Raw genomic sequence first — 115343 nt, 5'->3', positions numbered from 1 at the left:
GACCAAAATGGATGAATAGTGGAATAGAAACTAAAGGTGCAAACAGGAAAAGCCATGGGTGCGCCTCTAATGGATTGGCAATTTCATCAATGCCAAGACGTACAAGGAACGCTAACCACAACGCAAGCCAGACAAGCACAGTATCTACTGCGACTTGGATCAAGCGTTTTTGGCGCCTCGGAAGCTCAAGCAACCACTGACGAAACATACTAATACCCTTCTTAAATAAAAACGCCACAGACGTAAACCAGAACCCGCATCTCAGTTCTCTCTTGCGCCGGCTTTGTAGAACACTGCAAGAAGAATCAAAGGTACATAAGCTATTACAAGACCAATAACTCCTTCGAGCTTTTCTGTACCCACAAGAAAGCCTAGTGGTAATAGCCAAATTATATTTACAAATAGCACTGCCAACGTTACCGGAAAATGCCTACCGTAACGCCTCGCTGCAAATTGATAAGCGTGGCTGCGATGCGCCTCGTACAGCTTCTCCCCTCTTAATAGCCGACAGAAAAGAGTAAACGTCGCGTCAACAATGAAAACACCTAGAAAAATCAACCAACTCCAAAATAACGATGGATTAGTCCAAGCAGCCTGCAGGGCAAGCAAACCAAGAACTAATCCAAGAAATCCACTACCTGCATCGCCCATAAAAATTCGAGCAGGAGGAAAGTTCCAGTACAAAAAGCCCAAGACCGCAAGAGCCAGGCCCAAAGGAGCCCAAGCTAAGTCATAACTACCAACTATCCAATACAAGCCTGCGCCAGCTAAACAAACAAATACAGCCTCAATGGCAGCCAGACCGTCAATACCATCCATAAAATTATATAAGTTAAGCATCCATACCAAGTAAAAAACTGCAAAGATATGTCCTGCCCATGCCAACTCAACATATACATTAAGTATAAGCATAGATGGCATCCCACCCAATAATGCCACCCCCAAAATTGCGGCTGTAAAGTGCCCCAATAATCTCCAGCGAGCGGGAATATGCCCATGGTCATCGAGAAACCCGATAACGGCAACCATCCCCCCTGTAACTGTAAGAGCTAACATAGTAAAAAATTGCAAATTACTAGTAATCTCTAAAACAATGGCACTGATTATAAAAACAACAACGATAGCCACCCCTCCGCCCCTAGGAGTGGGAACAGTATGAGAGCTTCGGGAGTTAGGTATATCAATAAGGCTATTAGATAAAGCGTATCTGCGTAAAACTGCAGTCCCCATCAAGGAACCAACAAACGAAAAGAACATCACCCAGTACACATTGCTCATACGCTTTTTTCCACAAAGGCTGCCGCGGTTCTTTTTAACGCCTCGTTAACGTTTACTGCGGGACGCCAACCTAAGAGAAGGCAGGTCTTACTTATATCAACCTGCAAGCTTCCACATAGGCGCTGCGAAATTGCCTTACGTCCTAGGAGAGTTAAAAATAATCTAAGCATACTACTTGGAAATGGAAAAACTCGGCTTTTTACACCCAATGCATTTGCTGCTTTCGCCAACAATTCACTTGTAGAGAGATCTTCATCATCACTAACAAGAAAAGTTTGATTTGCAGCACTCTCATGATGCATGCACAGAATAACTAGATCAATTAAATTTTCAATAAAAACCAGACTACGCTTATTGTTAATCGACCCTAAAGGCAAGGGGACTCCTCGCTTAACCCACGCAAGCATAGCCTCAAAATTTGCTTTTACTCCTGGTCCATAAACCAGTGTAGGACGAATAACTACCACCTCCATACCAGTTTCCAAAGCGAGCTGGCGGAGAGCAACTTCAGCCTCATGTTTGGATACACCATATGGGTCAACCGGGTTAACTGGATCATCTGCACAATAAGGTCGTGCAAGGCTGGTAGCCTCTCCATTAACTTTTATGGAGCTAATAAAAACAAAGCGACGCACACCGGCCTCAGCGGCTTGACGCGCCAACCTCAAGGTACCATGAAAGTTTACTCTTCTATATTCGGCTAGAGCAGTAGCGGAACTCTCGTTCATCACATGCACTCGTGCAGCAGCGTGAACAACTATAGATACGCCGGCCAAAGCCACAGCCCAGTCCGTTTCCGGGGATACATTGGCAGCATATACATTATTTGATATAAGCTGCAAATCACCTTCAGAGCGAAAAACTGATATGGGAATATAAGCCTCATGTAAAGTAAGTGCACGAACTAAGCAGCCTCCGACAAACCCTGCTGCCCCCGTTACCATGACGCGCTGTTTTTCCTCAAAGACTTCGTCCATCAACTTATAAACGCCTTATACTCTTTCAGCAGCAACTCCGAGCACCTGGAAGAACTAAAATTTTCCGAGGCTCGACGGCGTGCCTCAGCGCCCATAGAGTATCTCATCGATGGATTAGACAATAGCGTCCAGATCCCCTCTTCCAGAGATGCGGGATCTGCAACTTTAACTAGCAAACCTGTCAGCCCGTCTAAAATCGCATCAGACAAGCCATAGATATCGGTCCCTACTGAAGGGATCCCCATCGCCCCCGCTTCAATGATAACCGTGCCAAATCCTTCGCGGTAACTAGGCAAACATAGCAAGTCTGCGACGGCCATATATCGTTCGGGCTCGCGGTCGTAACCGACAACTTTAACATGCGACTTTATATATTCAGGAATGCTATCAATAATTAATTGACCTTCAGGCTCAGAAGGCCCAACCAGCACAAGAAATACATCACTGTCTTTGGCAGATATCCTCTCAAAAGCCTGAACTAACTCACTAATTCCTTTATCCGGTGTTATTCGGCCAACATATAGAACTACCTTGCTACTTTCTGAAATACCAAGCTTTGACCTCAAATCCAAGCATGTACTTTCTGGAAAGTATTTCTTATTGAATCGTTCTAAATCTATACCCGCGAGCGATCCGGCCCCCAGAACTGATATTCTCTCTGGTTTAATAATACCATTCGAAATTAGAAATTTCATTTGGCTGTGGCTATCTGCATAACAGTGCGTATTGAGTATACCGACAAGCTTATCGCACGCTCTTAGAAGTGAGCGTTTTAAACCAGACATAGTTACCCATGGCTGGCCAGTAAATGTGTGCAATCGAACGGACCGTCTAGCAAACAGACCCGCAATAGAACATAACAATCCTGCTTTCGGTGTAGTTGAGTGAATTATATCAAAATTATATTTTCGAAAAGTCTTTATCAAAAGAAACAAACTTAAAATATCTTTTTTAATATTAATTTTACGTTCAATATTAATTGGTAAAAAATTAAATCTCTTATTTGCGAGCAACCTCCCAACCGACTCATCGGCACTTGAAATGGCCGTCAAATCAACGCCAGACATTGCCAACTGCTCAAATTGAGTCTCTAGTTGCGTCACTATGAAAAACGAAACTGTGGAAACCCTAGCAACCCTGATTGCTTCTTTTGTCACCCACCAAGCCCTCGCCCGATTAAAACTCAAACCAAAAAATAACGCCGCCACTCATAAACCACAACCGTGACCAATGGCGGTAAAATAGCATATTTATAAAAAAAAGTCATCGAACAGTGTGATACCTACGAACAAGGACAAGTATTTAATTAGCAGAAATTATTTTAAAGAGTCAAAAAAACAAAACCAACTTTCGAAAACTCGCGCAAAGTATACAAAATTAAAATTGGATAAAACATCAAAGAATAAAGACCAATCCGATCGCTGTACATCAAGCCGAAGATTACAATATAAAAAAGAAACCAAGGTGCACACATGAAAAAAATAAAGCCCAGACCCATTTGATAGATTGAATAACTGAGGATCAGAATTAAAGCTACTAGCAGCGAGGAATACATCCAAAAGCCCCATCGCCAGTCAGCAATAAGAAATAGCAAAAGAAAATGTTATTAGAAAAAATAGTGTTTGATGCTCCCCCCCCAAAAAAACAAAAAACCTCATCAGCAAAACGAATGAAGTGTCTATTTTTTGAAAAGGGTTATCCAACCCTGCATCCAGATAGTCATATAACCTTATATAAACCTAAGTATCGCCATATGTATAAAATGAACGTACAGCAATACTCTGAGAAACAAATCCTATGGCCAGCAACACCACAAAAAACTCAGCTGAGCACAATACCTCTTTAAGAAACCTTGATTTCGCCAAAAGCATTTAGAATGCTTAAAAAAAGAAAGAGATAACTATATCAATATCCAAACCATAGAGATTCAGATAAGTCATCTCTTCTCCAAACTATCGATTCTTCAACTTAGGACCAACCAGCCTTCGCACACCAAGTGTGTTGAGTATTTTTTTGGGCCGGACACAATATATATTGCGCAGCAAGAACAATGAACGTTTCAGCGAAAATCTATTAGTAGACCTCAGCATAGCCAAAAACGTAACAAAGTAGTTCGCATATAGATCACATCGTAAAACTTTATAGCTATCAAAATAATGCTCAATATCTTCAAAATAGATAGAGTACGCCTTTAACTTTCCTGATTGTGTGGATAGATACGAACCCGCAGATGGATTGCATCTATACTTAACCAGAGATTTGTTTATATAAACAGCCTTTCCTTCGGGAATTAAAGAGTCCATAGCAAAAAACCACTCCATAAACTCACGATTTATAACCGTTTTCCTTGAGCTTCTTCTATATGCATACGAACTATGGACAGCAACTGACCCCCAACGAGCAAGCTCCTCCCCCGAAATATCTATTGATCTTTCGGCAGAATCTGGAAATTGTGTATCAGACAAGTATTTACCATCATCAGAAAAGTATACTGCTTTATGGAAGACGACATTGACTTGAGCATCTTCCTGAAATTCTTTATATTGAAGAGCTAACTTTCCAGGGAGCATTACATCATCACCATCAAAATGGAAAACGATGTCGCCCGAAGCCATTGAGTGTAAACCAAGATAGTTTAATGCAGGCCCTACATTTTCTGAGCGAAGGTTTAGTTTGAGTCTTCCCTCATGCAAGCGAGAGTACTCAAGAAGAACCTCTTGAGTTCTATCAGTAGAACAGTCATCAGAGACTATAACTTCACACTCGAAATTTATTTCTTGCGACAGGATACTATCAAGACACTCTACAATATAGCGCTCTTGATTGTAGCAAGATACGACGACAGTAGCTGATAACATTATACTTCCCTTCTCCTATAGAGAAAAAAGCCTGATACGGCGACCACAAAATATACAATATTCATTAACAAAGTAGCTAGGAATACACCTTTTAGACCGAGCCCCAAATTAAGAAAAATAGAGCTGGCACTAAAAAAGAATATCCCCTGAAGCAGTTCGCTTACGATATAGATCTTCAGTGCAGCCTTGGCTATAACTACAAAACCGATAACATAAGTCGAAACACGAAAAAAATCCGCAATTAATTGATACTTAATCAATGACTCTAATGATTCAAACTCACTCGATAATATTATTGGTATAATTTGCACTCTTAGTAAAAAGAAAATGCTCGCCCCAAAAAGAAAAACAAACATAACGACTGCCATGAACCTCAAGACTAAACTTGCAATTTCCTTTCTATTATTACTTCCTGAGATTGTAGGCATAAAATAGACTGCAAGGAATATGGTAAAAAAACCCATATATGCACTTGAAACTTTAATCGCCCCTTGCCATATTCCAGCTGGCGCATAGCCTATGTGATTGATAATTTGTTGCCGAACGAGTATTTCTATAAGAGGTACGCTCACCGCTCCCACCAGGGCCATGGAAGTAAAAACGGACAACCTTCTCACAGCTAGCGCATTAATCTTTGTTTTAATTTTGGCTCTAAAGAAAAAAGACCTACGATAAAAAAAATATGCTGGAATTGAATAAATGAGAAACATCAAAACCATTGAAATTGCGGCACCTACCAGCTGATAAAATCCAATTAAAAACCAGCTGATCGGTACAACTAGAACATTTCCAGAGATCTGAATAAGTGCATATGTTTTAGTATCACGCAGTCCATTAGCGATACCGCACACTAGATTAACAAATGCAAAACCAAACTGAGCCAAAAATAAAAAAACTATTATTTTATAATATTCCTCGCTCTTAAAAATATAACCCGAGATATCTCGCGAAAAACAAACTCCAACTATACAAAAAAAAGTACAAAATAAAAGAGAGTATAATTTTGCTGAACCAATAAACTCAGCCAACCGTCGAGGTTGTTTTTTATACTCTGCTACATATTTGATCACTCCATTAGATATGCCGCCACCGGCCATCAGAGATAGCATAGCAACGAGGCTCATAAAATTACCCAGTAACCCCATACCACCAGCACCTAAATAAACCGCAATCAGTTTTATCAAAATAAAACCAACGGCAATTTTAGATGTTTGAGAGGCGACAGTTAAAGCAGCACTCTGTAATGCATGTTTTCGACTAACTACCATTCGACTTGCATTACTAGCAACATGCATTGACAGCCTCGACGACAGTATCCACTACAGTAGCTCTCTCGATATCAGTCATTCCATACCAAATTGGAAGTCTGATTAAACGCTCGCTCTCAGATGTTGTAAATTTATCCTTACCAACAAAAGCACCAAGTCGAATACCCGCTGGAGCAGAGTGTAATGGAATATAGTGAAATACCGCACCAATCCCATTATTTTTTAAATACTCTAATACCTTTGTCCTAACACCAATATCAGGAAGCTTAACGTAAAACATATGAGCATTACTTATACATTCTGCGGGAATTATAGGCAGCTCTAGCTTCCCATTAGCTGAAAGCTCACTGAGATTTTCATAAAAAAATCTCCATGTTTTCATTCTAGACTCTTTTATTTCTTCAACTTTTTCAAGCTGACCATACAGATAAGCTGCTTGAAGTTCCCCTGGAAGGTAACTACTGCCCAAATCCACCCAGGTATACTTATCAATCATTCCTCGAAAAAATAGGTTTCTATTCGTTCCTTTCTCTCGAATGACTTCAGCCCTGAGTATAAAACTCTCATCATTTATAATTAATAAGCCGCCTTCGCCACCACTTGTATAGTTTTTTGTTTCATGAAAACTATAAGCTGCCATGTGCCCTATTGTCCCTAAGGGTCTTCCTTTATAGAAAGATGTCATTCCCTGGGCGGCATCTTCAATCACATACAACCCATAATGATTTGCTATACCCATTATTGTATCCATTTCACAAGCAACACCGGCATAATGAACTGGAACTATGGCTTTGGTATTCTTTGAGATAGCCGCTTCAATAAGCGTCTCATCAATATTCATCGTATCTGGACGAATATCTACAAAAACAATTTTTGCCCCCCTAAGAGCAAACGCATTCGCCGTACTTACGAAAGTGTAGCTAGGCATAATTACTTCATCACCCGGCTGAATGTCGATTAACAAAGCAGCCATTTCTAAAGCTTGAGTGCAGGAAGGGGTTAATAGAGCTTTTTTGCAACCCAAACTTTCTTCAAACCATTTTTGGCAAAGGATGGTGAATTTTCCATCACCGGACATCTTATCACTGCGCATAGCTGATATCACATACTGATCTTCACTTCCAGTATATGGTGGCTTGTTGAATGGGATATTCATTTTTCGTTTACATCCTTTAGTCAAAATACTTTTACATTTATTTAAAATAATTAACCAATCTATAACTCATTACAAGCATATACCTTACAAGGTACCACCCAACAATAAAGATGCTTCACGTAAAGTATAAAAATCATCTTGATTCCGTAGCATATACGGATAAGCTTTCAGCATCCTGCAACTGTTAGCTAGCTTACGCCAGTTTCACAACATGTGACTTGCACTGAATAACATTTAAATTATACACAACTGTCGGAAAATCTTAACCTTTACAAGCTATTTTTAGCCCTGGAAGGTCAAAATTCCAGGCTCCCTTGCTCTCTGCAAAAGCTCATCGCGCGAGAGATGCCCCTTCATCATGCACACGAAAGCGACTTCTTATAATGATAACGAGTAACAGACAGAGCCCCCTCTAACCCCGCCCCTACGAGAACCCCAATCAGGATGATGATCATTTTTTAGAGCGTACTGGGTTACCTATGCTAGCCATAGGTCCGTCCTTCAAACAAACTGATAATCTATCAGACTCAACAACCACTGAATTATAAAATATTTTTTGAACTAGTAGATATCGAAGCTCGTTTCATTATCTTTAGAGCAATTTCCTGCAGCTCGCTTTATAAATAGTTCATTAAACGATGACTCGCTGAGAGAACCCCTCATAGCTATTTATGCTTGAGTTAATTTTATAATTTTTCTAACTTTAGACGACCTCAGAATATGTTCCCAGAAAACTCTCTAAGATAGTTATCAGATCGAACGTTACGAATAAATGTAGAGTAAATTTTAGCGATCGTTTCACGCATAGTACCTTCATCTTTCAGAAAGCTATAACCGATAATCGAAACGCCCCTAACCCCCTGGTAGGCACAATAAAATCCGAGCTTCGTAAGCTGGCTTGATAATAAAATCGAAAACAGCAAAAATAAAGGTCACAACTAATATACTGAATAAAAACAGCAACCGTTCAAACCATAAATTCCTTAGCAAGGTGAAGAGCTTTATTCGAATAGGGGAGGAAACCTCAGAATGATCTGTTTCTATAGCCATTTAAAGACTCCGAGCAGCACATTGATAATAACTAGCCATTCCCGGAACAAAATTCACTTCTGGATATATAGAATATAAAAACACTCCCCCTTAACCAACATTCAAGTAGAGACGACTTTCATATTTATCTTAGACTTTCAAAAAATATATCTACAACCTCAAAAAACAAAAATCAAAATGAGCAACATATAACTTTAAGTGCAGCGTTCATTATTTAACTTTCTTCTTCATTGACACGATCTCTCAACTCTTTACCCGGTTTGAAATGAGGCACAAACTTGCCATCCAGACTGACTGATTGACCAGTTTTTGGATTTCTGCCTACGCGAGGAGCACGATAGTGAAGAGAGAAACTACCAAATCCTCGAATCTCAATTCGATCACCGGTAGCCAGACACTGTGACATCTGTTCAAGCATGGTCTTTATCGCCAACTCGACATCCTTGGATGAGAGCAGCCCTTGATGGGTGACAATTCGTTCGATCAACTCCGACTTCGTCATATTTTTCCCTTCTTTTTCAAGCAGCTAGGTCAGTGCTTCAAAGGTTTTAGCATGCTCTGAGGGTTTTGAACAGCCCATCTGCCACGCCGATACAAACTCCTTTCTTGCAGAAGATGCAGTTACAAAAATGCAAAGCGGCCCTATCGACACATGACCAACATCGTTCGAGTCAGATAACCCGCCGGATTCCAACCGAAAGGATAATCTCCCTCCTCATCCTTGGCGTCGATAGATTTGCTAATGACCTTGTAGCCATTGGCCTTACACTCACGTGCAGCACGCTTGTAGCATTTGCCCCAATCCGACCCCAGCCCCGAACAATCGATCTCTATGCCACTGACCCCGCGCACCGCGTGGGTCTTTACATTGGTCGTACACCCAGCCAAAAGAAGAATCAAAACCACGACACCCAACCTGCTCATGCCCTTCCTTAAGGCAGCTTATGCTGCTTGAATAATGCACCATTGAGTAAGCCTAGACTCAAATACACAGCCGACCCACCTAAGAAAGAGACAACTCATTGCACAGATTGGTTTCCCCCAAACACTCTTGCTCTGACCCTCTCGAATTTCAGGCATAAAAAAGGGCGACCGAAGTCGCCCTTTTTATGGTCTGACAGAACTTAGTTCTGCTTTTCCATTTGTGCACGCAGCAGGTCACCCAGAGTGGTAGGACCAGCAGCGATATCCGAAGCAGCTGGCTTGTCGCGCAGGCTCTGGATAGCTTCTTTCTCGTCTTCAACATCTTTCGACTTGATCGAGAGCTGGATTACACGGCTCTTACGGTCAACGCTGATGATCTTGGCTTCAACTTCTTCGCCTTCTTTCAGAACGTTACGCGCATCTTCGATGCGGTCACGGCTGATTTCGGAGGCTTTCAGAGTAGCTTCGATATCGTTAGCCAGGGTGATGATGGCGCCTTTGGCGTCAACTTCTTTTACAACACCCTTAACGATTGCGCCTTTGTCGTTCTCTTGGACGTACTCGGAGAACGGATCGCTTTCCAGTTGCTTGATACCCAGGGAGATACGCTCGCGCTCTGGGTCAACCGACAGGATAACGGTGTCCAGCTCGTCGCCCTTCTTGAAACGGCGTACGGCTTCTTCGCCCACTTCGTTCCAGGAGATGTCGGACAGGTGAACCAGACCGTCGATGCCGCCGTCCAGACCAATGAAGATACCGAAATCGGTGATCGACTTGATGGTGCCGGAGATCTTATCGCCCTTGTTGAACTGGCCAGAGAAGTCTTCCCATGGGTTGGACTTGCACTGCTTGATGCCGAGGGAGATACGACGACGCTCTTCGTCGATGTCCAGAACCATAACTTCCACTTCGTCGCCGACTTGTACGACTTTCGAAGGGTGGATGTTCTTGTTGGTCCAGTCCATTTCCGAAACGTGTACCAGGCCTTCCACGCCTTCTTCCAGCTCAGCGAAGCAGCCGTAGTCGGTCAGGTTGGTTACACGAGCGGTAACGCGGGTGCTTTCTGGGTAACGAGCCTTGATAGCAACCCATGGATCTTCGCCCAGTTGCTTCAGGCCCAGGGAAACACGATTGCGCTCGCGATCGTACTTCAGAACCTTGACATCGATCTCGTCGCCAACGTTGACGATTTCGGAAGGATGCTTGATACGCTTCCAAGCCATGTCGGTGATGTGCAACAGACCATCGACGCCACCCAGATCGACGAATGCGCCGTAATCGGTGAGGTTCTTGACGATACCTTTGACTTGCTGACCTTCCTGCAGGGATTCCAGCAGAGCCTCACGCTCAGCGGAGTTCTCGGCTTCGAGGACGCTGCGGCGGGAAACGACAACGTTGTTGCGCTTCTGGTCGAGTTTGATGACTTTAAACTCGAGCTCTTTGCCTTCCAGGTGCGTGGTGTCGCGCACTGGACGGACGTCAACCAGAGAACCTGGCAGGAACGCACGGATGCCGTTAACGTCGACAGTGAAGCCGCCTTTAACCTTACCGTTGATAACGCCCTTGACCACTTCTTCGGCTGCGAAGGCTGCTTCCAGAACGATCCAGCATTCAGCGCGCTTGGCTTTTTCACGGGAGAGCTTGGTTTCACCAAAGCCGTCTTCAACCGAATCCAGAGCAACGTGAACTTCATCACCAACATTGATGGACAGTTCGCCAGCATCGTTGTAGAACTGCTCAAGCGGGATCAGCGCTTCAGACTTCAGACCAGCGTGAACGGTTACCCAACGCGCTTGGTAGTCGATGTCGACGATAACACCGGTGATGATGGAGCCTGCCTGAAGGTTCAGGGTTTTTAGGCTTTCTTCAAAGAGTTCCGCAAAGCTTTCGCTCATTTTAATTCCTGTTGATAAGGGCGAAGAATCCGCCCATCTGCCACATCCCAGACGATGTGGGTTACGTTCATATAAAAGAACGATCGCAGGACTATGACTGGTCCCCTGCAATCCTTCTTGTTCACCCGGCGATATCGCGAATAGCGATTTCACTCAAGATGCGTTGCAACACCTGATCGATGGACAACTCCGTGGAATCCAGCTGTATGGCGTCAGCCGCCGGCTTGAGCGGGGCCACCGCTCGCTGGGTATCGCGCTCATCACGCGCACGGATCTCATCTAGCAGACTCGACAGACTAACACCATCGACCTTTCCCTTCAACTGCAAGTAACGGCGACGAGCACGCTCCTCGGCACTGGCAGTCAGGAAAATCTTCAACGGAGCGTCGGGAAACACCACGGTTCCCATGTCGCGGCCATCGGCAACCAACCCCGGCGGCTCCTGAAAGGCACGCTGACGCTGCAGCAGGGCGTCTCGCACAGCAGGCAACGCCGCAACCTGAGAAGCCCAGGCCCCGACCTGCTCGTTGCGCAGGTCATCCGTCACGTCATCACCCTCAAGAATGATACGCTGCGGATGGTTCTCGGTAGCCCCGAGAAACTGCACATCCAGGTGAGCCGCCAACAATTTCAGCGACTCTTCATTGGTCAGGTCGACGCCATGATTGCGCGCAGCGAACGCCAGCAGCCGGTACAGCGCTCCGGAGTCCAGCAGACACCAGCCCAGATGCTTGGCCAGCTTCCCGGCAATGGTGCCCTTACCCGAACCACTCGGCCCATCGATGGTGATCACCGGCGCCTTGATATTCACGACTGAGCCTCTTGCGCGACACGGATCCCCACTTGCGCGCACAGCGCAAGGAAGTTCGGGAACGAGGTCGCGACGTTGGCGCAGTCATGAATGCGGATCGGCGCATTGGCGCGCAGCGAGGCGACACTGAAAGCCATGGCGATACGGTGGTCACCATGCCCATGAACCTCCCCGCCGCCGATCTGGCCACCCTCAATGATGATGCCGTCCGGGGTCGGTTCGCACTTGACCCCCAGGGTCAGCAGGCCATCAGCCATCACCTGGATACGGTCAGACTCCTTGACCCGCAGCTCTTCAGCGCCACGCAGCACCGTGCGTCCTTCGGCGCAAGCGGCCGCGACGAACAACACAGGGAACTCATCGATTGCCAGCGGTACCAACTCTTCGGGAATCTCGACCCCCTTGAGCTTGGCGGCGCGCACATGCAGATCGGCAACCGGCTCGCCACCCACTTCGCGCTGGTTTTCCAGGCGAATGTCAGCGCCCATCAACCGCAGGATATCGATGACACCTGTACGGGTCGGGTTGATCCCCACGTGCTCCAGCACCAGTTCGGAACCTTCGGCAATGGATGCAGCCACCAGGAAGAACGCTGCGGAAGAAATGTCCGCAGGCACCTCAATATGGGTTGCCTTGAGCTTGCCGCCGGATTCGACCGAGGCCGTGGCGCCGTCGACACTCACCGAGTAGCCGAAGCCACGCAGCATGCGCTCGGTATGGTCACGGGTCGGAGCCGGCTCGGTGACCGTTGTTTTTCCTTCGGCATATAAACCTGCCAACAACAGGCAGGATTTAACCTGCGCACTGGCCATCGGCAAGGTGTAGGTCAGCCCCTTGAGCTTGTGACCGCCACGAATCACCATCGGCGGGCGACCCTCGGCAGCCGTCTCAATGACCGCGCCCATTTCCCGCAGCGGGTTCGCCACACGATTCATCGGACGCTTGGACAGGGACGGATCGCCAGTCAACGTGCTGTCGAAGCTTTGTGCAGCCAGCAAGCCCGACAGCAGGCGCATCGAGGTACCGGAGTTCCCCAGGTAGATCGGCCCTGGAGCCGGCTTCAAGCCGTGCAAGCCAACACCATGAATGGTCACACGACCATGATGCGGCCCTTCGATGACCACGCCCATGTCGCGGAAAGCCTGCAAGGTCGCCAGAGCATCTTCGCCCTCGAGGAAACCTTCCACTTCAGTGGTGCCCTCAGCCAGCGAGCCAAGCATGATCGAGCGGTGAGAAATCGACTTGTCGCCCGGTACACGAATCCGCCCAGACAGGCGGCCACCAGGATTTGCCAGGAAAATCAGATCGTTGGAGTTCATAGCGTCCACATAGGCCCGGCGGGCCAGGATTTTACCGAAATGCTCGCGGGCAACCCGGGCGCGAGTGAATACGCCCAACAATTGATGCCCGTCCCCTGCATCGACCGCATCACGCAGAGCGTCGAGGTCGTTGCGAAATGTATCGAGTGTGCGCAGTACCGCCTCGCGATTGGCAAGGAAGATGTCGTGCCACATGACCGGGTCGCTGCCGGCGATTCTCGTGAAATCGCGGAACCCGCCCGCAGCGTAACGGAAGATATCGAGATTTTCACTGCGCTTGGCCAGGGAATCGACCAGACCGAACGCCAGCAGGTGCGGCAAATGGCTGGTCGCCGCCAGGACTTCATCGTGACGCTCGACCTGCATGTGCTCGACATCCGCCCCCAGCTCACGCCAAAGCCTGTCGACCAGGTCCAGCGCCGCGGCATCAGTCTGCTCCAGAGGCGTCAGGATCACCTTGTGTCGACGAAACAGCTGCGCGTTGGAGGCTTCCACACCACTCTGCTCGGAGCCCGCAATGGGGTGCCCCGGGACAAAACGTGCAGGCATGCCGCCGAAAGCTTCTTGTGCAGCGCGCACCACATTGCCTTTGGCGCTGCCGACATCGGTCAGCACCGCTTGGCCCAGATCCATACCGGCAAGCAGAGCCAGCAGCTTTTCCATGGCCAGGATCGGCACCGCCAGTTGAATCACATCGGCGCCCTGGCAAGCCAGGACCAGATCTTCTTCACAGCGATCCACCACCCCCAGTTCGACCGCCAACTGGCGGGACTGCGGATCCAGATCGACACCGACTACCTCACGACACAGGCCACTTTCACGCAAACCCTTGGCAAAGGAACCGCCAATCAACCCCAGGCCGATCACCACCAGGCGACCGATCATAGGCACAGCAGATTGCATTGGAATGACATCAAGCACGGGCCAGAACCTTGGCCAAGGCCTCAAGGAAACGAGTATTTTCCGCCGGCAGGCCGATGGTGATGCGCAAATGATTTGGCATGCCGTAGTTGGCTACCGGACGCACGATCACCCCCTCACGCAACAACCCCTGGAAAATCGGCGCAGCCTCACGCCCCAGGTCCACGGCAATGAAATTGCCCTTGGAAGGAATCCAGCTCAGGCCCAGATCACGGACCCCCTCCTCCAACTGCTGCATGCCGGCCTCGTTCAGACGACGACTCTCGGCCAGGTAGTCCATATCCTCAAGTGCGGCGCAAGCCGCAGCCAAGGCCAGGCTGTTGACGTTGAAAGGCTGGCGCACACGGTTCAGCACATCCGCCACCACCGGGGCCGACAGCCCATAACCGACCCGCAGGGCTGCCAGGCCATAGGCCTTGGAGAAGGTTCGCGAAACCAGCAGGTTCGGGTAGGCCGCCAGGAAGTCCAGGCCATCCGGCAGGTCACTGCCTTCGGCGTACTCGATATAGGCCTCGTCCAGCACCACCAGCACGTGGGCCGGTACATCCTGCAAAAACTCGTCCAGTTCCTCGGCACCGAACCAGGTACCGGTCGGGTTGTTCGGGTTGGCGATGAACACCACGCGGGTCCGATCATCGATCGCCTTGAGCATGGCTGGCAGGTCATGCCCCCAGCTCTTGGCCGGAACCACGCGAGCCTGGGCTCCGACAGCCTGGGTAACGATGGGGTAGACGGCAAATGCGTGCTCGCTGAACACCGCATTCAAGCCAGGCGCCAGGTAGGCACGAGCCACCAGCTCCAGAATGTCGTTGGAACCGTTGCCCAGGGTCACCTGGTCGATTTCCACACCGCAGCGCTCGGCCAGCAGGGACTTGAGGGCAAAACCGTTGCCATCCGGATAACGGGTCAGCTCGGCAAGCTCGTCACGAATCGCCGCCAGGGCCTTGGGGCTGGCGCCCAGCGGGTTTTCATTGCTCGCCAGTTTGACGATGGTGGCCGGATCGATGTCCAGCTCACGGGCCAGTTCGTCCACGGGCTTGCCCGGAACGTAAGGCGAAAGTTGTTGCACGCCTGGTTGTGCCAGTGCGAGGAAGTCGCCACTCATTGTTAAAGCCTCAGAGAACCGCTTTCGGGTAGGAACCCAGCACCTTGAGTGCTACTGCTTCCTGACTGATCTTTTCCAGCACACCCTTGACCAACGGATCACGGTGGTGGCCGACGAAGTCGATGAAGAACACATAGGTCCATTTGCCACTGCGCGAAGGTCGGGTCTCGATTCGCGTCAGGTCGATGCCATTGTCGTGGAATGGCACCAACAGCTCGTGCAAGGCACCGGGCTTGTTGCTCATGGACACGATGATCGAGGTCTTGTCGTCGCCGGTCGGCGGCACTTCCTGATTACCGATCATCAAAAAGCGCGTGGAGTTGTCCGGACGATCCTCGATTTTCTCTGCCAGGCGCGTCAGGCCATACAGGCCTGCCGCCATGTCGCCGGCGATCGCCGCCGAATTCCACTCGCCCTTGACCCGCTTGGCCGCCTCGGCGTTGCTGGACACCGCCACGCGCTCGACATTCGGGTAATGGGCGTCCAGCCACTTGCGGCACTGGGCCAGGGACTGGGCATGGGAATAGATGCGGCTGATGCTGTCGGTCTTGGTGTTCTCACCCACCAGCAGATGATGGTGAATGCGCAGTTCGACTTCACCGCAGATCACCATGTCGTGCTCGAGGAAGCTGTCGAGGGTGTGGTTCACCGCACCCTCGGTGGAGTTTTCCACCGGCACCACGCCGAAGTTCACGGCGCCGGCCGCCACTTCACGGAACACCTCATCGATCGCCGCCATCGGCTTGCTGATCACCGCATGACCGAAGTGCTTCATGGCCGCGGCTTGGGTGAAGGTACCTTCAGGACCGAGGTAGGCCACTTTCAATGGCTGCTCCAGGGCCAGGCACGAAGACATGATTTCGCGGAACAAACGCGCCATCTCTTCATTGCCCAGCGGCCCCTGGTTGCGCTCCATCACCCGCTTGAGCACCTGGGCTTCACGCTCGGGACGATAGAACACCGGCACTTCGCCCTCGGCGAGGGAGCCCATCTTGACCCGCGCCACTTCCTGGGCACAGCGCGCGCGCTCACTGATCAGCTCCAGGACCTTCTCGTCCAAGGCGTCAATACGCAGGCGCAGAGCCTTGAGTTCTTGCTCAGACATCAGCCGTGTTCCTTCTCGAACTCCGCCATGTAGGCCACCAGCGCATTGACTGCGTTGATGTCCACGGCGTTGTAGATGGAAGCGCGCATGCCACCCACCGAGCGGTGGCCCTTGAGGTTCAACAGGCCGCGAGCCTCGGCGCCCACCAGGAACGGTTTGTCCAGGCGATCGTCGGCCAGACGGAACGGTACGTTCATCCAGGAGCGGTCGGTCTTGTTGATCGGGTTGCTGTACAGGCCGCTGGCGTCGATGAAATCGTACAGGGTGCGCTGCTTGGCCTCATTGAGCTTGGCGATGGCTTCAACCCCGCCCTGCTCCTTGAGCCATTCGAACACCAGGCCGGACAGATACCAGGCCAGGGTCGGCGGCGTGTTGTACATCGAGCCGTTGTCCGCCGCGACCTTGTAGTCGAGCATGGTCGGGCACAGCGAACGGGCACGCCCCAGCAGGTCTTCGCGAATGATGTTCACCAGGATGCCGCTGGGGCCGATATTCTTCTGCGCGCCAGCGTAGATCATGCCGAAACGGGAGATATCCACAGGGCGCGAGAGGATGTCGGACGACATGTCGGCCACCAGGGGAACGTCGCCGGTTTCCGGGATCCAGTTGAATTCCAGGCCGCCAATGGTTTCGTTCGGCGCGTAGTGCACGTAGGCCGCATCTTGCGACAGCTGCCATTCGTTCTGGCCGGGAATTGCGAAATAGTCGTAAGGCTTGGCAGTGGCCGCCACATTCACCTGCCCGTAGCGGGAGGCTTCCTCAATGGCTTTCTGCGACCAGATACCGGTGTCGACATAGTCGGCCTTGCCACCCTCGGGCAGCAGGTTCAGTGGGATCTGGGCAAATTGCTGGCTGGCGCCGCCTTGCAGAAACAGCACTTTATAGTTCGAGGGGATATTCAGCAGATCACGCAGATCCTGCTCGGCCTTGGTGGCAATGGAAACGAACTCATCGCTGCGATGGCTCATTTCCATGACCGACAGGCCCTTGCCATGCCAATCCAGCAATTCGGCCTGGGCACGCAACAGGACAGCTTCAGGTAGCGCAGCGGGACCTGCGCAGAAGTTATAGGCTCGTTTGCTCACATCCACTCTCGCTATGCATTCACGGTAGCGGACAGAGCAAACACTCTGCCCTGCTACGATTTATTTAGTCTTGCGACTCTTCTTCGCCTGCGGCGTCTGCCTGTTGGCCTTCGGCTGCCTCATCGGTATCGGCAACCGCATCCAGCACGGCTCCCTCGAATTCAGCACCCTCTTCACCTTCGAACTCTTCGCCCTCGATTTCCGATGGCTCCTGCACCCGCTCCAGGCCCACCAGGGTTTCATCGCTGGCCAGCTTGATCAGGGTCACGCCTTGAGTGTTACGGCCCAGGCTCGACACTTCGTCGACACGGGTACGCACCAGGGTGCCCTGATCGGAAATCAGCATGATCTCCTCACCATCCAGCACCTGCACCGCGCCAACCAGGCGACCGTTACGCTCGTTGCTGACCATGGCGATAACGCCCTGGCCGCCACGCTTGTACTCGGGGAACTCGCCAATGGCGGTACGCTTGCCGAAACCACGCTCGGAGGCGGTGAGGATCTGGCTGCCTTCTTCCGGAATCAGCATGGAAATCAGCTTCTGGCCTTCCGCCAGGCGCATGCCGCGCACACCGCGAGCGGTACGGCCCATGGCGCGCACGTCGGACTCCTTGAAGCGAGTGACCTTGCCTCCGTCGGAGAACAGCATGACTTCACGCTCGCCATCGGTGATGGCGGCACTGATCAGCACGTCGCCTTCGTCCAGCTCCAGGGCGATCAGGCCCACGCTGCGCTGGCGGCTGAAGGACTCCAGCGGGGTCTTCTTCACGGTGCCGTTGGCGGTCGCCATGAAGATGTAGTGACCTTCGGTGTACTCCTCTACCGGCAGCATGGTGGTGATGTATTCACCCTCATCCAGCGGTAGCAGGTTGACCAGCGGACGACCGCGTGCCGCACGGGATGCTTCAGGAATTTCATAAGTCTTCAGCCAGTACACCTTGCCCTTGCTGGAGAACAGCAGCAGCGTGGTGTGGCTGTTGGCAACCAGCAGGTGAGCGATGTAGTCCTCATCCTTGACGCCTGTGGCCGACTTGCCTTTACCACCACGACGCTGGGCCTGGTAGGCAGCCAGCGGCTGGGTCTTGGCGTAGCCGCCGTGGGAAATGGTCACCACACGCTCTTCTTCCGGGATCATGTCACCCAGGGTCAGGTCGAGGCGGGCATCGAGAATCTCGGTGCGGCGCACGTCGCCGTATTCAGCGCGGATCACTTCCAGCTCTTCGCGGATCACTTCCATCAGGCGCGTGGCGCTATTGAGGATGCGGATCAGCTCGCCGATCTGGTTGAGGATCTCCTGGTACTCGGCCAGCAGCTTTTCGTGCTCCAGGCCAGTCAGGCGGTGCAGGCGCAACTCCAGAATGGCTTGTGCCTGTTCCGGGGACAGGAAGTACTTGCCGTCGCGCAGACCGTATTGCGGATCAAGGTTTTCCGGACGGCAGGAATCCGCACCGGCACGCTCGACCATGGTCATGACCGCGCTGGACTCCCAAGGGGTGCTGATCAGCGCTTCCTTGGCTTCCGACGGCGTCGGCGAGGCCTTGATCAGGGCGATCACCGGATCGATGTTGGACAGGGCAACGGCCTGGCCTTCAAGGATGTGGCCACGCTCACGAGCCTTGCGCAGCTCGAACACGGTACGCCGGGTAACGACTTCACGACGGTGACGAACGAAGGCTTCCAGCAGATCCTTGAGATTGAGAATCCGCGGACGGCCGTCGATCAGCGCCACGATGTTGATGCCGAACACTGCTTGCAGCTGGGTCTGGGCGTAGAGGTTATTGAGGATCACCTCAGGCACTTCGCCACGACGCAGCTCGATCACGACGCGCATACCGTCCTTGTCGGACTCATCGCGCAGTTCAGTGATGCCTTCGAGTTTCTTCTCTTTCACCAGCTCGGCGATCTTCTCGATCAACCGCGCCTTGTTCAGTTGGTAAGGCAGCTCGGTGATGACGATCTGTTGGCGGCCGCCAACCTTGTCGATGTCTTCGATGATCGAGCGGGCACGCATATAAATGCGGCCACGGCCGGTGCGATAGGCCTCGATGATGCCTTCGCGACCGTTGATGATCGCCGCGGTCGGGAAATCCGGGCCGGGGATGTACTGCATCAGCTCGTCGACAGTCAGCTCGGGATTGTCGATCAGCGCCAGGCAACCATCGATGACTTCACCGAGGTTGTGCGGCGGAATGTTGGTCGCCATGCCCACGGCGATACCGCTGGAACCGTTGACCAGCAGGTTGGGGATCTTGGTCGGCATGACCGCCGGGATCATCTCGGTGCCGTCGTAGTTCGGCACCCAGTCCACGGTTTCCTTGTGCAGGTCGGCCAGCAGCTCATGCGCCAGCTTGGTCATGCGAACTTCGGTGTATCGCATGGCCGCCGCGTTGTCGCCGTCGACCGAACCGAAGTTACCCTGGCCGTCTACCAGCAGGTAGCGCAGGGAGAATGGCTGGGCCATACGAACGATGGTGTCGTACACCGCGGTATCACCGTGCGGGTGATACTTACCGATCACGTCACCGACAACACGGGCAGATTTCTTGTACGGCTTGTTCCAGTCGTTACCGAGCTCGCTCATCGCGTACAGCACACGCCGGTGCACGGGCTTCAAGCCATCGCGCGCATCAGGCAGTGCCCGCCCGACGATTACGCTCATCGCGTAGTCGAGGTAGGACTGTTTCAGCTCGTCTTCGATATTGACCGGGAGGATTTCTTTGGCCAGTTCGCCCATGAGAAGCCTGATTCCTTTTTCTGGTGAAACTTCGTCACATCCATATGGGACGAACGAAGCTCGCCGCTGCAGGCCTAGTGCCATGCACCGACTTACGACAAATCAACAAGTTATGCCATGGATTTGCGCAGTGAAGGCAGCCGCGTCGGACCACCTTGGAAACCGCCGGATGTTATCACAATCGCCGCCACGCACCTATCCCCCTGACGCGCATGGAGCATAGTTAGTTGACCGGTGACAGCCTGATAAGAGACGAGAGGGGCTCAGAGGCCAAATTCGCACATAATTAAGCGCTTTTTACTGAGCTGACAGCTTTCCCGGGAAGCTGGCACCAACGACTTGCCCGGGCACTCGTCAGTGCAAGCGCTTGCGGCACATCAATTGCGCCATCTTGGCCGTGTCCGGCCGCTCGACAACGCCCTTCTCGGTGACGATGGCATCGATCAGGTCCGCTGGCGTGACATCGAGCAACGGATTGAAGCCCTCTACCCCCTCCCCCATGCGCTTGCCCGCGATCTCCAGCAACTCCTCGCCCGCCCGCTCTGCCAAGGGAATGTCATCACCGCTGGCAAGGCTCATGTCGATGCTCGAACTGGGCGCCACCACCATGAAGCGAACACCGTGGTGCATGGCATTGACCGCCAGCTGGTAAGTGCCAATCTGGTTCGCTACATCGCCATTGGCAGTGATGCGGTCCGCCCCCACCACGACCCAGGTCACGCCCTTGGTCTTCATGATGTGCGCGGCGGCTGCATCGACATTTACCGTTACCGGAATGCCTTCGCTGGCCAGCTCCCAGGCCGTCAGGCGCGAACCCTGCAACCAGGGCCGGGTTTCATCGGCGTAGACCCGCTCCACCATACCTTCCAGCCAGGCCGCGCGAATCACCCCCAGGGCCGTGCCGAAACCACCGGTGGCCAGGGCGCCGGTATTGCTGTGAGTCAACAGGGCCTGGGGGTTGCCCTGATGCCGCCGGATCAGGTCCGCACCCAGCTGAGCCATGGTCAGGTTGGCTTCGCGATCGCTCTCATGAATGGCCAGGGCTTCAGCTTCCAGCGCTGCCAACGGATCAGCATGTTCCCTGACCCGCTCCAGGCGCTCGCGCATGCGATTGAGCGCCCAGGACAGATTCACCGCCGCAGGAGCGGCATCCGCCAGCAAGGTGAAATCCTCTTCCAGCGCCGCAAACCAGTCGCCACCTGCGACAAATCGTCCACGTGCTGCCAGAACCAGGCCGTAGGCAGCACTGATGCCAATGGCCGGCGCCCCACAGACCACCATCGAGCGAATCGCCTCGGCCACTCCAGCGGCGCTGTCATAGGCAATCCAGGATTCCTCGAAAGGCAAGGCCCGCTGATCGAGCAGGTACAGAGTGCTATCCCGCCATTCAATGGCCCTGACTTTCTCCGCAGCCAACAGACGATCGCGCATCCCTCACCCCGCACTCATGAACAAAAGCCGCCGATTATAGCGATCCCCCTGCCAGGACGCTCGGGTATACTTCGCCATCCTTTTATATAAAGCCCTGGACCGATACTCGATGCCGAACCGCGACATTGCGCTCGACCTGCTGCTGCTCCCGACCTGGCTGGTGCCGGTCGAGCCGGCCGGCGTCGTCCTCAGGGAACACGGCCTGGGCATCCGCGACGGGCACATCGTGTTCATCGGCCCACGCGCCGAGGCCTTGAAGTATCGCGCCACGGAAATCCGCGAACTGCCCGACACGCTGCTCACCCCGGGCCTGATCAACGCCCACGGGCACGCCGCCATGACCCTGTTTCGCGGCCTGGCCGATGACCTGCCGCTGATGACCTGGCTGGAAAAGCACATCTGGCCCGCCGAAGCCAAGTGGGTGGATGAAGCCTTCGTCCGCGACGGCACCGACCTGGCCATCGCCGAGCAGATCAAGGGTGGGATCACCTGTTTCTCGGACATGTACTTCTTCCCGAAGGTTGCCAGTGAGCGGGTGCACAACAGCGGCATGCGAGCACAGGTCGCCATCCCCATTCTCGACTTCCCGATTCCCGGTGCCCAGAATGCCGACGAAGCCATCCGCCAGGGCGTAGAGCTGTTCGGCGATCTCAAGCATCATCCGCGGATCAACATCACCTTCGGCCCTCATGCACCCTACACCGTTGGCGACGAGAACCTGGAAAAAATCCGGATCATTGCCGAAGAACTCGACGCTGCGATCCACATGCATGTGCATGAGACCGCCCACGAGGTGCAGCAATCCGTGGAACAGCACGGTGAGCGACCGCTGGCGCGCCTGGCTCGCCTGGGCCTGCTGGGACCACGCTTCCAGGCCGTTCATATGACCCAAATCAGCGATGACGACCTGGCTTTACTGGTAGAAACCAACACCAGCGTCATTCACTGCCCGGAATCCAACCTGAAACTGGCCAGCGGCTTCTGCCCTGTAGAACGTCTGTGGCAGGCCGGAGTCAACGTGGCGGTAGGCACCGATGGCGCCGCCAGCAACAACGACCTGGACCTGCTGGGGGAAACCCGTACCGCCGCGCTGCTGGCCAAGGCCGTGGCCGGGTCGGCTACCGCCCTGGATGCCCATCGCGCACTGCGCATGGCTACCCTCAACGGCGCCAGGGCCATGGGCCTGGAAAGCCAAGTGGGCTCCCTGGAAATCGGCAAGGCCGCAGACCTGACAGCCTTCGACCTGTCCGGCCTGGCCCAGCAGCCGATCTACGACCCGGTGTCGCAACTGATCTACGCCACCGGCCGAGACTGCGTGAAACATGTATGGGTCGCCGGCAAGCAACTGCTGGATGACCGACGCCTGACCCGCCTGGACGAGCATCAGCTGGGCGCTACCGCCCGCGACTGGGCCCGGCGCATCAGCGGCCACCACCCATAACCCGGGCCTTGAGCACAGGCTCGAGGCCCGACAGAGAATTTTCTAGCTTTGGAGCACTACCCATGAGCAACGTCGACCACGCTGAAATCGCCAAATTCGAAGCCCTGGCCCATCGCTGGTGGGACCGTGAAAGCGAGTTCAAGCCCCTGCACGACATCAACCCCCTGCGGGTAAACTGGATCGACGAACGGGTCGGCCTGGCGGGCAAGAAAGTCCTCGACGTCGGTTGCGGCGGCGGCATCCTCAGCGAAGCCATGGCCCAGCGCGGCGCTACCGTGACCGGCATCGACATGGGCGAGGCCCCGCTGGCCGTGGCGCAACTGCACCAGCTGGAATCCGGCGTCAACGTCGAGTACCGGCAGATCACTGCCGAGGCCCTGGCCGAGGAAATGCCCGAGCAATTCGACGTGGTCACCTGCCTGGAAATGCTCGAGCACGTGCCGGACCCTTCGTCGGTGATCCGCGCCTGCTTCCGCATGGTCAAGCCCGGTGGCCAGGTGTTCTTCTCCACCATCAACCGCAACCCCAAGGCCTACCTGTTCGCCATCATCGGCGCTGAATACATCATGAAGCTGCTGCCGCGCGGCACCCACGACTTCAAGAAGTTCATCCGCCCATCCGAGCTCGGTGCCTGGAGCCGCTCTGCCGGCCTGACCGTCAAGGACATCATCGGCCTGACCTACAACCCGCTGACCAAGCACTACAAGCTGGCCCCGGACGTGGACGTCAACTACATGATCCAGACCCTGCGAGAGGAGTAAGACATGGCTATCAGAGCCGTTCTCTTCGACATGGATGGCACCCTGCTCGATACCGCTCCGGACTTCATCGCGGTGTGCCAGGGCATGCGCCGTGATCGCGGCCTGCCGCCCATCGCCGACCAGCACATTCGCGACGAAATCTCCGGCGGCGCCCGCGCCATGGTGGCGGTGACCTTCTCCATGGACCCCGAATCCCCGGGCTTCGAGGAACTGCGCCTGGAGTTTCTCGAGCGCTACCTCAAGCATTGCGCCGTGCACAGCAAGCTCTTCGACGGCATGGCCGAGCTGCTGGCAGATATCGAAAAGGCCCACCTGGTCTGGGGCGTGGTCACCAACAAGCCGCTGCGCTTCGCCGAGCCGATCATGCAGCAACTGGGGCTGGCCGAGCGCTCGGCACTGCTGATCTGCCCTGACCACGTGAAGAACAGCAAGCCCGACCCCGAACCGCTGATCCTAGCGTGCAAGATGCTCGACCTGGCCCCGTCCAGCGTGCTGTTTGTCGGCGATGACCTGCGCGATATCGAATCCGGCCGCGATGCGGGCACCAGGACCGCTGCGGTGACCTATGGCTATATCCATCCGGACGACAACCCACGGCACTGGGGCGCCGACGTGGTGGTCAGTCACCCGCTGGAACTGCGCCAGGTTCTGGACAACGCGCTGTGCAGCTGCTGAGCAGCGGCATGCCCGGCTAAGCGCCGGGGACGATCCAATTTCTGTTGAGGCCTTTTATGTTTGATTATTCCGCTCGCCCAGAACTGCTCAAGGACCGGGTCATTCTGGTCACCGGCGCCGGTCGTGGCATCGGCGCCGCCGCCGCCAAGACCTTTGCCGCTCATGGCGCCACCGTGCTGCTGCTGGGCAAGACCGAAGCCAACCTGACCGAGGTCTACGACGCCATCGAGGCGGCCGGCCATCCGCAGCCGGCGGTAATCCCGTTCAACCTGGAAACCGCCCTGCCGCACCAGTACGACGAACTGGCGGCCATGATCGAAACCGAGTTCGGCCACCTCGACGGCCTGTTGCACAACGCCTCGATCATCGGCCCGCGCACGCCTCTGGAGCAGCTCTCCGGGGAGAACTTCATGCGTGTGATGCAGGTCAACGTCAACGCCATGTTCATGCTTACCAGCACCCTGCTGCCCCTGCTCAAGCTGTCCCAGGATGCTTCGGTGGTCTTCACCTCCAGCAGCGTTGGCCGCAAGGGCCGGGCTTACTGGGGCGCCTACGGCGTATCGAAGTTCGCCACCGAAGGCTTGATGCAGACCCTGGCCGACGAGCTGGACACCGTGGCTCCGGTGCGTGCCAACAGCATCAACCCAGGCGCCACTCGCACCAGCATGCGGGCCCAGGCCTACCCGGGAGAAAACCCCAGCAACAATCCGACCCCGGAAGAAATCATGCCGGTCTATCTGTACCTGATGGGGCCGGACAGCACCGGGATCAACGGTCAAGCCTTCGACGCGCAGTAATACCCCCTCCCGTTCGTCGCGACGGAATACCGTCGCGACGCCTCGGCAATGCCTACCCCGCGTAGGTTTCAAGCCAAAAAAATGTCATTTTTGACGACAGCCTTTTTACGCCGAAACCCAACCTGCTGAATCCAAACAAGTTTTCCCAATATGAACCGAATGGCACGAGTTTCGCTCTAACGACACTCAATACACAGTGCATTGACGCTGTGGAAAACGGCTTGCGCTGAGGGCTTTATAGCCACAGGCGAGACGGCCTAAAATATGCGCGTTGTCCTACGGGACTGATGGAACAGTATGACGCGCAGCTCTGAGCCGCTCTCACCCAGGCAGTTAGACCGTACACAGTGCTCAGGGGGCTCAAGCTCAGATGAAAACACCGACCCAGACCAACGCAATTGACTTCGATAGCGCCAAATTGCAACGCCTGGGCTTTGGCCAGCAGTCGCCACTGATCAAGCAGCCCATCAGCCTCGCCCAGTTGCGCCAGCAACTGGGCCTGCAGCTGCAGACCAGCCTTGAACCGCAACGCATCCTGGGCCTGTTCTTTCGTGAGGTTCAGCGCCTGGTCCCCCTGGATGCCCTGCAGTACCAGCACACTCCCAGCGACCTGCGCCTGGAGTTCGGCCAGCGCGGCCATCACTCCATCAGCTACAGCCTGAGCCACGAAGGCGAACCGATGGGCGAGCTGGTCTTTCGCCGCAACCAGCGCTTCAGCGAATCAGAACAGGGCTCCCTGGAATCGCTGCTCTCGACCCTGCTGTACCCGATGCGCAATGCCCTGCTGTATCGCGCCGCCACTCGCAGCGCCCTGCGGGATCCGCTGACCGATACCGGCAATCGCATCGCCATGGACCAGACCCTGCAACGGGAAATCGAAATGGCCCGTCGTCACCTGCTTCCACTGTCGCTGCTGATGCTGGACATCGATCACTTCAAGCGCATCAACGACAACCACGGCCACAGCGCCGGCGATCAAGTGCTCAAGGCCGTTGCCGCGGCAATCAAGGGGCAATTGCGCAATGTCGACATGGTGTTTCGCTTTGGCGGGGAAGAGTTCTTGATCCTGCTGTCCAACACCGGGCGCGAAGCCGCGGCGATGGTGGGCGAGCGTCTGCGCCATGCCGCCCAGGCCCAGGATTATCGGGCCGATGGTCAGCCGATCGAACTTACCGTAAGCCTGGGGTGTTCGACTCTGCTACCGGGAGAATCCGCAGAAAGCCTGTTGCGACGCGCCGACAGCGCGCTGTACGTGGCCAAGCGCGAAGGGCGCAACCGCCTGGCAATGGCGGGCTGAGCACAAGGTAGCGCCCTGCCCCGTTGATGCACGGGCAACTTCATCACCCCACACGTCCAGCGTGCGCGGCAATCGAAGCGCCCGACATTCCCTGACTCAGCCTTCGGCCAGTGCCAGGCGCTCGCGGGTCACCGCAGTCTTTTCCTGCTGCATGCAGCGTTCCAGGAACAGGTACATATAGTCATAGCTCTTGCAGATGGCCTGACGCAGCTCGACCTGCAGGGCCTTGCTCGGGTTCAGCCCTGCCAGGGTGACGATGATTTCCAGCGCTTCCCACGGATGGGCGTCGTCGTACTGGGCATGCATCTTCAGCCACTTCATGGCACGTTTGCGATCCTCTTCCGGGAACGCCGCGGCATAGATGCCGTTGGAACACACCAGCGCCGACCACTCGCCCGTAGCCCCTTCAATGGCGTAGTTGGTGGCGGCAATGGCCACGATCAGGGAATCGGCAGAACTGGTATGCCAGCACCAATGGCTCAAGGCATGCAGCTCTGGCGGTACTTGCTGGGCCTGCAGGTCTTCCAGGGTCACGCCATGGGCCCGGCTCCAGTGCACCCAGTAATCGGCATGATTGAGCTCGACCCGGATATTGCGCATTAGCCAGCGACGCGCCATGTCTTCGCCGGGATGGCGGGCAAAACGGGTCTTGGTCAGGTTTTGCGCCATGTACAGGGCGAACTGTTCAACCACCGGCCAGCCGCCAATCAGATACTGACGCATGACTTTGGCACTGAGTTTGTTATCGCGCATGCGCTGGTACAGCTCATGCTCCACGACGCGGCGCTTGCTCTCGCTGCAGTCCTGGATCAATTGCTGGGTCCAGGCGGGGTAACTGGCAGCTTCCATGAGCGGGCCGGTTCGGCTGAATGTGTCGATCACTGTCGGGCTCCTTTTGATTGTGATGTACGGATCCAAAAGAGGTTTCAACGGAACGTACCGGGCGCCTTGAACAACAGTGGCTGTGGTCTCACGGGTCGACACTGCAGGCTGTCACAGGTGAACAATTGCGGGCGTTCAATAATGTAGCCTTGAGCATAATCCACGCCGATCTCAAGCAATGCCTGCTCGATCTGCGGTGTTTCAACAAACTCGGCAATCGTGCGCTTACCCATGACATGCCCGATGTGGTTGATCACTTCGACCATGGCGCGGTTAATCGGGTCGTCCAGCATATCCTTTACGAAACTTCCATCGATCTTGAGGAAGTCTACAGGCAAATGTTTGAGATAAGCGAACGACGACATTCCCGCACAAAAGTCATCCAGGGAAAAATGGCAACCTAAGCCCTTGAGTTCATTTATGAAACGAATGGCACTGCCCAAATTGGCAATCGCACTGGTTTCAGTAATTTCAAAACAGATCAACTTTGGCGGTACGCCATAGACGACAAACTGCTCGCGCAAGAAGTCGAGAAACGCATCATCACCGATGGTGATACCCGACAGGTTGATGGCGCACATTGCCATTGGCCCTTCACGGCCTTCGGCAATGCATTGGGCAATGATCTTGAATACGTTCTGTACCACCCAACGGTCCAGAGAGGTCATCAGGCCGTAGCGCTCCGCCGCCGGAATGAAGCTGTCCGGCAGAATCATCCGGCCCGCCTCGTCATGCAGGCGCAACAGAATCTCCACATGCCCGCCGCCACGCTCGACATGCCCCAGGGCGGTGATCTCCTGCGAATAGAGGCAGAAGCGGTTTTCCTCCAGCGCCATGTGCAGACGCTGGACCCAGGCCATCTCGCCAAAGCGCAGCGACAGCTCGGAATCGTCGGCATGGTAGACCTGCACACGGTTACGCCCCTTTTCCTTGGCCATGTAGCAGGCCATGTCCGCCGCTCTCAGCGAGGCTTCGAGGGTGGTCGGGGTCTGGGCGATGTGCACCAGGCCGATACTCACGGTGGTCACGAAGGGCCGGCCTTTCCAGACGAAATGCAGATTCTGCACGGTCTGGCGCAGCCCCTCGGCAATCTTCTCCGCGGCCTCTGGCGAGCAATTCTCCAGGAGGATGCCGAACTCGTCCCCACCCAGCCGTGCCAGGGTGTCGCCTTCGCGCAGGCCCGACTGCAGCAGCGCGCAGATATGCCGCAGCAGCTCGTCCCCGGCAGCATGGCCACAGGTGTCATTGACCAGCTTGAACTGATCCAGATCGAGGAACATCAGCGCATGCCGTGCCGGCTGGCGAATCAGGCTGTGCAGGGCCTGCTCCAGGCGGAACTCGAACTCCCGGCGATTGGCCAGGCCGGTCAGGGCGTCATGGGTCGCCTGCCAGGAGAGGTTGGCGATGTATTGCCGCTCCTGGGTCATGTCGTGCAGCACCAGCACCGTGCCGCTGACCTTGCCGGCATTGCGGATCGGCGCCCCCACCAGGGTCACCGAGACCGTGCTGCCATCCAGACGCTGGATCAGTTTGGAATGCTCGCTGCCGCCGCTGAGCTGACCGCTGAGGATGTGTTCGATGAGGGTGAAACCGTCAGCCTGGGCATTTTCATCCAGCAGGTTGAACAAGGCTGCCAGGGGCAACCCCACTGCCTGCTCGGCCTTCCAGCGAGTCAGGTCCTCTGCCGCAGGGTTCATGTAGGCGATGGCACCTTCGACGTCGGTGGTGATCACCCCGTCGCCGATGGACTGCAGGGTGATCTGCGCCCGCTCCTTTTCCAGTTGCAGGGCGTCGGCAAAGGCATGGCGCTGGGCCAGCAGCTTGTGCGTGCGCAGCAGGGCCAGGGCAATCAGCACCAGCGCGGTTGCCAGGTTGGTCACCAGCAACAGCCGCAAGATCACCCGCGAACCCTCGCCCAAGGCATCGCTGAAGGCCTTGGCAGCGGGAGTGACGCCGTCATTGATGGCGAAAATCTGACTCTTCCAGCGCTGCACGTCGCCTTCGCTGGCGCTATTGCTGCCGATCCTCTGGTGCATCTCCCGGGCCACGGTGTCCAGTTGCAACAGGTATCCGTCCCCCACGGTCCACAGATCGATGGCCTTTTCCAGGTAGCTGAAATGACGGAAGTTGAGGTACAGCCAGATCAGGCTGGAGACATCGTCCGGGTGATTGCCGCCCTTGAGGATGCCCAGGCGTGCGGCCTCCAGATCCGGTGGCTGGTGATCCAGGGCAACCCGCAACTCATGCCCGCCCTGGGGCACGGCAATTGCGTTCTGGTACTTGAGGAAAGTGCCTTCGTCGCGGCTGTCGGCATACAGATTGAGGTAGTAGATGGCGTCTTTCTGGCCCTTGGACCACAGGCTTTCACCAGCCACATAGCCCCGTACCGCCGACAGTACGTACAGGCTGAGGCCGCCCAACAGCGCTTGAAATAACACCACGGCGATGAAGGGCCAGACGATGCCCAACAAGCGCGGCGTTGCGAAAGTCCGCTTTTGCTTCATGAGGGTCCTTGCTTGCGCACAGCCAAATGAACACCCAGTAGTTGCGCCTCAGACAGCACAGGTTAGGCCAATTTCCACAGAACCGGCGCAGGGCAGACCGCCGTTGACGCAGGCTGGCTGGAGAAACGGGCCGCCGCACTAAAGTCGAAACGGTTGTTCCACCAGGAAATTCAAGCACTAAGCACAGAAAGACGGATAAAACTCAAGGCTATCGAACCTGCTGCAAATGCCCGTACAGCTTGGCGTAAAGGCCGCCATCGGCAATCAGCTGCTGATGGTCGCCATCTTCGGCAATCTGCCCGCCATCGAACACCAAAACCCGGTCCGCCTGTTTTACCGCTGACAAGCGATGGGCAATGATCAGCGTAGTCCGCCCACGCAGAAAACGCGTCAAGGCCTGATGCAGGTTGTACTCGGTGGCAGCATCCAGCGCGGAAGTGGCCTCATCGAGGATCACCACCTTGGGCTCGGCCAGAACCATCCGCGCAATCGCCAGGCGCTGGCGCTGGCCCCCGGACAAACGCACGCCGGAACGCCCCACCACGCTGTCCAGCCCCTGCGGCAAGGCCCTGACGGTAGCGTCCAACTGGGCAATTTCCAGGGCCTGCCAGCAGGCTTCGTCACTGCGCTCGCGCCCCATGGCCAGGTTGGCGCGGATGGTGTCGTTGAACAGCGCGGGATGCTGCAACACCACCGCCACGTTCTCCCGCACCGTCTCCAGGCCGATTTCCTGCTGGGTCGAACCACCAAAGCGGATCACCCCGGTCTGCGGTGTGTACAGCCCCAGCAGCAACTGCACCAGGGTGCTCTTGCCGCCACCGCTGGCACCGACAATGGCTACCTTTTCACCGGGAGCGATGGACAGGTCCATATTGTCCAGCACCCGCTCGTCACCGTAGCCGAAGCTCAAGCCGCGGACCTCGATGCCGACGGTCTCGCGCCCCACGAACGGGTCCGCACCCGGGCCGTACTGCGGTTCGTCGGCCCGCGCCAGCAGCTCGTTGATCCGGGTCAGTGCGCCGCCCGCGGCGTAGTAGGCGTATTGCAGGTTCAGCAACTGTTCCACCGGCCCGATCATGAACCACAGGTAACTGAATACCGCCAGCATCTGGCCGATGGACAGGTCGGAGAACAACACGGTCAGCATCGCCGCCGCACGGAAGATATCGATGCCGAACTGGAACAGCAGCCCGCTGGCGCGGCCCGAGGCATCGCTTTTCCATTGCGAGGCCACAGCGTAGTCCCGCACTTCCTCGGCACGCCGCCCCAGGCGCCCGAGAAAGTAGCCCTGGCGATTGCTCGCGCGAATTTCCTGGATAGCCTCCAGGGTCTCGGTCAGGGCCTGGGTAAAGCGCGAAGTGCTGTCGTTTTCCAGCTTCTTCAGGTGCTTGACCCGCTTGCCCAACTGCACCGTGGCGAAGATCACCAGCGGGTTGAACAGCAGGATCAGCAAGGCCAGTTTCCAGTGCATCCACATCAGGATGCCCGCCGTGCCCACCAGGGTCAGCATGGCCACCAGGAAGCGGCTGAGGGTCTCACCGACGAACTTGTCCACCGTGTCCAGGTCGGTGACCAGGTGAGTGGTGACCGTACCGCCCCCCAGGCTTTCGTATTCCCCCAGGGAAATGCGCTTGAGCCGCTCGATCAGCCGCACGCGGATGCGGTAGACGATGTCCTTGGCCAGCCCGGCAAACAGCCGCGCCTGAATCACGTTGAACACCAGCGCCGAGCAGCGCAGGATCAGCGTCACCATGAGCATCAGGCCGATATAGCCAGCGGCACTCTGCCATCCCTGGGGCAGGAAGCGGTTCATCACCTGCAGAGCGGCATCGCCGTGCCCCAACAGCACCTCATCCACCAGCAAGGGCAGCAGCAGCGGGATCGGCACACTGCACAGGGTCGCCAGCACGGCGACGCCGTTGGCGATCCACAGAGATTTCTTGTGCTCAAGAGCCAGGCGACGGATATGCGCCCAGCTCAGGCGATCGATCGGCTTACCGCTGACGCTTGAATCCACCGGTTCAGGCACAGGCGGCGCGCTCCAGCCAGCGCCCCAACAGAGGGGACAGCTCGCTCAGCGGCTGATAGCCGTTGGTCAGCAATGCCAACTGGCCATTACGCTCGGCCAGCAAGGTAGGAAAGCCGGCGATTCCCAGGTCCTGGACCCAGGTGAAGTCCGCCGCGGTAGCCACATGCTGCTCGGCCCGGTCGAAGGCCTCGGCGAATTCGATGCGCGGCACCCCTGCCCGCTCCGCCAGCTCCACCAGCACACTGGCCAGGGTGACATCCCGGCCTTCGACATAGAACGCCTGCTGGATCAGCCCCAGCAGGGTCCAGGCGCAGTCCGCCGCCAGGCCACGTGCGGTGACGATGGCGCGACAGGCCGGTTCGGTGTCATAGACAAAGCCATCGGGCAAGGCGCCCTCGAAGCCGAACGGTTGGCCGGTGGCCTGGTGCACCGCCTGCCAGTGCTCGAGGATGTAGCGCCGGGTATTGGGTTCCAGGGCCGCACCGCTACCGGTACGCAAGCCCCCCACCACCAGGTGCACCTCGACCCCGGCGGCCCGGGCCTGCTCCGCCAGGGCCTGGGCCACGGGCGCAAAGCCCCAGCACCATGAACACATCGGGTCCATCACATAGAGCAGGCGGGCAGACATGGCTCAAGCCTCGGAAGAAGATTGCTTGTAGTTGTAACCAATCGGGTGCGGCATGTTGCGAGCCTTGGCCAATTCGATCTGCTTCTGCCGGTCGATGGCACTGCGGCGGGTCTTCTCGCTCAGCTTGTCCCAGCAGTGCGGGCAGCTGATACCAGGCACATAGTGCTCGGATGCACGATCCTCGACGCTCACTGGAGTACGGCAGGCATGACATTGATCGTAGTCGCCTTCGCTCAGGTCGTGGCGCACGGTGACCCGGTTATCGAACACAAAGCAGTCGCCCTGCCATTTGCTCTCTTGCTGCGGTACCTCTTCGAGGTACTTGAGGATCCCGCCCTTGAGGTGGAACACCTCGTCGAAGCCTTCGCTGAGCATGTAGCTCGAGGCCTTCTCGCAACGGATGCCGCCGGTGCAGAACATCGCCACCTTCTTGTGCTTGCTCGGGTCGAAGTGGGCTTTGATGTAGTCCGGGAATTCGCGGAAGCTGGTGGTCTTGGGGTCGATGGCGCCTTCGAAGGTGCCAATGGACACTTCATAGTCGTTGCGGGTATCGATCAGCAGCACTTCCGGATCGCTGATCAGGGCGTTCCAGTCCTGTGGCTCGACGTAGGTCCCGACCTTCTTGTTGGGATCGACGCCGGGCACGCCCAGGGTAACGATCTCTTTCTTGAGCTTGACCTTGGTGCGGTAGAACGGCTGCTCGTCGCAGTAGGATTCCTTGTGATCGATATCCACCATGCGCGGGTCGTTCCTCAGCCAGGCCAGCAGCCCGTCGATGCCTTCGCGGCTGCCGGAAACCGTGCCGTTGATGCCTTCTTCGGCAATCAGCAAGGTGCCCTTGATGCCGTTGTCGAGCATTGCCTGCAACAGGGGCTCACGCAGGTTGACGTAATCTTCGAGGGTGACGAACTTGTACAGTGCCGCCACGACAATAGGTTGTGCCATGGGTAATCTCCAGGTGGCTACCCTCGTAAAGGGTGAACCGGATGCAAAAAAAAACGCGCCGGCATAAGCGGCGCGTTGCGGATTCTAACAAAAAAACCGCGGTTAATGCTGACTGCCACCGGCACAGGTCGGCGAAGCCGGAGCCACACCGATCTTCGACCATTCCTCAGGCGTATAAGTGTGCAGCGCCAACGCATGGAACTGGCCCATCAGCTCACCCAGGGTGGCGTAGACCTTCTGATGGCGCTTGACGCTGTTGAGGCCGGCGAACTGCTCGCTGACCAGTACCGCCTTGAAGTGGGTTTCCAGGCCACGGCTGTGCATGTGGCTTTCATCCAGCACTTGCAGGTGCTCGGGCTGCAATGCCCCGAGCGCCGCTTCGATACGTTGTTGCATGGTCATTGCGGGCTCCGCTTACTTCTTCTTCGCCGGGGCAGCCTTGGGCTCGAGCTCGGCGGTCATGTCGGCCAGCAGCTTGTTCACCACCGGTACCGCGCTTTCCAGCTTGGCCTGGGTCATCTGCGCCGATTGCTGGGTCAGCTGGGGCATTTTTTCCAGGACTTTCTTGCCCAGTGGCGACTGATAGAAAGCCACCAGTTCCTTGAGCTCCGATTCGCTGAAATTGCTGGTGTAGAGCTTGACCATGTCCGGCTTCAGCTTGTTCCAGCCAATGGCCTGGTCCAGGGCGGCATTGGCCTTGGCCTGGTAGGTTTCCAGCAGGGCACGCTTGGATTCCGGGGCTTTGGTCTGCTCGAAGCGCTGGGCGAACATTTGCTGAACTTGCATGTACACCGGGGTACCGAGCTTGTCCGCATGGGCCAGGGTCAGGAAGGCCTCGGCACTGGCGTTGTGGCTGGCGGTATCGGCAAGAACCTGGCCGCTGGCACACACCAGAACAACCGCGGTACAGATGGCACGAAAACGGGTCATCGAGTTTCCTTTATCTAGCAGGCGAGGTAGAACCCCAAGGGCGCCCATTCTGCGCCTATTAATCCGCGTCCCTCAACCCCACGCCGACCGCCCCCCCGGTTTTGCTCGGCCATGGCGGGGAAAAACCCCCGGCATGGAACCCGAGCCGCGGATCACGGCCTAAACTGGCCTGTCAGACTAGGAGGATTGCCACGATGAACCGAATCGAAACCGACAGCCTGGGCCAGGTTGAAGTCCCGCAAGAAGCCTACTGGGGCGCGCAGACCCAACGTTCGCTGGTCAACTTCGCCATCGGCAACGAACGCATGCCCTTGGCGGTGCTGCATGCCCTGGCCCTGATCAAGAAAGCCGCGGCGCGGGTCAACGACCGCAACGGCGACATCCCTGCCGATATCGCCCGCCTGATCGAACAGGCCGCCGACGAAGTGCTCGCGGGCGAGCATGACGACCAGTTCCCTCTGGTGGTGTGGCAGACCGGCAGCGGTACCCAAAGCAACATGAACGTCAACGAAGTGCTGGCTGGACGGGCCAACGAGCTGGCGGGCAACCCTCGGGGCGGCAAGACGCCGGTGCACCCCAATGACCACGTCAATCGCTCGCAGAGCTCCAACGACTGCTTCCCCACTGCCATGCACATTGCGGCGGCCCAGGCGGTGCAGTTCCAGTTGCTGCCAGCGATCACCGAGCTCTCCGGCGGCCTGGCCGAGCTGTCGGCGCGGCACATGAAGCTGGTGAAGACCGGTCGCACCCACATGATGGACGCCACCCCCATTACCTTCGGCCAGGAAATCTCGGCCTTCATCGCCCAACTGGGGTACGCCGAGCGCGCCATCCGCAGCGCTTTGCCGGCCGTCTGCGAACTGGCCCAGGGCGGCACCGCGGTAGGCACCGGGCTCAACTCACCCCACGGTTTCGGCGAGGCCATCGCCGCCGAGTTGGCGGCGCTCTCGGGCCTGCCCTTCGTCACGGCATCGAACAAGTTCGCCGCCCTGGCCGGCCATGAACCGCTGACCAGCCTTTCCGGCGCCCTGAAGACCCTCGCCGTGTGCCTGATGAAAATCGCCAACGACCTGCGCCTGCTGGGCTCCGGGCCACGGGCGGGCCTGGCCGAGGTCAAGCTCCCCGCCAACGAGCCCGGCAGCTCGATCATGCCCGGCAAGGTCAACCCGACCCAGTGCGAAGCCCTGTCGATGCTGGCCTGCCAGGTCATGGGCAACGATGTGACCATCGGCTTTGCCGCCAGCCAGGGCCACCTGCAACTGAACGTGTTCAAGCCGGTGATCATCCACAACCTGCTGCAATCGATCCGCCTGCTGGCCGATGGCTGCAGCAACTTCCAGCACCATTGCATCGCCGGGCTGGAGCCTGACCCGCAACAGATGGCCGCGCACCTGGAGCGCGGGCTGATGCTGGTGACCGCGCTCAATACCCATATCGGCTACGACAAGGCCGCCGAGATCGCCAAGAAGGCCTATGCCGAGAACCTGACCCTGCGCGAGGCGGCGCTGGAACTCGGGTACCTGACCGATGAACAGTTCGATGCCTGGGTCCGCCCGGAAAACATGCTGGAGGCCGGGAAGCAGGGGTAAGACCGCAGTCGCCTTCGCTAGCGAGCCAGCTCCTGCCACAACCCGACTGCAGGAGCTGGCTCGCCAGCGAAGCTCAGCCCGCCGCAATCCGCTGCCGCCTCGCTCGCAACCCCGCCATCAACGACGGACCCAGTGCCGTCAGCGCCGACCCCAGCACCACCAGCAGCGCCCCGCCATAGCCCAGGCCATTGATCTGCTCTGCCTGCACATACTCGGGCCAGAGCCAGGCTGCCCAAGCCACCGCGACAAAGGTCACCAGCGGCGTAATGGCCAGGGTCGCGCTGACCCGCGACGCTTCCCAATGGGCCAGAGCCTCGGCAAAGGCGCCATAGGCAATCAGGGTATTGAGGCAGCACGCCAGCAACAGCCAACCCTGCAACGGGTTCAACTCCAGCGCCTCCAGCGGGTGAGCCCAAGGGGTGAGCAACAAGGCGCAGAACAGGTAGATCACCATCATTACCTGCAGGGAATTCCACACGCTCAGCAGTTGCTTCTGGCCCAGGGCGTAGAAGGTCCAGACCGCGGAAGCGGCAAGAATGGTCAGGACCCCCGCGGTGTAGTCGCTCAGGGAAGTCAGCAGTTCGCTCAGGCGCTGATTGAAGAACAGCCCAAAGCCGATCAGCAGCACCAGAAGCCCCAGGCCCTGGCCGAGGCTGAACCGCTCCTTGAATACGAACAGGCTGGCGATCAACAGCAGGATAGGCCCCATCTGCACCACCAGTTGCGCGGTGCCCGGGCTCAACAGATTGAGGCCCATGAGGTACAGCACGTAATTGCCTACCAGGCCACAGACCGAGATCGGCACCAGCCAGATACCCTTGGGCCCCAGCACTCGCCAGCGTGGCAGGCGCCCCACCGCCGCCAGGTAGGCCAGCAGGCAGCCACCGGACACCGTCAGGCGAAACCAGGTCACGGTGACCGGGTCCATCACTTGCAGTACCTGCTTGAGCTTGATGGGCAGGATGCCCCACAACAGCGCGGTCAATAAGGCCAGGAACAGACCATAGACCCAGCGACCGGACGAGACGTGCATGCGAACCCCACAAGGCCTTACGAGCAAGGCTCACATACTAGGCCCGCGCCGGCAGCCGACACAGAGACAGTTGGCGACAAAGCGCAAACAGGATTGTGCAGGTCGCAAACCGGCCCCACGGGAGCCGGCTTGCCGACGAAGCGAAACCTAGCGTACCGCCTCGAACAACCCCGCGGCCCCCATGCCGCCGCCCACGCACATGGTGACGATGCCATAGCGCAGGTTGCGCCGCTGCAGCTCGCGCACCAGATGCCCGACCTGACGCGAGCCGGTCATGCCGAACGGGTGGCCGATGGAGATCGAGCCGCCATTGACGTTGTAACGGGCGTTGTCGATCTCCAGGCGGTCGCGGGCATACAGGCACTGGGAAGCGAACGCTTCATTGAGCTCCCAAAGATCGATGTCAGCCACGCTCAGGCCCTTGGCCTTGAGCAGCTTGGGCACCGAGAACACCGGGCCGATACCCATCTCGTCCGGCTCGCAGCCGGCCACGGTAAAGCCGCGGAAGAACGCCTTGGGCTTGAGCCCCAGGGCCAGGGCCCGCTCCAGGCTCATCACCAGGGTCATCGAAGCACCGTCGGACAGCTGCGAGGAATTGCCCGCCGTCACCGAACCGTCGTCGGCAAACACCGGCTTCAACGCCGCTAGGTTTTCTAGGGTGGTGTCGGGGCGGTTGCAATCGTCGCGGTCCACCACGCCATCAAGGATCTGCACCTCACCGGTGTTCTTGTCCTCGACCTTGTACTTGACCGTCATCGGCACGATCTCGTCGCTGAAAAGGCCGGCGGCCTGGGCCTGGGCGGTACGCTGCTGGCTTTGCAGGGAGTAGCGGTCCTGGGCTTCGCGGCTGACACCGTAGCGCCGGGCCACCACTTCGGCGGTCTGGCCCATGGGGAAGTAGATGCCCGGTACCTGCTCCTTGAGAAGCGGGTTGACCAGGTTTTCGGTGTTGACGCTCTTCATGGTCAGGCTGATGGATTCGACGCCACCGGCCACGATGATGTCGCTGCAGCCGGAGGCGATCTGGTTGGCGGCGATGGCGATCGCCTGCAGGCCCGAGGAACAGAAGCGGTTGAGGGTCATCCCCGCGGTGCCGGTGCCCAGGGCCGAGAGCACCGCGACGTTGCGCCCTATGTTGAAACCCTGGGCTCCTTCATTGGAGCCGGCGCCGACGATGCAGTCCTCGACACTGGCCGGGTCGATGCCATTGCGGGCGAGCAGCGCATTGACGCAGTGGGCAGCCATGTCATCCGGACGGGTCTGGTTGAACTTGCCCCGAAAGGACTTGGCCAGGCCAGTCCGTACGCTGTCGACGATCACCACTTCACGCATGACGCACCTCATTGTTGTTGGCGGCAGGAAGAGCATCGAGCATAGATCCCCCTCCTGTCCCGCCGCGACAATCATTCACTGGGCGTATGCGCGACCATCGACCTACTTCTTGTCTTTCTTGTCGTGCTTGTCCGAGCGCTCGAACGCGGCTTCCAGGGCGCGGTTGATGGTGCGCAGAACCTTGACCCGGGCCCAGCGCTTGTCGTTGGCCTCCACCAGAGTCCAGGGCGACACCTCGGTGCTGGTGCGGTCGACCATGTCGCCGACGGCAGCGCGGTAATCGTCCCACTTGTCGCGGTTGCGCCAGTCGTCCTCGGTGATCTTGAAACGCTTGAAGGGAATCTCCTCCCGGGCCTGGAAGCGCTCTAGCTGGGTGTCCTTGTCGATGGCCAGCCAGAACTTGACCACGATCACCCGGGCATCGGCCAACTGCTCCTCGAAGTCGTTGATCTCGCTGTAGGCCCGCAACCAGTCGGCGGGGCTGCAGAAGCCCTCGATGCGCTCCACCAGCACCCGGCCGTACCAGGAACGATCGAAGATGGTGAACTTGCCCCGGGCCGGGATATGCCGCCAGAAACGCCAGAGATAGGGCTGGGCGCGCTCCTCTTCCGTGGGCGCGGCAATCGGCACGATGCTGTACTGGCGCGGGTCCAGGGCCGCCGCGACCCGGCGGATGGCCCCGCCCTTGCCCGCCGCGTCGTTGCCTTCGAACACCGCCACCAGGGCGTGCTTGCGCATGCGCTTGTCCCGCAGCAGGCCGGCCAGGCGCGCCTGTTCGGTAATCAGTTGTTCTTCGTAGTCGTCCTTGTCCAGGTGCTGGGTCATGTCCAGGCTGTCCAGCAGACTGAGCTGATCCACCGCCGGAGGCAGTGGCGCCGCGTTGACCTGGGTGGCTCGCAGGGGCTGGCGGTTCAGCGCGTTTTGCAGCCCTTCCAGGAGAATCCGCCCCACGGTAAGGCTGCGGTAATGCGGATCGACGCCCTCGATCACGTGCCAGGGCGCATAGTCGCGGCTGGTGCGGCGCAGCACGCGCTCGCCGTACTTGACGAACTTGTCGTAGGTTTCTGACTGCTGCCAGTCCAGCGGGCTGATGCGCCAGCTGTGCAGCGGGTCGTCCTGCAACGCCTTGAGGCGGGCCTTCATCTGTTTCTTGGACAGGTGGAACCAGAACTTGAAGATCAGTGCGCCTTCATCGCAGAGCATCTTCTCCAGGCGCTCGGCGCCGTTGATCGCCTGGTCCAGGCGCGGATCCTTGATCTCGCCATGGACCCGGCTCTGCAGCATCTGGCTGTACCAGTTGCCGAAGAACACCCCCATACGCCCCTTGGCCGGAAGCATCCGCCAGTAGCGCCAGGCCGGTGGCCGCGACAGTTCCTCGTCGGTCTGCTGGTCGAAGGTGCGCACCTCGATCAGCCGCGGGTCCATCCATTCGTTGAGCAGCTTGACCGTCTCGCCCTTGCCCGCGCCCTCGATCCCGTTGATCAGCACGATCACCGGAAAGTTCGCCTTCTGGCGCAGTTCGAACTGGGCTTCGAGCAAGGCCTCGCGCAACGCCGGCACCTCGGCATCGTAGGTTTCTTTGTCGATGGCGTGACCGATTTCAGCGGATTCGAACATGGGTGGCTCCCTTCCAAGAATTTTCCAAGACTAGCGGATCGACCTCGGCCAGGGAAAACAAATCCCCGAACCTGCAGCGCCTTGCCATGGATCAAGCGCCGCCGGCGCGATCGGCTAGAATGGCCGCCTTGCGCAACATGAGCCGAACATGATCCCTGAACTGCCCCACGCCCAGCTCGACTGGGACGACCAAGGACGCCCGCGCTCGCGGGTCTTCGACGATGTGTACTTCTCCAGCGAATCGGGCCTGGATGAAACCCGCCACGTGTTCATCGAACAGAACCGCCTGGGCCAGCGCTTTGCCGCCCTGACCGATGGCGAACGCTTCGTTATCGGTGAAACCGGCTTCGGCACCGGGCTGAACTTTCTCTGCGCCTGGCAGTTGTTCCAGCAACAGGCCCCGACCGGTGCCCGGCTGCATTTCGTCAGTGTGGAAAAGTACCCCTTGAGCCCTGCCGACCTGCAACGGGCCCTGGCCCTGTGGCCGGAACTGGCGAGCTTCTCTGCACCGCTGCTGCAGCAGTACGTGGCAGTGCATGGCGGCTTCCAGCGCATCGTGCTGGAGGGCGGGCGAGTGACCCTGACCCTGCTGATCGGCGATGCCCTGGAGCAACTGCCGCAACTGGACGCCCAGGTCGATGCCTGGTTTCTCGACGGTTTCGCACCGGCCAAGAACCCCGACATGTGGACCGCCGAGCTCTTCGCCGAACTGGCGCGCCTGGCCGCCCCGGGTTCCACTATGAGTACCTTCACCAGCACCGGCTGGGTGCGCCGGCTGCTGAACAGTGCCGGCTTCAAGATGAAACGTACCCCGGGCATCGGCCACAAATGGGAGGTACTGCGAGGCGAGTTCCTCGGCTGGCCGGAGGATGCGCCGGCGCCGGCCAGGGCCAGGCCCTGGTTCGCCCGCCCCCCGCGGCAAGAGAAGACCGCCCTGGTGATCGGCGGCGGGCTGGCCGGTTGTGCCAGCGCCGCCAGCCTGGCCGCCCGCGGCTGGCAGGTGCAATTGCTGGAGCGTCATGCAGAGCTGGCCCGGGAGGCCTCGGGCAATCCCCAGGGCGTGCTCTACCTCAAGCTCTCGGCCCACGGCACCGCCCTGTCGCAGATGATCCTCAGCGGCTTCGGCTATACCCGGCGCCAACTGGAGCACCTGCAGCGCGGCCAGGACTGGGATGGCTGCGGCGTGCTGCAACTTGCCTTCAACGCCAAGGAAGCCGAGCGCCAGGCCCAACTGGCCGCGGCTTTTCCCGCCGACCTGCTGCACCTGCTGGACCAACCCCAAGCCCAGGCACAGGCCGGTATCGGCCTTGAGCACGGAGGCCTGTTCTACCCCGAAGGTGGCTGGGTGCATCCGCCGGCCCTGTGCCAATGGCAGGCCAGCCACCCGCGGATCCAGGTCCTGGCACACCGGGAAGTCCTGGAACTGCGCCGGGTCGATGAGCAATGGCAAGCCTGGGACGGCGACCGGATGCTGGCCAGCGCCGCGGTGGTGATCCTCGCCGGTGCGGCCGAGATCAAGCGCTTCCCGGCCAGCGCCGATCTGCCCCTCAAGCGCATTCGCGGGCAGATCACCCGCCTGCCCCAGACCGCACAAAGCCAGAGCCTGGCCACGGTGGTCTGCGCCGAAGGCTACGTCGCCCCCGCGCGCCTGGGGGAACACACCCTGGGCGCCAGTTTCGACTTCAAGAGCCAGGACCTGACCCCCACCAGCGCCGAGCATGCCGGCAACCTGGAGATGCTGCGGGAAATCTCCAGCGACCTGCTGCACCGCCTGGGTGCCGAGCAACTGCCCCTGGACAGCCTGCAAGGCCGCGCGGCCTTTCGCTGCACCAGCCCGGACTACCTGCCTATCGTCGGCCCCCTGGCGGACCCGCTTGCCTTTGCCGAAACCTACGCCGCCCTGGGCAAGGATGCGCGCCAAGTGCCGGACCTGCCCTGCCCCTGGCTCGACGGCCTGTACATCAACAGTGGCCACGGTTCCCGTGGGCTGATCACCGCGCCGCTGTCCGGCGAGCTGCTGGCCGCCTGGCTGGAAAACGAGCCCCTGCCCCTGCCCAGAAGCGTGGCCGAAGCCTGCCATCCGAACCGTTTTGCCCTACGTCGCCTGATTCGCGGCAAGGCCTGAAGCAGAGCGGCGGCGCTGATTTTCCAGCGCCGCCAATGGCCGCTGGCCAGCACCAAGCGCTACATCCAACCGTCTGCCCCCACTCAACTGCTTATAACCGATCGATCTAAAACTCCCGAGTTACGCACAGGTCAGTTTCCAGGTAGCCGCCCTTTTGACGGCGGCAGATTGACTCTCCCCAACGGAAAAACCGGTAAGGACTTATGTGCGGACTAGCTGGCGAATTACGCTTTGATCATCAACCTGCCGACCTGGCAGCGGTTGAACGAATCACCCACCACCTGGCCCCTCGCGGCCCGGACGCCTGGGGCTTTCACAGCCAGGGCCCGATTGCCCTCGGCCATCGACGGCTGAAAATCATGGACCTTTCGGACGGTTCGGCGCAGCCCATGGTCGACAACCAACTGGGCCTGTCCCTGGCCTTCAATGGCGCGATCTACAACTTCCCCGAACTGCGCGCCGAACTGGAAGCCAAGGGTTATGCCTTCTATTCCGGCGGCGACACTGAGGTGTTGCTCAAGGGCTACCACGCCTGGGGCGCGGACCTGCTGCCCAAGCTCAACGGCATGTTCGCCTTCGCCATCTGGGAGCGCGATGCCCAGCGCCTGTTCATCGCCCGCGACCGCCTCGGGGTCAAGCCGCTGTACCTGTCGCGCACCGGCCAGCGCCTGCGCTTCGCCTCGGCCCTGCCGGCGTTGCTCAAAGGTGGCGACATCAACCCGTTGCTCGACCCCGTGGCGCTCAACCACTACCTGAACTTCCATGCCGTGGTGCCAGCACCGCGAACCCTGCTGGCAGGCATCGAAAAACTGCCGCCGGCCACCTGGATGCGTATCGAGGCCGACGGCCGCACCGAGCAACAGACCTGGTGGACCCTGCCCTACGGCCCCCGTGCCGACGAAACCAACCTGACTCTGGAAGACTGGCGTGACCGGGTGCTGGACAGCACCCGTGAAGCGGTGGCCATCCGCCAACGGGCAGCGGTGGATGTGGGCGTGCTGCTGTCCGGCGGTGTCGACTCCAGCTTGCTGGTGGGCCTGCTGCGAGAGGTCGGGGTGGACAACCTGTCGACCTTCTCCATCGGCTTCGAGGACGCCGGTGGCGAGCGGGGCGACGAGTTCCAGTACTCCGACCTGATTGCCCGGCACTACGGCACCCGGCATCACCAGTTGCGCATCGATGAACGTGAAATCATCGAACAGTTGCCCGCGGCCTTTCGGGCCATGAGCGAGCCGATGGTCAGCCACGACTGCATCGCTTTCTACCTGCTGTCCCGGGAAGTGGCCAAGCACTGCAAGGTAGTGCAAAGCGGCCAGGGCGCCGACGAACTCTTTGCCGGCTACCACTGGTACCCGCAGGTGGACGGCGCCAGCGACCCCTACGCGGCCTACCGTGCGGCCTTCTTCGACCGCAGCTACGACGACTACGCGGCCACCGTACAACCGCAGTGGCTGACCGCCAACGATGCCGCCGGGGATTTTGTCCGCGAGCATTTCGCCCAGCCCGGCGCCGACGCCGCGGTGGATAAGGCCCTGCGCCTGGACAGCACGGTGATGCTGGTGGATGACCCGGTCAAGCGTGTGGATAACATGACCATGGCCTGGGGCCTGGAGGCGCGCACGCCGTTCCTCGACTACCGCCTGGTGGAGCTTTCGGCCCGGGTGCCGGCGCGCTTCAAGTTGCCGGACGGCGGCAAGCAGGTGCTCAAGGAAGCTGCGCGGCTGGTGATCCCCAGCGAGGTGATCGACCGCAAGAAAGGCTACTTCCCGGTGCCGGGCCTCAAGCACTTGCAGGGCGCGACCCTGGACTGGGTACGCGAACTGCTGCTGGACCCGAGCCAGGATCGCGGCCTGTTCAAGCCGGCCATGCTCGACCGCCTGCTGACCGATCCCCAGGGCCAGCTGACGCCCTTGCGCGGCTCCAAGCTGTGGCAACTGGCGGCATTGAACCTGTGGCTCAGCGAACAAGGAATCTGACCGATGAAAGCTCACGCCACGGCTTACAGCCAACGCCTGCTGCGCGGCCAGGCGCCGTCCTATGAACGCCTGCAGGCGCGCTTCGCCGAAGACGGCAGCGAACCCGGGTGCGAACCTATCGCGGTACATTGCGGTTGGGGTCGCCTGCTGATCGGCCATACCTTTCCCGACCCCACCAGCCTGGCCGGGGAGTTGCTCAACGAGCGACCTGGCGAGCGCGACATCGCCCTGTATGTGGCAGCGCCGCAACAGGTGCTCGGGCTGGAACCGGCGCAACTGTTCCTCGACCCTTCCGATACCCTGCGCCTGTGGTTCAGCGATTACCGCCAGGCCACTCGGGTATTTCGCGGTTTCCGCATCCGTCGCGCCCAGAGCGAAGCCGACTGGCAAGCCATCAACCATCTGTACCAGGCCCGCGGCATGCTGCCCATCGACCCGCAACTGCTGACCCCGCGCCATCAGGGCGGGCCGGTGTACTGGCTGGCCGAGGACGAAGACAGCGGCGCGGTGATCGGCAGCGTCATGGGCCTCAATCACCACAAGGCCTACCAGGACCCGGAACACGGCAGCAGCCTCTGGTGCCTGGCAGTGGACCCCGACTGCAGTCGCCCGGGCGTCGGCGAAGTGCTGGTGCGCCACCTGATCGAACACTTCATGAGCCGCGGCCTGAGCTACCTCGACCTGTCGGTGCTGCACGACAACCGCCAGGCCAAGAACCTCTACGCCAAACTCGGGTTTCGCACCCTGTCGACCTTCGCCATCAAGCGCAAGAACGGCATCAACCAGCCGCTGTTCCTCGGCCCCGGGCCCCAGGCGGAGTTCAACCCCTATGCGCGGATCATCGTCGAGGAAGCACATCGCCGGGGCATCGATGTTCAGGTGGATGACGCCGACGCCGGGCTGTTCACCCTCAGTCACGGCGGTCGCCGGGTACGCTGCCGGGAATCGCTGAGCGATCTCACCAGCGCCATCAGCATGAGCCTGTGCCAGGACAAGAGCCTGACCCACAAGGTGCTCAAGGGTGCTGGCTTGAACCTGCCGGCGCAGCAACTGGCGGGCAACGCCGATGACAACCTGGGCTTTCTCGACGAGCACCAGCGGGTGGTGGTCAAGCCCCTGGATGGCGAACAGGGGCAAGGCGTGGCGGTGGACCTGCGGACCATCGAAGAGGTGCAAAAGGCCATCGACCACGCCCGCCGCTTTGACAGCCGGGTATTGCTGGAAAGCTTCCACGAAGGCCTGGACCTGCGCATCCTGGTGATCGGCTTTGAAGTGGTGGCAGCGGCTATCCGCCGTCCCGCGGAAATCATCGGTGATGGTCAGCACTCCATCGGCGCGCTGATCGAAGCCCGCAGCCGTCGCCGCCAGGCGGCCACCGGCGGCGAGAGCAAAATCCCCCTGGACCAGGAGACCCAGCGCACCCTGCATGCCGCCGGCTACGACTACAACAGCGTACTGGCCGCCGGGGAGCGGCTGTTTGTACGGCGCACCGCCAACCTGCACACCGGCGGCACTCTGGAAGACGTCACCGGCATCCTTCATCCGACCCTGGCCGACGCCGCCATCCGCGCAGCCCGTGCCCTGGACATTCCCGTGGTGGGCCTGGACCTGATGGTGCCGGCGGCGGATCAGCCCGAGTACGTGTTCATCGAAGCCAACGAACGCGCCGGGTTGGCCAATCACGAACCGCAACCCACCGCCGAACGTTTTGTCGACCTGCTGTTTCCCCACAGCCAACCGGCGCCGTGATCCTTCGCCGGCAAGCCGGCTCCTACCCTCACTGGTAGGAGCCGGCTTGGCAGCGAAGGCGCCCCAGGCCCTCCATCCATGCCCTCATCGAAACCATCGATGGCCGTTTCTCATCAGGAGTTTCCATGACCCGCAAGATTCCCGAACCCGACCTCGCCTACCTGCAGAAAGTCCTCCTGGAAATGCTCGCCATTCCCAGCCCCACCGGCTTTACCGACACCATCGTGCGCTATGTCGCCGAACGCCTTGAAGAACTGGGCATCCCCTTCGAGCTGACCCGTCGCGGCACCATTCGCGCCACCCTCAAGGGCCAGAAGAACAGCCCGGACCGGGCCGTCTCGGCGCACCTGGACACCATTGGCGCCAGCGTGCGCGCGGTGAAGGACAACGGCCGCCTGACCCTGGCCCCGGTGGGCTGCTGGTCCAGCCGCTTTGCCGAGGGCAGCCGGGTCAGCCTGTTCACCGACAACGGCGTGTTGCGCGGCAGCGTCCTGCCGCTGATGGCCTCCGGGCACGCCTTCAACACCGCGGTGGACGAACTGCCCATCAGTTGGGACCACATCGAGCTGCGCCTGGATGCCTACTGCACCACCCGCGCCGACTGCGAATCCCTGGGGATAGGCGTGGGTGACTTTGTTGCCTTCGACCCCTTGCCCGAGTTCACCGAAAGCGGCCATATCAGCGCCCGGCACCTGGACGACAAGGCCGGTGTCGCCGCGCTGCTGGCCGCGCTCAAGGCCATAGTCGACAGCGGCGAGCCGCTGATGATCGACTGCCATCCGCTATTCACCATCACCGAAGAAACCGGCAGTGGTGCGGCAGCGGCCCTGCCCTGGGACGTCAGCGAGTTCGTCGGCATCGACATTGCCCCGGTCGCCCCGGGCCAGCACTCCAGCGAACATGCGGTGAGCGTGGCCATGCAGGACTCCGGTGGCCCCTACGACTATCACTTGTCCCGCCACCTGCTGCGCCTGGCCGGCGAACACGAGTTGCCGGTGCGTCGCGACCTGTTCCGCTACTACTTCAGCGACGCCCATTCGGCGGTCACCGCCGGCCACGACATCCGCACTGCGCTGCTGGCCTTCGGTTGCGACGCCACCCACGGCTATGAGCGCACTCATATCGACAGCCTGGCGGCACTCAGCCGCCTGCTGGGGGCCTACATCCTCAGCCCGCCGGTATTTGCCAGCGACGCGCAACCGGCCCAGGGCTCACTGGACCGCTTCAGCCATCAACTGGAGCACGATGCACAAATGGAAAGCGATACCCGGGTGCCCTCGGTGGACAGCCTGGTGGGGCAGAAATCCTGAACCCGCCCCGGAGTTTGTGCACGCCCTGGCTGGCGGCACGGCCCCGGGCGCAGTAGGATCCCGGATTGTTTGCCGGAGGCCCCCATGCTGATTCCCCACGACCAACTTGAAGTCGACACCCTGACCCGCCTGATCGAGGACTTCGTGACCCGCGAGGGCACCGACAACGGTGATGAAACGCCCCTGGAGACCCGTGTGCTGCGGGTGCGCCAGGCCTTGACCAAGGGCCAGGCGGTAATCGTCTTCGATCCGGACAGCGAACAGTGCCAACTGATGCTCAAGCACGATGTGCCCAAGGAGCTGTTCGACTGACCCTACCCCCGGCCCAGCTTCTCTGGGCCGGGTTATTCAGCCATTGGAAAAGCGCGGGCCGAACAGAATCACACTGGCCCCGATCACGCACAGCGCCAGCCCCAGCCAATCCGAACCCAGGGGCCGTACCCGCTCCACCACTGCCAGCCAGCCAATCGAAGCGACGATATAGATGCCTCCGTAGGCGGCATAGGCGCGCCCGGCGTAGGTGGCCTCGACCTTGGTCAGCAACAGGGCGAACAGGGTCAGGCTGACCAGCGCGGGAATCACCCACAAGGCACTCTTGCCCTGACGCAGCCACATCCAGAACGCATAGCAGCCGGCGATTTCAAACAGCGCGGCGAGGAAGAACCACAGGTAATTGAGCATGCAGGAACTCGTCAGGATTGTCGGATGCCGGCAACCCTAACGACGCCCAGGGGGATTGGGCAAGCTCAACTGGCGCTTTGCTTGGCCTTGGCGCGCATCTTGTCGGCCATCAGGGTCATTTCGTCGTACAGCGCCTGGGGATTTTTCTGCTTCAGGGCCCAGGCCATACGGCCCTGCTCATGGGGCAGGATCATGAACTGGCCGGCATCGACCTGGGCATGGATGTAGTCGGCGATCTCGGCGGCGGTGATCGGCGAGTTTTCCAGCAACTTGCCCACCTGGGCCTTCATGGCCGGGGTCGGCCCCCGGAAGGAGTCCAGCAGGTTGGTCTGGAAGAACGACGGGCAGACCACATGCACGCCGATTTCCTGCTGCGCGAGCTCGATCAACAGGCTCTCGGAAAGCGCCACCACTCCGGCCTTGGCCACGTTGTAGTTGCTCATGGCCGGGCCCTGCATCAAGGCCGCCATGGAAGCGATATTGATGATCTTGCCCTTGCTCTGCTCCAGCAGCGGCAGGAAGGCCTTGCAGCCCTTGACCACCCCCATCAGGTTGATCGCGATCTGCCAGTCCCAATCCTCCAGCGACAGTTCGCTGAAGAACCCGCCAGAGGCCACGCCGGCGTTGTTGACGATGATGTCGATGCCGCCGAACTTCACCTCGCAGGCCTGAGCGAAGGCGGTCAACTGGCTGTAGTCACGCACATCGCAACGCTGCACAAAACCGTCACCACCGGCTGCACGCACCAGTTTCAGGGTTTCCTGCAGGCCCGCCTCGCTGACATCGGACAAGGCCAGCCGCCAGCCCTCGCGGGCCCAGCGCAAAGCGATTTCGCGACCCAGGCCGGAGCCGGCGCCAGTGATCATCATGCGATTTTGCATAAGAGTTGCCTTGTTGTTCCGGGGAAGATGAGCCGCAGTGTAGCGAAGGCCCCTGCGCCACCCACGCACCATCAGGGTGCTGAATGCCCCGGGCAAACCGCCGGCCCGGTGCCCCCGACCTGTCATCCGCCCCCCCTGCTCTGGGCAGGCGCAAAGGAAATAAGACCGAAAGCGGAAAGCTTTAAAAATACTTGGAATTTTCTGGAAGGGCGCAGAGTCGGATTTATTAAGCGGTTCGCTTTATCCCTAAAACGAACTTGTCCTTGAATAACTGCGTTGTTCAACTCTATTCCAATAAGGAAACAGCCATGGGCACCATTCTGATCGTTATTCTGATTCTGCTGCTGATTGGCGGCCTGCCAGTATTCCCGCACTCCAGAAGCTGGGGTTATGGGCCTTCAGGAATCATTGGCGTCGTGCTGGTGGTGCTGTTGGTACTCTTGCTGCTGGGCAGGATATAACGCCCTTATTGCTCGCCCCAGAGTATGTTTGCACGTAAAAAGGCGCCGGTCTTCACCGGCGCCTTTTTATAAGCCTGAATAAAAAACACCCCACTTGTGGGGTGTTTTATTCACGCGGGCAACTTGCGCCAACCCCGCATGACAGGGCCGGCGCTACAGCGTTTAGTCCGGTTTCCCGTTGACCACGCCTGCGGTGTTGTCGAGCAAGCTCTTGGTCGCCGTCTGCAGGAAGGATTCCAGCTTCTGCTTGAGCTGCGCCTCATCGGCAGAATCCGGGATCAGTTCGCCCCCCGGTGCCGAACCCAGTTCGTACTTGTACAGCCGTGGCGGCATTTCCTTGGGCAGTACCAGCACCCGGTCCGCCGTCAGCAGCGCTACGGTCTGGTCACTGCCCGAAGGCTTGATCACGCCGAAGCCCTTGTCGCCTTCCGGCAGGTTGAGCAGGTCGCGCCCCCAGCACTGGTGCAGTACGTCGCCACCCAGGCGGCCCATGATGGTGGGCACGATGTCGATCTGGGTGCCCACGGTGTGGTCACGCTGGCCGAACTTTTCCTGGATGCCCGGAGCGATCATCAGCATGGGCACGTTGAAGCGCCCCAGGTCCATTTCGGTGATCTGCTGCTCGTTGCCGAAGCCATGGTCGCCCACTACCACGAACAGGGTTTCCTTGAAGTAAGGCTCCTTGCGCGCTTTCTCGAAGAACTGGCCCAGGGCCCAGTCGGAGTAGCGCATGGCCGTCAGGTGTTCGTTGAGGCTGCCGCGGTCGGTCACCTTGTCCACCGGCAAAGGCGTGGGCAGGGCATACGGCGTGTGGTTGGACAGGGTCTGCAGCAGGGCATAGAACGGCCCCTTGCCTTCCCGGGCCTTCAACTCTTCCAGGCCGCGGTTGAACATGTCCTGGTCGGACACGCCCCAGGTCGGGTCGGAGAACACCGGATTGACGAAGTCGTTACGGCCGATGAAGTTGGTCATGCCCTGGTTGCTGAAGAACCCCGACTGGTTGTCCCAGGCGAAATCGCCGTTGTAGACATACACGTCATCGTAGTTGCGAGCACTGAGCAATTGCGGCAGGCCGGACAGCTTGTGGCTGCCTTCCGGGGTCTGCATCAGGTATTCGAAGCCAGGCAGGTTGGGGAAGCACGCCATGGTGGCGAACATGCCCTGGTGGGTGTGGGTGCCGTTGGAGAAGAAGCGGTCGAACAGCAGGCCTTCCTTGGACAGTTTGTCGAAGTACGGAGTGATCTCCCCCGGACGTCCCAGGGCGCCCACCGAATGCCCGGCGAAGCTTTCCATCAGGATCACCACGACGTTCTTGATCGGCAGGGTCTTTTCCCCATCCGGCGTGTAGGTGCGGCGTACAGCGGCGATGTCGGCATCCACCAGCTTGTCACTCGGCACCAGCAGCATGTCGCGCACGGTCTGCTGCGCCAGAGGCTGAGGCAAGGTGGCCTTCCAGATATTGGTGCGGTCCTCGGACAGACGATCCTTGGCCGCCGCCATCAGTTGCAGCGTGCCATTGAGGCCCAACTGGTTGGCGAAGTTGGATTCGGTGGTGTAGACGTCCCCCCAACGCATCGGCGGGCCCTGGCGCAGAGTGCCACGGGCTGCAACCACGCAGATCAGCAGACACACCACGAACACCGCAATGCGCGCATACCAGGGGGCAATCTGCCGGGTGCCGACATTGCCGCCGCTGAACGGGCCGCGGGGCCGGGTGGCGCGGTCGGCCCCCTTGAATGCCAGGCTCAGGATCCAGGTGCCCACGGCCCAGGCCAGCAGGTAGCGGACCACCGGGAAGCCGTACCAGAGCATGCTCATCACGGTTTTCGGGTCTTCCTTCACATACTGGAAGACCAGGCCGTTGAGGCGCTGGTGGAACTCTCGGTAGAAGTCCATCTCCATCAGGCCGAGGAACAGCGCGATGCTGGAGGTGACTGTCAGCCAGAAGCGCAACACCCCGCGAGCCGCCATGGCCCGGGCGCTGAACAGCGCCAGCAGCAGCGGTACGCTGAGGTAGACCACCAGCCGCAGGTCAAAACGCAGCCCGTTGGCAAACGCTTCGAGGAAGGTCGAGGCCGGAGTGTCGAGAATCATCTCGCGGTTGTAGATCAGCAGCGCGACGCGCAACAGGGAAAGCATCACCATCATGACCAGGGCGCACAACAGCGTGTAGGCCAGATGGGATTTAACGGTCGGTTGCAGCAGGCGATTCGAGGATCGCTGCTGACTCAGGGCATCCGAGTTTGCCATGTGGTTTTAGGACCCATTGGAAGTTTAAGTTGCAAAGATAAAGCTGCGTTCTGCCCTCTTGTTGCCGCCAGGGCGACGGGGGAATTCGCGGTGCGCAAATGTTGCACGATCACTCAAGGCATTGCCATTGATTAGTGGGCAGCACCGAAAAACCCACTGCCAACGGCTCTGGGACAAGAGATTGCAGAGAGTTATACCGGGGAAAAAGCGCCGGCGAATTGTCTTAGAGCGTTTGTGAAAATTTCGTTCAACGCATGTTTAGTCACACAAAAAAGGGCCTGACGGCCCTTTTCCCTGTGCAACCTGCGTCTCCAGCTTCAGAGCCGCACATTGCCTCGCGGCCCGGCGATCGCCCAGATGATCAGCCCCAGCACCGGCAGGAGAATGATCAAGAGCACCCAGAGGACCTTCATCCCGGTTTCGGCGCCGCTTTTGAGTACGTTGATGATGGCCCAGATATCCAGGGCCAGAATGATCAGGCCAACCAGGCCATTGAAGGTGGAACCCATGGTGTCGCTCCCTAAATGATGGCGTGCCTCTTTAGGATAGCCGTGCTGGATCAGGGTTCCGTTTTATTCCACAGCCGCTCGGGCTTCAGACATGAACGGCGATCTTCAAGGCCTCCAGGGCCGGCGCTGCGGCGATCCCGACCTCGGCGCACAACTCCAGCACCCGCGGCACGTCGTTGCCGTAGACCAGTACCATCTGCAACTCGTCATCCAGCAACTGGCTGAAATTCATCAACACATAGCCGCCGTTTTCCGGGTTCATGCTGCCCATCTGGATCTGGATGCGGTTCAAGGCCGTCAGGGCTTCGATCTTGGCCAACTGCTTGGGCTTGATGTTGAAAGCCACGTCCTTGCCGAACGAGGCGACGATCTGGGCGAACAGGTCGACATAGGTATCGGCCTGAAACAACACGGTTTCCGGCAGACTGCCGACCACCACCCATTCCCCCAGGGGAATGGGGAAGCTGTCGTCGTAGTTGATATCCGGGTTGGCTGCCAGGAATCCCTGAGGGTCGGCGTAGGCCTGGCTCGCCTCCTCGGCGATCTGCTGGATCTCGGCATCGCCCATGCACCCGGAGCTGATCTTGCTAATGAGTTCGATAAGGGCGGTTTTCATGGGCACATCCTGGAAGCGAGGAAATCAAGGGGCGCGAAGGATAGCCTAAAGTGCCCGAGCTATCACGCCAGGCAGTACCTGACGCCCGCGCACCCCGATCATCGCCGCCTCAGGCCAGGAGTTTTTCCAGCTGCGCCGTGGTATCCATGGCGCCCATGGTCTTGGCCGCTTCCAGGGCACTCACGCCATTGCTGTCGCGGGCCTTGGGGTCGGCGCCCTGGCTGATCAGGTAGGTGACGATTTCCGTGCGATTGAACATCGCCGCCATCATCAGCGCGGTACGTCCGTCGAAGGACGAGCCTTCCACCTGGGCGCCCCCCTCCACCAGCGCCTTGACCACCGCCAAGTCGCCCTTGAAGGCAGCCCCGGCAATCGGGCTCTGGCCGTTGTCGTTGCGGATCTCGGGGTCGGCCTGGTGCTTGAGCAGTACCTGCACCGCATCCACATGGCCGTGATAGGCGGCGAGCATCAGCAACGTGTCGCCCTTGTGATTGCGCAGGTTGACCGGCAGGCCACTGGCAGCCAGCTTGTCGAGCATCTGTGCGTCGCCCTGGCGGGCCACGTTGAACACCTGTTCGACAAACTGGGCGGCCTCTTCTTCAGTCATCTGGCGGCTTTTGTCGGTCATCGGAAACTCCAGGTTCGGCAATTCGGAAAGGCGCTAGTTTCCCCAAGCCGGCGCCAGCCTGTCATCCCTTTTTTCCCGAGAGCCACCATAGGCAGAATCAATAACGCAGGCGCCCACCCTGAATGTCCGCGAGAATCTGCGGGGTCAGCCGCACGTAGGTATCCGAGCCCGGCAACCAGGCATACACCGGCTCGTCACCGATTTGCTGCAGATCGAATGCCTGCTCCTTGAGGCGACTCTTCTGGTACTTGAAGGTGCCGGTGGTGTCCATCTTCACTTTGATCCGCAGGAACAGCGGCACTGCGTAGGCCGGCAACTGCTGCCGGGCGAACTGCAGCAACTCGCTGAAATCCAGGGTCGCCAGGGATTCTGCCGGAGTGATCGCCACCATCCCGGCCCGACCGTTGGTGTTGTGGATCTCGACCCCATAGGCCACCACCTCGGCAACCTGCGGGTGCCCCAGCAGGACGTTCTCCACCTCGGTGGTGGAAACGTTCTCGCCCTTCCAGCGATAGGTATCTCCCAGCCGGTCGACGAACTGCACATGGCCAAAGCCGATATCGCGCAGCAGATCGCCGGTGTTGAAGTAGCAGTCGCCCTTCTCGAATACGTCCTTGAGAATCACCTTGAGGTTCTTTTCCGGGTCGGTGTAGCCATCCAGGGGCGCCTTGTCGTCGATCTTCGCCAGCAGCAGCCCCTGGCCACCCTTGGCTACCTTCTGCATGAAGCCCTGGCTGTTGCGTAGTGGCGCACCGGTATCGTGGGCGTATTCCACCAGCGCCCAGGGGATCAGGGAAAAGCCCACTGTATTGTCGAAGTTGAGGATGTTGCTGAAACCGATATTGCCGTCGCTGGCGGCATACAACTCACAGATATGACCGACGCCGAAACGTTGCTTGAACTCGCTCCAGACGCCCGGGCGCAGCCCGTTGCCGATCATCTTCGAGACCCCGTGCTCGGTATCCCGTGCGCAAGCCGGCTGGTCGATCAGGTAGCGGCACAACTCCCCGACATAACCCACGGTCGTGGCCTTGTAGCGGCGCACGTCATCCCAGAACTGGCTGGCGCTGAATTTGCGGCGGATGGCAAAGCCCGAGGCGCCGGTAATCGCCGAACCCCAGCACACGCACAGACCGGTGGCGTGGTACAGCGGCAAGGTGCAATACACCACGTCGCCGGGCTGCATATCCAGGGCGATGGTGCCGAAGCCGGCAGAGGTGCGCATCCAGCGACCATGCTTGAAGATCCCGGCCTTGGGCAACCCCGTGGTGCCGGAGGTGTAGATGTAGAAGCAAGGGTCGTTGAGGAAGATGCGCTGGGTCTGCGCCAGGTTGTCCGATGGGTAACCGGCGCTCTCGGCCATCAGGTTGCGCATTCCCTCGGGGGTCGGCCCGGGGTCGGCAAAGGTGTCCTGATCGGCCACGAACCAGGTGCGCTGCGGATCGATGCCCACCTGCTCGCGTACCGCCGAGTAAGCGGCCTGCAGCTCGCCGCCGAGGATGATCGCCGCCGGTTTCACCAACGCCAGGCTGTGCGCCAGCACGCCCTGGGTCTGCGCGGTGTTGAGCATCGCGCAAATGCCTCCAAGCTTGGCCACCGCCAGCACCGTGACCAGCAATTCCGGGCGGTTCTCGATGAAGATCGCCAGCACATCACCCTTGCCGATGCCCTGCTCCTGCAGGTAGGCAGCAATGCGGTTGGCCCATTGATTGACCTGTGCATAACTGAGCACCCGATCACCGTACAGCAAGGCCGGCCCCTCGGGGTTGCGCAGGGTCGCCTGCTCAAAGCTCCAGCCCAGGCCGCAGGGCTGGTCCGGGTTGTCGATATTGCCCGCCTTCATGCCCCGCACCACCCGCGGCAGTGCCCTGGCAATGGAGGGCACCTTACGCAGCATCATGCCCCAGGTGATCATGTCGCTCTTGTGCTTGTTCATGGTTGCTCCGGTTGCACAGCAAGGATCTGGGCCCGGGCCTGGCCGGCCGGGCGTTGGCAACAGCGGCGCAAGGCTCAACCGGGGGTAGCGATCCAGGGTGCGGCGAGCGGCACGCGGGAGCTGTGGATATCTCTCGCAAAGGGATGAAGGCAGGACAAGCGCAGGGCTGCAAAGAGCACCGGCGATGAGGCGCAGGAAAGGTTCATGGAGAGCGTCCTATGTTCTTATTATTGGTCGGGCGGGATCGCAAGATCGCGCCACAACACATTCCATGTCGCAGAAACGCCGTTCAAGCCGCTTTCGCGGGGCCGCCGAGGCCAGGTTGAACCAACGTGACTGGCTGGAAAATACGTCAGCTCTCGCGACGCTGTACACGGGGTTTTTGCAAACTTTTGTATCTACCCTCGGTCTCCCCACGCAGCGTACTTGTCCCCGCTTCAACGATTGAATTTTCCACCCTGGCCCGCGGTCACAACACTGCCACGGCACACGCCAACACCCCCTGCGGACCTGCAAAATGCAGGATGCACGATGGCCATTCATGCAATTTGCACGAACAGGCGCTTTTTTGATTTTTATAAGTTGTTGTTTTTAAAGGATATTTTAAAAAAACAATACTGGCACAATCGCTGCACCTATCACTCCACGCTTGCCCTTCAAGAGCTAACGGAGCTGATAGACATGAGCCTGATCCAAGAAAAATTTTCTTCCCTGTTCTCCAACTTCGAAGTGACCACCCAGCCACGCCCTGACGGTGGCATCCTGTTGACCCTGCGCAACAGCGAAGGCAAACAGTTCAAGCGTTCGATCTCCTACGCACAGTTGCACGCCGCCGACCAACTGTCGTGGGTCATCAGCGCAATTCGTCGGGACTTGGCCGAACAGGCCAGTGAGTTGCCACAGATCTCCATGCTGCAAAGCCAGAACCGCTTTGCCCTGCCGACTTACCACTCCGCGTAAGCCGCTTGCGCTGCACCTGTCCGGGCCGGCCCCACCTTGCGTGGGTCCAGCCCGTTGACGTTGTGCTCCCCGCTCAATCGTCCAGGCGCGGGAACTGGCTGGCGATCGCGTCGCCGGTCAGGCTGGCGTTCCAGCCCTGGGGGTTGTTGAACATGCGGATGGCCACCAGGTTCGGCCGCTCGCCCATGTCGAACCAATGGGCGGTGCCCGCCGGCACCGAGATCAGGTCATTCCTTTCGCACAGTACGGCGTACACATAGTCATCGATGTGCAGGTTGAACAGGCCCCGGCCCGCAACGAAGAAACGTACTTCATCCTCGCTGTGGCGGTGCTCATCGAGAAAGCTGGCGCGCAGCTCGGCCTTCTGCGGATGGTCTTCATCGAGGCTGATGACATCCACACTGGCGTAGCCACCCTCGGTCATCAGGCGATCGACCTGCTCCTGATAGGCGCTTATCACTTCTTGCTGGCCGGTGCCCGGCGCAACACGCGTGGTGGCAGGCCAGCGATCGAAACGAATCCCCTGCTCGGCCAGGGTTGCAGCGATATCGTCGAAGTGGGTCAGGACCTTGTTCGGCAGATCCGGACTGGATACGTGGTAGACGGACAGGCTGCTCATTACGGCAACTCCTCTTGCATGCGGGTGGCAATGATAACGGCTGCGGCCAAGGCTGCGACGCTGGCAATACTAAAGGTCAATGTGGGGCCCAGGGCATTCCAGCTATAACCCGAATACAGGGCCCCCAGGGCGCCCCCGGTTCCCGCCAGGGCCGCGTACAACGCCTGGCCCTGGCCTTGCTGGCGGGCACCGAAACTGCGCTGCACAAAATGAATGGCGGCGGCGTGGAAACTGCCGAAGGTCGCCGCGTGCAGCACCTGAGCCAACAACAGCACCCCGAGGTGTTCCGCCAGGCTGCCCAGCAGCAACCAGCGCAGAGCTGCCAGCAGGAAGCTCGCCAGCAGCACCCGCCGCACGGAAAAGCGCGCCAGGAGCCAGCTCATCGCCAGAAACATCAACACTTCGGCCACCACACCCAGGGCCCAGAGCATGCCGATCACCCCGCGGGTATAGCCCAGGCGCTCCAGGTGCAGAGTCAGGAAGGTGTAATAGGGGCCGTGGCTCATCTGCATCAGTGCCACGCACAGGTAGAAGGCCAGCACACCGGGGCTGCGCAGTTGCCTGACAAAGCCCTCCCCGGCGTGCCGCGGCCCCTGCACCCGAGGCTGGGCGTTAGGCACCCACAGGCTGCTGAGGACGATGCCCGCCATGATCACCACCAGCGCTACCGGGTAGATGTCCAGGCTCAACCACTCGAACAAACGCCCCAGGACCACCACGGTAAGAATGAAGCCGATGGAGCCCCAGAGGCGGATCTGGCTGTAGCGCGAGGCCTGGCCTTGCAGGTGCGCCAGGGTGATCACTTCGAACTGCGGCAGCACCGCGTGCCAGAAAAAAGCATGCAGGGCCATGACCATGGCCAGCCAGGCATAGCTCTTGTCGACGAAGATCAGGGAGAAACAGACCAGGGTGCAGAACGCACCAAAACGCACGATCGCCAGGCGCCGCCCGGTGTAGTCCCCCAGCCAACCCCAAAGGTTGGGCGCCACGCAGCGCATGAGCATGGGAATGGCCACCAGTTCGCCGATGCGCGCACTGGAGAACCCCAGGTGATCGAAATACAGCGCCAGGAATGGCGCGGTCGAGCCCAGCAGCGCGAAATAGAACAGGTAGAAACTGGAAAGCCGCCAGTAGGGAAGTGCCGCCACGGCCTTCAGACTGTGGCGACTGGCAGGACCGGCATTACAGCTGGCCCAGCACCGGCGTGCTGACGCGCACGTCGGCATTCTGGCCGCGGTGGCGCAGCAGGTGATCCATCAGCACGATGGCCATCATCGCCTCGGCGATCGGCGTGGCGCGAATGCCCACGCACGGGTCGTGGCGCCCCTTGGTGATCACGTCCACCGGGTTGCCGTCGATATCGATGGAGCGCCCGGGGGTGGTAATGCTGGAGGTCGGCTTGAGCGCCAGGTGAGCGACGATCGGCTGCCCCGAGGAGATGCCGCCCAGAATGCCGCCGGCGTTATTGCTGAGGAAACCTTGCGGGGTCAGTTCGTCACGGTGCTCGGTGCCGCGCTGGGCAACGCAGGCGAAACCGGCGCCGATCTCCACGCCCTTGACCGCGTTGATGCTCATCAGCGCATGGGCCAGCTCGGCGTCCAGGCGATCGAAAATCGGCTCGCCCAGGCCCGGCATCACCCCTTCGGCCACCACAGTGATCTTCGCTCCGACCGAATCCTGGTCTCGACGCAACTGGTCCATATAGGCTTCCAGTTCCGCAACCTTGTCCGGATCAGGGCTGAAGAAGGCGTTGTTGTCTACCGAATCCCAGGTCTTGAAGGGAATCTCGATCGGGCCCAGCTGGCTCATGTAGCCGCGAATCACGATGCCCTGGCTGGCCAGGTACTTCTTGGCAATGGCCCCGGCCGCCACGCGCATGGCGGTTTCCCGGGCCGAGCTGCGGCCGCCACCACGGTAGTCGCGGATGCCGTACTTGTGGTGATAGCTGTAGTCGGCGTGAGCCGGGCGGAACAGGTCCTTGATCGCCGAATAGTCCTTGGACTTCTGATCGGTGTTGCGGATCAACAAGCCGATGGAACAGCCGGTGGTCTTGCCTTCGAACACCCCGGAGAGGATCTCGACCTCGTCGGGTTCCTGGCGCTGGGTGGTGTGGCGGCTGGTGCCAGGCTTGCGCCGGTCCAGGTCACGCTGCAGGTCCTCCAGCGTCAGTTCCAGGCCCGGCGGGCAGCCGTCGACAATGGCGACCAACGCCGGACCATGGCTTTCGCCCGCGGTGGTGACAGTGAACAGCTTGCCGTAGGTATTGCCGGACATGCAGGGAGCTCCGTGAAATCAGCCGAAATAACTCAATCTGGATTAGCGCGTGCGCCAGTATACGCAGGCTACCCAACTAGTTCATCCTCGAACCTTCTGCCTGTTACCGAGTCAAACCGGCACCTTATCCATGATGGCGCGATGATGCTGCGAGTTCTTCTCTTGAGCCTTTCCCTGTTCACCGGCCTGGTTCATGCGGCCGTCCTGCAACGCCCCGTGAGCCTGGACACCGGGCACGGTGAGCTGTACGGCTCGCTGCTGCTACCCAAGTCCGAGCAGCCGGTGCCGGTGGTGCTGATCATTTCCGGCTCCGGTCCCACTGACCGCGACGGCAACAACCCCGATGGCGGGCGCAACGACAGCCTCAAGCGCCTGGCCTGGGTACTGGCCAAGCACAACATCGCCAGCGTGCGTTATGACAAGCGCGGCGTGGCCGCCAGCCTCGCCGCGACCCCGGACGAACGCAACCTGACCCTGGACGCCTATGTGGCGGATGCCGTGGCCTGGGGCAACAAGCTCAAGGCCGATCCACGCCTGGGCCAACTGATAGTCCTGGGGCATAGCGAAGGCGCACTGATCGCCACGCTGGCGGCACCGCAACTGAATGCCGCAGGCGTTATCTCGATCTCCGGAACCGCCCGCCCGGTGGACCAGATCCTGCGCCAGCAGTTGAGCTACCGCCTGCCACCGGCGCTGATGCTGCGCAGCAATGAGCTGCTGGACAGCCTCAAGGCCGGCAAGGTCGACCCGGATGTGCCCCCTGCCCTGCAAGTCATCTTTCGCCCCAGCGTGCAGCCTTACCTGATCACCCTGTTTCGCGAAGACCCGGCGGCGGCCTTCGCCCGCCTGAAGATGCCGGCGCTGATCATCCAGGGCAGCAACGACATCCAGGTCAGCGTCGATGACGCCAGGGTCCTCAAGGCCGCCAAACCGGATGCGCAACTGGCCCTGATCGAAGGCATGAACCATGTGATGCGCATCGTGCCCAATGACCTCAAGCGCCAGCTGGCCTCCTACAAGGACCCGCAATTGCCGCTGGCAGCGGAACTGGGCAGCGCGATCATCGATTTTATTGACGGACTTCACACCCGTTAGGCTGTTTTTGCCCTCCAGTCCTGAAAAAAACGGCCGATAAGCCTTTGCCGGCCGTTCAATTGCTGTCGGCGCGCAGCGATTGGACAGGATCTCGCCGTTATGACTGATACCCCGAATTCACCCGCCACCGAGCAGGAAGCCGCCGCCCCGGAAGCGCCGCCGCTGCCGTGGGCCGATGTGCAGGCCGAGCACCACAAGATGCTGCGCCTGGCACCCTTGCAGACCGACCGCGCCACGGGCGGACGGCCTCTGCGCTTTGTCGAGTTCGGTTATGCCGAACGCAACAACAAAGAGCGCAGCCTGCTGCGCATGACCATCAGCCTCCCCGGCCAACGGGTGCGCAAGGAACAGAATCACCTGGATGTGTGGGTCGAGCACGACACTCGCCGGGTGCACTTCGAGCCCGAAGGCGGCCTGCAGGTCGAACCGTTGAACCGCGGAATCGGCCGTTTCCTGCTGGCCCAGGCAGCGCAGTGGGCCCAGAAGAAGTGGCCGCACTACCGGGTCGACGGCTTCGACCTGGCGAACAAGGATGCCCTCAACGAAGACACGCGCCTGCGTCGCGACCACGTGCTGCGCACCCAGGGTTTCGATGTGGTGTATGCCGATGCCCAGCACCTCAAGGGCAGCGTCAAGGATGTCCAGGTGGGTGAACTGCTGGGCCAGTGGAATAGCGAAAAGCTGCAGTTCGTGGAGATTCTGGAAGCGGCGCAGATGCTCCAGCAGGCCGAACAGAATCTTGAAGAACTGGAAGTGAAGCTGCGCAAGCAGGAAGAGAAAGTCACCAAGTACAAGCGCGAGGACACCGGTCTGCGCTTCACCATCACCTGCCTGGTGGCCTTTGCGGTGTTCCAGGCCGGGCTGCTGATCTGGATTGCGACTCATCGCTGAGCCGCAACGCCTGACCGCCAGAGGCCCGCGTTGCGCGGGCCGGCAATCGGCTCAGACCCGGGACGCGAACAACGCCTGATGGTCGCGGCACTGCTCCGCGGTCAGCATGAACACACCGTGGCCACCGCGCTCAAAGTCCAGCCAGGCGAAGTCGACCTCCGGGTACAGCGCCTCGACATGCACCTGGCTGTTGCCCACCTCGACAATCAGCAAGCCCTTCTCGGTCAGGTGGTCCGCCGCCTCGGCCAGCATCCGCCGTACCAGGTTCAGGCCATCCTCGCCACAGGCCAGGCCCAGCTCGGGCTCGTGCTGGTATTCATCCGGCATGTCGGCGAAGTCTTCGGCATCGACATAGGGCGGGTTGGACACAATCAGGTCGAAGCGCTGCCCGGGCAGGCCATCGAAACCGTCGCCCTGGACCGTGAACACCCGCTCATCGACGCCATGGCGCTCGATGTTCTGGTTGGCCACTTCGAGGGCTTCGAAGGACAGGTCCGCCAACACCACCTCGGCATCACGGAATTCATAGGCACAAGCGATACCGATGCAGCCGGAACCGGTACACAGGTCGAGAATCCGTGCCGGCTCGCTGCCCAGCCAGGGCTCGAAACGTTTTTCGATCAGCTCGCCAATCGGCGAACGGGGAATCAGCACGCGCTCATCGACAATGAACGACATGCCGCAGAACCAGGCCTCGCCCAGCAGGTAGGCGGTAGGCACGCGCTCCTGGATACGACGCTTGAGCAGGTGCTGCACATGGACCAGCTCGTCGTCTTCCAACGCGCAATCAAGGTAGCTGTCGGCAATTTCCCAAGGCAGGTGCAAGGCGCCGAGCACCAGTTGACGGGCCTCGTCCCAGGCATTGTCGGTACCATGGCCGAAGAACAGATCCTCCCCATGAAAGCGGCTGACGGCCCAGCGGATATGGTCGCGCAAGGTGCGCAGGCGGGAAGTGATCACGGGACAGACTCCTGACAAAACGACCGGCGATTCTAACAGCCAAAACGCTTGCCGACGACGAATGAAAAACCAGCGACGGGCAAGAGTGTTCAAGCGCTTTTTGCTCGGGAAGGCTGCATACCTTGCCCCACTTGACAAGGCTGCAGGCCAGCAACGGCGCACCTTACGTTAGTAGCGATTCACAGAAGCGCTCCGCCAGAGGACAATGGCGCAAAAGCCCCACTCACAGGAGCCCCAGAATGTCCGTTCCAAAGACGATGTTTCAACTCAGCGGTCGTGGTTATGCAGCGGCCAATTTGAGCCACGCGACCCTTGTGATCATCGACGCCCAGAAAGAATACCTCAGCGGCCCGCTGGCCCTGTCCGGCATGGACGCGGCAGTGGCCAACATCCGCCAACTGCTGGCCGCGGCCCGGGCTGCCGGTCGCCCAGTGGTGCACGTACGCCACCTCGGTACCGTCGGCGGCCTGTTCGACCCACAAGGCGAGCGCGGCGAGTTCATTCCCGGCCTTGAACCCCAAGGCGACGAAACCATCATCGGCAAACTGCTGCCCAGCGCGTTCCACGGCACCGAACTGGAAAAGCGCCTGCAGGACCTCGGTTCCCTGGACCTGATCGTCGCCGGTTTCATGAGCCACTCCAGCGTCAGCACCACCGTGCGCGCGGCCAAGAACCTGGGCTTTCGCTGCACCCTGGTAGAAGACGCCTGCGCCACCCGCGACCTGCCCTACAAGGGTGGCATCCTCAGCGCCGAGCACGTTCAGCAAACCGAAATGGCAATCATGGCCGACAACTTCGCCACCCTCGCCCAGACCGCAAGCCTGATCTGATCAGCCCTGGTGAGCGGCTGGCGGGCCGCTCATCCATAAACCCCTCGCCTTTGCAGCAATTGCCTTAGCCTCAGGAACCACCCGGTCAACTTCCGGTCGAAGGGCCGATACCCATTGAGGAAGGTCGGAATGAAGATATCCGATGGTTTTGACGCACGCCGATTGCGGCCCAAAAGCCCGCGAAACTGGCGGTTGCGCCTGGGTGCGGGATTCTCCGCGCTACTGGCGACATTTGGCGTGCTGCTGGCGATGGCCGGTACTGCGAGCCTGCTGGGCCGTGCCCCGGCGCTGGGGGAAATGAATGCCAGCCCGGCGGGCTCGGCGGTGATCCTGGTGGTCGGCCTGTTGCTGCTGTATGTCGGCGTGCGCTTGTGGCGGCGCTGCCGGCGGCGCATGCGCCAGCCCCTGGCGCTGAACATGGCGCCGCACCTGATGAAAAAACACGACTGACATTCCCGAGGCGCGATTTGCGCGCCTTAAGGTGTTCCGAGTTGGGTAAACTAGCCGCCCTTCGCGGAGGCTGACATGCAAGACGACGATTTTTCCCTGTTCAAAAACGAGATCCGCGGCGTCAAGCCGATCAAGCACGATCGTGCCGATACAGGCAAACCCAAGAGCGACCGGGCGCAGATCGCCAAGTTGCGCCAGGCGGCCACCGTACGCAGCGAGACCACCACGGTGGACGGGCTGTCCGACCAGTTCGTCATCGACGTGGGGCCGGAAGATGAGCTGATGTGGGCCCGCGACGGGGTTCAGGAAAGCCAGATGCGCAAGCTGAAGATCGGCCAGATCCCCTTTGAAGGCAGCCTCGACCTGCATGGCATGACCGTGGAAAAGGCCCGGGAAACCCTCTGGGCCTTTCTCGCTGAAGCCACCCAGTTCGAAATCCGCTGCGTGCGCGTCACCCACGGCAAGGCCGTGCGCCTGGACGGCAAGCGACCGATGATCAAGAGCCACGTCAACACCTGGCTGCGCCAGCATCCGCAGGTGCTGGGCTTCACTTCCTGCCAGGCCAGGCATGGCGGTACCGGGGCGCTGTACGTCATGCTCAAGCGCACCATGATGGAAGGCCGTGACGAATAAAGCCGCTGCATCACGCTTGCAGCGTCGTGTCCGCCACCGTACCCTTGCCCTTTGCGTAAAATCCCACAGGTAGTTTCATGTCCCTGGAACAGAATTACACCGCGATCCTCGGCCAACTGGGCGAGGACGTCTCCCGCGAGGGCCTGCTCGACACGCCCAAGCGTGCCGCCAAAGCCATGCAGTACCTCTGCCGCGGTTATGCCCAAACCCTGGAAGAGGTCACCAACGGTGCCTTGTTCAGCTCCGACAACAGCGAAATGGTCCTGGTCAAGGACATCGAGCTCTATTCGTTGTGCGAACACCACCTGCTGCCGTTCATCGGCAAGGCCCATGTCGCCTACATTCCCAGCGGCAAGGTCCTGGGGCTGTCGAAAGTCGCGCGCATCGTCGATATGTATGCCCGCCGCCTGCAGATCCAGGAAAACCTCAGCCGGCAGATCGCCGACGCCGTCCAACAAGTGACCGGCGCCCTCGGGGTGGCCGTGGTGATCGAGGCCAAGCACATGTGCATGATGATGCGCGGTGTGGAGAAACAGAATTCGTCGATGATCACCTCGGTGATGCTGGGCGAGTTCCGCGAGAATGCCGCGACCCGCAGCGAATTCCTCAGCCTGATCAAGTAACAGGCTGCAGGCGAAAAAACCGGCGTTGATCGCCGGTTTTTTTTCGCCCGGGAAAAATCAGGTAAGCTGCCGCCCCTTCATTCATGGGCAAGAGGCAATAACCGTGATCGTCAAAGCGCTGCGAGTCGGCCTGGGCCAACTCATCATTTTCATCGACTTCATCACCCGCCCACGCAAGCAGCAGCGGGACGCCGCCGCTCAGGCGCAAGTCGTGGAAGCCGCCAAGGGCCTGACCCTGTACCAGTTTCACGCCTGCCCGTTCTGCGTGAAGACCCGCCGTACCCTGCATCGCCTGAATGTGCCGGTGGCCCTGCGCGACGCAAAAAACAACGAGCAGGACCGCCAGGCCCTGTTGGAGCAGGGCGGCAAGATCAAGGTGCCGTGCCTGCGCATCGAAGAGAACGGCCAGACCACCTGGATGTATGAATCCAAGGTGATCATCGATTACCTGAACCAGCGCTTCGCGACCGTCTGACGCCCTCCCCGGGGCTCTTCAGCCCCGAGCCAACTGCAAGTCAAGCAAGGCCGCGCCCAGGCACTTGCCGTGGGCATCCAGCGCCAGGGAGCGGGTCACTCCGCCGCGCAGGATGCCCGGCAAGACAAAGTTCAAGGCCCGCACATTCTCCAGGACATAGCGCTGTACCGGCGCCGCATCGCTCCCCAGCAAGCCGGCGAAATATTGCGCCACGCGCTCGGCGGTAAGCTGCTCGCAAAGAAAGGCAAAGTCCTCGGCGCGGTAGGCAATCACCGAAATATTCGAAGTGTCGCCCTTGTCCCCGGTACGCGAGTGCGCCAAGTCACGCAATTTGACCTCATTCATGCCCGTACCTCCTGATGCAAGGTGACCCTGACGGCCTCCCGGGGCAGTAACAGCGAAGCCACCGCCACCACCTGCCGCAGGCTTTTACTGGCCCCGCCGCCACCAGCGGGCCCATTGGTATAGAGGGTTTCCACCTCATTGCCGACGCGCACCGCTTCGGCCTTGTCCGTGCAGCGAGCCGCCACCCGCAGGCGCACTTCCCAGGGCTCGGCAGGCGCTCGCTGGCCCAGTTCAACACCGTGCAAGGCATCGATGCCGATCAGCTCCGCGCGCACTTCCTGCATCTGTACCCCGGTCAGGGCCAGGCGTTCGAGCACGATGTCCCGGGCCAGCCGCGCCCTGGCCACAGCCCCAGGGCCGCCATAGGAAATCTGCCCTTCGCCGATCCAGCCATCCAGGTAGCCGACGCTGACCTTGAGCCGCTCAGGCCGTGGGCTGCCTGCCGCCCCTTGCAGCCACACCCGGTCCGGTGCCTCCTCGACAAAGCCCACTGCGGAAAAGTCGGCACAGACATCCGGCGTCAGGTAGGCCGCCGGGTCATGCACTTCGTAGATCAACTGCTCGGTACAGGTAGCGCTGCTGACCTGCCCCCCGGAGCCCTTGACCTTGGTGATCAGCGCCGCGCCCTGTGCATCCACTTCGGCCAGGGGGAACCCCAGGCGCGCCAGACCGGCCACATTCTTGACCCCCGGATCGGCAAAGTAGCCGCCGCTGACCTGCCCTGCGCACTCCAGCAGATGCCCCACCAGGGTCCCGCGCCCCAGGCGCAGCCAGTCATCCTCGGCCCAGCCGAACTCGAAGATCTGCGGCGCCAGGAACAACGAGGGGTCGGCCACCCGCCCAGTGATCACTACATCGGCATCGGCCTGCAGCGCCTCGACGATGCCCTGGGCGCCCAGGTAGGCATTGGCGGAAATCAGCCGCTGCCCCAGCGAGCCCAGGGTCTGCCCGTTGTCCAGCACCCACTCCGGCCGGGCCCGCAGAGTCTCGAGCACATCGTCCCCCAGCACCGCGATCACCTTGAGCCCTGGCAAGCCCAGCTCGGCCGCGATCCGTTGCACCTCGGCCACCGCCGCCAACGGATTGGCCGCCCCCATGTTGCTGATGATGCGCAAACGCCGCCCCGAGGCCGTGGCGCCGACAAAGGGCAGTACCCCGCGCATCCGTGCCCCCAGCAACGGGTCGTAGCCGCTGTGCGGGTCGGCCAGGCGCGCCTGCTGCGCCAGGGCGATGGTGCGCTCGGCCAGGCATTCGAACACCAGGTAATCCAGGTCGCCCTGTTGCGCCAACTCGATGGCGGGCTCGATACGGTCACCGGAGTAACCGGCGCCGGAGCCGATACGTAGGCTTTTCATCTTAAAAAACTCCCAGCAGCAGCGCGGTCAGGGTCATCAACACTGACGCAGCGAATAGAAAGGGGATGGTGAAACGCTGGTGGTCGGCCAGTTCGATCTTGCACAGGCCCACCAGCAGGAAGGTCGCCGGGGTCAGCGGGCTTACCGGGAAACCGGTGGTGTGCACGCCGAGCAACGAAGCCTGGGCCACTTGCAGCGGGTCGACACCCAGGGCCTTGCCCACTTCGGCAATCACCGGCATCACCCCGAAGTAGTAGGAGTCGGGGTCAAACAGCATGCTCAGGGGCATGGACAGGAACCCCACCACAGTCGGAATCAGTTTGCCGTGACCGGCAGGAATCTGCGCCACCGCCACTTCGGCAATCGCCTTGAGCATGCCGCTGCCCTGCATGATGCCGGTGAACACACCGGCCGCCAGGAGAATGCTGGCCATGGTCAGGGCCGTCTTGGCATGAGCATCGATGCGTGCCCGCTGGGCCTCGACATCCGGATAGTTGATGCACAGCGCCAGCACCGTGCCGACCATGAACATCACCACCGGATCGACCCAGCCGGCAATCATCACCAGCATCACCAGCACCGTGAGCAGCAGGTTGATCCAGAAGCGCCCGGGACGGCGCAGCGCCTCTTCGGCGGGGCTCAATACCCGGGTCGGGATGCCTGCACCGGCCGTGGCATCGGCACCGAGCCCCAGGCGGCGCTCCTCCCGGCGGCCGAGCCACCAGGCGCTGGCGAAGACGAACAGCAGGCCGACGATCTGCACCGGGATCAGCGGCTGGAACAGATCCGCCACCGGCACATGCAGGGCCGCTGATGAGCGCAGTACCGGGCCGGTCCAGGGCAGGAAATTGACCCCCGCGGCCATCGCCGCGACACAGGCCAGAATCCGTCGATCGATGCCCAGCCGGGTATACAGCGGCAGCATTGCCGGCACCGTCACCAGGAAGGTCACCGCGCCGGAACCGTCCAGGTGCACCAGCAGCGCCAGAAGCGCCGTACCGACCACGATCCGCGTCGGCCGGGTGCCGACGGTACGCAGGATGCGGTCGATGATCGGGTCGAGCATGCCGGCGTCGGTCATGATGCCGAAGAACAGGATAGCGAACACGAACATGCCTACCACGGGGGCGACGTTCTTGATGCCGGTGACGATGAAGGCGCTGGTCTGCAGACCGAAGCCGCCGATCAGCGCGGCGATGATCGGCAGCGCAATCAGCGCGACCAGAGGCGACAGGCGCTTGCTCATGACGGCCGCGAGCAGGCAGAGAATGGTGATGACACCCAGGGTGGCGAGCATGGAGCAACTCCAGTGTGCCGCCTCTTCAAGCCGGGGCCGGAAGGCGGACGGTTATTGTTTTTCTGGAGTATTGAAATCGCGCTAGTCTTTGTAAATTGGAATATTCGGCGCCTTGCATTCGGAAAAACAAAATGAAGAACTCGATCCAGCATATCCAGGCCTTCCTCGCCGTGGCCCGCAGCGGCAACTTCAGCAAAGCCGCCGCCGAGCTGCACCTGTCGCCATCAGCCCTTACCGTGCAGGTCCAGCAACTGGAGGAATGGCTGGGGGTCGCCCTGCTCGATCGCAGCCCGCGCCATGTCAGCCTGACCGCTGCTGGGCTGCAGGCCCGGGGACCGATGGAGAAACTGCTGCTGGACCTGGACAACATCGTCAGTGGCTCCCGGGACCTGGCCGCCCTGCGTCGGGGCGTGGTCACCCTCGCCGCGCTGCCGTCGGTCTGCGCCGGGGTGCTGCCGCCGGCCTTGCGCCAGTTTCGCGAGCAATTTGCCGGAATCGAGGTACGCCTGCAGGACCTGGTGGCTCACCGCATTCATGCCCAGGTCCGGGCCGGCGAGGTGGATTTCGGTATCGGCGGGCGCGCCCGGCTCAGCCACGGGCTGGATTTCCAACCTCTGCTGGAGGATCGCCTGTGCCTGTTCGTGGCCACCGATCATCCCCTGGCCCAGCGCCAGTCAGTGACGCTGAAGGACCTGACCCGCCAGCCGATCATTCTCACCGGCCGCGACAGCAGCGTGCGCGAGCAGGTCGAAGCGCTGTTCGACGACAGCCGACTGTCCCTGCTTCCAGCCATGGAAGCCAACTACATGAGCACGGTGCTGGCGCTGGTACGCCAGGGGCTGGGCATTACCCTGCTGCCGGAATCCGCCGATGACGGCCGTGAGGGCCTGCGCCGGATTGCCATCAAACACCCGGGGGTCAGCCGCGAGATCGGCCTGATCCGCCGCAGTGGCCAGCAACTGAGCCCAGCGGCGCAGCGCTGTTATGAGTTGCTACGCCAGAACCTGGCCGGCAAACATCGTTAGCGGGCCCCACAACGCACTGAACCGGCACAAGGACGGTCCAGTGGGGATAAAAGCACCCTCTCAGTCGAGCATCGGCACGTGTCGCGGATGGCTTTGCACTCGCTGCATCCAGGCCTGGATGCCCGGGTAGCGGCTCAGGTCGAAACCGCCCTCATCGGCCACGTGGGTGTAGGCATAGAGCGCAATATCGGCGATCGAATAGTGCTCGCCCACCAGGTACGGGGTGCGGCTCAATTGTTTCTCCATCACGTCCAGCGCCTTGTAGCCACGCTTGTGCAACTTCAGGTATTCCTCGCGGCGCTCCTCGGGCAGCCCCTCGTAAAGCTGGATGAAACGCGCCACCGCGATGTAGGGCTCATGGCTGTACTGCTCGAAGAACTGCCATTGCAGAACCTGAGTGCGCAAGCGCGGTTCGCTGGGCAGGAACTGACTGCCGTCGGCGAGGAAGTTGAGAATCGCGTTGGACTCCCACAGGCAGGTGCCGTCTTCCAGTTCCAGAACCGGAATCTTGCCGTTGGGGTTCTTTGCCAGGAAGGCCTCGGTCTGGGTATCGCCCCCGAGAATATCCACCGCCTGCCATTCATAAGGCAGCCCCAGCAGATTGAGCATCAGCTTGATCTTGTAGCAGTTGCCCGAACGGTAATCGCCATAAACCTCGTACATGGCCCTCCCCTTAGGCTGCCTGTGCAGCCTGTGCTTGACGTATCACGGTGGCCAGCCGCTTGAGGCCTTCGTCCAGCCGCGCCGGATCGATATGGCTGAAATTCAACCGCAGATGCCCAGCGTTGCGTTCCGGATCGGCAAAGAACGGCTCACCGGGCATGAATGTGACGTCGTGCTCCAACGCCGACTTGAGCAAAGTGCGGGTATCCAGGGGCTGTTTCAAGCTCAGCCAGAAAAACAATCCGCCCTGAGGCACCTGCCAATCCGCCAGATCGGCGAAATGGGTGAGCAAGGCGCCCTGGAATTCATCCCGGCGCTGGCGATAGAAACTGCGCAACTGATCCAGGTGCGCCTGATACTGCTCGCTGCCGATCCACTGCATGGCCTGCCACTGGCCAACCCGATTGGTGTGCAGGTCCGCCGACTGCTTCAGCCGCAGCAGGTGCGGAAACAGGTCCGGGCTGGCAATCAGGTAACCCACCCGCAGGCCCGGCAACAGGGTTTTAGACACGGTGCCGGTGTAGATCCAACTGGCTTTTTCCAGGCGGCCGACAATAGGCGTGGCACTGCCACCATCGAACGTCAGCTCACGGTAGGGCTCGTCCTCGATCAGGGTCACGCCGAACTCGTCCAGCAAAGCCGCCACGGCATCACGCTTGGCTTCGCTGTAGCGCACCGCCGAGGGGTTCTGGAACGTCGGAATCAGGTAGATGAACGCCGGCCGGTGCTGCTCCAGGCGCGCGCGCATCTGCACCAGGTCCGGGCCATCGGCCTGCAGCGGTACGGTCAGGCAGTCGGCGCCGAACAGCTGGAAAATCTGCAGGGCGGCCAGGTAGGTCGGCGCTTCCAGCATGATCTGGGTGCCCTTGTCGATGTACAGCTTGGCTGCCAGATCGAGGGTCTGCTGGGAACCACTGACCACCAGCACCTGGCTCGCCTCGCAAGGCACCCCGAGCTGGCGCGCCTGGGCCGCCAGGGCTTCACGCAATTGCGGCTCGCCTTCGCTCATGCCGTATTGGCCCATGGCCAACGGCATGTCCTGCCATTGCACCTTGGGCAGCATCACTTCGGCCGGCAGGCCCCCGGCGAACGACATCACTTCCGGGCGCTGGGCCGCGGCAAGGATTTCACGGATCAGAGAGCTTTTGAGACGCGATACACGTTCGGAGAAGGCCATGGAGATCACCGCTAGCGAAGGCTGAGGAAAATACGTCAAACTGCTTGACCGAAATTACGCCGACCTTTGCAGATACGTCAATATGCTTGACCTTAAAAACCAGGCTTCGCAGCAAGCGGCCATGGAAGCTTTCTTCTTCGGCTATCAGGCGTTTACCGCCAAGGCCGACGAAATGCTCGAACGCCGGGGCCTGAGCCGGGTGCACCAGCGCATCGTGTTTTTCATCGCCCGCTATCCCGGGCTCAGCGTCAAGGAACTGCTCAATCTGCTGGGGGTGAGCAAGCAGGCATTGAACACACCGTTGCGCCAATTGATGGAAATGCATCTGGTGGACAGCGTCGCCCCGGACAGCGACAAGCGTAAGCGCCTGTTGCAGTTGACCGCCGATGGCACAGGCTTCGAGCAATCCCTGCGCCGCGAGCAGGTCAAACTCCTGCAACGGGCCTTCAGCGAAGCTGGCGAGAGTGCGGTCAATGGCTGGCTGGCAGTGAACCAGGCGCTGGCCGGCAAACCCGTCGAAGACTGAGCCCCTGCGGGCGCCATTCATTGGTGCGCCGGCCCCGGCCTTGCCCCAAACCCTTGCACACCCCGGCGCAACGTCGGGGCCGCGATATAGCCATGTTCGCGGATTTTTCGCACACAACCCCAAAAACATTATTTGCTTTCTTTGTATACAAACGCATAATTCGCCCGACGAGTTCTTGACCCACAGGTCAACAAAACCCGCACGCCTTACCTGCCTCAAAGAGCCGCTGCCCACCCTTGCGTGTCCGGCTCTGGAAAAAACAATAAAACTCTTGAGGAGTACTCGCTGTGGAAAGCCGCAAATCCGAAGCTTCTACGCTCGATCTCTCGCCGTCGCTGAACAGCGGCTGGCTGGAGCGCATCTTCAAACTCAGGTTGCATGGCACCACGGTGAAGACCGAGTTGATTGCCGGTCTGACAACCTTCATCACCATGGCCTACATCATCTTCGTCAACCCCAACATCATGGCCGACGCCGGCATCGATCACGGCGCAGCCTTCGTCGCCACCTGCATCGCCGCCGCCCTGGGCTGCCTGTTGATGGGCCTGTACGCCAACTGGCCGGTGGGCCTCGCACCGGGCATGGGGCTCAACGCCTTCTTCACCTACACCGTGGTCGGCACCATGGGCTACCACTGGGAAACCGCCCTTGGCGCGGTGTTCATTTCCGGTGTGCTGTTCATGATCCTGACCCTGTCGCGGGTACGTGAATGGCTGCTCAACAGCATTCCGGTGAGCCTGCGGTTCGCCATGGGTGCCGGGGTAGGGCTGTTTCTCGGCCTGATCGGCCTGAAGACGGCCAACATCATCGTCGACAGCCCGGCCACCCTGATCAAGCTCGGCAACCTGCGAGACCCCGGCCCACTGCTGGCGGCCGTCTGCTTCTTGATGATCGCAGTGCTCAGCTATCACCGGGTCTTCGGCGCGATTCTCATCAGTATCATCGCCGTGACCCTGGCCGGCTGGGGCCTGGACCTGGTGCACTACAACGGGATCATGTCCACTCCGCCGAGCCTGGCGCCGACCTGGATGGCCATGGACATCGCCGGGGTGTTCAACGTCAGCATGATCAGCGTGGTCCTGGCGTTCCTCTTCGTGCACATGTTCGACACCGCCGGCACCCTGATGGGCGTGGCCCAGCGCGCCGGCCTGGTGAACGCCGATGGCAAGATCGAGAACCTCTCCCGCGCACTCAAGGCGGACAGTGCCTCCAGCGTGTTCGGTGCCGTGGTCGGTGTACCACCAGTCACCAGCTATGTGGAAAGTGCCGCCGGGGTCGCCGCTGGTGGCCGCACCGGGCTGACCGCGGTCACCGTGGGCGTGCTGTTCATTGCCGCAATGTTCTTCGCTCCCCTGGCAGGCATGATCCCCGCCTATGCCACCGCCGGCGCGCTGATCTATGTGGCGATGCTGATGATGGGCGGCATGGCCCACATCAACTGGGACGAGGCCACCGACAGCATTCCGGCCATCGTCACCGCGATCATGATGCCCCTGACCTTTTCCGTCGCCGATGGCATTGCCCTGGGCTTCATCACCTATGTGGTGCTGAAGGCCGGCACCGGCAAGTACAAGGAAATCTCCATCAGCCTGTATGTGCTGTGCGCGATTTTCATCGCCAAGTTCATTTTCCTCTAGGACGCCCTGCTCCACACAGGCCCCATCCCGCTGGATGGGGCTTTTTCGTTGCCGATGATCGGCTGTGGCCAGCAGGTCCGGGGCGGTCACAGGGCCCTTTCGGCGGCGAGCCGGCTCCTGCGGGATCGAGTGGAGCCGACGACCAGTGAAGGCTTTATGCCAGACGAAAAAAAGCCCGCAGTGTGGGCGGGCAAGGACCAAAGAAGCTATTTGCGCAGGATTCTTGGGGGGAAAGTCCTAGCTTCCTCTGTAGGTCGAATAGCTGTAAGGCGAGATCAGTAGCGGTACGTGATAGTGGTCCTGCTCGGCGCTGATGCCGAACCGCAGTACCACCACATCCAGGAACGCCGGCTGCGGCAGTTGCACACCACGGGCACGGTAGTAGTCACCGGCATGGAAGTGCAGCTGGTACACCCCGGAACGGTAGTCATCACCCTGCAGCAGCGGCGCATCGCAACGGCCATCGCTGTTGGTCAGGGTGCTGGCGACCAATTCCAGCTGGGCCCCTTCCACTCGATACAGCTCGACCTTGATAGCGCTGCCAGGGCAGCCATGTGCGGCATCCAAAACGTGTGTAGTCAAACGTCCCATTGATTCTGCGTGCCTGGCGCCTTCAAGCGTTCAGGCCTCGCGCCTCCCGGAGTCAGTAATTGAAGGAGACCGCAGCGTTTCGACCGGTGAAAAGCTGCGGCGAGAGCAAGATTAAGACATTTTTCAAAAAAATTGTACACAATAATAATCGCAAATATTCCCGGCCCCGCGACGCTTCGAATGCATCAGCGGATTTGCCTGAACGCCATAGCGACAGACGACTTGTCATCCATTAGCTGACCATCCAGGCAAGTTTCTTGCAGGTGACAGCCATAGCGATAAAAGCGGAAAAATGCAAAAAATCAGGCTTACAAAGTGAAGACAAACTTGTATACAATCATTCCATCGCAGTGACGCCCACCTGGCTTTCCGGCTTCAGGTTCCGCCACGCCACCGTTATCACGAATAAGAAGGAAGACTGCAGTGAGCGCTGACTACCCTCGCGACCTGATCGGTTACGGCTCCAACCCTCCTCACCCTCACTGGCCGGGCAATGCCCGCGTCGCCCTGTCCTTCGTGCTCAATTACGAAGAGGGCGGCGAGCGCAACATCCTTCATGGCGACAAGGAATCGGAAGCCTTCCTCTCGGAAATGGTCTCGGCGCAACCCCTGCAGGGCGAGCGCAACATGAGCATGGAATCGCTGTACGAGTATGGCAGCCGTGCCGGCGTCTGGCGGATCCTCAAGCTGTTCAAGGAATTCGACATTCCACTGACCATCTTCGCCGTGGCCATGGCCGCCCAGCGTCACCCGGACGTGATCCGCGCCATGGTCGAAGCCGGCCACGAGATCTGCAGCCACGGCTACCGCTGGATCGACTACCAGTACATGGACGAGGCCCAAGAACGCGAGCACATGCTCGAAGCGATCCGCATCCTCACCGAAATCACCGGCGAACGCCCACTGGGCTGGTACACCGGCCGCACCGGCCCGAACACCCGGCGCCTGGTGATGGAGGAAGGCGGCTTCCTCTATGACTGCGACACCTACGACGACGACCTGCCCTACTGGGAACCCAACAACCCCACCGGCAAGCCGCACCTGGTGATCCCCTACACCCTGGACACCAACGACATGCGCTTTACCCAGGTGCAGGGCTTCAACAAGGGCGACGACTTCTTCCAGTACCTGAAGGACGCCTTCGACGTGCTCTACGCCGAAGGTGCCGAAGCGCCGAAGATGCTTTCCATCGGCCTGCACTGCCGCCTGATCGGCCGCCCGGCGCGCCTGGCCTCGCTCAAGCGCTTCCTCGAATACGTCAAGGGTCACGAGCAGGTGTGGTTCAGCCGCCGGGTGGACATCGCCCGTCACTGGCAACAGACCCACCCTTACCAGGGAGCGGCGAAATGACTGCCTTCCAGAGCCTCAAGCCCTCGACCCTGAGCCGCGAAGATTTCGTCAAGGCCTTCGCCGACATCTACGAACACTCGCCGTGGGTTGCCGAAAAGGCCTACGAACTGGGGCTCGACGCCTCCGTCGACCAGATCGAGACCCTGCACCAGCGCATGAGCGACATCCTGTTGAGCGCCGATCACGCCAGCCAGCTGGCACTGATCAACGCTCACCCGGACCTGGCCGGCAAAGCCGCCGTCCAGGGCCAGTTGACCGAAGCCAGTACCAATGAGCAGGCCGGCGCTGGTATTCACCAATGCACCGCCGAAGAGTTCCAGCGCTTCACCGAGCTCAACGACGCCTACAAGGCCAAGTTCAAGTTTCCCTTCATCATGGCGGTGAAGGGCAGCAATCGGCACCAGATCCTCGCCGCATTCGAAACCCGCATCCACAACTCGGTGGACACCGAGTTCAAATGCGCACTGGCAGAAATCAACAAGATCGCCCTGTTCCGCTTGCTGACCCTGTAGCGATTGCCCGCCTGGCCCGAGAAAGCATCTGCACCGGTGCATTTCCCAGGGCCTCGCGAGCACCCCGGCCACTGAATTCAAGGCAGACAAGAAGAATGAAAACCAACGCCGTAGCTTTCGAGAAGTTCGTCAACCTGGCCGATGCCCGGCTGGGGACCAAGATCATCTCGGTCACCGATGACTGGTTCGCCGACGCCAACCGCCTGTTCCAACCGACTCCGGCGGTCTGGAAGGAAGGCGTATTCGATGACAACGGCAAGTGGATGGATGGCTGGGAATCACGCCGCAAGCGCTTCGAAGGCTACGACAGTGCGGTCATCCGCCTCGGCGTGGCCGGTTCGATCAAGGGCGTGGACATCGACACTTCATTCTTCACCGGCAACTTCCCGCCCTCGGCCTCCCTGGAAGCCTGCTTCCTGGCCGCAGGCGAACCGGATGAAAACACCCAGTGGACCGAAGTGCTGTCGGCGGTGGAATTGCAGGGCAACAGCCACCACTACCACGAGATCCACAACCACCAGCCGTTCAGCCACCTGCGCTTCAACATCTATCCCGATGGCGGCGTAGCACGGCTGCGGGTCTACGGCATTCCCTACCGCGACTGGTCGGCCATCGGCGACGACGAACAGGTCGACCTGGCTGCCGCCCTCAACGGCGGCCGCGCCCTGGCCTGCTCCGACGAGCACTTCGGGCGCATGGGCAACCTCCTCAACCCCGGCCGCGGCATCAACATGGGTGACGGTTGGGAAACCGCCCGGCGCCGTACTCCCGGCAACGACTGGGTGATCATCGCCCTGGGCCATGCCGGTGAAATCGAAAAGATCATCGTCGACACCCTGCACTTCAAGGGCAACTACCCGGACAGCTGCTCGATCCAGGGCGCCTTCGTCAAGGGTGGCACCGACAGCCAGATCGAAACCCAGAGCCTGTTCTGGCGTGAACTGCTACCCAGCCAGAAATTGGAAATGCACGCCGAACACAGCTTCGTCGAACAGATCAGGGCACTGGGGGCTATTACCCACGTGCGCCTGAATGTATTCCCGGACGGTGGCGTCAGCCGCCTGCGGCTGCTGGGAAAGGTCAAAAAATAAAGGGTCGCGCAGCGCGCGGGCGACCGGTTTGCCCGCAGTAGCCACGGACCAGACAACAACGAACTCGAGATAAGAAGAACAGCATGCGCACATTAGTGATTGAGCCCCTGAGCAAAGAAGCCTTCGCCCCTTTCGGTGACGTAATCGAGACCGACGGCAGCGATCACTTCATGATCAACAACGGTTCGACCATGCGCTTCCACCGCCTGGCAACGGTCGAGACCGCTCAGCCGGAAGACCAGGCCATCATCAGCATCTTCCGCGCCGACGCGCTGGACATGCCGCTGACCATCCGCATGCTGGAACGCCATCCGCTGGGCAGCCAGGCTTTCATCCCGCTGCTCGGCAATCCCTTTCTGATCGTGGTCGCGCCACTTGGCGATGAACCTGTATCGGGCTTGGTCCGTGCCTTTGTCAGTAATGGCAGGCAGGGCATTAATTACCATCGCGGCGTCTGGCACCACCCGGTGCTGACGATCGAAAAGCGGGATGACTTCCTGGTGGTTGATCGCAGTGGCACTGGCAATAACTGCGATGAGCATTTCTTCAAAGAGGATGAGCGTTTGATCCTCGCCCCCCACCAATAAGAGAAGGTCTGATCACCCGACAACAAGGGTGGCAGGCAAGAGGTAAAGACTGTGGAAGCACATCTGTTGGAATGGCTCAACCTGAGCGTGCGTTGGGTACATATGATCACTGGTGTGGCCTGGATCGGCGCATCGTTCTATTTCGTCTGGCTGGAGAACAACCTCAACCGCGTCAACCCCAAGGACGGCCTGTCCGGCGACCTCTGGGCGATTCACGGCGGTGGTATCTATCACCTGGAAAAATACAAGCTGGCACCGCCCTCGATGCCGGAGAACCTGCACTGGTTCAAATGGGAAGCCTACTTCACCTGGATGTCCGGGATTGCCCTGCTGTGCCTGGTGTTCTACTTCAACCCGATGCTCTACCTGGTTGCCCCCGGCAGCGGCCTGACCGGCCCTGAAGGCGTGGCCATCGGTATCGGTGCGTTGATCGCCGGCTGGTTCGTCTATGACTTCCTCTGCGATTCGCCACTGGGCAAGAAACCCGCCCTGCTCGGCTTCATCCTGTTCCTCCTGCTGATCGGCGCTGCCTATGGCTTCAGCAAGGTGTTCAGTGGCCGTGGCGCGTACCTGCATGTGGGCGCCATCATCGGCACCATCATGGTGGGCAACGTGTTCCGCATCATCATGCCGGCCCAGCGCGCGCTGGTGGCAGCGATCGCGGAAAACCGCACCCCCGACCCGACCCTGCCGGCCAAGGGCCTGCTGCGCTCGCGTCACAACAACTACTTCACCCTGCCCGTGCTGTTCATCATGATCAGCAACCACTTCCCGAGCACCTACGGCAGCCAGTACAACTGGTTGATCCTGGCCGGGATCGCGGTCCTGGCGGTATTGGTGCGTCATTACTTCAACACCCGTCATGACAGCCACAAGTTCGCCTGGACCCTGCCCGTCGCGGCACTGGGCATGATCTGCCTGGCCTACGTGACCGGCCCGACCCCAGCGCCAAGCGCTCCGGAAGTGGCCAAGGCCCAGACCCAGTACCAGCCATTGCCGGAAACCGCCCTGGGCGGCAAGCCGGCAACCTCGGCTGCGACAGAGGCACCGGCACCGGCCGCTCCAGCCGCTGCGGCAACGGCTCCGGCCAGCGCCCCGGCGCAGGCGGCCAATGCCGGCCCGTCCTTCGACAAGGTGCATAGCGTGATCCAGGAGCGTTGCGCGGTCTGCCATTCGGCCAAGCCCACCAGCCCCCTGTTCAGCGCAGCACCTGCCGGGGTGATGTTCGACACTCCTGAGCAGATCCGCCTGCAAGCCGCGCGGATCCAGGCCCAGGCCGTCGCCAGCCAGATCATGCCGCTGGGCAACATCACCCAGATGACCCAGCAGGAACGCGAGCTGGTCGGTGCCTGGATTACCCAGGGAGCCCAGACCAACTGATCAGCCTGGTACCCGGCTGATTCGCGAGCAAGCTCGCTCCTACAGAACCGCAATTGTCTGTAGGAGCGGGCTTTCTTGCCATCAGTCAGAAGATTCGCCTGTTGCAAACACGTTGCGCGTAAAGACGCAGCGGTTAAATCACAAGAATAAAAAGATCCGAGGTGTTGCATGTCCGATTCATCCGAACAGTGCGTCCCCGATGCGCCCGCCATTCAGCGCTTGCCCTTCCTGCAACTGATCCTGGTCGGTCTGCAGCACGTCCTGCTGATGTATGGCGGTGCAATCGCGGTACCGCTGATCATCGGACAGGCCGCTGGCCTGAGTCGTGAAGAAATCGCCTTCCTGATCAATGCCGACCTGCTGGTTGCCGGGATCGCCACCATCGTCCAGTCAATGGGCATCGGCCCCATGGGCATTCGCATGCCGGTGATGATGGGGGCCAGCTTCGCCGCGGTGGGCAGCATGGTGGCCATGGCCGGCATGCCCGGCATCGGCATGCAGGGAATTTTCGGCGCAACCATCGCCGCCGGTTTCTTCGGCATGCTGATCGCGCCGTTCATGTCCAAGGTGGTGCGCTTCTTCCCGCCGCTGGTCACTGGCACGGTCATCACCTCGATCGGTCTCTCGCTGTTTCCCGTGGCGGTGAACTGGGCAGGCGGCGGCAGTAGCGCAGCCCAGTTCGGCTCGCCCATCTACCTGACCATCGCCGCCCTGGTGCTGGGTACCATCCTGCTGATCCACCGCTTCATGCGCGGCTTCTGGGTGAACATCTCGGTACTGATCGGCATGGGCCTGGGCTACATCCTCTGTGGCCTGATCGGTATGGTCGACCTCAGCGGCATGGCCCAGGCGCCCTGGCTGCAGGTGGTCACACCGCTGCACTTCGGCATGCCGCAGTTCCACCTGGCCCCGATCCTCTCCATGTGCCTGGTGGTGGTGATCATCTTCGTCGAGTCCACCGGGATGTTCCTGGCCCTGGGCAAGATCACCGGCCAGGAGGTCACCCCACGCATGCTGCGTCGCGGCTTGCTGTGTGATGCCGGGGCATCGTTCTTCGCTGGCTTCCTCAACACCTTCACCCACTCCTCCTTTGCCCAGAACATCGGCCTGGTGCAGATGACCGGCGTGCGCTGCCGTTCCGTGACCATGGTCGCCGGCGGCCTGCTGATCGTCCTCAGCCTGCTGCCCAAGGCGGCGTTCCTGGTGGCGTCGATTCCACCGGCGGTGCTGGGGGGCGCGGCCATCGCCATGTTCGGCATGGTGGCTGCGACCGGGATCAAGATCCTCCAGGAAGCCGACATCGCCGACCGGCGCAATCAGTTGCTGGTGGCCGTGAGCATCGGCATGGGCCTGATTCCCGTGGTGCGCCCGGAGTTCTTCGCCCACCTGCCCCTGTGGATGAGCCCCATCACCCACAGTGGCATCGCCATGGCGACCTTGAGTGCGCTGGTGCTGAACCTGCTGTTCAACATTCTCGGGGGCAGCGAGCGCGCGGCCAGCAATGCGCATCACGCCCATCAGCACTGAGTCACCAGCAGGGTGCCGGTTCGGCGCCCTGACCTTGCTTCACCGTTCATGCTTGACCGCAGCGCTCGCCTACTCAGGATCGAGCGCTGCCCATTAGACGCTGCGCCTTGAAAATAAGAACAAACAGGGAGCAACACCTATGCAGCCTGCCCAGGCTTTCCTGGCGGTGGCCGCTGGACGGCCATTAGCGCCATGCAATCCCCCTGATGGCCGCCAGTCATTGGCACTCTATTGCCCTTCAATGCGGATGCTTGCCTGAGATGGCCCGCATACCCGCCCCAAAGTGGTTGCAAGTGCGCCGTTGCGGAGCACTTGAGCCCTGCCGTGAGAGCCAGTATTCTCCGCGGCCGCGCAAGTCTGGTCTAAAAAAAAGCCCGGATGAAAAACCTGACCCAAGAGCCAACTTATCCCGGCCTGGACAGGTAACAAGGCGCAAGAAAACATCGCGAAAAACACTCTCGCCCGGCGGTATCGCTACAGCCGGACGGGAGTTTTTTGCTTTTTTTCGGCCTTGGCTCAGCTCTTGCTAACAGCAACAAAGCTGACCGATCGGATGGTTTTTTGCAGCAACGAAAAAAGGCGCCAAACCAGAGCGCCAAGCCAAAAAAACGTGGAACTACCTACTTGGGAGCAACCGAATGAAACCGATGTGCAAGAGCCTGATGTTGGCCGCCAGCTTGCTGGCCGGGGGGCAGGCCGTGGCTGGCGACCTGTTGCAATGGCAGAACAACAGCCTGACTTACTTGTATGGCAAGAACTTCGAAGTTAACCCGCAGATTCAACAGACGGTCACTTTCGAACATGCCGATGCCTGGAAGTACGGGGATAACTTTTTCTTCCTCGACCGCATCTTCTATAACGGCAAGGAAGACGGCAACGTCGGCCCGGACACTTACTACGGCGAGTTCACGCCACGCCTGTCGTTCGGCAAGATCTTCGACCAGAAACTTGAATTCGGCCCGATCAAGGACGTGCTCCTGGCGTTCACCTACGAGTTTGGCGAAGGTGACAACGAGTCCTACCTGATCGGCCCGGGCTTCGACCTGGCAGTCCCTGGCTTCGACTATTTCCAGCTGAACTTCTACCAGCGCCACACCGAGGGCAGCCGCCCGGGCGACAACGTCTGGCAGATCACGCCAGTGTGGTCCTACACCATTCCCGTGGGCCGTTCGGACATCCTGATCGACGGCTACATGGACTGGGTGGTGGACAACGACCAGAACGCCAAGGGTACCTACCACGCCAACCTGCACTTCAACCCGCAGATCAAGTACGACCTGGGCAAGGCGCTGAATTGGGGCGCCAAGCAGCTGTACGTCGGCTTCGAGTACGACTACTGGAAGAACAAGTACGGTATCGAGGACTCGCGCAACTTCGAAACCAACCAGGACACCGCCAGCCTGCTGGTCAAGTACCACTTCTGATGCTTGGCTGATGCCGCCTGCGCCCCTCCATGGAGGGGCGCAGGCGGTATTTGCCATCAGGCAATGCGTGAACCGGAATCCCGCCAGAATGCCGGATCGGCACTCTTGAGCCGCTCCACCGCGTTATGGATGTGGCTCAGCGCCGCTTGCCTCGCCCCTTCGACATCCCGCGCCGCAATCGCCCGATAGACCGCCAGATGCTCGGCACGCACCGTGCGCGCCAGATCCTTGCGCCGTTCCTCATTGGAGCGGGTGATACGAATCGCTTCCTTGATGAATTGCGCAATGAATTCATGCAGGGAGGGGTACAGCGGGTTACCGGTGGCCTGGGAAATCGACAGGTGGAACGCCAGGTCCTGCTCCACCCCATCCTGACCCGCCTGCTCGGCGCTATCGATAGCCAGCAGCGCCTGATGAATCGCCTCTAACTGCGAAGGGGTATGGCGCTGGGCCGCCAGGGCCGCCGCCTCGCCTTCGATACCACGACGCAGTTCAGTGACCCTGAGCACCGCCTCGATCGAGCCACGTACGTCCAGGTCGATAGTGAACGCCTTGATATGGGCGCCCTCGCACACCACGGTGCCGCTGCCTTGGCGCACCTCCACCAGGCCCGCCGACTTCAAGCGCGATATGGCCTCGCGGATGACGGTGCGGCTGACGCCGAAACGCTCGCACAGAACCGGTTCGGTGGGCAGGCGCGCTCCCGGCAGGACTTCGCCATTGGCGATGTGTGCCTTGAGCGCCGCAGTCACCTGGTCCGCCAGCGTGCCCTTGGCCGAATCCTTGAGCGTCGCCAGGGAATCGGCGGCGGGGAAAGCGTTATCAGGCTTGGACATGGGCATCTCGGTAGTCAAATTGGCTAACGGTACTGCATTTCAGGCACGCCGTCCTGCCCGAAGCCCGCCATTGAATTCGTATGATGTATTATGTTATCTAAGCCATGTCAGCAAGTCCGATAAAAACAAAATCACCCAAATACAAGAAACAAGGATGGGTAAAGACATGCCTGAATCACTGTCGCAAACCGCCTCGGCCCCGGTCACCGCCTCCTTCGAGGACCTGGCCTACCGTAAAGTCGCCTGGCGCATCCTGCCGCTACTGTTGCTGTGCTACCTGGTGGCCTACCTTGACCGGGTCAACGTCGGCTTCGCCAAGCTGCAGATGTCCGAAGACCTGCAGTTTTCCGAAGCGGTCTATGGCCTGGGCGCCGGGATCTTCTTCATTGCCTACTTTCTGGTGGAGATCCCCAGCAACCTGATCCTGCATCGAGTCGGCGCGCGGCTGTGGATCGCGCGCATCATGATCAGTTGGGGCCTCATTTCCTCGTGCATGGCCTTCGTCAGCACCCCCACTTCCTTCTATGTCATGCGCTTTCTGCTGGGCATCGCCGAGGCCGGGTTCTACCCGGGGGTGATCCTCTACCTGTCGTACTGGTTCCCCTCCAACCGCCGCGGCAAGATGTACGCACTGTTCGCTACCGCCGTGCCGCTTTCGGGGCTGATCGGCGCACCGCTATCCGGGTGGATCATGAGTGCCCTCAATGGCCATCACGGATTCGCCGGCTGGCAGTGGATGTTCTTTCTCGAAGGCCTGCCCTCGATTCTGGTGGGCGGCCTGGTGATCTACTGCCTCAGCGACCGGATCGCCGACGCCGGCTGGCTGACCCGGGAACAGAAGACCCTGCTGCAGAGCAGGATCGAGGCCGAAACCGACGGCCACCAGGTACACAGCGTGCGCCAAGTGTTCGGGCAGCCGCGGATCTGGCTGCTGACCGCCATCTACTTCTGCATGATCGCCGGCTTCTACACCGTCGGTTTCTGGCTGCCCTCCTTGATTCGCCAGGCAGGCGTCAGCGACGTCTTCCAGGTCGGCATGCTCACCGCGATTCCCTATGCCGCAGCGGCGCTGACCATGGTGCTGATATCCCGCAGTGCCGACCGCCTGCGCGAACGTCGCTGGCACCTGGCGCTGACCGCGGTGCTGGGTGGGGTGGGGCTGATGATTTCCGCCACCTGGAGCGACAACTTCACAGTGTCGATGATCGGCCTGACCCTGGGGGCCATGGGCGCCTTCAGCACCCTGCCACTGTTCTGGAGCCTGCCCACTGCCTTTCTCGGCGGCACCGCAGCGGCAGCCGGGATTGCCCTGATCAACTCCTGGGGCAACCTCGCCGGGTTCGTTTCACCCTACCTGATGGGCTTTCTCAAGGACCTGACCCAGAGCACCACCATCGGCATGTACGTGATGGCCAGTGCGCTGTTCGTCGGAGCCCTGCTGGTCTTCAAGATCCCCGGAAAACTGGTCAATCGCTGATAGTTGGAGTCACTCATGAATATTCTTGTCACCGGCGCCGCCGGGTTTCTCGGACGCCGCCTGATCCAGGCCCTGCTCGAGCGCGGCTCACTCACCGACCGTCACGGCCAGTTGCGCCCCATTCAGCGGATTACCGCGTTCGACCGTGAACCCGTGCAAGGCCTCGACGACCCTCGGGTCCAGGTCAAGGGTGGGGATATCACCGATCCCCAGGTCCTGGCGAACCTGATCGACGCCAACACCCAGAGCATCTTTCACCTGGCCGCAGTGGTCTCCAGCCAGGCAGAAAGCGATTTCGATCTGGGCATGCGCGTCAACTTCAGCGCCACCCAGGGACTGCTGGAACGCGCGCGACAGTTGGGTACTTGCCCGAAGTGGGTGATGACCAGCTCGGTGGCCGTCTTCGGTGGGCAACTGCCGGACACCGTCGGCGATGATCAAGTCTGGTCACCCCAGAGTTCCTATGGCACCCAAAAAGCCATGAACGACCTGCTACTGGCCGACTATAGCCGTCGCGGCTTCGTCGATGGCCGCAGCCTGCGCATGCCCACCATCGTCGTGCGCCCGGGCAAGCCGAATCTGGCGGCATCAAGCTTTGCCAGCGGCATCATCCGTGAGCCCCTCAACGGTCAGGCCAGTGTCTGCCCGGTGCCCTTGAACACCCGGCTATGGCTGATGTCACCGGCACAGGCCATTGCCAACCTGGTTCACGGTCATGAGCTGGCCGCCGAGCGCTTGAACCAGGGCCGAGTGATCAACATGCCCGGTTTGTCACAGACAGTGGAGCAGATGATCGATGCGCTGCGCGAGGTGGCCGGTGACGCAGTGGCCCGGCAGGTTCAATTGCGGCCGGATGCAGCCATCGAACGCATCGTCGGCTCTTGGCCGGGAGCGTTCAGCACACCTTATGCAAACCAACTGGGCTTCACCGCAGACCCGGACTTTGCCAGCGTGATCCGACAGTTCATCAGGGATTATCTGCATCGTTGAACAACGGACCGCCCCCAGGATGGCCTCCTTGAGCTGGAGGCCGTCCTCGCTGGGTTTGCCACAAGACCTGCAAGCACTACCAGCTGTAGCTCAGGTTCAACTGCCCGCCGTAACCGTGCTCGCTGGCGCTTCCCGAATGGCCGAATAGATGACTGGATAGCTCCACATCCCGAGCGACCCGCACCTGAGCTCCTACCTTCAGTTCCAGAGCATCCCGCGATGGCCTGGCATCGAAGCTGTTACTCCCCATCCGTACCGACGGCACCGCCTCGCTATGCAGCCAGTTGGTTTCGACAAAGGGTCGCAGCACCGATTCATCGGCCGCCTGACCAGGCTGCTGGTAGAGCCGCACGCCAATACTGGAACGCCAGGCATCGGCAGTGCCATTGCGCAACCGCGTATCCCGCAAGTCTGCGGCGCTGGCGGTATAACGGCTATAGATCAGCTGCCCGCGAGGCTCCACCACCCAGGCCCGGAAGGGAGAATCAGCGGCAAATGGCGCCAATGCATACCCGGACTCCAGAGAGGCCGACCATAGGTTCGAATCATAATCGGCGGACCCCAGTTCACTGCTCAGCCGGTTGGTATAGCGACCGTACTGCAACCAGGTGTCGACATAGGCGCCCAGCCGGTTCACGTCATCCGCATAGAAAGTGCCATACACGCCCGCCGAATAACCCGAGACCTTGCCATGGGCCTTCGCGCGAACAGCAGTATTGGTGTCGCGGCGCATCAATGTGGAGGTCGAGTCGATGCGCGCGTCGCCATAGCCCGCCATGAGCCCGGCATAGAGCGCACCTTGCGCGCCCACCGGCCGGCGCAGCAACGCCCCGCCCATCTGCACCACATCGCTGCTGGAATCGATATCGACCTTGCCTTCGGCCATGCGCATGCCCTTGTCATGCCGCCCCTGGGCCCGCATCCAGAGTCCCGAATCCTGGCGGTCGGCCCCCAGGCTGCGCTTGCTAGCACGGTCCTGCAGGCCATGGTCGAACATTGTCCTGGTGGCCTGCTGCGTGCCGATATATGCCCCGCCTTCCGGTGCCACCTGGCTGGCTTCTGAGGTCAGGTACCAGTCATTCGTGTTGCCCGAGATGCCACCTTGCAGCAGGCTGTACTCATAGCCATTGATCGAAAGGCTGCCGACGCTCCAACGATAACCGCTGGAGCCCGTGTCCAGGTAGAAGGCGTCGGCTGCGATGGTTCCGCCATTGATCGCCTGCACCAGGGGGATCCCCTCCTGCGTCAGCCCCCCCTTACCGCCAGCGTTGAGCACTCGTACTGCGGTTCGGCCACTGGCCGTTCCACCATCGATGACCAGCCGGTCGCTGGGGGACGTGTCTCCGCCCAGGTGGGTGTTGAATACCATCGTGCCATTACCGATGTAGTCGTTAACGGTCAGGGTCTGGAAACCGGCTGCGCCGAACACCAGCGTACCGTTGTTGGTCAAGGTGCCCAGTGTCGAGTCACTGCGTATGTTCCAGCGGCTGCTGTCATCGAGCAGCAGGCTGTTGATCCGCCCCCCGCTCTCGGCCCGCAGAGCCCCCGTCAATTCCGAGCCGGCGCTGAGGCTCAGGTCCACACTGCCGTTCTGGGCAAGGACATCGCCCACCAGCGTCGAGCCGCTGGCCTCGACACTGACCTGGCCGGTATCGACGGGAACATTGTTCAACATTGCCTGGCGGGTCTGCAGAAAGATGCCCCGGGCCTCCTGCCCATCGGCACGCGCAACAATGCTCGAGTTCATCAGGGTGAACTGATGATCGCCGCCACTGGCCAGCAAGCCTGCGCCATCCTGGGTACTGATCTGACTGCCGGTCAGCGAAAGGCTATTGCTCGCCGTCCCGCTGTTGACATAACTCCAGACGCCAGACGCCAGGTCCCCGTGAGTGGCCAGCCGGGAGTTCTCCAAAGTTGCCACCGCACCATTGCCCAGTGCCAGGGCGGACGCACCGTTGCCGTTGGTGATGACCTCGGTGCTACTGGCGGCCAGACGTACATCGTCCGCCCGCACGTACAGGCCATGGGCCGCTTGCCCATGGGTGACGACCTCAGACTGTGCCAGGCGCAGGTCGGCTCCCGTAGTTTGTGCCAGGGCGCCGAAGGATCCGGCGCCAAAGGTTTCAATCCTGATATTGCTCGCCTCAATGCTGGCATCGCTGTCGAACTGGTTGTACAGGTACAAACCCAGCGAATTCGCACCATGAGTGGTGATGCTGCCGTTGCTCAGCGTCGCCTGGCCGGCCCGGTTATCCAGCCCGTGGGCAAACTGGGCGCCGTAGGTGTCGATGCTGAAGCGATCGGCCACCAGCTTCGTCTCGGGCATGAACATCCATATTCCGCCTGCTTGAGCTCCAGAGGAGCTGATGCGGACGTTATTCAACGTGGCGCTGGCGGCGTCGCCATTGAGGTTGAGCCCATAGCCATTGCTGGAGCTCAGCGTTGCATCGCGAATATCGGCTGACGAGCCAACGCCGTCGAAGTCGTACCCCAGAAATACTGCGTCCTCGTGGGCGGTGAGGCTGCCGCCAAGCATCGAGAATTTGCCACCATAAAGTCGGGCGCCGGAGTAGCTGGCAGAAGTGCCATGGCTGTCGATGAAGGCCAGGCTTGACCCGGCCCCCCTGACATACAGAACCGAAGCGTCCTCGCCCGCCGTATTGATGGTGACCGCCTCCAGCGTCATTGAGGCGCGCTGGGACACCTCGGCGCCATATCCGCTGGCATTACTGGTAGAGATGCTCAGGTTACGAGCGTCCAGAGCCGTTCCCGCACCCGAGGCGACCACGCCATAGCCATAGATGCCGAGGGTGGTAATGCTGCCACCGTCAAGCGTGATACGGCCACCACCGTACGCGTAGGCACCAAATGACTGCCGGGAAGTGAGCGAGGTGCCGGTGGCGACGATTTCACTGCCAGGACCACGGGCCTCGAGCGCGTAAGTGCGGTGGCTCAGTACCTGGCTATCCACCAGAGTCACGTGTCCACCATCGCTGGCGCTGACCCCGACCGTGAAGTTGCCGCCCGGGGAACCGGCCTGGATATCAACCCCTTCGGCATTCAGGTTATTGCCCTTGGCCGAAATGTTGATCGCCGCCCCCGGGCCGTCATAGATCACGGAGTCGCCCGGATGCAGGTTCATCGAATCACCGCCAGCCGGATTGGAGAGATCAATCTGGCCGTACTCAGCAGCTCGCGCCTGGATCGACACAGCCACGAGGGACATCGTAAAAAGGCCCGACAGCGTCGAGCGGACCAATCGTTGCATGAGACTACCTACCACATTTGCGTCGCAGGCTCCTCAAGACAATGTCCACAATTGACAGCAAATGGCCGTAGAAAGCAGGAGGAACCGCGATGATGATCGACATTGATCTCCACCATCATCCAAGCGATCCCGAACCTTTGTAATCAGATTGATCTTAAAAGACTGCACCGGCACTCGGTAGCGCCGGCAATAGAGAGCAGGAAGGGCTACGCGCATTGTTCCGCACGCAGGCGCATGCATGCTCCCAAGCGGATTCAGGCCCGTGGCGCGCGCGCCAGCCCAAGGAAGCGCGCCAGCTCCTCGCGCTTGGCCAGGGCGTCACTGCGTCCCAGCTCGATCAGCTCGTTGCAGTAGGCCGCTTCAAACAGCAGATAGCTCAAGACCCCTGCGCCGCTGGTGCGGGTCGCCCCGGGCCCACGCAGGAATACACGCAACGCTGCCGGCAGCTCATGCCGATGACGAGCGGCAATCTCATCGATGGGCTGGCTGGGGGCAATCACCAGCACTTCCACTGGAGCAATGCCCAGGGCGCGGTCGGCAGCACTGCCGGGCAGCAACCGGCTGAAGTGATTGAGCCGCTCCAGCAATTCGATATCGCTTTCCAGGCTGTCAATGAAGGTGCTGTTGAGCATGTGCCCGCCAATCTGCGCCAGGGTCGGCTCCTGACCGGTATAGGTCCGCTGCCCGGCACTCTCCGGATCGTTGCCCCGCGGGTTGCCGCTGACGCCCACCACCAGCACACGGCTGGCCCCCAGGTGCAGGGCAGGGCTGATGGGCGCCGACTGGCGCACCGCCCCATCGCCGAAATACTCCTGGTCGAGCTTCACCGGCGCGAACAGCAAGGGGATCGCCGAACTGGCCAGCAAGTGATCCACCGTCAGATGGGTGGGAATGCCGATCCGTCGATGCCGCAGCCAGGGATCGATCACCCCGCCCCCTTGATAGAAGGTCACCGCCTGGCCGGATTCGTAGCCGAACGCGGTTACCGCCACAGCGTGCAATTGGCCCTGGGCAATCGCGTCGTTGATGCCCGACAGGTGCATGTGTTCGTTGAGCAGCTCGCGCAGCGGCGAGTTGTTGATCAGCGCCACCGGCACCTGGGCACCCAGCCCCAGCAGGCTGTGGCCGACAAAGCGGCTGGCCTGGCGAATGACCCCGGGCCAGTCGCTGCGCATTACCTGATCACTGCGAAAGTTGCGCCAGAACGCCGTGAGGCGCTGGATCGCCGCAGAAAAGTCCGCGGCGCCACTGGCCAGGCTGACGGCATTGATGGCCCCCGCTGAAGTGCCGACGATCACCGGGAACGGGTTGCGCGCCCCCGGGCCCAGCAACTCGGCAATCGCCGCCAGCACGCCGACTTGATAAGCGGCCCGGGCACCACCGCCGGAAAGAATCAAACCTGTTACCGGTCCAGCACTCATTGCTTCACTCCATCCATGGCGTACCAGGGCCGCTCATCAAGGCCAGAGGGTCAACCGCGCTTCTTATAGAGCTTGGGCTCGCCTGGCGGCCGGCTCTTGAAGCGACGGTGAGCCCAGAGGTACTGCTCGGGGCAGGCGCGCAAGGCGGTTTCCACCCACTGATTGATCCGCAGGCAATCCTCCTCTTCGGTGGCGCCGGGAAAATCCGTCAGGGGAGCATGGATCACCAGACGGTACCCACTGCCATCGGCCAGGCGTTCCTGGGTGAAAGGCACCACCAGCGCCTTGCCCAGGCGGGCGAACTTGCTGGTAGCGGTGACCGTCGCGGCCTGGATACCGAACAGCGGCACGAAAACGCTCTGCTTGGCGCCATAGTCCTGGTCCGGCGCATACCAGATCGCCCGTCCGGACCGCAGCAGCTTGAGCATGCCGCGCACGTCGTCGCGCTCTACCGCCAGGGAATCGAGGTTGTGGCGCTCGCGCCCGCGGCGCTGGATGAAGTCGAACAGTGGGTTCTTGTGTTCGCGGTACATGCCATCGATGGTGTGTTGCTGGCCCAGCAGCGCCGCGCCGATCTCCAGGGTGGTGAAGTGCAGGGCCATGAGAATCACCCCATGACCGTCGCGCTGGGCCTGCTTGAGGTAGTCCAGCCCTTCGACATGGGCCAGCCGAGCCAGCCGCGGCTTGGACCACCACCAGCTCATGGCCATCTCGAAGAAGGCGATCCCGGTGGAGGCGAAGTTCTCCTTGAGCAGGCGTTTGCGTTCCGCGGCGGACTTTTCCGGGAAACACAGTTCCAGGTTGCGCTTGGCAATCCGCCGGCGCTCACCGGCCACCCGGTACATCAGCGCCCCGAGGGCGCGACCGATGTGCAGCAATGCGGCATAGGGCAACTGGACGATCAGCCATAACACACCAAGCCCCAGCCACAGCGGCCAGAAACGTGGAGACAAGAATGCAGCTCGAAAACGCGGGCGATCCATTACAGATTCCGGGACAGACAACAAGGTCGCGCATTCTACATCGGTTCGACCTGGCTTGCGGGGCGCGGGCGATCTCGTTATAAGTCTCGGCACTTTTAGTGACAAGCCGCCTTCTGCAGACCATGAGCCAAACCGAATCGCTAGACCAAGATCCTGTGTTCCAGTTAAAGGGCAGCATGCTCGCCATCACCGTGCTGGAACTGGCCCGCAACGACCTCGAAGGCCTCGATCGCCAACTGGCCGCGAAAGTCGCCCAGGCGCCGAACTTCTTCAGCAACGCCCCGCTGGTACTGGCCCTGGACAAGCTGCCTGCTGGCGAAGGCTCGGTGGATCTGCCCGGGCTGATGCGCGTCTGCCGCCAGCACGGCCTGCGGACCCTAGCGATCCGCGCCAGCCGCATCGAAGACATTGCCGCGGCGATTGCCGTCGACCTGCCGGTGCTGCCGCCTTCCGGCGCCCGGGAGCGGCCGCTGGAGCCACCGGAAAGTGAAATCAAGAAGCCGGAAAAACCGCCGGAACCCACCATCAAACCGACTCGCATCATCACCTCGCCCGTACGCGGTGGGCAGCAGATCTATGCCCAGGGTGGCGATCTGGTGGTGGTGTCCTCGGTCAGCCCCGGTGCGGAACTTCTCGCCGATGGCAATATCCATGTATACGGCCCCATGCGCGGTCGCGCCCTGGCCGGAGTCAAGGGTGACACCAAGGCGCGGATTTTCTGTCAGCAATTGAGCGCTGAACTGATCTCCATCGCAGGCCAGTACAAGGTTTCCGAGGACCTGCGACGCGACCCGCTGTGGGGCTCCGGAGTCCAGGTCAGCCTGTCGGGTGACGTGTTGAACATCACACGTCTTTAACGGATACTGCCGCATTTTCCAAGCATCTCTAAAACGTAGCGAAAACGGCTCAAACGAAGTAGGAAATTGGCAATCAGCAGTGTTTATCGACGATAAACCCTGCCGCTGACCGAGCTCCAGCCAAGGCTGTCCGACTGCAGTAGTTTTCAAGAGATGTTTTTCAGGGGCTAAAAGTCCTTTTTCCTTAGGGGTGAAACACCTTGGCCAAGATTCTCGTGGTTACATCCGGCAAGGGTGGTGTGGGTAAAACCACCACCAGCGCCGCTATCGGTACCGGCCTCGCTCTGCGCGGCCACAAAACAGTGATCGTCGACTTCGACGTCGGCCTGCGTAACCTCGACCTGATCATGGGCTGCGAGCGTCGCGTGGTGTATGACTTCGTCAACGTGGTCAACGGCGAAGCCAACCTGCAGCAAGCCCTGATCAAAGACAAGCGCCTGGAAAACCTCTACGTACTGGCCGCCAGCCAGACCCGCGACAAAGACGCGCTGACCCTGGAAGGCGTGGAAAAGGTCCTGATGGAACTCAAGGAAACCTTCGAGTTCGTGGTCTGCGACTCCCCGGCCGGTATCGAGAAAGGCGCGCACCTGGCCATGTACTTCGCCGACGAAGCGATTGTCGTGACCAACCCTGAAGTGTCTTCGGTGCGTGACTCCGACCGTATGCTCGGCCTGCTGGCCAGCAAATCCCGTCGCGCCGAAAAGGGCGAGGACGCGATCAAGGAACACCTGCTGTTGACCCGCTACAACCCGGAGCGTGTCAGCAATGGCGAAATGCTCGGTGTTGAAGACGTCAAAGAAATTCTGGCAGTGACCCTGCTCGGCGTCATTCCGGAATCCCAGGCAGTGCTCAAGGCTTCCAACCAGGGCGTGCCGGTGATTCTCGACGACCAGAGTGATGCTGGCCAGGCCTACAGCGATGCGGTTGACCGCCTGCTGGGCAAAACCGTGGAGCACCGGTTCCTTGATGTCGAGAAGAAGGGATTCTTCGAGCGCCTGTTTGGAGGTAGATAATGAATCTTTTTGACTTCTTTCGTGCCAGCAAAAAGGTCAGCACCGCGTCGGTAGCGAAAGAGCGTCTACAGATCATCGTGGCGCATGAACGCGGCCAGCGCAGCACCCCTGATTACTTGCCCGCCTTGCAGAAGGAACTGGTGGAAGTGATCCGCAAGTACGTCAATATCGGGTCCGACGACGTGCACGTCGCTCTGGAAAACCAGGGCAGCTGCTCGATCCTGGAACTCAATATCACCCTGCCTGATCGCTGATTGATCCGACGGGAGCCACGGCGGCTCGCGGGCCTCATGCATTGCATCGAGGTCGGCGAGCCGCCGTTGGCGTTTGTTACGAGGCTGTTTCAATGCCGTTGTCGAATATCCACATCCTGCATCAGGACGCCGCCGTCCTGGTGGTGAACAAACCCACCCTGCTGCTCTCCGTCCCCGGCCGCGCCGACGACAACAAGGATTGCCTGATTACCCGCCTGCAGGAAAACGGCTACCCGGAAGCCCGCATCGTCCACCGCCTGGACTGGGAAACCTCGGGGATCATTCTGCTGGCTCGGGACGCAGACACTCATCGCGAACTGTCCCGACAGTTTCATGACCGCGAAACGGAAAAAGCCTACACCGCACTCTGCTGGGGCCAGCCGGAACTGGACAGCGGCAGCATTGACCTGCCCCTGCGCTACGACCCGCCCACCAAGCCCCGGCACGTGGTGGACCACGAATTCGGCAAGCATGCCCTGACCTTCTGGCGCGTCCTGGAACGCTGCGGCGATTGGTGCCGGGTCGAATTGACCCCCATCACCGGCCGCTCCCATCAGTTGCGGGTACACATGCTGTCCATCGGCCACCCGCTGCTGGGCGATGGCCTGTACGCCCATCCCCAGGCGCTGGCGGCCTGGCCACGCCTGTGCCTGCACGCCAGCATGCTCAGCTTCACCCACCCCCAGACCGGCGAGCGCCTGCGCTTCGACTGCCCCGCGCCGTTCTGAGCGCACGCCGCCCAAGCCGGCTTGCGGGCAAAGGCCGCCCCAGCGGCCCTTGTTCGCCGGCAAGCCGGCTCCTACAAGGCACTCCTATACGTTAAACTCGCGCCACTGCTGTCTGGAGCTACTTATGCGCGAAGAGTTGAACCAAGGCCTGATCGACTTTCTCAAGGCCTCCCCTACCCCTTTCCATGCCACTGCCAGCCTCGTTCAACGCCTGGAAGCGGCGGGTTACCAGCGCCTCGACGAGCGCGAGCCATGGACCACCGAAGCCAACGGCCGCTACTACGTCACCCGTAACGACTCCTCCATCGTCGCCTTCAAACTGGGCCGGCATTCGCCACTGCAAGGCGGCATCCGCCTGGTAGGCGCCCACACCGACAGCCCCTGCCTGCGGGTCAAGCCCCAGCCGGAACTGCAACGCCAGGGCTTCTGGCAACTGGGCGTCGAAGTCTATGGCGGCGCATTGCTGGCTCCGTGGTTCGACCGCGACCTGTCCCTGGCCGGCCGCGTGACCTTCCGCCGCGACGGCAAGGTGGAAAGCCAGCTGATCGACTTCAAGGCACCGATCGCGATCATTCCCAACCTGGCCATTCACCTCAACCGTGAAGCCAACCAGGGCTGGGCAATCAACGCGCAGAACGAACTACCACCGATCCTGGCCCAGTTCGCCGGTGACGAGCGGGTGGATTTCCGCGCGGTGCTGACCGACCAACTGGCCCGCGAGCATGGTTTGAACGCCGACGTGGTGCTGGACTACGAACTGAGCTTCTACGACACCCAGAGCGCTGCGGTGATAGGCCTGCACGGTGACTTCATCGCCGGCGCACGCCTGGACAACCTGCTGTCCTGCTACGCCGGGCTGCAGGCCCTGCTCACCGCCGACAGCGATGAAACCTGCGTGCTGGTGTGCAACGACCACGAAGAAGTCGGCTCCTGCTCGGCCTGCGGCGCCGACGGCCCGATGCTCGAACAGACCCTGCGCCGCCTGTTGCCCGAAGGTGACGAATTCGTCCGTACCATTCAGAAGTCGCTGCTGATCTCCGCAGACAACGCCCACGGCGTGCACCCCAACTATGCCGACAAGCACGACGCCAACCACGGGCCGAAGCTCAATGCCGGCCCGGTGATCAAGGTCAACAGCAACCAGCGCTACGCCACCAACAGCGAAACCGCCGGCTTCTTCCGCCACCTGTGCATGGCCGAAGAAGTGCCGGTACAGAGCTTCGTGGTGCGCAGCGACATGGGTTGCGGCTCGACCATAGGCCCGATCACCGCCAGCCATCTGGGGGTACGCACTGTGGACATCGGCCTGCCGACCTTCGCCATGCACTCGATCCGCGAGCTCTGTGGCAGCCATGACCTGGCTCATCTGGTGAAAGTGCTGAGCGCCTTCTACGCTAGCCACGAACTGCCATGAGGCAGAGGGCGGGCGCGTGGACACACGCCCGCCTGTTTCTGATGCACATCAACCCGGGCCGCGACAAAGCGACCTAGACTTACAGTTACTCCTCCTGACAAGGCTGTCGCCATGATCTCGATGTCTTCGTTCCACTCCATGCTCATCCCCATTCTCACGGGCATGATCCTGCTGGCCATCGGCTTCAACTTCCGGGACAAGAACCTCGGTGTGTTCAGCATGTGGATCGGCATGCTGCTGATTCTCGGCACCGTGGTCTACAAGATCCTGGCCAAGCTCGCGGAATAAATGCAGCACTCACCCTCGCATTGAATTTGGCGGCCTCGTACACTCGGTCGATCCATTTTCCCCGAGGTTGACCGCCCAGTGTTCGCTCGTCTTTTTGCCCTGCCCTGCTATGTGCTCGTCTGCCTGCTGACCCTGCTGCCCCTGGGGAGCGCCCAGGCGGTGGGCTTGCCTGGCTTGCTGGGCAACCAGACCAAGGCGCAGCCCCAGGCTGAGGAACCCCTGGGGCAATCCCTGGACGAGGTGATCAAGTCCCTGGAGAACGACCAGCAACGGACCAAGCTGCTGGCGGACCTGAAGAAACTGCGGGATGCCACGAAAAAAGCCCAGCCCACGCCAGAAGAAGGCGTACTGGGCCTGATCGGCGGCACCCTGTCGAACCTGGAAAAGCAATTCTCCGGGGCCGACAGCCCGGTTACCCGCTGGTCCGACGAGTTCGACCTGGCCAAGGAAGAACTCTCGGCACTGATGCTGCCAGCCAGCCAGTGGCTGCCGATCATCTTTGCCTTTGCCCTGATCCTCATGGTCTGGAGCCTGCTGGCAGCAGCGCTGATCTGGCTCAGCCACCGGGTGCGCCTGCGCTTCGGCCTGACCGAAGACCTGCCCCAGCACCCCAAGACCTGGGACCTGCTGCGCTTTGCCCTGCGCAAGCTCGGCCCCTGGCTGATCGCCCTGTTGATCACGGTCTACATGACCTACTCCCTGCCCTCTTCCCTGGGCAAGGACCTGGCCATGGTCCTGGCCTACGCCCTGGTGGTCGGCACCTGTTTCTCGGCGATCTGCGTGGTGGCGTTCTCCGTACTCGATGGCCCGCACCGCCATCGCGCCCTGTACATCCTGCGGCGCCAGGCCTTCCGCCCGCTGTGGTGGATCGGCAGCTTCGCCGCCTTTGGCGAGGCCCTGAGCGACCCACGCATGGTGGCCAGCCTGGGCCAGCACCTGGCCCATACCGCGGCGACCTTCGCCAATGTCATGGCGGCGCTGTCCACCGGCGTGTTCATCCTGCGTTTCCGCCGCCCCATCGCCCACCTGATCCGCAATCAGCCACTGTCACGGCGCCTGACCCGCCGGGCCCTGAGCGACACCATCGAGATCATCGGCACCTTCTGGTACCTGCCGGCCCTGGTGCTGGTAGGTATCTCGCTGTTCGCCACCTTCGTTTCCGCCGGCGACACCAGCACCGCCCTGCGCCAGTCGTTGCTGTGCACGGTACTGCTGGTGCTGTGCATGGTGATCAACGGCCTGGTACGCCGCCATGCCCTCAAGCCCCAGCGCGGGCACAAACGCCATGCGCTGTACTCCGAGCGGCTGAAAAGCTTCTTCTACACCCTGGCTCACCTGGCGGTCTGGCTGGCATTCATCGAGCTCGGCCTGCGGGTCTGGGGCATGTCGCTGATCCGCTTCACCGAAGGCGATGGCCATGAAGTCAGCGTCAAGCTGTTCAGCCTCGGCGGCACCCTGATCTTTGCGTGGCTGATCTGGATTCTCAGCGATACCGCGGTGCATCACGCCCTGACCCGCTCGCGCAAGGGCCTGGCCAACGCGCGCGCGCAAACCATGATGCCGCTGATCCGCAACGTGCTGTTCGTGGCGATCTTCATCATTGCCACCATCGTTGCCCTGGCGAACATGGGCATGAACGTCACGCCGCTGCTGGCCGGTGCCGGTGTCATCGGCCTGGCCATCGGTTTCGGCGCCCAGTCCCTGGTGGCGGACTTGATCACCGGCCTGTTCATCATCATCGAGGACTCCCTGGCCATCGACGACTACGTCGATGTCGGCGGCCACCTGGGCACCGTCGAGGGCCTGACTATCCGTACCGTGCGCCTGCGGGACATCGACGGCATCGTGCACACCATCCCGTTCAGCGAAATCAAGAGCATCAAGAACTACTCCCGGGAGTTCGGCTACGCGATCTTCCGCGTGGCGATCCCGTACAACATGGAAATCGACGACGCAATCAAGCTGATGCGCGATGTCGGCCAGAAGATGCGCACCGACCCCCTGCAGCGCCGCAATATCTGGTCGCCGCTGGAAATCCAGGGGGTGGAGAGTTTCGAGTCCGGCAGCGCCATCCTCCGGGCCCGTTTCAAGACCGCACCGATCAAGCAGTGGGAAGTATCCCGGGCGTTCAACCTGTCCCTCAAGCGTCACCTCGACGAAGCCGGGCTGGACCTGGCTACGCCGCGCATGAGCATCCAGGTGATCACCGCAGGCGGCGGCGCGGAAAAGGAGTGATCCTGTAGGAGCCGGCTTGCCGGCTAACGACACTGGTGCCTAAAGAACGTCAACACCGACATGAATCGCGTCATGGCGCCAGAACTCCAGGTCGCAATCGATCAGCCGCTCGTGCTGGTCATAGTTCACCCGGGCAATCCGCAGCCCCGGGCTGCCCACCGAAACCTTCAAGGCCGCCGCCGCTTCCGGCTGCAGTGAGGTGGGCACGATTTCAAAGCGCACCCGTCCGTAGTGCAGGTCGTAATGCCGGGCATAGAGTTCAGTGATCGACTGGTTCAGGTCCAGATCGAGAATCTTCGGAAAATACTTGGGGTTCAGGTAGTGCTCGACATACAGCACCAGCCGCTCATCGATGCGTCGTGCGCGGCAGATCTGGATCACGCTGGACAGTGCCGGCAATTGCAGCCAGGCGCAGACCGCCGCCGATGCCGGTTGCAGGCGCGCGGAAATCACCTCGGTGGAGGGCACCCGCCCCTGGGCGCTGACCATGGCGTGGAAGTGGCTGCGCTGCATCAGGTTGTAGGCCAGGCGCGGCGGCGAAACAAACCAGCCACGACGCTCTTCACGGTAGATCTGGCCCTGGGCCTCCAGTTGCAGCAGGGCCTCGCGCACAGTGATGCGGGTGGTGGCGAACAGCTCGCTGAGCTTGCGTTCGGCCGGCAGCTTGCTACCGGGCGCCAACAGCCCGTGGGCGATCTGCTCCTGCAGGACCTGGCCGATGGCTGTCACCGCTTTGGTTGCATCAATACGCATCAACGTTACCTATCTGGACTAGACCAGCACTGTTTCAGGGCAGCGCAATGGCCGGGGCAGTGCTCTGCATCCGTGCCCAAAGCCTAGGCAATGCATATGACTGACAGATGACAAAGGCGCTCAGCGGGCCTGTCACCAACTTGCAAATTACCCGCCAGATCCTTGTTCTGCGGGCGTTTGGCCATGGTCTACGCTTATTTCGCAGCCTCGGACCTGCGCCTCAATCCATGCGTCGATCGTTGGCACCGACATCAAAGTGTCATCCAACCCGCCTAAATTGGCTCAGGTATTGCTGACCTAGACCAACCCACCGCAAGACTGTCGATAAAACGCAGCGTTGAACACGCCCAAAGGAGCTTCGGATGAAACAGCTTTTCCTGGCATCACTGTTAGGCTCGACCATTGCCCTGTGCACCGCCGCCATGGCTGCTGATAACGATTTGAAAACCCTGGAAGCCGCTGCGAAAGCAGAAGGCGCGGTCAACAGCGTCGGCATGCCCGATGACTGGGCCAACTGGAAAGGCACCTGGGAAGACCTGGCCAAGACCTACGGCCTCAAGCACATCGATACCGACATGAGCTCGGCCCAGGAGATCGCCAAGTTCGCCGCCGAGAAAGACAATGCCAGCGCCGATATCGGCGACGTTGGCGCAGCCTTCGGCCCGATCGCGGTCAAGCAGGGCGTGGCCCAGCCTTACAAGCCGAGCACCTGGGCCCAGGTCCCGGACTGGGCCAAGGACAAGGACGGCAACTGGGCACTGGCCTACACCGGCACCATCGCCTTCATCATCAACAAGAAGCTGCTGCACGGCTCCGAAGCGCCTAAGAGCTGGGCCGACCTGGAAAAGGGCAAGTACAAGGTTTCCATCGGTGACGTGAGCACCGCCGCCCAGGCCGCCAACGGCGTACTGGCCGCCGCCATTGCCAAGGGTGGTGACGAGAAGAACATCCAGCCGGCGCTGCTGATGTTCGCCGAGATCGCCAAGCAGGGGCGCCTGTCCCTGGCCAACCCGACCATCGCCACCATGGAAAAGGGTGAAGTGGAAGTGGGCGTGGTCTGGGACTTCAACGGCCTAAGCTACCGCAACAAGATGGTCAACAAGGACGACTACATCGTGCTGATCCCGTCGGACGGCTCGGTGATCTCCGGCTACACCACCATCATCAACAAGTACGCCAAGCATCCCAACGCCGCCAAGCTGACCCGCGAGTACATCTTCAGCGACGCCGGCCAGACCAACCTGGCCCGCGGCAATGCGCGGCCGATCCGTGCCGAGCACCTGACCCTGCCAGCGGACGTACAGGCCAACCTGCTGCCCAACGAGCAGTACAAGCACGTAACACCGATCAAGGACGCCGATGCCTGGGAGAAAACCTCCAAGGGCCTGCCGCAGAAGTGGCAGGAAGAAGTGATCATCAACATGCAGTAAGGCTGCATCCCTGTAGGAGCCGGCTTGCCGGCGAATGGCTCAAAGGCGCTGCACAGACAAGCGCACACAGGCCACTCGCCGACAAGCTGGCGCCTGCACACCCGATCCCGGAGCCCTCCACCTCATGAAGCACAACGTCATCCTTGTGGTGCTCGACGGCCTCAACCACGAAGTTGCCCGACACGCCATGGGGCACCTGCAAGCCTACGTCGGTGCTGGCCGCGCCGCCCTGTACAAACTGCAATGCGAACTACCTGCCCTCTCCCGCCCGCTGTACGAATGCATACTCACCGGCGTGCGGCCGATCGACAGCGGTATCGTGCACAACCAGGTCTCGCGCCTGTCCAACCAGCGCAGCCTGTTCCACTACGCCCGCGAGGCCGGCCTGAGCACTGCCGCCGCGGCCTATCACTGGGTCAGCGAGCTGTACAACCGTTCGCCCTTCAACGCCCCGCAAGACCGGCACACCGCAAACCCTGAACTGCCGATCCAGTACGGCCACTTCTACTGGAGCGATCATTACCCCGATTCCCATCTGTTCGCCGACGCCGAGGACCTGCGCCTGCGCCATCAGCCCAACCTGCTGCTGGTGCATCCGATGAACATCGACGACGCCGGACACAAGCATGGCCTGGACAGTTCGCAGTACCGCAACAGCGCGCGCTCGGCGGACATCATTCTCGCCGACTACCTGCAAGGCTGGCTCGACGCCGGCTACCAGGTGCTGGTGACGGCCGACCACGGCATGAACAACGACCGCTCGCACAATGGCCTGCTGGCCGAGGAGCGAGAGGTCCCGCTGTTCGTTCTCGGCGACGCTTTCAGCCTCGACCCCGCTGCCGCGCCGAAACAGACCGAACTGTGCGGCACCGTCTGCCAATTGCTGGGCGCGCCCCATGACAAACCTTTCTGCCGGGAGCTGTTGAAGTGAATTCAGTCACCCGTGGCAAATGGCTGGCGGCCCTGTGCCTGGTGCCCTTCGCCCTGTTCTTCATCGTGTTCCAGATTGCCCCCCTGGTGTGGGTGCTGATCAACAGCCTGCAATCGGAAGAGTTCGGCTGGGGCCTGGCCAACTTCACCAGGATCTTCAGCTCGAAGTTCTACCTGCAGGCCATCCAGTACAGCCTGGAGATCAGTTTCTGGTCCAGCGTGTTCGGCATCATCATCGCGGTGCTGGGCAGCTACTCGCTGCGCCGGGTGGATTCGCGCCTGCGCAACTTCGTCAATGCCTTCGCCAACATGACCAGCAACTTCGCCGGGGTGCCCCTGGCTTTCGCCTTCATCATCCTGCTGGGCTTCAACGGCACCATCACCATCATGCTCAAGCAGTCGGGGATCATTCAGGACTTCAACCTGTACTCCAAGACCGGGTTGATCATTCTCTACACCTACTTCCAGATCCCCCTTGGCGTGCTGCTGCTCTACCCGGCCTTCGACGCCCTGCGCGAGGACTGGCGTGAATCCGCCGCCTTGCTGGGGGCCAACGGCTGGCAGTTCTGGCGGCATATCGGCCTGCCGGTGCTGACCCCGGCGCTGCTGGGCACCTTCGTCATCCTGCTGGCCAACGCCCTGGGCGCCTACGCCACGGTCTACGCGCTGACCACCGGCAACTTCAACGTCCTGCCGATCCGCATCGCCGCCATGGTCTCCGGGGACATCTCCCTGGATCCGAACATGGCCAGCGCCCTGGCCGTGGTGCTGGTGGCGCTGATGACCCTGGTGACCATCGTCCATCAACTGCTGTTGAAGAGGAGCTACCATGTCTCGCGCTGAACCCGGCTCCGCCGCGCTCTACCACCGAGTGATGGTCTACCTGCTGTTTGCCATCCTTCTGCTGCCGCTGCTGGGGACCTTCGTCTACTCGATTGCCAGCAGCTGGTCGGCGACCATCCTGCCCAGCGGCTTCACCTTCAAGTGGTACCTGCAGCTGTGGAGCGACCCACGTTTTCTCAATGCCTTCGGCCAGTCATTGCTGGTCTGCGTGGGTGCGCTGGTGCTTTCAGTGGTGCTGATCCTGCCGCTGCTGTTCGTGGTGCACTACCACTTCCCCAAGCTCGATGCGCTGATGAACATCCTGATCCTGCTGCCCTTCGCGGTGCCGCCGGTGGTGTCCTCGGTGGGCCTGCTGCAACTCTATGGTTCGGGGCCCTTCGCCATGGTCGGCACGCCCTGGATCCTCATCGGCTGCTACTTCACCGTGGCATTGCCGTTCATGTACCGGGCCATCACCAACAACTTGCAGGCGATCAACCTGCGGGACCTGATGGACGCGGCCCAACTGCTGGGCGCCAGTACCTGGCAGGCGGCCTTCCTGGTGGTCCTGCCGAACCTGCGCAAGGGCCTGATGGTGGCGCTGCTGCTGTCCTTCTCGTTCCTGTTCGGCGAGTTCGTGTTCGCCAACATCCTGGTGGGCACCCGCTATGAAACCCTGCAGGTCTACCTGAACAACATGCGTAACAGCAGCGGCCACTTCACCAGCGCCCTGGTGATTTCCTACTTCTTCTTCGTGCTGCTTCTGACCTGGGCCGCCAACATCTTGAACAAGGACAAAAGCCAATGAGCTTCGTCAGCGTCCAACACCTGCAAAAGAACTATGCGGGCACCACGGTATTCAGCGACATCAATTGCGAAATCCGCAAGGGCGAGTTCGTTACCCTGCTCGGCCCTTCCGGCTGCGGCAAGTCGACCCTGCTGCGTTGCATCGCCGGCCTGACCCCGGTGGACGGCGGCAAGATCCTCCTCGACGGCCAGGACATCGTGCCCCTGAGCCCGCAGAAACGCGGGATCGGCATGGTGTTCCAGAGCTACGCGCTGTTTCCCAACATGACCGTGGAACAGAACGTGGCCTTTGGCCTGCGCATGCAGAAGGTCGGCACCGAAGACAGCCGCAAGCGGGTCCAGGAAGCCTTGCAACTGGTGGAGCTCAACGACTTCGCCAGCCGCTACCCGCACCAGCTGTCCGGTGGCCAGTGCCAGCGCGTGGCCCTGGCCCGCTCCCTGGTGACCCGCCCGCGCCTGCTGTTGCTGGACGAACCGCTGTCGGCCCTGGATGCACGGATCCGCAAGCACTTGCGCGAACAGATCCGCAACATCCAGCGGGAACTGGGCCTGACGACGATCTTCGTCACCCACGACCAGGAAGAAGCCCTGACCATGTCCGACCGGATCTTCCTGATGAACCAGGGCAGGATCGTCCAGAGCGGCGATGCCGAAACCCTCTACACCGCCCCGGTGGACGCCTTCGCCGCGGGCTTTATCGGCAACTACAACCTGCTGGATGCCGACAGCGCCAGCAAGCTGCTGCAGCGGCCGGTCAGCGGCCGCATCGCCATCCGCCCGGAAGCCATCGAACTGCGCAAGGAAGGCCCACTGGATGCGCTGGTACGCAGCCACAGCCTGCTGGGCAACGTGATCCGCTATCGGGTCGAGGCCCGAGGCGTGGAGCTGGTGGTGGATGTACTCAACCGCTCGGCCGATGATCTGCACGCCGACGGCCAGCGTCTGGCATTGAGCATCGATCCGACAGCCCTGTGTGAGGTAGCCTGATGGCATTCACGCAATTGATCCTGAAGAGAGAGCGGCACTGATGGCCTTGGCAATTTTTGATCTGGACGAAACCCTGATTCACGGCGACTGCGCCACCCTCTGGAGCGAGCAGATGGGCCGCCTGGGCTGGGTCGACAGCGAGTCGTTCATGCGTCGCAACCATGAGCTGATGGACGCCTACAGCCATGGCAAGCTGGCCATGGAGGAGTTCATGGACTTCAGCCTGGAACCCATGAGCGGACGCACCCCGGAAGAGGTCGCGCACCTGGTCGAACCCTGGGTCGAAGAGGTGATCGAGCCGATCATCTTCAGCGACGCCTGCAAGGCCATTGCCGCCCACCGCCAGGCCGGCGACCGGATCCTGGTGATCTCGGCCTCGGGCACCCACCTGGTGAAACCGATTGCCGCGCGCCTGGGTATCGACGAAGTCCTGGGAATCGAGCTGGAGGTGCAGCATGGGGTCTACAGCGGCCGCACCGTTGGCACCCTGACCTACCGCGAGGGCAAGATCACCCGCCTGCTGCAATGGCTGGATGCCGAGGAAGAAAACCTGGAAGGCGCAACCTTCTACTCCGACTCGCGCAATGACCTGCCGTTGCTGCTGCGCGTGGACCACCCGCAGGTGGTGAACCCGGATCCGGTGCTGCGTGAACATGCGCAGAAGGCCGGCTGGCCGATCCACCACTGGAAGTGACCCGCCCCAGAGATCCCCGGAGCTGGCTTGTGTAGGAGCTGGCTTGCCAGCGAACAGACCGCCAGGCCTGGCGCCCCCTTCGCCGGCAAGCCGGCTCCTGCAGGGCTCAGGTCAGGCTGGGGTCGATCACCAGCACCAGCTTGCCCGAGACCTGATTGGTCGCCAGCTCCGCAAAAGCGGCTTCTGCATCCTGGATCGCAAAGGTCCTGGCCAATTGCGGGCTCAGACGCCCTTCGCTGAACAACGGCCAGACATTATGCCCAAGGTCGCTCAACAGGTCGGCCTTGAACTGGTCATTCCGGCTGCGCAGGGTCGAACCCAGAAACTGGATCCGCTTGCCCAGCACCTGGGCCAGGTCCAGCTGCGCTTCGCGCCCGCCCATCAAGCCGATCAGTACCCAACGTCCATCCAGGGCCAGCAGCTTGAGGTTGTTGGCCACATAATTGGCGCCCACCGGGTCGAGAATCACATCAAAAGGCCCAAAGTCCCGCAGCGCCTCAATGCCATCGGTACGCACCACACCGCCCTGGGCACCGAGGCTCTCGCAGTAGGCCAGGCGATCGGCTGAACCAACGCTCACCCAGCACGGGTTGCCGAACGCCTTGCACAGCTGGATAGCCGCCGAGCCGACGCCACTGGCGCCAGCGTGCAGCAGGACCTTCTCGCCCGGCTTGAGCGCTGCCAGCTGGAACAGATTCAGCCAGGCTGTGCTGTAGACCTCGGGCAGCGCCGCGGCCTCGGCCAGGGACAACCCTTCGGGTACTAGCAGTACATGGCGGGCATCTACCACCACCTCTTCAGCCATGCCTCCGCCCGCCAGCAGGGCACAGACCCGATCACCCACTTGCCAGGACGAACCCGGGCCCACTTCACTGACTACCCCGGAGCATTCCAGGCCAAGGGCCTTGCTGGCTCCGGGAGGCGGGGGATAGAGCCCCGCACGCTGCAACAGGTCGGCCCGATTGAGGCCAGCAGCCGCCACCCGAATGCGAACTTGCCCCACATCACAGGCCGGACTTGGCTCTTCCACCCACTCCACATGACCTTCAACGCCTTGCAATGCTTTCACAGTGCCTCCATAGTGAGTCTGGACTGAGCCCGGAGCGGTAGCACCGGGCTTTTTGCATTATGCGACCGGTCCTTATGGAACCGGCGACTTCAAAGACGGCCTAATATGCGTTATCAATTGCCCCCGCGTCGAATCAGCATGAAGCATTTGTTCCCCAGCACCGCCCTCGCTCTTTTCATTGGTTTCGGCCTTCTGCCGATGTCGACCAATACGTTCGCAGCCAATAGCTGGGATCAACTTCAGCCCGATCGCGATGAGGTAATTGCCAGCCTCAATGTCGTTGAACTGCTCAAACGTCATCACTACAGCAAACCGCCGCTGGATGATGCGCGCTCGGTGATCATCTACGACAGCTACCTGAAGCTGCTGGACCCATCGCGCAGCTACTTCATGGCCAGCGATATCGCGGAGTTCGACAAATGGAAAACCCAGTTTGACGACTTCCTCAAGAGCGGCGACCTGAATGCCGGTTTCACCATCTACAAGCGTTATCTGGACCGGGTCAAAGCGCGTCTGGACTTCGCCTTGGCGGAACTCAACAAAGGCGTCGACAAGATCGACTTCAACACCAAGGAAACCTTGCTGATCGACCGCAAGGACGCCCCTTGGCTCAAGACCACCGCAGAGCTCGACGACCTGTGGCGCAAACGCGTCAAAGACGAAGTGCTGCGGATGAAGATCGCCGGCAAGGAACCCAAGCAGATTCAGGAGACGCTGACCAAGCGTTACAAGAATCAGCTGGCGCGCCTGGACCAGACCCGGGCCGAAGACATCTTCCAGGCCTACATCAACACCTTCGCCATGTCTTACGACCCGCACACCAACTATCTGTCGCCGGATAACGCGGAAAACTTCGACATCAACATGAGCCTGTCGCTGGAAGGCATCGGCGCCGTGCTGCAGAGCGACAACGACCAGGTCAAGGTCGTGCGCCTGGTGCCGGCAGGCCCGGCGGACAAGACCAAGCAGGTAGCGCCCGCAGACAAGATCATCGGTGTCGCCCAGGGCGACAAGGAAATGGTCGACGTGGTGGGCTGGCGCCTGGACGAAGTGGTCAAGCTGATCCGTGGTCCGAAAGGCACCCTGGTACGCCTGGAGGTGATCCCGGCCAGCAATGCGCCAAACGACCAGACCAGCAAGATCGTGCCGATCACCCGCGAAGCGGTGAAGCTCGAAGACCAGGCGGTGAAGAAGTCGGTCCTCAACCTCAAGCAGGACGGCAAGGACTACAAGCTCGGGGTGATCGAGATCCCGGCCTTCTACCTGGACTTCAAGGCCTTCCGCGCTGGTGATCCGGATTACAAGAGCACTACCCGCGACGTGAAGAAACTGCTGACCGAGTTGCAGAAAGACAAGGTCGACGGTGTGGTCATCGACCTGCGCAACAACGGCGGCGGCTCCCTCCAGGAAGCCACCGAGCTGACCAGCCTGTTCATCGACAAGGGGCCTACCGTGCTGGTGCGCAACGCCGACGGCCGGGTGGATGTACTGGAAGATGAAAACCCCGGCGCCTTCTACAAAGGCCCGATGGCACTGCTGGTCAACCGTCTCTCGGCTTCGGCTTCGGAGATCTTCGCCGGCGCCATGCAGGACTACCACCGCGCCTTGATCATCGGCGGCCAGACCTTCGGCAAAGGCACCGTGCAGACCATCCAGCCGCTGAACCACGGCGAGCTGAAGCTGACCCTGGCCAAGTTCTACCGGGTTTCCGGGCAGAGCACCCAGCACCAGGGCGTACTGCCGGATATCGGCTATCCGTCGATCATCGACACCAAGGAAATCGGCGAAAGCGCCCTGCCTGAAGCCATGCCATGGGACACCATCCGCCCGGCCATCAAGCCTGCGGTAGACCCGTTCAAACCGTTCCTGGCTCAGCTCAAGGCCGAACACGAAAGCCGTTCGGCGAAAGATCCGGAGTTCGTGTTCATCCGCGACAAGCTGGCCCTGGCACAGAAACTGATGGCGGAAAAAACCGTCAGCCTCAATGAAGCCGATCGTCGGGCGCAACATGCCGATATCGAAGCCAAGCAACTGGCCCTGGAAAACGCCCGTCGCAAAGCCAAGGGCGAGGAGCCGCTCAAAGAGCTGAAGAAAGAAGACGAAGATGCACTGGCTGCTGCCGAGCCGGACAAGACCAAGCCGGAAGACGACGCCTACCTGAGTGAAACCGGGCGCATCCTGCTGGACTATCTGAAGCTCAACACCTCGGTGGCCAAGCACTGAGGATGATGGCAATTTAATTCGATCGCTCCTCGGATCGTCATTAAACAGTCATCATTCTGTCGTGAAATAAAGGACTGGGCGCCGCTCTCTAGCCAGAGCCGCGCCCGGTCCTTTTTTTATCGACAGAGATCGCCATGACCACGACCGAACAGCTCAGTGCATTGAGTTCAATCCTGGCTCAAAGCGGTTTGCACAGTCTGTTCCAACCGATCATTTCCCTGTCCGAGCGGCGCATCCTGGGTTATGAGGCCCTGAGTCGCGGCCCCTCAAACAGCCCTCTGCACTCCCCTGTCGCGCTGTTCGCCGTCGCGCGCCAGGCCGGGCGCCTGAGCGAGCTGGAGATTGCCTGTCGGCAAAGCGCCTGCAAACGCTTCAGCGAACAACAACTGCCCGGCAAGCTGTTCCTCAACGTCTCGCCGGAATCCCTGCTGGAGGCCGCCCACCAACCAGGGCGTACCTTGCAGCTGCTTGAGGACTTCGGCATCCCCCCCAGCCAGGTGGTGATCGAGCTTACCGAACAGACCCCGATCGACGATTTCCAGTTGCTGCAGAACGCCCTGCACCATTACCGCGACATGGGTTTCTCCATCGCCCTGGACGACCTGGGCGCCGGTTATTCGAGCCTGCGCCTGTGGTCGGAGCTGCGCCCGGACTACGTGAAAATCGACCGGCACTTTATCGACGGCATTCACCAGGATGCCCTCAAGCGCGAGTTCGTCGGCTCGATTCTGCAAATCGCAAAAGCCTCCCGCGCCCAGGTGATCGCCGAAGGGATCGAACTGACCGAAGAACTGGCAGTGCTGACCGAGATGGGCGTCGACCTGGTCCAGGGCTACCTGTTGTGTCGCCCCCAGGAACAGCCGCCGAGGGACGCTCGGGCAATGATGCCCAAGCATGATCACACCAGCGTGGCCCTCAACGATGATGGCAGCGACCTCAGTGCGCTGCTCAACGAGCAACCGGCCGTTGCCCGCAATACGCCCACCGCCAACGTCCTGGAAGCCTTTCGCCGGCAAGCCAACCTCAACTCCCTCGCGGTGCTGGACGAACAGGGGCAGCCTTGCGGCATCGTCCATCGGCACTCGCTCTCCGACGCCCTGCTCAAGCCCTTTGCCACCGACCTGTTCGCCCGCAAGCCCATCAGCCGCCTGATGAACGATGACTTTCTCGCGGTCGAACTCAGCCAGTCCCTGCAGCAGGTCAGCCGCCTGATCACCAGCCGCGCCCGCCAACGCATCGAGGAAGATTTCATCATCACCTTGAATGGCCATTATCTGGGGCTGGGGCGGGTCATCGATGTGCTCAAGCTGATTACGGAGCTGAAGATCCAGCAAGCCCGCTACGCCAACCCGCTGACTCTGCTGCCCGGCAATGTGCCGATCCAGCAGTGCCTGAGCCGCCTGCTGCAGCAAGCACGGGAATCGGTGATCTGCTACGTCGACATCGACAGTTTCAAACCCTTCAACGATATCTATGGCTATGGCCGCGGCGATGAGGTGCTGCTGTGCCTGGCCCAATGCCTGAACGACCGGGTAGACCCGAGCCGCGACTTCGTCGGACATATCGGTGGGGATGACTTTCTGCTGGTGCTGGGGCCGGAGGACTGGCGCCGACGGCTCAACCAGTTGCTGGATGACTTCCACAGCCAGTGCCGGCGCTTCTATCGCAGCGAACACCTGGAAGCCGGCTGTTTTGTCGCCCCCAATCGGCAAGGTATCCGTCAGGAATTTCCCTTGCTGTCACTGTCCATCGGCGTAGTGCACCTGTATCCACAGGCCTGTGGCCAACTGGACTCCAGCCAACTGGCGGAGCTGGCCTCCCAGGCCAAGCATCACGCCAAGAATATCCAGGGCTACAGCATCCATGTGATCGACAGCCTGGAAGCGGCAGCCAGCCTGGGAGCGCAAAACCTCAGTGAGCCGCTGCGGGATCAGTCGGCTGATCGAGCTGCGTCAGTTTGAGCGCCGCAAGAGGATGCCCGGCCTGGGCCGAAAGCGTCCACCAGCGCGCCGCTTCGACAGCGTCGGGAGCCTTGCTGGGCGAGCCGGCCAGGCTGATCACGCCCAACTGATAGGCTGCCTTGCCATCCCCCGCCAGTGCAGCCAGCCGCAGCAGGCGTTGACCTTCTTGACGGGCGCCAAGCCCCTGCCCACGAAAAGTCAGGATGTGCCCATAAAAGCTCAGCGCACCGACATTGCCCAGATTGGCCATGCGCGCAAACTGACCTTCCATCCAACGCCAGACACGGGGTTGGCGGACAAACCACGGCCAATGAAACAAACGGCGCGCCAGCCAATAGCCGAGTCGCGCCTTGAGTGCCAGGAACATTCAAGCCTCCGCTGATTCGGGATACTCGTACTCGAAGACCCGCACCACTTCCGAGGCATGCCAGGAAGCCGCGGCAACACCGTCGGAAGGGCCGGAAAAACGCCCCAGACGCTCCACGCACTCGAAGAAGCCGGTACGCGGCAAGCGGCTGGCCCCCTGGCTGATCACCAGGGAACTGCGCAAAGGCTGTTCGGCCCGTGCATCCAGCGCTGCCAGATGCTCCAGCGCCGCTGTCAGGGTCTGCATGGCCGGGCTGGGCAGTTGCAAGCGCTCCAACAAGGCTCGATAGGTTAAAAGGTGCCGCTGACGACGGGCCTGATCCAGCTCACCCAACAGCCCATCCCAGTGCTGACGACTGATCCTTACACTCACGATTGCTCCCTCCACCCCGGCACCGTCAACTCCCAGGCCAGGCTGCGGCGAATCGCAGCGTCGGGTTGACGCTCGCCACTTTCAATCAGGGCCAGGTAAGACGGACTGATACCAACTTTGCGGGCCAGCGCCTCGATGGCGATGCCCTTCCCTTCGCGCAGACTGCGTAATTGATCCAGGCCCGGAAGATTCTGGGCTGGTGGCGCTGCCTGAGAAGTTGCGGCAGCGTGCGGTGGTTGTTCGGTAAGACCTGCGGCTGACAATAAAGCTTGATACTGAGCCCACGGCAGAACCGCATATTCGGGCTCGCCATCGCGTTCAATAATCTGAATATCCATTACTACCCCGTAGGACAACGACACTTAGCGAGTCGGACTTTTCCCTTGAAGTGTAATCCTAACAGCGGCAATGGTCGCGGGGAGCATGATTGTTGTGGGAGGCGGTGAATACCCTTAGTTTTTCTGCGGTCCTTCCAGCAGCAATTGCTCCGCAGTGTCCGGCAAGCGCTCGACAACCGCGAGTTTTTCCGGCATTTGCCGATTGCGCCAGGTTCGGAAGGCGTTGAGTTCGTCATCCAGGGTTTTCATCAACCAAGCCAGAACGGCGATATCGTCAAGCATGCCGAACACCGGAATAAAGTCAGGAATGGCATCCACCGGGCTGAGGAAATACATCAAGCCTGCCACCACCGACAGCAGCGCCTTGGGGCTGATGGCCCGGTACTCGCCACGCCAGTACGCCAGGCACAGTGCCTGCAACAAGCGCAGGTCCTGTTTGACCTTGCCCAGGCGTCCGCCCTGGCTGGCGCCTTTGCTCGCCACGGCGAACAGCAGCGTGGGCAAACGGCCGCGGCTCAGCAAGCGCCCCGCCAGCGGCAGGAAACGAGCAAAATTCCAGGGTGCTTTCATCATCACTCCCACTGAAATGTTATCCACACAAATTGTGGATAACCTTGTGAACAGAGCTATTTTTCACGGCTGAAAGCCCCGTTTCATAAGGGCTGAGCTCAGATCGGGCGTTTTTTACTCACATAAAAAAACCCATAATTTCATTGACTTGGCAGCCTCCAGCGACTACCTACCGCTCATACCCTGTTCAGACCACCCGCACTGCCGTCGGTTCGGATAATTTGCCAGCAGCAACCTGCAGAAACGACAACGCCCCGTAAGAACGGGGCGTTGCTTCAGGCGCTGACGCAGGTTACTTGGCGGCGTCCTGCTTGGCTGGATCCTTGATACCCAGCAGCTCCAGTTCGAAGACCAGCACCGAGTTGGCTGGAATCGCCGGGCTCGGGCTCTGGGCGCCGTAGGCCAGGTCGCTCGGGATGTACAGCTTGTACTTCTCGCCCACGTGCATCAGTTGCAGGCCTTCGACCCAACCCGGGATCACGCCGCTGACAGGCAGATCAATCGGGCTGCCACGCTCTACCGAGCTGTCGAACACAGTGCCGTTGGTCAGGGTGCCGGTGTAGTGAACAGTCACGACATCAGTCGGCTTGGGCTGAGGACCGTCAGCCTTTTTCAGTACTTCGTACTGCAGACCGGAAGCGGTGGTGGTCACACCGGTTTTCTTGCCGTTCTCTTCGAGGAATTTCTTGCCGGCAGCCGCCGACTCTTCGCTCATCTTGGCCATGCGCTCTTCGGCACGCTTTTGCAGCGCGGCGAAGGCTTCGACCAACTCTTCATCCTTCAGCTTCTGTTCTTTCTTGCCGACGGCATCTTCGATGCCCTGGGCGACCGCTTTGGAATCCAGGTCATCCATGCCTTCCTGAGCCAGACTCTTGCCCATGTTCAGGCCGATACCGTAGGAAGCTTTTTGCGCCGGGGTTTTCAGCTCTACGCTGGTCTGCGAATCACAACCCGCAAGTACCAGGCTAACCAGGGCCACCGCCGCCGCCAACCGATGCTGTTTCATGCTATTTCCTTGTTCATGCGCCTAAAGGGCAATCGAATAAAGCCGCGAGCTTATCAGGCGACCACGACCAATGGCTACCGGCGTAAGAGTAGTAAATGGCCGATAAGTTCACGTCTTTAAACGCGTTTTCATGCTCTGGGGTACACCCTGCCCAGGCCGCTTACCGAGGCGCTTGAACGGGCGCGGATAACCATAGCTCAAGTAATGGCTACTTGCCGCGTCAGATGAGCTCAGGCATAAGGAAACGAAATTCGACAAGGAAGTACATCTTGCGCCTCATCTATCGTGTGTTGCTGTTGATTGCCGTGCTGATCGGCATTGTCCTGGCTGTAGTCCTGTACTACGTGGCCAATCCGAAACTCCCCGACTATGTACCCGTTGAACAGGTGCACTACCTGGACCAATGGGATGCCAAGGATCGCCAGACCTACTATTTCACTCCCCAGGGCACCCAGGTCAAAGGCCTGCGCTATGAATGGTTCAGCGCTCTGGAACTGCCGTTCTCCGAGCAGCCCTTTGCCGCTCCCGAGTACCTGGCCCGCTTCGGCTTCCTGGTGGAGCCGGGGCAGAAAGCCACAGCGCAGAATCCCGGCAACCTGCCCGTGGGCTTCGCCCGCCATCAGAATCCGGGCAGCGCGGAACAATACCTGGACATCACCTGTGCTGCCTGCCACACCGGCGAGCTGCGTTTCAACCATCAAGCCCTGCGCATTGATGGCGGCTCGGCGCAGCACGTGCTGCCGTCCAGCGTACCGACCCTGCGTGGTGGCAGCTTCGGCCAGGCCCTCGTGGCCAGCCTGACCAGCACCTACTACAACCCCTGGAAATTCGAGCGCTTCGCCCGCAAGGTGCTGGGTGCCGACTACGAAGCCAGGCACGAACAACTGCGCAAGGACTTCAAGGTCTCGCTGGATAACTTCCTGCGGGTGGCCTGGAACGATACCCATCGCGGCCTCTATCCAACCGAAGAGGGTCCGGGCCGTACCGACGCCTTTGGCCGCATCGCCAATGCCAGCTTCGGCGACGCCATTTCCCCTGAGAACTATCGGATTGCCAATGCCCCGGTGGACTACCCGCAACTCTGGGATATCTGGACCTTCGACTGGGTCCAGTGGAACGGCTCGGCGCAGCAACCCATGGCGCGCAATATCGGCGAAGCCCTGGGGGTTGGCGCCACCCTGAACCTGTTCGACGCCAACGGCCAACCCCTCACCGGCGAGGCCCGCTACCCTTCCAGCGTACGTGTCCGCGATCTCAACCTGATCGAGGAAACCTTGCAGCGCCTCAAGCCACCGGCCTGGCCGGAAGCCTTGCTGGGCACGATCGACAAGCCGCTGGCCGCCAAGGGCCGCGAGCTGTTCGCCAGCAACTGTGCCGGCTGCCATGTACCCTCGGTCAGCGACAACAACGGCCGCCCCGTACAGCAGTTGAAAATGCTTCCGGTAGCGGTGATTGGCACCGACCCGAATTCGGCGAGCAATATCGCCGACCTGCGCTATGACCTGAGCTCCTTGCAGTGGGATACCGCCGAACTGGCCAGGTCCAACGTCGAGCTGCACCCGACACCCAGCGAACCGCTGGACCTGCGTCAACTCTCGGCTGCCAAGGGCCTGGCCTACATCACGGCCTTTGTCGAAGAGCGCGCCTATCGCGACGCCAAGGTCACCCCCGAGGAGCGCCCGCGGCTGGACGGCTACGGGCTGCCGATCGGCGTACGCGAGTTGCGCGCCTACAAGGCCCGCCCGCTGGCCGGGGTCTGGGCCACACCGCCGTACCTGCACAACGGCTCGGTACCCAACCTCTATCAACTGCTGTCTCCGCAATCGGAGCGCTCGACAACCTTCTACCGCGGCACCTTCGAGTACGATCCCAAGCACCTGGGCTATCGCCCGGAAGCCTTCAAGAACGGTTTTGAATTCGATACCCGCATCAGCGGCAACCACAACAGCGGCCACGAATTCCGCGCCGGCCAGCGTGGCAATGGCGTTATCGGCCCACTGCTGCAGCCAGAAGAACGCTGGGCCTTGCTGGAATACCTGAAAGTGCTGGGCGGACCATTGGAGTCGCAATTGCCATGAAACTCGATCTCGCCAGAAAACGACCGTCCCTGCTGGCCCGACTGTGGCTGCGCCTCGGCGCCTTGCTGGGCAGGACCCTGTTATTGCTATTGGTCATCGGCCTGCTGGGCTGGGCACTGTCCAGTGCCTGGTTCGCCTGGCACCACCGAGGCCCGGTAGCGGTGCAGGAGCAGGTTCCTGCCGATGAGGCAGCCCGCACCCAGGACATCATCCAGACCGCGGTACGCATCGTTGACCAGCACCGCGAAGGCACCCGCTACCTGCGCGATGCCCATGCCAAGGCCCACGGTTGCGTGAAGGCACAGGTCCAGGTCCTCAACGACTTGAGCCCGCCACTGCGCCAGGGAGTATTTGCCACCCCTGGCCAGACCTGGCAGGCCGTCGTACGCCTGTCCAACGGCAACGCCTACCCGCAGTTCGACAGTATTCGCGACGCCCGCGGCATGGCGATCAAGCTACTGGATGTTCCCGGGCAACAACTGATGGCGTCGGAATCACAACGCCGTGAACAGGACTTCGTGATGTTCAATCATCCGAATTTCTTCGTCAGCGACGTAGCCGAATATCAGCAGAACATCGCCGCCCAGGCGGACGGCAAGAAAGTCGGCGCATTCTTCCCCGGGTGGGATCCGCGCACCTGGCAGGTACGGCATCTGTTCATCGCCCTGGCGACCCTGTCACCGGCCCCGGCCAGCCCGACCCAGACCACCTACTACTCGGTCTCGCCCTACAAGTTCGGCAATGCCAACGCCAAATTCCGGGTCATGCCGGACCCCGAGAGTTGCCCGGCCTACAGCCTGCCAGCACAGAACCAGGATCTGCCCAACTTCCTGCGCAGCGCCCTGACCCAGCAACTCTCCACCGATCGGGTTGGCGCCTGTTTCGTACTGCAGGTCCAGCGCCAGGACCCGAACCGTTTCATGCCGATCGAAGACACCAGCATTGAATGGAAAGAAAGTGACGCCCCCTTTGAAACGGTGGCACGGGTGACCCTTCCCGCCCAGGACTTCGATACCCCGGCGCAGAACCTGGCTTGCGACAACCAGTCCTTCAACCCCTGGTTCGGTCTGGAAGCCCATCGCCCCATCGGCGGCATCAACCGTCTGCGCAAGGCGGTGTATGAAGCCGTCAGCGACTACCGGCATAGCCGTAACGCCGAGCAGTAGGCAAAAACGCAAAAAGCGGCCCGAGGGCCGCTTTTTTCATGCGCAGGATTCGAACCGATACAAATCCCAGACAGCAAAAAGCCCGCATTGAGCGGGCTTTGTGTGGCGACCTGGCGTTCAGTGTTCCAGGTTGCCGAATATGGCGCAGCGGACGGGACTCGAACCCGCGACCCCCGGCGTGACAGGCCGGTATTCTAACCGACTGAACTA

Annotated in this window: 104 protein-coding genes (1 of these 104 running past the window's edge); 49 read left to right on the top strand and 55 right to left on the bottom strand. The window is 60.4% G+C overall.

Annotated features, from left to right (window positions below; genetic code table 11):
- From ACUXVH_RS20975 to mtnA, 17 genes are all read right to left on the bottom strand, one after another.
- Positions 1-208, bottom strand: partial view of a polysaccharide biosynthesis protein gene (locus tag ACUXVH_RS20975; protein WP_065365460.1) — the 5' end (the start) only. 1781 nt of this gene lie to the left of the window's left edge; only the first 208 of its 1989 coding nucleotides appear in the window; its start codon is at positions 206-208; its stop codon lies beyond the left edge, outside the window.
- 53 nt (positions 209-261) lie between these two features.
- Complete coding sequence (locus ACUXVH_RS20970) at positions 262-1278, bottom strand: MraY family glycosyltransferase (protein WP_065365459.1); 1017 nt, start codon at positions 1276-1278, stop codon at positions 262-264.
- Positions 1275-2255 carry a UDP-glucose 4-epimerase family protein gene (locus ACUXVH_RS20965; RefSeq protein WP_065365458.1) on the bottom strand — a complete coding sequence of 327 codons (981 nt, stop codon included), beginning with the start codon at positions 2253-2255 and terminating at the stop codon, positions 1275-1277. The genes ACUXVH_RS20970 and ACUXVH_RS20965 overlap by 4 nt, the downstream gene beginning before the upstream one ends.
- Positions 2255-3463 carry a glycosyltransferase family 4 protein gene (locus ACUXVH_RS20960; protein WP_255313446.1) on the bottom strand — a complete coding sequence of 403 codons (1209 nt, stop codon included), beginning with the start codon at positions 3461-3463 and terminating at the stop codon, positions 2255-2257. Before ACUXVH_RS20960 ends, ACUXVH_RS20965 begins: the two co-directional genes overlap by 1 nt.
- A 744-nt stretch (positions 3464-4207) precedes the next feature.
- Positions 4208-5113, bottom strand: coding sequence for a glycosyltransferase (locus ACUXVH_RS20955; RefSeq protein WP_073698962.1), 906 nt, complete (start codon positions 5111-5113; stop codon positions 4208-4210).
- The gene (locus ACUXVH_RS20950) at positions 5113-6408 is read right to left on the bottom strand and encodes an O-antigen translocase (protein ID WP_176707128.1); all 1296 of its coding nucleotides are present in this window, start codon (positions 6406-6408) and stop codon (positions 5113-5115) included. The genes ACUXVH_RS20955 and ACUXVH_RS20950 overlap by 1 nt, the downstream gene beginning before the upstream one ends.
- Positions 6395-7537, bottom strand: coding sequence for a dTDP-4-amino-4,6-dideoxygalactose transaminase (rffA, locus tag ACUXVH_RS20945; protein WP_073698964.1), 1143 nt, complete (start codon positions 7535-7537; stop codon positions 6395-6397). Before rffA ends, ACUXVH_RS20950 begins: the two co-directional genes overlap by 14 nt.
- Positions 7538-8801: 1264 nt before the next feature.
- Positions 8802-9089, bottom strand: coding sequence for an integration host factor subunit beta (gene ihfB / locus ACUXVH_RS20940; RefSeq protein ID WP_073698965.1), 288 nt, complete (start codon positions 9087-9089; stop codon positions 8802-8804).
- A 140-nt stretch (positions 9090-9229) separates the two neighbouring features.
- Positions 9230-9511, bottom strand: coding sequence for a hypothetical protein (locus ACUXVH_RS20935; RefSeq protein WP_065365456.1), 282 nt, complete (start codon positions 9509-9511; stop codon positions 9230-9232).
- 200 nt (positions 9512-9711) lie between these two features.
- The gene (rpsA, locus tag ACUXVH_RS20930; RefSeq protein ID WP_007931318.1) at positions 9712-11406 is read right to left on the bottom strand and encodes a 30S ribosomal protein S1; all 1695 of its coding nucleotides are present in this window, start codon (positions 11404-11406) and stop codon (positions 9712-9714) included.
- Between the two features lie 121 nt (positions 11407-11527).
- On the bottom strand, positions 11528-12217 hold the full coding sequence (cmk, locus tag ACUXVH_RS20925; RefSeq protein WP_011062580.1) for a (d)CMP kinase: 690 nt from the start codon (positions 12215-12217) through the stop codon (positions 11528-11530).
- Positions 12214-14421: a bifunctional prephenate dehydrogenase/3-phosphoshikimate 1-carboxyvinyltransferase gene (locus ACUXVH_RS20920; RefSeq protein ID WP_065365455.1), complete on the bottom strand. Its 2208-nt coding sequence runs from the start codon at positions 14419-14421 to the stop codon at positions 12214-12216. The genes cmk and ACUXVH_RS20920 overlap by 4 nt, the downstream gene beginning before the upstream one ends.
- Positions 14422-14449: 28 nt before the next feature.
- On the bottom strand, positions 14450-15562 hold the full coding sequence (gene hisC / locus ACUXVH_RS20915; protein ID WP_123397301.1) for a histidinol-phosphate transaminase: 1113 nt from the start codon (positions 15560-15562) through the stop codon (positions 14450-14452).
- Positions 15563-15572: 10 nt separating this feature from the next.
- A complete protein-coding gene (pheA, locus tag ACUXVH_RS20910) occupies positions 15573-16667 on the bottom strand; it encodes a prephenate dehydratase (protein WP_011062583.1) in 1095 nt (364 codons plus the stop codon).
- Complete coding sequence (gene serC, locus ACUXVH_RS20905; protein ID WP_011062584.1) at positions 16667-17752, bottom strand: 3-phosphoserine/phosphohydroxythreonine transaminase; 1086 nt, start codon at positions 17750-17752, stop codon at positions 16667-16669. The genes pheA and serC overlap by 1 nt, the downstream gene beginning before the upstream one ends.
- A gap of 64 nt (positions 17753-17816) precedes the next feature.
- The gene (gyrA, locus tag ACUXVH_RS20900; RefSeq protein ID WP_011062585.1) at positions 17817-20486 is read right to left on the bottom strand and encodes a DNA gyrase subunit A; all 2670 of its coding nucleotides are present in this window, start codon (positions 20484-20486) and stop codon (positions 17817-17819) included.
- 354 nt (positions 20487-20840) lie between these two features.
- Positions 20841-21917 carry an S-methyl-5-thioribose-1-phosphate isomerase gene (gene mtnA / locus ACUXVH_RS20895; protein WP_065365453.1) on the bottom strand — a complete coding sequence of 359 codons (1077 nt, stop codon included), beginning with the start codon at positions 21915-21917 and terminating at the stop codon, positions 20841-20843.
- A gap of 109 nt (positions 21918-22026) precedes the next feature.
- Between mtnA and ACUXVH_RS20890 the strand changes: the two genes are divergently transcribed.
- The 5 genes from ACUXVH_RS20890 to ACUXVH_RS20870 all read left to right on the top strand — a co-directional run bounded on the left by ACUXVH_RS20890 (position 22027) and on the right by ACUXVH_RS20870 (position 26888).
- Complete coding sequence (locus ACUXVH_RS20890) at positions 22027-23358, top strand: TRZ/ATZ family hydrolase (protein ID WP_065365452.1); 1332 nt, start codon at positions 22027-22029, stop codon at positions 23356-23358.
- 62 nt (positions 23359-23420) lie between these two features.
- Entirely contained in the window at positions 23421-24119 is a 699-nt protein-coding gene (gene ubiG / locus ACUXVH_RS20885; RefSeq protein WP_011062588.1) for a bifunctional 2-polyprenyl-6-hydroxyphenol methylase/3-demethylubiquinol 3-O-methyltransferase UbiG, read from the top strand.
- Positions 24120-24122: 3 nt separating this feature from the next.
- On the top strand, positions 24123-24794 hold the full coding sequence (gene mupP, locus ACUXVH_RS20880; protein ID WP_011062589.1) for an N-acetylmuramic acid 6-phosphate phosphatase MupP: 672 nt from the start codon (positions 24123-24125) through the stop codon (positions 24792-24794).
- A gap of 56 nt (positions 24795-24850) precedes the next feature.
- The gene (locus ACUXVH_RS20875; protein ID WP_015636577.1) at positions 24851-25591 is read left to right on the top strand and encodes a YciK family oxidoreductase; all 741 of its coding nucleotides are present in this window, start codon (positions 24851-24853) and stop codon (positions 25589-25591) included.
- 370 nt (positions 25592-25961) lie between these two features.
- Positions 25962-26888, top strand: coding sequence for a GGDEF domain-containing protein (locus ACUXVH_RS20870; RefSeq protein WP_011062590.1), 927 nt, complete (start codon positions 25962-25964; stop codon positions 26886-26888).
- A gap of 96 nt (positions 26889-26984) precedes the next feature.
- Here ACUXVH_RS20870 and ACUXVH_RS20865 read toward each other — a convergent pair whose 3' ends face one another.
- The 7 genes from ACUXVH_RS20865 to ACUXVH_RS20835 form a co-directional block, all read right to left on the bottom strand.
- Complete coding sequence (locus ACUXVH_RS20865; RefSeq protein WP_220802812.1) at positions 26985-27737, bottom strand: TenA family transcriptional regulator; 753 nt, start codon at positions 27735-27737, stop codon at positions 26985-26987.
- A 77-nt stretch (positions 27738-27814) separates the two neighbouring features.
- Positions 27815-30274, bottom strand: a complete 2460-nt coding sequence (locus ACUXVH_RS20860) for an EAL domain-containing protein (protein ID WP_011062592.1) — start codon at positions 30272-30274, stop codon at positions 27815-27817.
- A gap of 208 nt (positions 30275-30482) precedes the next feature.
- Positions 30483-32264, bottom strand: a complete 1782-nt coding sequence (locus ACUXVH_RS20855) for an ABC transporter ATP-binding protein (protein WP_169892275.1) — start codon at positions 32262-32264, stop codon at positions 30483-30485.
- 31 nt (positions 32265-32295) lie between these two features.
- The gene (locus ACUXVH_RS20850) at positions 32296-32898 is read right to left on the bottom strand and encodes a DsbA family protein (protein ID WP_169892285.1); all 603 of its coding nucleotides are present in this window, start codon (positions 32896-32898) and stop codon (positions 32296-32298) included.
- A gap of 36 nt (positions 32899-32934) precedes the next feature.
- Complete coding sequence (gene trhO / locus ACUXVH_RS20845; RefSeq protein WP_065365451.1) at positions 32935-33876, bottom strand: oxygen-dependent tRNA uridine(34) hydroxylase TrhO; 942 nt, start codon at positions 33874-33876, stop codon at positions 32935-32937.
- Between the two features lie 102 nt (positions 33877-33978).
- The gene (locus ACUXVH_RS20840) at positions 33979-34278 is read right to left on the bottom strand and encodes a BolA family protein (protein ID WP_011062596.1); all 300 of its coding nucleotides are present in this window, start codon (positions 34276-34278) and stop codon (positions 33979-33981) included.
- Between the two features lie 12 nt (positions 34279-34290).
- Entirely contained in the window at positions 34291-34806 is a 516-nt protein-coding gene (locus ACUXVH_RS20835) for a DUF2059 domain-containing protein (RefSeq protein ID WP_015636579.1), read from the bottom strand.
- Positions 34807-35000: 194 nt separating this feature from the next.
- Between ACUXVH_RS20835 and ACUXVH_RS20830 the strand changes: the two genes are divergently transcribed.
- Positions 35001-36395 carry a class II fumarate hydratase gene (locus ACUXVH_RS20830; protein ID WP_011062598.1) on the top strand — a complete coding sequence of 465 codons (1395 nt, stop codon included), beginning with the start codon at positions 35001-35003 and terminating at the stop codon, positions 36393-36395.
- A 73-nt stretch (positions 36396-36468) separates the two neighbouring features.
- Here ACUXVH_RS20830 and ACUXVH_RS20825 read toward each other — a convergent pair whose 3' ends face one another.
- From ACUXVH_RS20825 to pap, 3 genes are all read right to left on the bottom strand, one after another.
- On the bottom strand, positions 36469-37428 hold the full coding sequence (locus ACUXVH_RS20825) for a DMT family transporter (protein WP_019093385.1): 960 nt from the start codon (positions 37426-37428) through the stop codon (positions 36469-36471).
- 147 nt (positions 37429-37575) lie between these two features.
- Positions 37576-38760 (bottom strand): thiolase family protein, encoded by a 1185-nt coding sequence (locus ACUXVH_RS20820; protein ID WP_065365450.1) that lies wholly within the window; start codon positions 38758-38760, stop codon positions 37576-37578.
- Positions 38761-38862: 102 nt separating this feature from the next.
- On the bottom strand, positions 38863-40377 hold the full coding sequence (gene pap, locus ACUXVH_RS20815) for a polyphosphate:AMP phosphotransferase (RefSeq protein ID WP_065365449.1): 1515 nt from the start codon (positions 40375-40377) through the stop codon (positions 38863-38865).
- A 148-nt stretch (positions 40378-40525) separates the two neighbouring features.
- Here pap and mnmC point away from each other — a divergent pair, with 148 nt between their 5' ends.
- From mnmC to ACUXVH_RS20790, 5 genes are all read left to right on the top strand, one after another.
- Complete coding sequence (mnmC, locus tag ACUXVH_RS20810) at positions 40526-42502, top strand: bifunctional tRNA (5-methylaminomethyl-2-thiouridine)(34)-methyltransferase MnmD/FAD-dependent 5-carboxymethylaminomethyl-2-thiouridine(34) oxidoreductase MnmC (RefSeq protein ID WP_065365448.1); 1977 nt, start codon at positions 40526-40528, stop codon at positions 42500-42502.
- 203 nt (positions 42503-42705) lie between these two features.
- A complete protein-coding gene (locus ACUXVH_RS20805) occupies positions 42706-44478 on the top strand; it encodes an N-acetylglutaminylglutamine amidotransferase (RefSeq protein WP_011062603.1) in 1773 nt (590 codons plus the stop codon).
- Positions 44479-44481: 3 nt separating this feature from the next.
- Positions 44482-46227 carry an N-acetylglutaminylglutamine synthetase gene (gene ngg / locus ACUXVH_RS20800; protein WP_065365447.1) on the top strand — a complete coding sequence of 582 codons (1746 nt, stop codon included), beginning with the start codon at positions 44482-44484 and terminating at the stop codon, positions 46225-46227.
- A gap of 125 nt (positions 46228-46352) precedes the next feature.
- Complete coding sequence (locus tag ACUXVH_RS20795; RefSeq protein ID WP_015636583.1) at positions 46353-47537, top strand: osmoprotectant NAGGN system M42 family peptidase; 1185 nt, start codon at positions 46353-46355, stop codon at positions 47535-47537.
- An 84-nt stretch (positions 47538-47621) separates the two neighbouring features.
- Positions 47622-47849, top strand: coding sequence for a YheU family protein (locus ACUXVH_RS20790; RefSeq protein WP_011062606.1), 228 nt, complete (start codon positions 47622-47624; stop codon positions 47847-47849).
- A 36-nt stretch (positions 47850-47885) separates the two neighbouring features.
- Here ACUXVH_RS20790 and ACUXVH_RS20785 read toward each other — a convergent pair whose 3' ends face one another.
- The gene (locus tag ACUXVH_RS20785) at positions 47886-48218 is read right to left on the bottom strand and encodes a YnfA family protein (protein ID WP_011062607.1); all 333 of its coding nucleotides are present in this window, start codon (positions 48216-48218) and stop codon (positions 47886-47888) included.
- A 65-nt stretch (positions 48219-48283) separates the two neighbouring features.
- Positions 48284-49099 carry an SDR family oxidoreductase gene (locus tag ACUXVH_RS20780; protein ID WP_011062608.1) on the bottom strand — a complete coding sequence of 272 codons (816 nt, stop codon included), beginning with the start codon at positions 49097-49099 and terminating at the stop codon, positions 48284-48286.
- Positions 49100-49407: 308 nt separating this feature from the next.
- Between ACUXVH_RS20780 and ACUXVH_RS20775 the strand changes: the two genes are divergently transcribed.
- Positions 49408-49560, top strand: a complete 153-nt coding sequence (locus ACUXVH_RS20775; protein WP_007945780.1) for a DUF3309 family protein — start codon at positions 49408-49410, stop codon at positions 49558-49560.
- A gap of 162 nt (positions 49561-49722) precedes the next feature.
- On the opposite strand, the gene ACUXVH_RS20770 is transcribed toward ACUXVH_RS20775, so the two are convergent.
- From ACUXVH_RS20770 to ACUXVH_RS20750, 5 genes are all read right to left on the bottom strand, one after another.
- Positions 49723-51810 (bottom strand): LTA synthase family protein, encoded by a 2088-nt coding sequence (locus ACUXVH_RS20770; RefSeq protein ID WP_011062610.1) that lies wholly within the window; start codon positions 51808-51810, stop codon positions 49723-49725.
- 317 nt (positions 51811-52127) lie between these two features.
- Positions 52128-52319 (bottom strand): PLDc N-terminal domain-containing protein, encoded by a 192-nt coding sequence (locus tag ACUXVH_RS20765; RefSeq protein WP_015636585.1) that lies wholly within the window; start codon positions 52317-52319, stop codon positions 52128-52130.
- Between the two features lie 85 nt (positions 52320-52404).
- Positions 52405-52935 carry a hypothetical protein gene (locus tag ACUXVH_RS20760; RefSeq protein ID WP_015636586.1) on the bottom strand — a complete coding sequence of 177 codons (531 nt, stop codon included), beginning with the start codon at positions 52933-52935 and terminating at the stop codon, positions 52405-52407.
- A 109-nt stretch (positions 52936-53044) separates the two neighbouring features.
- Positions 53045-53563 carry an ankyrin repeat domain-containing protein gene (locus ACUXVH_RS20755; RefSeq protein WP_011062613.1) on the bottom strand — a complete coding sequence of 173 codons (519 nt, stop codon included), beginning with the start codon at positions 53561-53563 and terminating at the stop codon, positions 53045-53047.
- Positions 53564-53660: 97 nt separating this feature from the next.
- A complete protein-coding gene (locus tag ACUXVH_RS20750; protein ID WP_015636587.1) occupies positions 53661-55499 on the bottom strand; it encodes a long-chain-acyl-CoA synthetase in 1839 nt (612 codons plus the stop codon).
- 681 nt (positions 55500-56180) lie between these two features.
- On the opposite strand from ACUXVH_RS20750, the gene ACUXVH_RS20745 reads away from it, so the two are divergent.
- Complete coding sequence (locus tag ACUXVH_RS20745; RefSeq protein WP_019093389.1) at positions 56181-56459, top strand: DUF3509 domain-containing protein; 279 nt, start codon at positions 56181-56183, stop codon at positions 56457-56459.
- 73 nt (positions 56460-56532) lie between these two features.
- On the opposite strand, the gene ACUXVH_RS20740 is transcribed toward ACUXVH_RS20745, so the two are convergent.
- Genes ACUXVH_RS20740 through aroC form a run of 3 tightly spaced genes read right to left on the bottom strand, consistent with a single transcriptional unit; the run spans position 56533 to position 59352 of the window.
- Positions 56533-57078, bottom strand: coding sequence for a 1,2-dihydroxy-3-keto-5-methylthiopentene dioxygenase (locus ACUXVH_RS20740; RefSeq protein ID WP_065365446.1), 546 nt, complete (start codon positions 57076-57078; stop codon positions 56533-56535).
- Positions 57078-58226, bottom strand: coding sequence for an MFS transporter (locus ACUXVH_RS20735; RefSeq protein ID WP_065365445.1), 1149 nt, complete (start codon positions 58224-58226; stop codon positions 57078-57080). The genes ACUXVH_RS20740 and ACUXVH_RS20735 overlap by 1 nt, the downstream gene beginning before the upstream one ends.
- A 34-nt stretch (positions 58227-58260) precedes the next feature.
- Positions 58261-59352, bottom strand: coding sequence for a chorismate synthase (aroC, locus tag ACUXVH_RS20730; RefSeq protein WP_065365444.1), 1092 nt, complete (start codon positions 59350-59352; stop codon positions 58261-58263).
- A 141-nt stretch (positions 59353-59493) separates the two neighbouring features.
- Here aroC and ACUXVH_RS20725 point away from each other — a divergent pair, with 141 nt between their 5' ends.
- Positions 59494-60447: an alpha/beta hydrolase gene (locus ACUXVH_RS20725; RefSeq protein ID WP_015636592.1), complete on the top strand. Its 954-nt coding sequence runs from the start codon at positions 59494-59496 to the stop codon at positions 60445-60447.
- 99 nt (positions 60448-60546) lie between these two features.
- Positions 60547-61338 carry a hypothetical protein gene (locus tag ACUXVH_RS20720; protein ID WP_065365443.1) on the top strand — a complete coding sequence of 264 codons (792 nt, stop codon included), beginning with the start codon at positions 60547-60549 and terminating at the stop codon, positions 61336-61338.
- 51 nt (positions 61339-61389) lie between these two features.
- Here the strand turns inward: ACUXVH_RS20720 and prmB are convergent, their stop codons facing one another.
- Complete coding sequence (gene prmB / locus ACUXVH_RS20715; RefSeq protein WP_041119437.1) at positions 61390-62298, bottom strand: 50S ribosomal protein L3 N(5)-glutamine methyltransferase; 909 nt, start codon at positions 62296-62298, stop codon at positions 61390-61392.
- Positions 62299-62537: 239 nt separating this feature from the next.
- On the opposite strand from prmB, the gene ACUXVH_RS20710 reads away from it, so the two are divergent.
- The 5 genes from ACUXVH_RS20710 to ACUXVH_RS20690 all read left to right on the top strand — a co-directional run bounded on the left by ACUXVH_RS20710 (position 62538) and on the right by ACUXVH_RS20690 (position 65309).
- Positions 62538-63128, top strand: coding sequence for a cysteine hydrolase family protein (locus ACUXVH_RS20710; protein ID WP_011062622.1), 591 nt, complete (start codon positions 62538-62540; stop codon positions 63126-63128).
- Positions 63129-63257: 129 nt separating this feature from the next.
- The gene (locus ACUXVH_RS20705) at positions 63258-63578 is read left to right on the top strand and encodes a hypothetical protein (protein ID WP_011062623.1); all 321 of its coding nucleotides are present in this window, start codon (positions 63258-63260) and stop codon (positions 63576-63578) included.
- Positions 63579-63653: 75 nt separating this feature from the next.
- Entirely contained in the window at positions 63654-64211 is a 558-nt protein-coding gene (locus tag ACUXVH_RS20700) for a Smr/MutS family protein (protein ID WP_011062624.1), read from the top strand.
- 77 nt (positions 64212-64288) lie between these two features.
- Positions 64289-64834, top strand: coding sequence for a GTP cyclohydrolase I FolE (folE, locus tag ACUXVH_RS20695; RefSeq protein WP_011062625.1), 546 nt, complete (start codon positions 64289-64291; stop codon positions 64832-64834).
- Positions 64835-64937: 103 nt separating this feature from the next.
- Complete coding sequence (locus tag ACUXVH_RS20690) at positions 64938-65309, top strand: glutathione S-transferase N-terminal domain-containing protein (protein WP_065365442.1); 372 nt, start codon at positions 64938-64940, stop codon at positions 65307-65309.
- A gap of 18 nt (positions 65310-65327) precedes the next feature.
- Here the strand turns inward: ACUXVH_RS20690 and ACUXVH_RS20685 are convergent, their stop codons facing one another.
- From ACUXVH_RS20685 to ACUXVH_RS20675, 3 genes are read right to left on the bottom strand one after another with little or no spacing between them, the layout of a single operon-like run.
- Positions 65328-65654, bottom strand: coding sequence for an AtuA-related protein (locus ACUXVH_RS20685; protein WP_011062627.1), 327 nt, complete (start codon positions 65652-65654; stop codon positions 65328-65330).
- Positions 65651-67009: an acyclic terpene utilization AtuA family protein gene (locus tag ACUXVH_RS20680; protein ID WP_065365441.1), complete on the bottom strand. Its 1359-nt coding sequence runs from the start codon at positions 67007-67009 to the stop codon at positions 65651-65653. Before ACUXVH_RS20680 ends, ACUXVH_RS20685 begins: the two co-directional genes overlap by 4 nt.
- 1 nt (position 67010) lies before the next feature.
- Positions 67011-68306, bottom strand: coding sequence for a CitMHS family transporter (locus ACUXVH_RS20675; RefSeq protein ID WP_011062629.1), 1296 nt, complete (start codon positions 68304-68306; stop codon positions 67011-67013).
- Positions 68307-68437: 131 nt separating this feature from the next.
- Between ACUXVH_RS20675 and ACUXVH_RS20670 the strand changes: the two genes are divergently transcribed.
- The gene (locus tag ACUXVH_RS20670; protein ID WP_065365440.1) at positions 68438-69331 is read left to right on the top strand and encodes a LysR family transcriptional regulator; all 894 of its coding nucleotides are present in this window, start codon (positions 68438-68440) and stop codon (positions 69329-69331) included.
- Positions 69332-69391: 60 nt separating this feature from the next.
- Here ACUXVH_RS20670 and ACUXVH_RS20665 read toward each other — a convergent pair whose 3' ends face one another.
- Both ACUXVH_RS20665 and ACUXVH_RS20660 read right to left on the bottom strand, forming a co-directional pair.
- On the bottom strand, positions 69392-69994 hold the full coding sequence (locus ACUXVH_RS20665; protein WP_445495771.1) for a glutathione S-transferase family protein: 603 nt from the start codon (positions 69992-69994) through the stop codon (positions 69392-69394).
- 10 nt (positions 69995-70004) lie between these two features.
- The gene (locus tag ACUXVH_RS20660) at positions 70005-71171 is read right to left on the bottom strand and encodes an aminotransferase-like domain-containing protein (RefSeq protein ID WP_123397302.1); all 1167 of its coding nucleotides are present in this window, start codon (positions 71169-71171) and stop codon (positions 70005-70007) included.
- An 82-nt stretch (positions 71172-71253) separates the two neighbouring features.
- On the opposite strand from ACUXVH_RS20660, the gene ACUXVH_RS20655 reads away from it, so the two are divergent.
- Together ACUXVH_RS20655 and ACUXVH_RS20650 are read left to right on the top strand one after the other, a co-directional pair.
- Complete coding sequence (locus ACUXVH_RS20655; protein ID WP_011062633.1) at positions 71254-71697, top strand: MarR family transcriptional regulator; 444 nt, start codon at positions 71254-71256, stop codon at positions 71695-71697.
- 287 nt (positions 71698-71984) lie between these two features.
- Complete coding sequence (locus tag ACUXVH_RS20650; RefSeq protein ID WP_015636600.1) at positions 71985-73334, top strand: NCS2 family permease; 1350 nt, start codon at positions 71985-71987, stop codon at positions 73332-73334.
- 237 nt (positions 73335-73571) lie between these two features.
- On the opposite strand, the gene uraH is transcribed toward ACUXVH_RS20650, so the two are convergent.
- A complete protein-coding gene (gene uraH / locus ACUXVH_RS20645; protein ID WP_011062635.1) occupies positions 73572-73925 on the bottom strand; it encodes a hydroxyisourate hydrolase in 354 nt (117 codons plus the stop codon).
- Positions 73926-74348: 423 nt separating this feature from the next.
- Here uraH and puuE point away from each other — a divergent pair, with 423 nt between their 5' ends.
- The 7 genes from puuE (at position 74349) to ACUXVH_RS20610 (ending at position 81796) form a co-directional block, all read left to right on the top strand.
- Entirely contained in the window at positions 74349-75275 is a 927-nt protein-coding gene (gene puuE / locus ACUXVH_RS20640) for an allantoinase PuuE (RefSeq protein ID WP_011062636.1), read from the top strand.
- Positions 75272-75787 (top strand): 2-oxo-4-hydroxy-4-carboxy-5-ureidoimidazoline decarboxylase, encoded by a 516-nt coding sequence (gene uraD, locus ACUXVH_RS20635; RefSeq protein ID WP_011062637.1) that lies wholly within the window; start codon positions 75272-75274, stop codon positions 75785-75787. Before puuE ends, uraD begins: the two co-directional genes overlap by 4 nt.
- A 95-nt stretch (positions 75788-75882) precedes the next feature.
- Positions 75883-76878, top strand: a complete 996-nt coding sequence (alc, locus tag ACUXVH_RS20630; RefSeq protein WP_047337516.1) for an allantoicase — start codon at positions 75883-75885, stop codon at positions 76876-76878.
- Positions 76879-76961: 83 nt separating this feature from the next.
- Entirely contained in the window at positions 76962-77465 is a 504-nt protein-coding gene (locus ACUXVH_RS20625) for an ureidoglycolate lyase (protein WP_011062639.1), read from the top strand.
- Between the two features lie 51 nt (positions 77466-77516).
- Complete coding sequence (locus ACUXVH_RS20620; protein WP_019093449.1) at positions 77517-78845, top strand: urate hydroxylase PuuD; 1329 nt, start codon at positions 77517-77519, stop codon at positions 78843-78845.
- A gap of 168 nt (positions 78846-79013) precedes the next feature.
- Positions 79014-80372 carry a nucleobase:cation symporter-2 family protein gene (locus ACUXVH_RS20615; RefSeq protein WP_015636603.1) on the top strand — a complete coding sequence of 453 codons (1359 nt, stop codon included), beginning with the start codon at positions 79014-79016 and terminating at the stop codon, positions 80370-80372.
- 638 nt (positions 80373-81010) lie between these two features.
- Positions 81011-81796, top strand: coding sequence for an outer membrane protein OmpK (locus ACUXVH_RS20610; RefSeq protein ID WP_011062642.1), 786 nt, complete (start codon positions 81011-81013; stop codon positions 81794-81796).
- A 56-nt stretch (positions 81797-81852) separates the two neighbouring features.
- On the opposite strand, the gene ACUXVH_RS20605 is transcribed toward ACUXVH_RS20610, so the two are convergent.
- Positions 81853-82638 (bottom strand): FadR/GntR family transcriptional regulator, encoded by a 786-nt coding sequence (locus ACUXVH_RS20605; RefSeq protein ID WP_019093447.1) that lies wholly within the window; start codon positions 82636-82638, stop codon positions 81853-81855.
- Between the two features lie 160 nt (positions 82639-82798).
- Between ACUXVH_RS20605 and ACUXVH_RS20600 the strand changes: the two genes are divergently transcribed.
- A complete protein-coding gene (locus tag ACUXVH_RS20600) occupies positions 82799-84109 on the top strand; it encodes an MFS transporter (protein ID WP_011062644.1) in 1311 nt (436 codons plus the stop codon).
- Positions 84110-84124: 15 nt separating this feature from the next.
- A complete protein-coding gene (denD, locus tag ACUXVH_RS20595; protein WP_065365438.1) occupies positions 84125-85099 on the top strand; it encodes a D-erythronate dehydrogenase in 975 nt (324 codons plus the stop codon).
- 76 nt (positions 85100-85175) lie between these two features.
- Here denD and ACUXVH_RS20590 read toward each other — a convergent pair whose 3' ends face one another.
- The 3 genes from ACUXVH_RS20590 to ACUXVH_RS20580 form a co-directional block, all read right to left on the bottom strand.
- Positions 85176-88367, bottom strand: coding sequence for an autotransporter family protein (locus tag ACUXVH_RS20590; protein WP_255313445.1), 3192 nt, complete (start codon positions 88365-88367; stop codon positions 85176-85178).
- Positions 88368-88621: 254 nt separating this feature from the next.
- The gene (locus ACUXVH_RS20585) at positions 88622-89788 is read right to left on the bottom strand and encodes a patatin-like phospholipase family protein (protein ID WP_011062647.1); all 1167 of its coding nucleotides are present in this window, start codon (positions 89786-89788) and stop codon (positions 88622-88624) included.
- 50 nt (positions 89789-89838) lie between these two features.
- Complete coding sequence (locus ACUXVH_RS20580) at positions 89839-90771, bottom strand: lipid A biosynthesis lauroyl acyltransferase (RefSeq protein ID WP_015636608.1); 933 nt, start codon at positions 90769-90771, stop codon at positions 89839-89841.
- A gap of 122 nt (positions 90772-90893) precedes the next feature.
- On the opposite strand from ACUXVH_RS20580, the gene minC reads away from it, so the two are divergent.
- The 7 genes from minC (at position 90894) to ACUXVH_RS20545 (ending at position 97560) form a co-directional block, all read left to right on the top strand.
- Complete coding sequence (gene minC / locus ACUXVH_RS20575) at positions 90894-91628, top strand: septum site-determining protein MinC (protein WP_011062649.1); 735 nt, start codon at positions 90894-90896, stop codon at positions 91626-91628.
- 200 nt (positions 91629-91828) lie between these two features.
- A complete protein-coding gene (minD, locus tag ACUXVH_RS20570) occupies positions 91829-92641 on the top strand; it encodes a septum site-determining protein MinD (RefSeq protein WP_011062650.1) in 813 nt (270 codons plus the stop codon).
- Complete coding sequence (gene minE, locus ACUXVH_RS20565; protein ID WP_007898843.1) at positions 92641-92895, top strand: cell division topological specificity factor MinE; 255 nt, start codon at positions 92641-92643, stop codon at positions 92893-92895. The genes minD and minE overlap by 1 nt, the downstream gene beginning before the upstream one ends.
- Positions 92896-92987: 92 nt before the next feature.
- Positions 92988-93623, top strand: a complete 636-nt coding sequence (locus ACUXVH_RS20560; RefSeq protein WP_041119453.1) for an RluA family pseudouridine synthase — start codon at positions 92988-92990, stop codon at positions 93621-93623.
- A 124-nt stretch (positions 93624-93747) separates the two neighbouring features.
- Positions 93748-95037 (top strand): M18 family aminopeptidase, encoded by a 1290-nt coding sequence (locus tag ACUXVH_RS20555; protein ID WP_041119454.1) that lies wholly within the window; start codon positions 93748-93750, stop codon positions 95035-95037.
- Between the two features lie 111 nt (positions 95038-95148).
- Complete coding sequence (locus ACUXVH_RS20550; protein ID WP_011062653.1) at positions 95149-95325, top strand: hypothetical protein; 177 nt, start codon at positions 95149-95151, stop codon at positions 95323-95325.
- 78 nt (positions 95326-95403) lie between these two features.
- On the top strand, positions 95404-97560 hold the full coding sequence (locus tag ACUXVH_RS20545) for a mechanosensitive ion channel family protein (protein WP_015636611.1): 2157 nt from the start codon (positions 95404-95406) through the stop codon (positions 97558-97560).
- A gap of 39 nt (positions 97561-97599) precedes the next feature.
- Here the strand turns inward: ACUXVH_RS20545 and ACUXVH_RS20540 are convergent, their stop codons facing one another.
- On the bottom strand, positions 97600-98313 hold the full coding sequence (locus tag ACUXVH_RS20540; protein ID WP_011062655.1) for a UTRA domain-containing protein: 714 nt from the start codon (positions 98311-98313) through the stop codon (positions 97600-97602).
- A 362-nt stretch (positions 98314-98675) separates the two neighbouring features.
- Between ACUXVH_RS20540 and ACUXVH_RS20535 the strand changes: the two genes are divergently transcribed.
- The 6 genes from ACUXVH_RS20535 to ACUXVH_RS20510 all read left to right on the top strand — a co-directional run bounded on the left by ACUXVH_RS20535 (position 98676) and on the right by ACUXVH_RS20510 (position 103983).
- Entirely contained in the window at positions 98676-99743 is a 1068-nt protein-coding gene (locus ACUXVH_RS20535) for an ABC transporter substrate-binding protein (protein WP_015636612.1), read from the top strand.
- A 124-nt stretch (positions 99744-99867) separates the two neighbouring features.
- Positions 99868-100674 carry an alkaline phosphatase family protein gene (locus ACUXVH_RS20530; RefSeq protein WP_011062657.1) on the top strand — a complete coding sequence of 269 codons (807 nt, stop codon included), beginning with the start codon at positions 99868-99870 and terminating at the stop codon, positions 100672-100674.
- Positions 100671-101516: an ABC transporter permease gene (locus ACUXVH_RS20525; RefSeq protein ID WP_011062658.1), complete on the top strand. Its 846-nt coding sequence runs from the start codon at positions 100671-100673 to the stop codon at positions 101514-101516. The genes ACUXVH_RS20530 and ACUXVH_RS20525 overlap by 4 nt, the downstream gene beginning before the upstream one ends.
- Positions 101503-102303 (top strand): ABC transporter permease, encoded by an 801-nt coding sequence (locus tag ACUXVH_RS20520; protein ID WP_011062659.1) that lies wholly within the window; start codon positions 101503-101505, stop codon positions 102301-102303. Before ACUXVH_RS20525 ends, ACUXVH_RS20520 begins: the two co-directional genes overlap by 14 nt.
- Positions 102300-103289 (top strand): ABC transporter ATP-binding protein, encoded by a 990-nt coding sequence (locus ACUXVH_RS20515; protein WP_065365436.1) that lies wholly within the window; start codon positions 102300-102302, stop codon positions 103287-103289. Before ACUXVH_RS20520 ends, ACUXVH_RS20515 begins: the two co-directional genes overlap by 4 nt.
- A 40-nt stretch (positions 103290-103329) precedes the next feature.
- Positions 103330-103983 carry an HAD family hydrolase gene (locus ACUXVH_RS20510; protein WP_011062661.1) on the top strand — a complete coding sequence of 218 codons (654 nt, stop codon included), beginning with the start codon at positions 103330-103332 and terminating at the stop codon, positions 103981-103983.
- Between the two features lie 106 nt (positions 103984-104089).
- Here ACUXVH_RS20510 and ACUXVH_RS20505 read toward each other — a convergent pair whose 3' ends face one another.
- On the bottom strand, positions 104090-105052 hold the full coding sequence (locus ACUXVH_RS20505; protein WP_065365435.1) for a zinc-binding dehydrogenase: 963 nt from the start codon (positions 105050-105052) through the stop codon (positions 104090-104092).
- 138 nt (positions 105053-105190) lie between these two features.
- Here ACUXVH_RS20505 and ACUXVH_RS20500 point away from each other — a divergent pair, with 138 nt between their 5' ends.
- Positions 105191-107275, top strand: coding sequence for a carboxy terminal-processing peptidase (locus tag ACUXVH_RS20500; protein WP_176707127.1), 2085 nt, complete (start codon positions 105191-105193; stop codon positions 107273-107275).
- 134 nt (positions 107276-107409) lie between these two features.
- Positions 107410-109236, top strand: coding sequence for a bifunctional diguanylate cyclase/phosphodiesterase (locus ACUXVH_RS20495; RefSeq protein ID WP_015636618.1), 1827 nt, complete (start codon positions 107410-107412; stop codon positions 109234-109236).
- Here ACUXVH_RS20495 and ACUXVH_RS20490 read toward each other — a convergent pair.
- The 5 genes from ACUXVH_RS20490 to ACUXVH_RS20470 all read right to left on the bottom strand — a co-directional run bounded on the left by ACUXVH_RS20490 (position 109187) and on the right by ACUXVH_RS20470 (position 111889).
- Entirely contained in the window at positions 109187-109603 is a 417-nt protein-coding gene (locus tag ACUXVH_RS20490; RefSeq protein ID WP_011062665.1) for a hypothetical protein, read from the bottom strand. The two genes, ACUXVH_RS20495 and ACUXVH_RS20490, sit on opposite strands and share 50 nt — an antisense overlap.
- Positions 109604-109975, bottom strand: coding sequence for a hypothetical protein (locus ACUXVH_RS20485; RefSeq protein WP_003179080.1), 372 nt, complete (start codon positions 109973-109975; stop codon positions 109604-109606).
- Positions 109972-110313 carry a helix-turn-helix domain-containing protein gene (locus ACUXVH_RS20480; protein ID WP_015636619.1) on the bottom strand — a complete coding sequence of 114 codons (342 nt, stop codon included), beginning with the start codon at positions 110311-110313 and terminating at the stop codon, positions 109972-109974. The genes ACUXVH_RS20485 and ACUXVH_RS20480 overlap by 4 nt, the downstream gene beginning before the upstream one ends.
- 114 nt (positions 110314-110427) lie before the next feature.
- Entirely contained in the window at positions 110428-110883 is a 456-nt protein-coding gene (locus ACUXVH_RS20475; protein ID WP_011062666.1) for a YkvA family protein, read from the bottom strand.
- A gap of 292 nt (positions 110884-111175) precedes the next feature.
- Positions 111176-111889 (bottom strand): FKBP-type peptidyl-prolyl cis-trans isomerase, encoded by a 714-nt coding sequence (locus ACUXVH_RS20470; RefSeq protein ID WP_011062667.1) that lies wholly within the window; start codon positions 111887-111889, stop codon positions 111176-111178.
- Between the two features lie 269 nt (positions 111890-112158).
- Here ACUXVH_RS20470 and ACUXVH_RS20465 point away from each other — a divergent pair, with 269 nt between their 5' ends.
- Positions 112159-113967: a di-heme-cytochrome C peroxidase gene (locus ACUXVH_RS20465; RefSeq protein ID WP_176707126.1), complete on the top strand. Its 1809-nt coding sequence runs from the start codon at positions 112159-112161 to the stop codon at positions 113965-113967.
- Complete coding sequence (locus ACUXVH_RS20460) at positions 113964-115133, top strand: catalase family protein (RefSeq protein ID WP_011062669.1); 1170 nt, start codon at positions 113964-113966, stop codon at positions 115131-115133. Before ACUXVH_RS20465 ends, ACUXVH_RS20460 begins: the two co-directional genes overlap by 4 nt.
- Positions 115134-115343 lie beyond the last annotated feature (210 nt).

Source organism: Pseudomonas sp. 8(2025) (genome assembly GCF_052665325.1).
This window is presented reverse-complemented; position numbering and strand designations above follow the sequence as displayed.

What these genes read in the sequence shown, in the direction of transcription:
- ACUXVH_RS20970 (WP_065365459.1), bottom strand. Translation starts at nt 1,278, where the DNA reads ATGAGCAATGTGTACTGGGTGATGTTCTTTTCGTTTGTTGGTTCCTTG.
- ACUXVH_RS20965 (WP_065365458.1), bottom strand. Translation starts at nt 2,255, where the DNA reads ATGGACGAAGTCTTTGAGGAAAAACAGCGCGTCATGGTAACGGGGGCA.
- ACUXVH_RS20955 (WP_073698962.1), bottom strand. Translation starts at nt 5,113, where the DNA reads ATGTTATCAGCTACTGTCGTCGTATCTTGCTACAATCAAGAGCGCTAT.
- ACUXVH_RS20950 (WP_176707128.1), bottom strand. Translation starts at nt 6,408, where the DNA reads ATGCATGTTGCTAGTAATGCAAGTCGAATGGTAGTTAGTCGAAAACAT.
- rffA (WP_073698964.1), bottom strand. Translation starts at nt 7,537, where the DNA reads ATGAATATCCCATTCAACAAGCCACCATATACTGGAAGTGAAGATCAG.
- ihfB (WP_073698965.1), bottom strand. Translation starts at nt 9,089, where the DNA reads ATGACGAAGTCGGAGTTGATCGAACGAATTGTCACCCATCAAGGGCTG.
- ACUXVH_RS20935 (WP_065365456.1), bottom strand. Translation starts at nt 9,511, where the DNA reads ATGAGCAGGTTGGGTGTCGTGGTTTTGATTCTTCTTTTGGCTGGGTGT.
- rpsA (WP_007931318.1), bottom strand. Translation starts at nt 11,406, where the DNA reads ATGAGCGAAAGCTTTGCGGAACTCTTTGAAGAAAGCCTAAAAACCCTG.
- ACUXVH_RS20920 (WP_065365455.1), bottom strand. Translation starts at nt 14,421, where the DNA reads ATGATCGGTCGCCTGGTGGTGATCGGCCTGGGGTTGATTGGCGGTTCC.
- hisC (WP_123397301.1), bottom strand. Translation starts at nt 15,562, where the DNA reads ATGAGTGGCGACTTCCTCGCACTGGCACAACCAGGCGTGCAACAACTT.
- pheA (WP_011062583.1), bottom strand. Translation starts at nt 16,667, where the DNA reads ATGTCTGAGCAAGAACTCAAGGCTCTGCGCCTGCGTATTGACGCCTTG.
- gyrA (WP_011062585.1), bottom strand. Translation starts at nt 20,486, where the DNA reads ATGGGCGAACTGGCCAAAGAAATCCTCCCGGTCAATATCGAAGACGAG.
- mtnA (WP_065365453.1), bottom strand. Translation starts at nt 21,917, where the DNA reads ATGCGCGATCGTCTGTTGGCTGCGGAGAAAGTCAGGGCCATTGAATGG.
- ACUXVH_RS20890 (WP_065365452.1), top strand. Translation starts at nt 22,027, where the DNA reads ATGCCGAACCGCGACATTGCGCTCGACCTGCTGCTGCTCCCGACCTGG.
- ubiG (WP_011062588.1), top strand. Translation starts at nt 23,421, where the DNA reads ATGAGCAACGTCGACCACGCTGAAATCGCCAAATTCGAAGCCCTGGCC.
- mupP (WP_011062589.1), top strand. Translation starts at nt 24,123, where the DNA reads ATGGCTATCAGAGCCGTTCTCTTCGACATGGATGGCACCCTGCTCGAT.
- ACUXVH_RS20875 (WP_015636577.1), top strand. Translation starts at nt 24,851, where the DNA reads ATGTTTGATTATTCCGCTCGCCCAGAACTGCTCAAGGACCGGGTCATT.
- ACUXVH_RS20870 (WP_011062590.1), top strand. Translation starts at nt 25,962, where the DNA reads ATGAAAACACCGACCCAGACCAACGCAATTGACTTCGATAGCGCCAAA.
- ACUXVH_RS20865 (WP_220802812.1), bottom strand. Translation starts at nt 27,737, where the DNA reads ATGGAAGCTGCCAGTTACCCCGCCTGGACCCAGCAATTGATCCAGGAC.
- ACUXVH_RS20860 (WP_011062592.1), bottom strand. Translation starts at nt 30,274, where the DNA reads ATGAAGCAAAAGCGGACTTTCGCAACGCCGCGCTTGTTGGGCATCGTC.
- ACUXVH_RS20850 (WP_169892285.1), bottom strand. Translation starts at nt 32,898, where the DNA reads ATGTGTTCATGGTGCTGGGGCTTTGCGCCCGTGGCCCAGGCCCTGGCG.
- trhO (WP_065365451.1), bottom strand. Translation starts at nt 33,876, where the DNA reads ATGGCACAACCTATTGTCGTGGCGGCACTGTACAAGTTCGTCACCCTC.
- ACUXVH_RS20840 (WP_011062596.1), bottom strand. Translation starts at nt 34,278, where the DNA reads ATGACCATGCAACAACGTATCGAAGCGGCGCTCGGGGCATTGCAGCCC.
- ACUXVH_RS20835 (WP_015636579.1), bottom strand. Translation starts at nt 34,806, where the DNA reads ATGACCCGTTTTCGTGCCATCTGTACCGCGGTTGTTCTGGTGTGTGCC.
- ACUXVH_RS20830 (WP_011062598.1), top strand. Translation starts at nt 35,001, where the DNA reads ATGAACCGAATCGAAACCGACAGCCTGGGCCAGGTTGAAGTCCCGCAA.
- ACUXVH_RS20825 (WP_019093385.1), bottom strand. Translation starts at nt 37,428, where the DNA reads ATGCACGTCTCGTCCGGTCGCTGGGTCTATGGTCTGTTCCTGGCCTTA.
- ACUXVH_RS20820 (WP_065365450.1), bottom strand. Translation starts at nt 38,760, where the DNA reads ATGCGTGAAGTGGTGATCGTCGACAGCGTACGGACTGGCCTGGCCAAG.
- pap (WP_065365449.1), bottom strand. Translation starts at nt 40,377, where the DNA reads ATGTTCGAATCCGCTGAAATCGGTCACGCCATCGACAAAGAAACCTAC.
- mnmC (WP_065365448.1), top strand. Translation starts at nt 40,526, where the DNA reads ATGATCCCTGAACTGCCCCACGCCCAGCTCGACTGGGACGACCAAGGA.
- ACUXVH_RS20805 (WP_011062603.1), top strand. Translation starts at nt 42,706, where the DNA reads ATGTGCGGACTAGCTGGCGAATTACGCTTTGATCATCAACCTGCCGAC.
- ngg (WP_065365447.1), top strand. Translation starts at nt 44,482, where the DNA reads ATGAAAGCTCACGCCACGGCTTACAGCCAACGCCTGCTGCGCGGCCAG.
- ACUXVH_RS20795 (WP_015636583.1), top strand. Translation starts at nt 46,353, where the DNA reads ATGACCCGCAAGATTCCCGAACCCGACCTCGCCTACCTGCAGAAAGTC.
- ACUXVH_RS20790 (WP_011062606.1), top strand. Translation starts at nt 47,622, where the DNA reads ATGCTGATTCCCCACGACCAACTTGAAGTCGACACCCTGACCCGCCTG.
- ACUXVH_RS20785 (WP_011062607.1), bottom strand. Translation starts at nt 48,218, where the DNA reads ATGCTCAATTACCTGTGGTTCTTCCTCGCCGCGCTGTTTGAAATCGCC.
- ACUXVH_RS20780 (WP_011062608.1), bottom strand. Translation starts at nt 49,099, where the DNA reads ATGCAAAATCGCATGATGATCACTGGCGCCGGCTCCGGCCTGGGTCGC.
- ACUXVH_RS20775 (WP_007945780.1), top strand. Translation starts at nt 49,408, where the DNA reads ATGGGCACCATTCTGATCGTTATTCTGATTCTGCTGCTGATTGGCGGC.
- ACUXVH_RS20770 (WP_011062610.1), bottom strand. Translation starts at nt 51,810, where the DNA reads ATGGCAAACTCGGATGCCCTGAGTCAGCAGCGATCCTCGAATCGCCTG.
- ACUXVH_RS20765 (WP_015636585.1), bottom strand. Translation starts at nt 52,319, where the DNA reads ATGGGTTCCACCTTCAATGGCCTGGTTGGCCTGATCATTCTGGCCCTG.
- ACUXVH_RS20760 (WP_015636586.1), bottom strand. Translation starts at nt 52,935, where the DNA reads ATGAAAACCGCCCTTATCGAACTCATTAGCAAGATCAGCTCCGGGTGC.
- ACUXVH_RS20755 (WP_011062613.1), bottom strand. Translation starts at nt 53,563, where the DNA reads ATGACCGACAAAAGCCGCCAGATGACTGAAGAAGAGGCCGCCCAGTTT.
- ACUXVH_RS20750 (WP_015636587.1), bottom strand. Translation starts at nt 55,499, where the DNA reads ATGAACAAGCACAAGAGCGACATGATCACCTGGGGCATGATGCTGCGT.
- ACUXVH_RS20745 (WP_019093389.1), top strand. Translation starts at nt 56,181, where the DNA reads ATGAGCCTGATCCAAGAAAAATTTTCTTCCCTGTTCTCCAACTTCGAA.
- ACUXVH_RS20740 (WP_065365446.1), bottom strand. Translation starts at nt 57,078, where the DNA reads ATGAGCAGCCTGTCCGTCTACCACGTATCCAGTCCGGATCTGCCGAAC.
- aroC (WP_065365444.1), bottom strand. Translation starts at nt 59,352, where the DNA reads ATGTCCGGCAATACCTACGGCAAGCTGTTCACTGTCACCACCGCGGGC.
- ACUXVH_RS20725 (WP_015636592.1), top strand. Translation starts at nt 59,494, where the DNA reads ATGATGCTGCGAGTTCTTCTCTTGAGCCTTTCCCTGTTCACCGGCCTG.
- ACUXVH_RS20720 (WP_065365443.1), top strand. Translation starts at nt 60,547, where the DNA reads ATGACTGATACCCCGAATTCACCCGCCACCGAGCAGGAAGCCGCCGCC.
- ACUXVH_RS20710 (WP_011062622.1), top strand. Translation starts at nt 62,538, where the DNA reads ATGTCCGTTCCAAAGACGATGTTTCAACTCAGCGGTCGTGGTTATGCA.
- ACUXVH_RS20705 (WP_011062623.1), top strand. Translation starts at nt 63,258, where the DNA reads ATGAAGATATCCGATGGTTTTGACGCACGCCGATTGCGGCCCAAAAGC.
- ACUXVH_RS20700 (WP_011062624.1), top strand. Translation starts at nt 63,654, where the DNA reads ATGCAAGACGACGATTTTTCCCTGTTCAAAAACGAGATCCGCGGCGTC.
- folE (WP_011062625.1), top strand. Translation starts at nt 64,289, where the DNA reads ATGTCCCTGGAACAGAATTACACCGCGATCCTCGGCCAACTGGGCGAG.
- ACUXVH_RS20685 (WP_011062627.1), bottom strand. Translation starts at nt 65,654, where the DNA reads ATGAATGAGGTCAAATTGCGTGACTTGGCGCACTCGCGTACCGGGGAC.
- ACUXVH_RS20680 (WP_065365441.1), bottom strand. Translation starts at nt 67,009, where the DNA reads ATGAAAAGCCTACGTATCGGCTCCGGCGCCGGTTACTCCGGTGACCGT.
- ACUXVH_RS20675 (WP_011062629.1), bottom strand. Translation starts at nt 68,306, where the DNA reads ATGCTCGCCACCCTGGGTGTCATCACCATTCTCTGCCTGCTCGCGGCC.
- ACUXVH_RS20670 (WP_065365440.1), top strand. Translation starts at nt 68,438, where the DNA reads ATGAAGAACTCGATCCAGCATATCCAGGCCTTCCTCGCCGTGGCCCGC.
- ACUXVH_RS20665 (WP_445495771.1), bottom strand. Translation starts at nt 69,994, where the DNA reads ATGTACGAGGTTTATGGCGATTACCGTTCGGGCAACTGCTACAAGATC.
- ACUXVH_RS20660 (WP_123397302.1), bottom strand. Translation starts at nt 71,171, where the DNA reads ATGGCCTTCTCCGAACGTGTATCGCGTCTCAAAAGCTCTCTGATCCGT.
- ACUXVH_RS20655 (WP_011062633.1), top strand. Translation starts at nt 71,254, where the DNA reads ATGCTTGACCTTAAAAACCAGGCTTCGCAGCAAGCGGCCATGGAAGCT.
- uraH (WP_011062635.1), bottom strand. Translation starts at nt 73,925, where the DNA reads ATGGGACGTTTGACTACACACGTTTTGGATGCCGCACATGGCTGCCCT.
- uraD (WP_011062637.1), top strand. Translation starts at nt 75,272, where the DNA reads ATGACTGCCTTCCAGAGCCTCAAGCCCTCGACCCTGAGCCGCGAAGAT.
- alc (WP_047337516.1), top strand. Translation starts at nt 75,883, where the DNA reads ATGAAAACCAACGCCGTAGCTTTCGAGAAGTTCGTCAACCTGGCCGAT.
- ACUXVH_RS20625 (WP_011062639.1), top strand. Translation starts at nt 76,962, where the DNA reads ATGCGCACATTAGTGATTGAGCCCCTGAGCAAAGAAGCCTTCGCCCCT.
- ACUXVH_RS20615 (WP_015636603.1), top strand. Translation starts at nt 79,014, where the DNA reads ATGTCCGATTCATCCGAACAGTGCGTCCCCGATGCGCCCGCCATTCAG.
- ACUXVH_RS20610 (WP_011062642.1), top strand. Translation starts at nt 81,011, where the DNA reads ATGAAACCGATGTGCAAGAGCCTGATGTTGGCCGCCAGCTTGCTGGCC.
- ACUXVH_RS20605 (WP_019093447.1), bottom strand. Translation starts at nt 82,638, where the DNA reads ATGCCCATGTCCAAGCCTGATAACGCTTTCCCCGCCGCCGATTCCCTG.
- ACUXVH_RS20600 (WP_011062644.1), top strand. Translation starts at nt 82,799, where the DNA reads ATGCCTGAATCACTGTCGCAAACCGCCTCGGCCCCGGTCACCGCCTCC.
- denD (WP_065365438.1), top strand. Translation starts at nt 84,125, where the DNA reads ATGAATATTCTTGTCACCGGCGCCGCCGGGTTTCTCGGACGCCGCCTG.
- ACUXVH_RS20590 (WP_255313445.1), bottom strand. Translation starts at nt 88,367, where the DNA reads ATGCAACGATTGGTCCGCTCGACGCTGTCGGGCCTTTTTACGATGTCC.
- ACUXVH_RS20585 (WP_011062647.1), bottom strand. Translation starts at nt 89,788, where the DNA reads ATGAGTGCTGGACCGGTAACAGGTTTGATTCTTTCCGGCGGTGGTGCC.
- ACUXVH_RS20580 (WP_015636608.1), bottom strand. Translation starts at nt 90,771, where the DNA reads ATGGATCGCCCGCGTTTTCGAGCTGCATTCTTGTCTCCACGTTTCTGG.
- minC (WP_011062649.1), top strand. Translation starts at nt 90,894, where the DNA reads ATGAGCCAAACCGAATCGCTAGACCAAGATCCTGTGTTCCAGTTAAAG.
- minE (WP_007898843.1), top strand. Translation starts at nt 92,641, where the DNA reads ATGAATCTTTTTGACTTCTTTCGTGCCAGCAAAAAGGTCAGCACCGCG.
- ACUXVH_RS20560 (WP_041119453.1), top strand. Translation starts at nt 92,988, where the DNA reads ATGCCGTTGTCGAATATCCACATCCTGCATCAGGACGCCGCCGTCCTG.
- ACUXVH_RS20555 (WP_041119454.1), top strand. Translation starts at nt 93,748, where the DNA reads ATGCGCGAAGAGTTGAACCAAGGCCTGATCGACTTTCTCAAGGCCTCC.
- ACUXVH_RS20550 (WP_011062653.1), top strand. Translation starts at nt 95,149, where the DNA reads ATGATCTCGATGTCTTCGTTCCACTCCATGCTCATCCCCATTCTCACG.
- ACUXVH_RS20540 (WP_011062655.1), bottom strand. Translation starts at nt 98,313, where the DNA reads ATGCGTATTGATGCAACCAAAGCGGTGACAGCCATCGGCCAGGTCCTG.
- ACUXVH_RS20535 (WP_015636612.1), top strand. Translation starts at nt 98,676, where the DNA reads ATGAAACAGCTTTTCCTGGCATCACTGTTAGGCTCGACCATTGCCCTG.
- ACUXVH_RS20530 (WP_011062657.1), top strand. Translation starts at nt 99,868, where the DNA reads ATGAAGCACAACGTCATCCTTGTGGTGCTCGACGGCCTCAACCACGAA.
- ACUXVH_RS20520 (WP_011062659.1), top strand. Translation starts at nt 101,503, where the DNA reads ATGTCTCGCGCTGAACCCGGCTCCGCCGCGCTCTACCACCGAGTGATG.
- ACUXVH_RS20515 (WP_065365436.1), top strand. Translation starts at nt 102,300, where the DNA reads ATGAGCTTCGTCAGCGTCCAACACCTGCAAAAGAACTATGCGGGCACC.
- ACUXVH_RS20510 (WP_011062661.1), top strand. Translation starts at nt 103,330, where the DNA reads ATGGCCTTGGCAATTTTTGATCTGGACGAAACCCTGATTCACGGCGAC.
- ACUXVH_RS20500 (WP_176707127.1), top strand. Translation starts at nt 105,191, where the DNA reads ATGAAGCATTTGTTCCCCAGCACCGCCCTCGCTCTTTTCATTGGTTTC.
- ACUXVH_RS20495 (WP_015636618.1), top strand. Translation starts at nt 107,410, where the DNA reads ATGACCACGACCGAACAGCTCAGTGCATTGAGTTCAATCCTGGCTCAA.
- ACUXVH_RS20490 (WP_011062665.1), bottom strand. Translation starts at nt 109,603, where the DNA reads ATGTTCCTGGCACTCAAGGCGCGACTCGGCTATTGGCTGGCGCGCCGT.
- ACUXVH_RS20480 (WP_015636619.1), bottom strand. Translation starts at nt 110,313, where the DNA reads ATGGATATTCAGATTATTGAACGCGATGGCGAGCCCGAATATGCGGTT.
- ACUXVH_RS20475 (WP_011062666.1), bottom strand. Translation starts at nt 110,883, where the DNA reads ATGAAAGCACCCTGGAATTTTGCTCGTTTCCTGCCGCTGGCGGGGCGC.
- ACUXVH_RS20470 (WP_011062667.1), bottom strand. Translation starts at nt 111,889, where the DNA reads ATGAAACAGCATCGGTTGGCGGCGGCGGTGGCCCTGGTTAGCCTGGTA.
- ACUXVH_RS20460 (WP_011062669.1), top strand. Translation starts at nt 113,964, where the DNA reads ATGAAACTCGATCTCGCCAGAAAACGACCGTCCCTGCTGGCCCGACTG.